Genomic DNA, 115,343 nt, shown 5'->3' with positions numbered 1-115,343 from the left:
GGCGGAGTCGTCACCGCCGCGACCGGGGCTGCTACGACGGCGCTCGCCGACACCCGCAGCCAGCTGCCGGTGCTCGCCGAGCGGGGGGTGGTCGACGCCGGAGCGGCCGGGTACGTCATCCTCCTCGAGGCGCTCGCCGCCGTCGTCGCCGGCGGAGCCCCCGCCACCGGCCGGGCCAGGGACGCCCTCGCGAGCCTCTGGTCGACGCCCCGTCCCGTCGCCGCGGGGCCGTCGTGCGCGCTCGGGCAGAGCGTCGTCGGGGAGCACGACGACGCCGCACCCTCGGCCTACGAGGTCATGTACGTCCTGCACGCGACGGACGCGGCCGTCGCGGCGCTGCGCACCCGGCTGGACTCGGTTGGTGACTCCGTCGCGGTCGTCGGAGGCAGCGACGGGTTCGAGGGGCGCGGCCTGTGGCAGGTCCACGTCCACACCGAGGACCCGTCCGCCGTCCTCGCCGCGCGGGCCGACATGGAGCAGGTGTGCGTGCGCTCGCTCGCCGCGCCCGCCGCCGGTGTGCTCGCCTGCACGCGCCTGCCCGGGCTCCTCGCCCCGCTCGCGGCCACGGGCGCCGAGGTGGTCCTCCACCCGGACGCCGCGGGTCTGGAGCGCGGCGTCGTCGACGCCGGCAGTCGTCACGTGCTCGTCCTGCCCTGCGACGCGGAGTCCGCCGCGCTGGCGGAGCAGCTCCTCGCCGGTGAGGCCGGTGCGCTGCTGCCCGGTTCCCAGCGCGTCGACGTCCTCGGTACCCGCTCGGAGCTCGCCGTCCTGGCCGTCGCCGGGGAGCAGCACCCGGGCTCCGCCGAGGACGAGCGCCTCGCTGCCGCCCGGGAGACCGCGGGCCGTGTCCGCACGGCGTCCTGCGCCGCCGCGGACCTCGACGGAACCGTCGCGGACCTCCTGCAGCCCGGTGACGAGCTGCTCACCGCCGTCGTCGGCCGCGAGCTGGCACCCGGCTCACCCGCCCGGGAGGATGTCCTCGCCCGCCTCCGCACCGCCGTCGTGACCGCCGCCCCGCAGGCCGAGCTCGTCGTCCTCGACGGCGCCCAACCCGCGCCCGACCTCCTCCTGGGGGCACAGTGACCGCACTGAGCACACCGCTGTCCCGCCTCGTGGGTGACCGGACCGCCAAGGCCCTGGCCAAGCTCGGCGTCGAGACCGGGTGGGACCTGCTGCGCCACTACCCGCGGCGCTATGGCGACCCGGGCCGGCTCACCGACTTCGACGACCTCCCGGTCGGCGACCACGTCACCGTCACCGCCCGCACCGTGCGCACGTCGCTGCGGCCCACCCGCAACCCGCGCACCGCCATGCTCGACGTGACGGTCACCGACGGCCACCGGGAGCTGCTGCTGCGCTTCTTCGGGGCGCGGGGGTTCCTCGCCAGCCAGGAGCGCCGGCTCCAGGGCGGCCGGGTCGGGCTGTTCACCGGCACCGTCGAACACTTCGGGGGACGGCGGATGCTGAAGAACCCCGACTTCCACTTCTTCGACGACGAGGAGGACAAGGCGGCGGTCATCGAGGACGCGTCCGCGCCGACGCCGATCTACGCGGCCTCCGCGGCGCTGCCGACGTGGCGGATCCGCGGGGCCGTGCAGACGGTTCTCGAGCCCCTCACCGAGGACGACGTCCCCGACCCCCTCCCCGCCAAGATCCTCGAGCGCGACGGGCTCCCCAGCCTCCTCGCGGCCCTCCGGCTCGTCCACGCGCCACGCACGGAGGAGGACTGGCGCCGCGGGCGGGACCGGCTGCGCTACGAGGAGGCCTTCGTGCTGCAGGCGGCGCTCGCCGTGCGGCGCGCCGAGGCCGAGGCGACAGCCGCAACGTCCCGGCCGCTGCGCGACGGCGGGATCCGCGAGGAGTTCACCGCGCGGCTGCCCTTCACGCTCACCCAGGGCCAGCAGGAGGTCGTCGCCGAGGTCTCCGCCGAGCTCGCCCGGCCGTGGCCCATGCAGCGGCTGCTCCAGGGAGAGGTGGGCTCGGGCAAGACGGTGGTCGCGCTCCTGGCGATGCTCCAGGTCGTCGACGCCGGGGGACAGGCCGCCCTGCTCGCGCCCACCGAGGTGCTCGCCGCGCAGCACGCGCGCTCGATCTCCGCGATGCTCGGCCCGCTCGCGGAGGCCGGGATGCTCGGCGGCGCCGAGAACGGCACCCGCGTCACGCTCCTCACCGGCTCGCTGCCCACCGCGGCGCGACGCACGGCGCTGCTCGCCGCGGCCTCGGGGGAGGCCGGGATCGTCATCGGCACCCACGCCCTGCTGTCGGAGAACGTGCAGTTCGCCGAGCTGGGGCTCGTCGTCGTCGACGAGCAGCACCGCTTCGGCGTCGAGCAGCGCGATGCTCTGCGCGCCAAGGCCGCGACGGCGCCGCACCTGCTCGTCATGACGGCCACCCCGATCCCGCGCACCGTGGCGATGACCGTGTTCGGGGACCTCGAGACGTCCACGCTCCGTGAGATCCCCGCCGGACGCTCCGGGATCCGCACCTTCCTCGCCCCGGCGACCCACCCGCGGTGGGTGGAGCGCACGTGGCAGCTCGCCCGCGAGGAGATCGACGACGGCGGCCGCGTCTACGTCGTCTGCCCGCGCATCACCTCCCAGGACGACGACGTCGAGTCCGACCTCGTCGACACGGGCGACGACGCCCCGGGCGACGACCCCGGGCCCGACGGCCTGCCCGTCGGTGGGAGCGGGCGCGCAGGCACGGCCGGGACCGGCGCGGCCGGCGCGAACGGCGCAGGACGTGCCGCAGCGGGCAACGGTGCCGGTGCTCAGCGACCGCTCGCGGCCGTCGACGAGGTCGCCGCGATCCTGCGCGAGCACCCCGTGCTCGACGGCGTGCGCGTCGGTGAGCTCCACGGACGGATGTCGCCGGAGGACAAGGAGGCCGCCATGGCCGCCTTCTCCTCCGGTGATGTTCCCGTGCTGGTGACGACGACGGTCGTCGAGGTCGGCGTCGACGTCCCGGAGGCGTCGGTGATGGTGATCATGGACGCCGACCGCTTCGGCATCTCGCAGCTCCACCAGCTGCGCGGCCGCATCGGGCGTGGCGCTCGCCCGGGCACCTGCCTGGCGTGGACCACCGCGCCGGAGGGCACCCCGGCGATGACCCGGCTGCGCGCCTTCGAGTCCACCACCGACGGCTTCGAGCTGGCGCAGGTGGACCTCGAGCAGCGGCGCGAGGGCGACATCCTCGGCGCCGCCCAATCCGGCCGGGGCAGCTCCCTGCGGCTGCTGCGGGTGCTCACCGACACCAAGGTCATCGAGAAGGCACGCTGGGACGCGCGCGCGATCGTCGACCGCGACCCGACCCTGCGCGACCACCCCGCCCTGGCCCGCACCCTCGCCGAGCAGCTCGACCACGAACGCGCCGAGTTCCTCGACCGCACCTAACCCCCCTCCTCGCCGAGCGCGGAGTTGTTGCGCGCCCGCACGCGAGCGGCCCCCTGTCCCGGCGAGCGTGCCGTCCCCTTGGCGTCGAGCGCGGAGTTGTTGCGCGCCCCCACGTGAGCGGGCCCCGGCCCCGCCGAGTGCCTGCCATCCCCTTCCCGCCGAGCGCGGGGTTGTTGCGCGCCCCCACGTGAGCGGGCCCCGGTCCCGCCGAGTGCGTGCCGTCCCTTCCCGCCGAGCGCGGGGTTGTTGCGCGCCCCCACGCGCGCAGCTCGCGCGACCCCTGGTCGTGCAGAGGAATCTGCTTCCTCCCGGTGGACACAACTCCGCTGTCGGCGCGAGGAGGGGGAGGGGGACACAATCCCGCTGTCGGCGCGAGGAGGGGGGGAGGGGGCGTGGGGCCTGGGCCGGTACGCTTCCGCGCATGCCCGATGAGCCGCTCCTTCGCGTCCGCGGCCTGTCCGTCGGCTACGGCGAGGACCCGGTCTGTGCCCCGATCGACCTCGAGCTGCGCGCGGGCGAGGCGGTCGCGGTCATCGGCGCGAACGGCACCGGCAAGTCGACGTTCCTGCGCACCGTCCTGGGGCTGCAGGAGCCGCTCGGCGGGCAGGCGGAGCTCTTCGGCGCACGACCGGACCCGCGCTCGGGGGACCTGCGGGCGAGTGTCGCCAGCGTGCTCGGCGACGACGCCTTCTTCTCTGCCCTCACGGTCACCGAGCACCTGCTCCTCACCGCGCTGGGCCACCGCGTCCCGGACGCGCGAGACCTCGTCGCGGGGCTGGTCGAGGACTTCGGCCTGGAGGACCGGGCCGACGCGCTCCCCACCGCCCTCTCCTCGGGCCAGCGCCGTCGGGTCCTGCTCGCCGCCGCCTTCGTCCGCCCACGCTCCCTCCTCGTCCTCGATGAGCCAGAGCAGCGCCTGGACGCCGGCATGCGCAACCGGCTGGCCGACATGCTCGTCGAGGAGCGGGAGGACGGCGGCGCCGTGCTCGTCGCCTCGCACGACCCGATCCTCGTCGAGCGCGCCACCACACGCGTCCTCCTGCTCCACGACGACGGTGTCACCACCCTCGACCCGTCGGCCGGCGCCGCCGCCATCGCCGCGCTCTGAGCCGTGACGACCACCGAGGTGACCACCGGCGCCGCCGGCTACCCCAGCGGCGGGGCGATGCGCCGCTGGACGCGCCTGGTCGTGCGGACCCGGAGCACGACGAGCATGGGCGAGCTCCTCTCCGACGTCTACACCATCGTCCTCACCCTCGCCGTGACGATCGCGATGGTGGCGGCCCTCGCACGCAGCCAGGGCCTCACGCGCGCGTCGGAGCCGGCGCCGACGGTCCTCGACACCGGCTGGGTCAGCGTCCTGCTGGCCGTCGCGGTGCTGGGGCTGACCACCGGCCTGCTCGCCCGCACCGGCCCGGTCTCGCTCGGCTCGGCGCGGGCGGCCTGGTGGCTGCCGCTGCCCGGGGAGCGTGGCTCGCTGCTGCGCCCCTCGCTCCTCGCCCCGACCGCCACCTCGGCGTCGGTGGGTGCCGTCACCGGGCTGCTGCTCGTCCTGGCGCTCGACCCCGACGTCACCGCCGCCCACGGGCTGGCGGCGGCCCTCGCGGGACTGCTCCTCGGTGCCGCGCTGGCTCTCGGGCTCGTCCCGGTCGAGGCGGGTGGACGACGGCGCGTGGCCAGCGCCGTCGGCGACGTCCTGCTGGCCCTCGTCCCCCTCACTGCCCTCGCCCTGACGCTCGCGCCGCCGCCACCGCTGCGGGTCGGGGGAGCGTGGTGGCCGGTCGTGGTCGCGGCCGTCGTGCTCGGGCTCGCCTGGTGGGCCGCTGCGCGTCGCCTCCCGTGGGTGCACGACACCGAGCTGCGGGAACGGGGCGCCGCCACCATGGAGCTGGCCGGCGCCTCCCTGTCCATGGACACCCGCGCCCTGGGCCGCGCGCTCGACGTCGCGCCCCGCCGCAGCCGCCTCCGGGGGTCGGCCCGGCTGCGCGCCGTCCCGGTGCTGGTGCGGGTGCTCGGGCCCGGTGCCGCCCTCGCCGGCGCCGACGCGCTCCTCCTGCTGCGTTCGCCGCGCAGGATCGTCCAGCTGGTGTGCGGCGGGGCGCTCGCGCTGACCGCCCCGCTCCTGCCCCAGGTGCCCGCCCTGCTCACCGCCGTCCTCATCGCGGCCGGGGCCTGGATCGCCGCCCTCACCACGGCGCAGGGGGCGCGCAACGCCGAGGCAGTCCCCGCCGTGGACGCGCTGCTGCCCATCGGCGAGCGGGCGGTGCGTGCCTGGCGGCTCGCCGTCCCGGTCCTCGCGATGGTGCTGTGGTCGGCCGTCGTGTTCTCCGTCCTCGGCCGGCTCCACGACGACGTCGGAGCGTGGGTCGCCCTCGGTCTGCTCGCCGCACCCGTGTGGGCGGGCGGCGCCGTCCGCTCGGCCTACCGGCCACCCCCGGACTTCTCCGGGCCGCTCATCGTCACGCCGATGGGCGCCTACCCGCTCGGCCTCGCGCGGATCGCGAGCACCGGGCCGGACGTCGTCATGCTCGGGGCGATCCCGCTCCTCGTCGCGGTGCTCACCGGCGCCGTGACCGCCGTGACGCTGGGGCTGCAGGTGGCCTTCGCTGCGCTCGCCGTCGTCCTGGCCGTGCGGCCGGTGCGTCCCCCGGGAGCGAGATGAGGCGCCCGTCGCGCTGGTGGACGTGGGCCGCGATCGTCGTCGTCGTGCTCATGGTGCTGGTCGTCGTGCTGCTCGTCGTGGCAGTCGTCAACCTCGGTGTGCCGACCGGCCTGCTCGGTGACGTGGCCGTAGGGTCGTCGGCGTGACGAGGATCGTGGCGGGGACGGCGGGCGGCCGGACGCTCACCGTGCCGCGGGGCGAGACGCGCCCCACGAGCGAACGCGTCCGTGAGGCGCTCTTCTCCCGGCTCGAGCACCAGGGCGTCGTCGACGGCGCGCGCGTCCTGGACCTGTACGCGGGCTCCGGGGCCCTCGGCCTGGAGGCCGCCAGCCGGGGAGCGACGGAGGTGACGCTCGTCGACTCCGCCCGCCCCGCCGTCGCCGCCTGCCGCCGCAACGTCACCAGCCTGGGACTCGGGCAGGTCGGGGTCGTCGGCTCGACCGTCCGCTCCTACCTCGCGGGCGAGCCGTCGACGGCCTACGACCTCGTGCTCGTCGACCCGCCCTACGACGTCACCGAGACCGACCTGGCCGAGCTGCTCGCCCGGCTGCCGGCCTGGCTCGCCCCGGACGCCGTCGTCGTCGTCGAGCGCTCCCGCCGCAGCCCGGAGCCGACCTGGCCGGCCGAGCTCGAGGCGACCGACGAGCGCCGGTACGGCGACACGACACTGTGGTTCGCCTCCACCACCTCCGGCGGCGGCGAGCTACCGTGACACGCATGGTGGACCACGAGGAGCGGCGATGAGCCTGGCCGTCTGTCCCGGCTCGTTCGACCCGATCACCCTGGGGCACCTCGACGTCGTGCGCCGCGCCCGCGGGGTCTTCGACGAGGTCGTGCTCGCCGTCGCGCACAACCCGGCGAAGGCCTACCTCTTCGACCTCGAGCAGCGGGTCGAGCTGGCCCGCGGCGCGCTCGACGGCCTGGACGTGCGGGTCGACGTCGTCGACGGCCTGCTCGCCGACTACTGCCGCGAGGTGGGTGCCGTCGCGATCGTCAAGGGGCTGCGCGGGGGAGCGGACTACGACTCGGAGCAGCCGATGGCCCTGATGAACCGGCACCTGTCCGACGTCGAGACCATGTTCCTCGTCGGCGACGGCGCGCTGGCCCACATCGCCTCCTCCCTCGTCAAGGACATCGCCAGCCACGGCGGCGACGTCTCCGACCTCGTCCCGCCCGCCGTGGCGCGGGCCCTGCACGACGCCTTTCCTCACCCTGGAGCACAGCGATGACCACCGACGGCACCGACCCCCGCCCGGAGAGCGCGAACCACGACGGCGCCTCGCTCGTCGCCATCCTCGACGAGCTCAGCGCGCTCGTCACCGAGGCCCGCGCGATGCCCATGTCCGCCTCCGTGCTCGTCAACCGCGCGGAGGCGATGGACCTCATCGCCGCCGCCAAGTCGGTCGTGCCGAGCGAGATCCAGGCGGCCGACGACGTGCTCACCGGTGCCGAGGACGTCCTCGCCGACGCCCGCGACCGCGCCGCGCGGATCCTGCAGGAGGCCGAGGAGCAGGCCGAGCGGCTGGTGAGCAGCGAGAGCGTCGTCGACCTCGCCAACCAGCGGGCCGAGCAGATCATCGTCGCCGCCGAGGAGCGGGCGGCGCAGCTGGCACGGGACGCGAACGACTACTGCGACCGGCAGCTCGCGCAGTTCGAGATCGACCTCGGCGCGATCACCAAGCAGGTGCGCGCCGGCCGGGACCGCCTCGCGAACACCGGCGAACCCCGCGACTGAGGCTCGGCCCGCCACCCCGCGGGGCCGTGAGGTAGCGTGGAGCGGCTGTGGCGCGCCCCCGGCGCGTCCCCGACTCACACCCAGGAGCGCACACCATGGATGCCCGATCGCCGTTCGTGATCAACACCCACGAGCTCGCGCGTCAGCCCGGGGCGATGCGCACGGTGGAACGCGAGGTCAGTGCCCCGGAGGGCTTCGGCACCGCCGTCATGGGGGTCGTGCCCGACTCCGCGATGCGCCTGGACCTGCGCCTGGAGTCGGTGATGGAGGGGGTGCTCGTCTCCGGCGAGGCCACCGTCGACGTCAAGGGTGAGTGCGCGCGCTGCCTGCGTGACGTCGCCGGGACCGAGACGGTGCCCGTGAGCGAGCTCTACTTCTACCCGGGTGCCCGTGCGGCCGCGCTGGCCGAGGGCGACGAGGAGGCCGAGGACATGCAGGAGCTCGAGGGCGAGCTGCTAGACCTCGAGCCGACGCTGCGCGACGCGATCGTCACCGCGATGCCCTTCCAGCCGCTGTGCGACGCCGCCTGCCGCGGGCTGTGCCCCGGCTGCGGCGAGCGCCTCGACGACCTGCCCGCCGACCACGCCCACGAGGACCTCGACCCCCGCTGGGCCGCTCTGGCGGAGCTCGCGGCCGCGCTCGAGCCCGACGACGCGGGTGAGCCGTCCGATGCCGAGGACCCGTCGCGGACGGAGGACCGCTGACCGTGGGGAAGAAGGTGGCGGCCGGAGCGGCACGCGACGACGTGGGGGTCCTCCTCGAGCGGCTCGGCGTCCACATCGACCCCGAGCTGCTCGTCCTCGCGCTCACCCACCGGTCCTTCGCGCACGAGGCGGGGGGCATCCCGACCAACGAACGGCTGGAGTTCCTCGGGGACTCGGTGCTCGGGCTGGTCGTCACCGAGCGGCTCTACCGGGCGAACGGGGAGACGTCCGAGGGTGACCTCGCGCGCATGCGGGCGGCCACGGTGAGCCAGCGGGCGCTGGCCAGCGTGGCGCGGGACCTCGGCCTGGGGGACTTCGTGCTGCTCGGCCGCGGGGAGCTCGTCACCGGCGGCCGGGAGAAGGACTCGATCCTCTCCGACACCGTCGAGGCGCTCATCGGCGCGGCCTACCTGTGCAACGGCCTGGAGTCGACCCGCGCCATGATCGAGCGGCTCGTCGCGGACCTCCTGGGCAAGGCCGCCTCCCTCGGCGCCGGCCTCGACTGGAAGACCAGCCTGCAGGAGCTCGTCGCCACCCGCGGGCTGCCCGCGCCGACCTACCAGGTGGTCGGCACCGGGCCGGACCACGCGCGCAGCTTCACCGCGACGGTCGTCATCGCCGAGCAGGACTACGGCACCGGTACCGGCCCGGCGAAGAAGATCGCCGAGCAGGAGGCCGCCGAGGACGCCTACACCCGGCTCCTGGCCGAGGAGCCGGCCGACAGCCCCCGTGCCTGAGCTTCCGGAGGTCGAGACCGTCCGCGACGGCCTCGTCCGTCACGTCCTGGGCCGGCGGGTCGACGCCGTCACGGTCCACCACCCGCGCGCCGTGCGCCGCCACGTGGGCGGCGGGCTCGACCTGCCCGGGCGGCTCACCGGCCGCACGCTGAGCGCGGCGGTCAGGCGCGGCAAGTACCTGTGGCTGCTCCTCGACGACGACGCGAGCGACGCCCTGCTCGTCCACCTCGGCATGAGCGGCCAGCTCCTCGTCCGCCGCGACACCAGCTCCCTCACCCTCCCCGCGCCCGAGTCCCTCGTCCACCCCCCGTCGCCCCCCACCCCCACCCCCACCACTCCTCCCGCCGAGAGCGGACTTGTTGCAGCCGCCGCCGCCCCCGCCCCCGCCACTCCTCCCGCCGAGAGCGGACTTGTTGCGGGCGCCCCCGCGCCCACCGCCGCTCCCGGGGTCCCACCCGACCCCGCACGCCACCTCCGCGTCGAGCTGGAGCTCGACGACGGCACCGGCCTGTGGTTCGTCGACCAGCGCACCTTCGGGCACCTGCTCGTCGCCGACCTCGTCCCGACGGCGGACGACGGCCCGGGCGGGCACGGCTCGCCGCTCCCAGCGCTCCCGGGTCCGGCCGCACACATCGCCCGTGACCCGCTCGACCCGGCCCTCGACGTGGCCGCGCTCGCGCGCCGGCTCCGGGGCAGGCGCACCGAGGCCAAGCGGGCCCTGCTCGACCAGTCGCTGGTTTCGGGGATCGGCAACATCTACGCCGACGAGGCGCTGTGGCGTGCCCGCCTGCACCCGCGCCGGGCCACCGACAGGCTCACCCAGGCCACCGCCGTCGAGCTCCTCGCCGCTGCCGAGGCCGTCATGCGCGAGGCACTTGCCGCAGGTGGCACGTCCTTCGACGCGCTGTACGTCGACGTCGACGGCGCGAGCGGCTACTTCGCGCGGTCCCTGGACGCCTACGGGCGTGCCGGTCAGCCCTGCCGCCGCTGCGGCGCGCTCATGCGCCGTGAGGCGTTCATGGGGCGCGCCTCGACGTTCTGCCCGCGCTGCCAACGCGCCCCGCGCTGACACCCGCGGCGCCCGCCCCCGGTCCCACGGCACCGGCCCCGGGCCGTGTGCACCGCCCGGGGCCGGTCAGAACAGTCGGCGCACCAGCGCCCTACGCAGCCCGGTGAACGGCGGCCGGATCGCCGCGAACGTGTCCGGCAGCAGCGGCTTGCGGACCACCGGCTTGGCGTTGCTGAAGGCCCGCACCGAGGCCTCCCCGTGGTAGGAGCCCATGCCCGAGCCGCCCACACCGCCGAACGGCAACGTGGGCATCGAGGCCTGGACGAGGGGCATGTCGAAGCCCACCCCGCCGGAAGACGTCTCCCGCAGCAGGCGCTCCCGGGCGCCGGAGTCGGTCGTGAACGCGTAGAGAGCCAGCGGCTTCTCGCCCGCGCGGACCAGCCGGATCGCGGCGTCGAGGTCGGCCACGGGCACGATCGGCAGCACCGGCCCGAAGATCTCCTCGGCCATGACGGGGGAGTCGGGCGCGACGTCCGCCAGCACCGTGGGGGCGACGTAGCGCTCGGCGACGTCCGCCTCGCCGCCGACGACGACGCGCGCCCCTGCCGCGACCGAGTCCGCAACCAGCCGCTCCAGCCGGGCGGCGTGCTCGGTGGACACCATCCGTCCGTAGTCGGCGCTGCGAGCGGGGTCGCTGCCGTACATGCGGGTGACGGCCCGGGACAGCAGCGGCTCCAGGGCGCGCGCGACGTCGGGCGGCGCGAGGAGGTAGTCGGGGGCGACGCACGTCTGGCCCGCGTTGACGAGCTTGGACCAGGCGATCCGTCGCGCGGCGGCCTGCAGGTCGGTGGTCCCGTCGACCCAGGCCGGGGACTTCCCGCCGAGCTCGAGCGTGACGGGGGTGAGGTGCTGCGCCGCGGCAGTCATGACGATGCGTGCCACCCGGCCGCCACCGGTGTAGACGATGTGGTCATAGCGCTCGCGCAGCAGCTCGGTGCTCCGCTCGACACCACCGGTGAGCACCTCCACGCCGTCGACGTACCGGGGCACGAGCCGCGCGAGCACCTCGGCGGTCCGCGGGGCCAGCTCCGACGGCTTGAGCACGGCGGTGTTCCCCGCGGCGAGCGCACCGACGAGCGGCCCGAGGAGCAGGAAGACCGGGTAGTTCCAGGGGGCCATGACGAGCATGACCCCGAGCGGCTCGAGGACGACGGAGGCCCGCGCCGGCTGGTACTGCCACGGCACGCTCACCCGCCGGGGCGCGAGCCACGACCGTAGGTGCGTGCGCGTGTGCCTGATCTCCTCGAGCAGCACGCCCGTCTCCGTGAGACGGCTCTCCGTCGGTGACTTGCCGAGGTCCGCCGCCAGCGCCTCCTCGAGGTCACGCGCGTGGCCCCTGAGCATCGCGCTCAGCCCGTCCAGCTGCGCCAGTCGCCAGGACAGCGGCTTGGTCACGCCGGAGTCGAATTGGTCCCGAAGTCGGCGGACGACGACGGCGGCGGGCTCGGTCTCCGAGATGGTCACCCGGCGAGGGTACGTGCGGTGGTGGGCACGGCGCCGCCACCGTGATCGACGGAAAGGCTAAGGTCGGGGGCGTGAACACGCAGAACTCGACCGGGCCGCGCGACATCCGCGTGATGATCATCGACGACCACGAGGTGGTGCGCCGCGGCATCGCCGAGATCGTCGACCGCGCCGAAGGACTGACCGTGGTCGCCGAGGGCGGGTCGGTCGCCGAGACGGTGCGGCGCGCCCAGCTCGTGCGTCCCGAGATCCTCCTCGTCGACCTCCAACTGCCCGACGGCACCGGGATCGACATCATCACCCAGCTGAGGGAGACGGTGCCCGAGGCCCGCGCCATCGTCCTCACGTCCTTCGACGACGACGACGCCCTCGCCGAGGCCCTCGAGGCCGGCGCCCGCGCCTATCTCCTCAAGACGGTCCGCGGCGCGGAGATCGCCGAGGTCATCAAGGCCGTGGCCGCGGGCCGGACGCTGCTCGACGAGCGCACCGTCACCCGCCGCCGGGCCGACCAGGACGACCCGACGTCCGACCTCACGCCCTCCGAGCGGCGCGTCCTCGAGCTCATCGGTGACGGTCTGTCGAACCGGGAGATCGGCGAGCGGCTCGGCGTCGCCGAGAAGACGGTGAAGAACCACATCACCGCCCTGCTGGCGAAGATGGGCCTGCAGCGGCGCACCCAGGTCGCGGCCTGGGTCGCGGGCCAGCGCGCCAAGGGCTGGCGCAGCAGCTGAGGTCCCGGCCTCAGTCCCTGCCGGCGACGGCGAACACCCGGCGGAAGGGCAGCACGGTCCCGTACGGCTGCGGCGGGTAGGCCTCACGCAACCGTGCCCGGTAGGCCGCGGCGAACTCCTCGCGCAGGTCCGCGGGCAGGGCCTGGAGCACTGGCCGGGCGCCGGTACCGCTCATCCACTCCCACACCGGGTCGGGGCCCGTCAGCACGTGCAGGTAGGTCGTCTCCCACACGTCGACGGTGTACCCCAGGGCGCTCAGCGCCGTGAGGTAGTCCTGCGGCCCGGGTAAGTCGGGCCGCCGTACGACGTCGGCCACGTGCGGCGCCCAGGGTGCGGCGGCCGCCAGGTCGCGGAGGATCGTGTGGCTCGGGCTCCCGTGATTGCCGGGGACCTGCACGGCCAACCACCCGCCGGGTGCGAGCAGGCGCACCAGTGCCGGCAGCAGCTCGAGATGGTCCGGGACCCACTGGAGCGCAGCGTTGCTCACGACGACGTCGCAACTCGCCTCGTCACGTCGGCTCACCCAGTCGCGCAGGTCCGCCTCCTCGACCAGCAGCGTCCCGGCCGGCGCGCCCCGGGCCACGGCGCGAGCCGCGGCCACCATCTCCGGGGAGGAGTCGACACCGACGACCTGTGCGTCCGGCCACCGGTCGAGCAGGCTCGCGGTGAGCTCACCGGTGCCGCAGCCGAGGTCGACCACCGCGCGCGGCTCGCGGGCGCCGACGCGGCCCAGGAGGTCGTGGAACGGGCGGCCCCGGTCGTCGGCGAACCGGGCGTACTGCGCGGGGTCCCAGCTCGGCATCGCGGCTCCTCCGATCGGGTATCTCGATGTCAAGATACCTCGACCGCGGGGCGGCGGCACCCGGCTCAGCCCAGCGGCACCTGCCAGGACAGCAGCGTCCCCTCGCCGGAGTCGCTCCGGCCGAGGGAGAAGGTCCCCCCGTGCCGGCGGGCCCGGACGGCCAGGTTGTCCAGGCCGGAGCGGCGGGTGGAGCTGCGGTCCACGCCCACGCCGTCGTCCTCGACCTCGACGGAGACGCGCCCGGTGAAGCCTGCCCCGCGGACGCCGACCCGCACCTGCACCGAGGCCGCGCGCGCGTGACGGGCGGCGTTGGCCAGGCCCTCGCGGACGACGGCGACGACGTCGTCGGCGATGTCGTCGTCGACCCGGGCGTCGAGCAGCTCGGCGGGTGAGGCGGCGAGCCCGGCGCCGGTGAGGTCGTCTGCGTCGTCGCGCACGAGCTGCCCGTCGACGGAGATGAGGAGCGAGGGCGCGAAGCTCAGGCCGGTGCGGGCGAGGGACGCCTCCCGCCGCAGCCGCTCGACCAGCCCGACGGCCTCGTCGGGCTCCCGCAGGGAGTGGACGATCGAGCGGATCTGGCGCACGCTCTCGTCGACGCTGCCGAGCGCCGACTCCAGGGTGCCGGCGATCCAGGCGGTGCCCTCGTCGGACGCGGCGGCCTGCCGCGCGGACTCCAGCTGCATGCCGGTGGCGAACAGCTGCTGGATCGCGAGGTCGTGGAGGTCGCGGGAGATGCGCTGGCGCTCCTCGAGGAGCGAGGAGACGTCCTGGGCGTGGCGTGCGGCGGCGAGCTCGAGCGCGACGGCGGCCTGGGCGGCGACCGCCTCGGCCACCTCGAGGTCCGCTGGGGTGAACTCCGTGCCGCCCTGCAGGCGGAGGAGGATGAGCACGCCGAGGCCGGTGCCCTGCGCCATCATCGGGGCGTAGAGCGCCGGGCCGTAGCGGCTGAGCTGGGGGACACGCATCGACCGTGCGCGGGACATGGAGTCGACGATCATCCCGACCCCGTTGGCCAGCACGGTGCGCGCGCGGCCGTGCGGAGGGAAGACGGCGCCGATGACGTCCTCGGCGCCCACACCGTCGGCGATCTCGCACATCCACGTGTCGCCCACGGACGGGAGCACGATGATGGCGGCGTCGGCGCGGGCGACCTCCCGCACCTTGGCGGCGATCATCTCCAGTGCCTCCTCCTCCTCGGTGCCGCTGAGGAGGCGCGTGGTGATGTCCTGGCTGACGGCCACCCAGCGCTCGCGGTCCCGCGCGTCCATGTAGCGCTGGGCGTTGACGACGGCGACGGCGGCGGCGGACGCCAGCTGCTCCATCGCGCGGGCGTCGTCCTCGGTGAACCCGCCGGGCTTGTCGGCCAGGTAGAGGCGGCCGAAGACCTGCTCGCGGATGCGTACGGGAACCCCGAGGAACCCGTCCATGTGCGGGTGCGGCCCGGGCCAGCCGCCGAAGGCGGGGTGGTCGGTGATGGACTCGAGGAGGAGGTGGCCCTCGTTGGGGATGTGGGCGAAGATGCCGTGGCCGTGCGGGGCGTGCCCGAGTCTGCGCGCGGTCTCCTCGTCGACGCCGTGCTGGACGAAGGTGGCGGTGTCACCCCGGTTGTCGAGCACGGCGAGGGCCCCGTACCGGGCTCCGGTGAGGCCGGTGGCGCTGTCGACGAAGCCCTTGAGCACGGTGTCGAGGTCGAGGCTCGCGGTGAGCCCGATCGCGGCGCCCAGCAGCCTGGCGCGCGCCTCACGGTCCGGCATGGCACTCCTTCCTCGCTCGTCCGCCCTCACGCCTCCTCCTGCTCCACCGCCCACCGGTAGGCGGGCAGCGTCTCCAGGAGGTACTCGTGAGGGCCTCGTGCGAGCACGGTAGCCGGTCCCGGGCCCGGCCCGAGCACGACGACCTCGTCCGCGGCGGCGAGCGGGGCGAGCCGGTGCGTCACGAGCAGCACGCCGCGGCCGGAGTCCCGCGTACGGAGGAGGTCAGCGATGAGGCGGTCCGCGGTGGCGGTGTCGAGGTGCTCCCCGGGCTCGTCGAGCAGCAGGAGTGGCGCGTGGCTGGCGAGGGCCCGGGCGAGGAGCAGGCGACGTCGCTCCCCGCCCGAGATCGACGTCGCGTCGGGGTCGAGGAGCGTGTGGACGCCGTCGGGCAGGCCCGCCAGCCAGGTCCCGAGGCCGGCCCGGCCGAGCAGGTCGACGACCTCGGCCTCGTCGACGTCGCCGCGGGCGACGCGCAGGTTCTCCAGCACGGTGGTGGCGAAGACGTGGGCGTCCTCTGCCGTGAGGACGACGGCGTCGCTCACGCTGCGTCGGTCGAGCTCGCTCACCGGTGTGCCCCCGAGGAGCACCTCCCCGCCGCGTGCGGGGATGAGGCCGGCGAGGGTGAGGAGCAACGTGGTCTTGCCGATACCGCTGGGGCCGACGACGGCGACGCTGCGTCCCGGACGCAGCTCGAGGTCGAGCCCGTTCGCCACGACCCCGCTCCGCGGCCACCCCACCGCCAACCCCCGCGCCCGCAGCAGCGACGACGCGGGCGGGCCGCCCACCCCCTCGCGCCGAGAGCGGAGTTGTGTCCGGGGTGCGCCCACCCCCTCGCGCCGAGAGCGGAGTTGTGTCCGGGGTGCGCCCACCCCCTCGCGCCGAGAGCGGGGTTGTTTGCCGGCTCCCGCCACCTCCTCACGCCGAGTGCCAGCTCGCTGACCTTCCTCCGTGCCGGCCGTGCCGGCCGTGCCGGCCGTGCCGGCCGTGTCGGCCGTGCCGGCCGTGTCGGCCGTGTCGGCCGTGCCGGCCGTGCCGGCCGTGCGCGCGGTGGCGCCTCCGGCAGCGCGTGCCCGGTCGAGGAGCTCGGTCACCCGCACGGCCGCCCCCGCGGACCGGACGAGCTGGGTCGCGGCGGGCCCCAGCAGGGCGGTCCCCTCGAAGGCCGCGAGCGGGGTGAGGACGACGACGGCGAGCTCGACCGCCTCCATCGTCCCGGCTGCCGTCGCCCGCACACCGAGGACGAGGGCTGCGAGGACGGCCAGCCCCATCGCGAGGTTGTCGATGCCGGCCGCCAGGGCGGCGGGTCGGGCCGCGGTGTCCTTGGCCTGGGCGAGGCGACGCTCGGTGACAGCCAGGGCGGTCCGTGCCTGCGGGAGCCGGCCGGAGACGGTGAGCTCGGCGGCTCCCTCGACCATCGTCATCGCCCCGGCCGACAGCTCGGTGCGCGCCTCGAGCTGCGCGAGCTCGTCCAGCCGTGCGGCCCGCATGCTCAGCAGCGGCCCCACGACACCCGCGAGCAGCAGGCACCCGGCGAGGACCGCGCCGATGCCCAGGTGCAGCCACCCGACGAGCGTCACGGTCCCGACGCCGACGGCGGCCGCCACGGCAGCCGGCAGCAGCCCGCGGACGACGACGTCACCCACGGCGTCGACGTCGGCGCCCGTGCGGGCGAGCACGTCCCCGCGGCGCAGCCCCGAGACGACGTCGGTGGGGGCGTCGGCCAGCGTCGTGTAGACCCGCTCGCGCAGCGTGGCCATGCCGCGCAGGGCGACCTCGTGGGACACCAGTCGCTCGACGTAGCGCATGAGCCCGCGCGAGATCCCGAAGGTCCGGACCGCGACCGACGCGACACCGAGCTCGAGCACCGGCGGCATCTGCGACGCGCGCGCGATGAGCCAGGCGGCGGTGGCCGACAGCGCGACCGCGCTGCCGAGACCGGCGGTGCCGGCCAGCACGGCGAGCAGGAACCGCCACCGGTCGAGGTCGAGCAGGTCCACGGCACGACGAAGTGCCCGCCGCTCGGCGGGGGTGAGGGGCAGGAGGGAGCGGCTCACCCGTGCCCACCTCCGGCAGCGCGATCGCTCAGCGCGGTGGTCTCCGGGTCCTCGTTCCGGCTCGCGTCGGGACGGGACCGGGTGGTGCCCGACGAGTCACCCGCAGCCGTCGCGGCGGTCCGAACCTCGACGACGTCGTCGGCGAGTGCGATGAGCCGTGGGCGGTGCGCAATGACCAGCACCGCTCGCCCCGCGTCCCGCAGTGCCGTCACGACGTCGAGCACGCGTTGCTCCGCGGCGGCGTCCAGGTGTGCTGACGGCTCGTCGAGGACGACGAGCGGGGCGGGGTCCAGCAGAGCGCGGGTGAGGGCGACACGTTGGCGCTGGCCGAGGGACAGGCCGGTGCCGCCGTGCCCGATGGGTGTGCGCCAGCCGAGCGGGAGCGTCGAGAGGACCTCGTCGAGGCCGCTGGCCCGGGCGGCAGCGCGTTCGCGCTCGCCGACCTCGCCGTCGGCGCCGAGCACCGCCTCGGCCACGGTCCCCGGCGTGAGGACCGGACGCTGGGGGACCCAGGTCACCTGCGCGTGCCACGACGCCGGGTCGATCGTCGCGAGGTCGACGGCGGCGGCTGCACACGATCCGGCCGGTGGCGTGAAGGAAGGTGGCGCGGTGGGAGATTGCGGCCCGGCGGGGGCCGGGAGGACGAGCACCCGGCCGGAGTCGGGGCGGAGGAGGCCGACGGCGAGCATCGCCGTCGTCGTCTTCCCTGCACCCGAGGGGCCGACGAGCGCGGTGACCCGCCCGGGCAGCACGCTGGCGGAGAGGTCGGCGGGGGCGAGCAGGTCGCGGCCCGGCGCGGCGACGGTGACGCCGTCGAGGACGAGACCGCCGACGGCGGGGCAGGGACGGTCCCCGGCCGCCGGCAGCGGGCGCTCGAGCACCGCGAAGGCCTGCTCAGCGGCGGCAAGACCGTCCGCGGAGGCGTGGAACTGGGCTCCGACCTCCCGGATCGGGCGGTAGGCCTCGGGCGCGAGCATGAGGACCGCGAGGCCGGTGGCGAGGTCGATGTGGCCGTAGACGAGCCGCATCCCGATCGTCACGGCGACCAGGGCCACCGCGATGGAGGCGAGGAACTCCAGGACGGCACCGGACAGGAAGGCGACCTTGAGCGTGCTCATCGTCGCGCGCGTGTAGGCGCGGCCCAGTGCCCTCACCCGGGCGCCCGGCCCCCGCTCGCGGCCGAGTGCCTTGAGCGTCGCGAGGCCGGCGAGCAGGTCGAGCAGCTGGGCGCCCAGCCGCTGCATCGCGGTGAGCTTGTCCGCGGCGAACCGCTGGGTGAGCACCCCGATGAGCCACATGAACACCGGGATGAGGGGAATGGTGAGGGCGACGATCGCCGCCGAGCCGAGGTCGAGGCCGGCGATGACGACGAGCGTCGCCGGGGTGAGGGTGGCGGCGAGCAGGAGCTGTGGCAGGTAGCGCACGAAGTACGGCTCGAGGTCGTCCAGGCCCCGGGTGACGAGGGTGACGAGCTCGCTCGGGTCGCTCAGGCCCCGGGGACCGAGCGCCACGGCGCGGTCCAGAACCCCGGCGCGGAGCTCGGCGACGACGTCGACGGCGGCCCGGTGCGCGAGCGACTCCTGGAGGACCGTCACGAGCACGCGGACCGCCGCGAGGACGGCGAACCACACGACGAGCGGGGCGGCCTGCGCCCACCCCGCGTCGCCGTCGACGACCGGCGCGACGGCACCGGCGATGAGCAGCGCCTGCGCGACGACCAGACCGGCGGAGGTGATCCCGAAGCCGGTCGTCAGCGCGATGTAGCGGCGGGCCGAGCGCGCGTGCCGGAGGAGCCGGGGGTCGAGCGGTTTCACCTAGTCCCGGCCCGTGGCCGGCCCGCCGGCCGTCTCGAGGCTGCGTTCGTCCGTGGGGTGCAGCCCCTCGTCCCCGACGATGTCGCTCACCCACACGCGCTTGCGGAAGACCCAGTAGGTCCAGCCCTGGTAGCCCAGCACCACCGGGACGAAGGCGAGGGCCACGATGCTCATCACCGTGAGCGTCGCGTCCGTGGCCGCGGCGTCGGCGATGCTCAGCGACGCTGCCGGGTCGAGGGAGGAGGGCATGACGTAGGGGAACATCGCGCTGAAGATGAAGGCGACCGCCCCGACGATCCCGACGGTGTGGAGCGCGAAGGCCCAGCCCTCCCGCGCCTTGCGCGTGGCGAGGATGACGCCGATGAGGCTGGCGCCGGCGACGACGGCCGGGATGAGGGAGAAGGCGTTGACCGAGTGCAGCGCCTGCGCCCACAGCACCCACACGAGGGCCACGACGCCCGAGGCGATGGACAGCCGGTGCGCCAGCCGGACGGCGCGGATGTGGATCGGCCCGGCGGTCTTGAGCGCGACGAAGATCGTGCCGTGGGTGAGGAACAGGCCCAGCGTGACGAGGCCACCCACCAGGGTGAAGGGCGTGAGGAGGGACAGCAGCCCGCCCGTGAGCTGGTGGGTGCCGTCGACGAGCTCGATCTCGGTGCCCTGGACGAGGTTGGCGAAGGCCACGCCCCACAGGACGGCCGGCACCCAGGACCCGAAGGTCAGTGCGAAGTCCCAGCGGTCCCGCCATCGGGGGTCGTTGATCTTGGCGCGCCACTCGATGGCGCAGACCCGCACGATCAGCGCGACGAGGATGATGAGCAGCGGCAGGTACATCCCGGAGAACATCGTGGCGTACCACTCGGGGAAGGCGGCGAAGGTCGCGCCGCCGGCGGTGAGTAGCCACACCTCGTTGCCGTCCCACACCGGGCCGATGGTGCGCAGCAGGACGCGTCGCTCCTTCTCGTCATGGGCGAAGGTGCGCAGGAGCATCCCGACGCCGAAGTCGAAGCCCTCGAGCGCGAGGTACCCCGTCCACAGGACGGCGATGAGGATGAACCACAGCAGGGGCAGATCCACGGTCAGGCTCCTCGGTCAGTACGCGAAGGACAGGGTCGGCTCGGGCTGCTCGTCGTCCGCCGTCGACTCCTCGACGGGGAGGACGCCCTCCCGGACGTAACGGCGGATCAGGCGGAACCACACGACTCCCAGGGCCGCGTACAGCAGGGTGAACACGACCAGCGAGGTGAGCACCGTGCCGGGCGAGACGACGGTGGAGACGCCGTCGGTCGTGAGGAGCATGACCTGGTCGACCGGGTTGGCGGGGTTGGGGTGGACGACCCACGGCTGGCGGCCCATCTCGGTGAAGATCCAGCCGAAGCTGGAGGCGAGGAAGGGCATGGGCAGCGCGACGAGGCACAGCCGGGAGAACCACGTCGAGTCGGTGATCCGGCCCTTGCGCAGCAGCCAGAGCCCGGCGAGGGCCAGCGCGGCGGAGAAGACGGCGAGCCCGATCATCAGCCGGAAGCTCCAGAAGGAGATGAAGAGGTTGGGGTAGAGCTCGGTGTCCTCGTCGACGCTGTCGAGGCTCCCGTAGAGCTCCATCTGCTCGCGCTGGACGTCGGCGACTCCGGGCAGGTAGCTGTCCTCACCGGTGAAGCTGCCGGTGCCGAGGAAGGAGGTGAGGTACGGGATCTCCAGGATGTGGTTGATGTCCTCGCAGTCGTTGCTGCCGGGGATGCCCACGGACAGCAGCGAGAAGCCGACGCCCTCTCCGCCGTTGCACACCGCCTCGGCCGCGGCCATCTTCCCGGGCTGCTGCTCGTACATGAGCTTGCCCTGGACGTCGCCGCTCGCGATGACTCCGAGGCCCGCGACGACCATGGCGATGAGGCCGACGTAGGCGCCGGGCCGCCAGATGTCGCGGGCCTCCTCGGCGCGGCCGGCTTGGGCCGAGCGGACGAGCCACCACCCGCAGATCCCGGCGACGAAGGTGCCGGCGACGAGGAAGGAGGCGGTGATCGTGTGCGCGAACGCGGCGAGGAGGGTGTTGTTGGTCATCACCTCGACGAAGCCGGCGACGCCGTCGAGCTCGGCGCGGCCGGTCTCCTCGTTGAAGACGGCACCGACCGGGTGCTGCATCCAGGAGTTGGCCGCCAGGATCCAGTAGGCCGACAGGGAGGAGCCGACGGCAACGGCCCAGATGCACGCGTTGTGCAGCCACCTGGGCAGCCTGCCCTCGCCGAAGATCCACAGGCCCAGGAACGTCGACTCGAGGAAGAACGCGGCCAGCGCCTCGACGGCGAGTGGCGCGCCGAAGATGTCACCGACGAACCGGGAGTACTCCGACCAGTTCATCCCGAACTGGAACTCCTGGACGATGCCGGTGGCCACGCCGAGCGCGAAGTTGATGAGCAGGATCTTGCCGAAGAACTTCGTCAGCCGGTGCCAGTGGGCCTTTCCGGTGCGCAGCCAGGCGGTGTGCATGATGGCGACGAGCGGGGCCAGCCCGATCGTCAGCGGCACGAGGACGAAGTGGTAGACGGTCGTGATTCCGAACTGCCACCGGGCCAGGTCGAGCGCTTCCACCGTCGGTCTCCTCCGTCATGTACCGCGCCCGGCGCAGGGCACGGCAACACCGTAGGAATCAGGGGAAATAGCGGTGTGGGACCAAGGTCCCGACGACGCACCAGGGTGTCGTCCGCGCTCGCCGGGGTGCGCTGTGCGATACTCGTCGTGGTTGGGGGACAGGTCCACACCCCGTTCACCGGCCCGACGACGAAACAGGTACTTGCCTCGACTTCGCGCCGCCTCACCATCCGGGTGAGTGCGTTGCTGCTGAAGCGGCAAGGTGCTTCGCCGTACGTCCTCCGGGTCGTGCAGGCGGTGCCTGGGACGCCGCCGCCGTCCGAGTGACGCGAACGCTGCGGAGCCCGGCCGTGACAAATGACTTCCGTCGTGGGCGACCGCCGACGACGACGAACCGACCGAGGCGTCGACGGTGTGGACGACGACCACGGCGAGGAACACGTCCATGACTACGACACCAGACGCAGTGCAGCCCGCGGACCAGCCGAAGCGCAGGCGCGTCACCAAGGCCACGTCGGCGCCCGCGACGGCCGACCAGGCCGCCGCCCCGGACGCGAGCGCCGAGCCGACGACGGCGCCGCCTCGCAAGCGGGCACCGCGCAAGACCGCCGCCGCGAAGGCTGCGGCCCAGGAGGGCTCGCCCGCCGAGCAGTCCGCGGCCGCCCCGCAGGAGGAGTCCGCACCGGCGCCCCGCAAGCGTGCGAGCCGCAGCCGCAAGCCGGCGGCCGCCGACGCCGCGACCGAGACGGCCGCCGAGGCGGTGGCCGACAGCGCTGCCGACCCCACGACACCCGGCGGCTCCACCGACACGACGGCAGATGGCGCGCCCGCTGCCGAGCCGGCCGCCCGCCCGGCCAAGCGTGCGCCGCGCGCCCGTAAGCCGGCCGCTGCCAAGGCCGGCACCGCCACCGAGACCGCTCAGCAGCTCGCCGCCGAGGGGGCCGCCGGCACCGGGGCCACGACCGGCGACGCCACGGCCTCCGCCGCCGACGCCGACCAGGCACCCGCCACGGCCTCCGCCGGCGCGACCGACGGCGCCGACACCGACCAGGCACCCGCCAAGGCGGCGCCGAAGCGGCGCCGGTCCACGCGGAGCACGAGTGCCCCGGCCGACACGACGCAGGGCGAGGCGCCCGACACGACTCCCGCGGCGGACTCCGGCACCGCGACCGCGGCCGCCGAGGCCGAGCAGCCGGCGAAGGCCCGGTCCACGCGCAGCCGGGCGAAGTCACCGGCCGCCACCGAGCAGGACGCGCCGGCCGCGGGCCGGCCGGTGAAGAGCCGCTCGAGCCGGAGCAAGGCCACGCCGGCGCCCGAGCAGCAGCCGGCGGAGGCCACCGAGCAGGCGGAGACCACCGAGCCGGTGGACGCCGCGGACGAGCAGGCCGCCCCCCAGCCGAGCGGCCGCAAGCGCCCGGCACGCAACCCCGAGCAGAAGATCGACGTCCTCGCGGCGTTCAGCGCGGCCGACCAGGCCGCCGAGCCCGTCACGGACGAGGACGAGGAGGAGGACGTCGAGGACGTTCGCCTGCCCGCCACCGCACTGCTCTTCCAGGCGCCGGACCCGAGCCGCGCCCGCCGCCGCGTGCGGGCCGAGGCGGGACCGCCGCGTGCACGGGTGGAGGAGACACCGGCCGCCGCACCGGAGGAGACCGCTCCGGCCCCGCAGGCCGACGACACCCGCACCGCCGAGCCGGCCGAGGACACCTCGGGCTCCGGTGAGGACGAGGGCACGGACGACACCGGCGAGAGCACGGACGGCACCGGCGAGAGCACCGGCGAGGGCGGCCAGCGTCGCCGTCGTCGTCGCGGCGGCCGCGGCCGTCGCAACCGCGGAGGCAACCGCGAGGACTCCGACAGCGGCGAGGACGACTCGAGCGAGGACGAGAGCGCCGAGCCGGCCGCAGAGGCGACTCCGGCCTCCACCGACAGGCGCGACGACGACTCCAGCGACTCGACCGACTCCGAGGACGACGAGACGAGCAGCCGCCGCCGTCGGCGCCGGCGCCGGGGCAGCAGCGGCGGCGGCAACGGCCGCGGTGACGACGGCTCGGCGACCTCTCGCGAGGGCCGCGCCGCGCGCGAGGAGATCACCGCGCTCAAGGGCTCGACCCGTCTCGAGGCGAAGCGGCAGCGCCGGCGCGACGGACGCGACGCCGGTCGCCGCCGCAACACCATCACCGAGGCCGAGTTCCTCGCCCGCCGGGAGGCCGTCGACCGCGCGATGGTCGTGCGTGAGCGCGACGGTCGCACCCAGATCGCGGTCCTGGAGGACGGCGTGCTCGTCGAGCACTACGTCGCCCAGGAGACGCAGAGCTCGATGGTCGGCAACGTCTACCTCGGCCGGGTGCAGAACGTGCTGCCGAGCATGGAGGCCGCCTTCGTCGACCTCGGCAAGGGGCGCAACGCCGTCCTGTACGCCGGTGAGGTCAACTGGGACGCCGTCGGGATGGGGGGCCAGCCCCGCCGCATCGAGCAGGCGCTGTCCTCCGGCGACCCCGTGCTCGTCCAGGTCACCAAGGACCCGATCGGCCACAAGGGCGCCCGGCTCACGGCGCAGGTCACCCTCGCCGGCCGGTACCTCGTCTACGTGCCCTCCGGTGCGATGACGGGGATCTCGCGCAAGCTCCCCGAGAACGAGCGCGCCCGCCTGAAGAAGCTCCTCAAGGAGATCGTCCCGGAGGGCGCGGGCGTCATCGTCCGCACCGCCGCCGAGGGCGCCACCGAGGAGCAGCTGCGCGCCGACGTCGAGCGCCTCACCGCCCAGTGGGCGGACATCGAGGCCAAGGCGAAGTCCGCGAAGTCCGCGCCCGTGCTCCTCAAGGGTGAGCCCGAGCTCGCGGTCCGCGTGGTCCGCGACGTCTTCAACGAGGACTTCGGCTCGCTCGTCGTCTCCGGTGACGGCGCGTGGAACACCATCTCGACGTACGTGCGCGAGCTGTCCCCGGACCTCGCCCACCGCATGCACCACTGGACGCACTCCGCGGACGTGTTCGCCGAGCACCGCATCGACGAGCAGCTCGCCAAGGCCATGGACCGCAAGGTCTACCTGCCCTCGGGCGGTTCGCTGGTCATCGACCGCACCGAGGCGATGACGGTCGTCGACGTCAACACCGGCAAGTTCGTCGGCTCCGGGGGAACCCTCGAGGAGACGGTGACGAAGAACAACCTCGAGGCCGCCGAGGAGATCGTGCGTCAGCTCCGGCTGCGCGACATCGGCGGCATCATCGTCATCGACTTCATCGACATGGTGCTCGAGTCCAACCGGGACCTCGTCCTGCGCCGCCTGGTCGAGTGCCTGGGCCGCGACCGCACCCGCCACCAGGTGGCTGAGGTGACGTCGCTCGGCCTGGTCCAGATGACCCGCAAGCGCGTCGGCCAGGGCCTCGTCGAGGCCTTCAGCGAGCCGTGCGAGCACTGCGGCGGCCGCGGGTACGTCGTCCACGACCACCCCGTCGAGAAGGGCTCCTCCGGTGACGGAGAGGGGCGCCGCCGCAAGCAGCGCAACGGCGGCTCCCGCCCGGCCGAGACCCCCGTCGTCGCGCCGTCGGACGACCCGGACGCTGTGGCGGCTCGCGAGGCCGTCAAGGCCACCCTGGCCACCATTGCGGCAGCAGCAGCGCAGGCTCACCAGGAGGGTGGCGACGAACCGGCAGCCCTCGAGGGCGCGGAGGCCGCGGCACCCGGCGAGGGCACGGCCCCCGCCGAGGACTCCGCACCCGAGCGCGGGGCGTCCGCCAGGGGGCGGGCGCCCAGGGGGAGCCGCGCCCGCACCGAGGACGCGGCCGCCAACGAACCGGTCGCCGACGACGCCTCGGTCGAGTCGACCCAGGCCGCCGACGACGTCCGCGCCTCCCTCGAGGCGCTCGCCGCCGCGCTGCCCGCGGGACGGGAGGAGAGCGCCCCCACCGACACCGACGGTGCGGCCGAGACGGCCGCACCGGCCAAGCGCGGTCGGTCCAGGCGGAGCGCGTCGCGTCGGGAGTCCGCACCGGAGCAGTCCGCCGCCGAGGCGGCCGCCGCACCGGAGCAGTCCGCGTCCGACCAGGCCGCCGCACCGGAGCAGTCCGCGTCCGCGTCCGCACCGGAGCAGCCCTCCGCCGAGCAGGCTGCCGCACCGGAGTCGGGCGCCGGGCAGACCGCCGCACCCGAGCAGCCGCCCGCCACAGAGGCCGCACCCGAGCAGCCGCCCGCCGCAGAGGCCGCGCCCGAGCCGGTGACGACCGCGGACGCGTCCGGGACCGACGAGGCGCCGCCGCGCCGCAAGCGCGGACACCGCCGCGTCACCTCCGGCGGTCCCGTCACCGCCTGAGCACGGCACGACCCTCTCGCCCGCCCCGTGACCCACGGGGCGGGCGAGCCCGTCTGCCCTCCTACGCCGTCGGTGAGCCGTTGAGCGTCGCCTGGGCACGGCGCACTGCCTCGTCGACCCGCTCGAGGAGGTAGCGGGCTCCCGGCCCGGTGAGGTAGCCGTGGTCGGTGACCCACTGACGCAGCGCCGCCACGACCTGCAGCTGGGTCCGGGCGTCACGGGAGGCGGGGAGCAGCCACGCCGGGTGGCAGAAGCCGGGGAGCGCGGCCACAACGACCTCCGCACCCGTCACCCGGACGACGGCGTCGACCGGCTCGAGCTGGCGCTCGGCACCGACGAGGACGAGCTCGTCGGGGGTCAGCCACTGCTCGCCCTCGGTGTCGAGGTAGGTGAGCAGGTGCGCCCGGACCCTGGGCAGGCGTGCCCGGGTGGCGGGGTGGGTCGCGACCGGCGCGGAGGCGAAGAAGGACGCGAGCAGGTGCGCCCCCGACAGCGGGACCCGAGCGTCGTCGTCCATGGCCCCAGCGTGCCAGCAGGGACCGACATCGCCCCGCATCTGGCGTCGAGGCGGGGGGAGGTGATTAACTTAGGTAATGCTTACCTCACCACGGAGCACCGCCGAGGCCCGGCAGGACGTCCCCCTCGACGGACGCCCCGCCTACCGGCCGTTCGCGGTCGAGGTCGACAGGGTCACCACCCTCGGCCCGAGCTTCCGCCGCGTCACCCTCACCGGCCCGGACCTGCGCTGGTTCGGGACCCACGGCCACGACCAGCGCGTCAAGCTGCTCCTGCCGCTCGAGGACGGCCACCTCACCGACGTCGGGCAGGACGACCCCGAGACCATCCTCGCGGGTACGTGGTACGAGCGCTGGCGCCAGGCCCCCGAGGACCGCCGCAGCCCCTTCCGCACCTACACCGTGCGCGCGGTCCGGCCCGAGGCCGCCGAGGTCGACATCGACATGGTCCTCCACGGCGACGCCGGCCCCGCCTCGCGCTGGCTGCTGCGCGCCGCCGCGGGTGACCGCCTCGTCCTCGTCGGGCCCGACGCCCGCTCCCGCGACCACGCCGTCGGCGCCGACTGGGCACCGGGAAACGCCACCGAGCTGCTCCTCGCCGGGGACGAGACCGCCGTCCCCGCGATCTGCTCCATCCTCGAGAGCCTGCCCCCCGGCCGGCGCGCCCAGGCCTTCGTCGAGGTCCCCGGACCGGGGGACGTCCTGGACGTCACCCTGCCCCCGGACGCGCACCTCACCTGGCTCATCCGCAACGGGCACCCCCACGGGCACGAGCTCGTCCCCGCGGTCCGCAGATGGGTCGGCTCCCACGCCGCCGTCGTCGACGACGCGCGCGCCGTCGTCCGGCAGGCCCTCGAGGACGTCGACGTCGACACCCAGCTGCTGTGGGACTCGCCCGTCCTGCAGATCCAGCCCATCGACTCCTGCGGCCGCGGCGAGCGCTGCGGCTCGGAGTTCTACGCCTGGTTCGCCGGCGAGGCCGGGGTCATCAAGACGCTGCGCCGCACGCTCGTGAGCGAGGCCGGCGTGTGCCGTCGTCGGGTGGCCTTCATGGGCTACTGGCGGCAGGGCCGGAGTGAGGCGCAGTGAGCGCCTGCAGCACCCGTCGATGACCGCGACCCTCACCGAGGCCCCCCGACGCACCCAGCCGACGAGCCGCCGGCTCCTCGCGCTCGGCGGCGCCGTCGCGCTCCTGCTGGTCGCCGTCGCCGCCAGCCTGGCGCTGGGTGCCCGGGACATCCCGCTCGCCACGGTCCTCGAGGCGCTCACCGCCCGCGTGGCGGGCGACAACGACCACAGCGTCGTCCTCGACCAGCGTCTGCCGCGCACCGCCGTCGGCCTCCTCGTCGGCGCCGCCCTCGGCCTCGCCGGCACCCTCATGCAGGGCGTCACGCGCAACCCGCTCGCCGACCCGGGGATCCTCGGCATCAACGCGGGAGCCTCGCTCCTCGTCGTGCTGGCGATCACGGTCCTCGGCATCACCAGCCCGTCCGCGTACGTCTGGTTCGCCTTCGCCGGGGCGGCCGCCGCCACGGTCGTGGTCTACGGGATCGGGGCGAGCGGTCGGCAGGGCAGCACCCCCGTCCGGCTCGCGCTCGTCGGGACCGCGCTCACCGCCGGCATCACCTCCGTCCTCACCCTCCTGCTCCTCGGCAGCACGACGGCGACCAACGCCTACCGCTTCTGGTCCGTCGGCTCCCTCGCGGGCCGGGGGAGCGGGGCCGGTGGGGACGTCCTCCTCGCCCTGGTGCCCTTCCTCGTCGTCGGGGCCCTTCTCGCACTCCTGTCCGGGAGGGCCCTCAACCTGCTGGCGATGGGTGACGACGTCGCCCGCGGCCTCGGCCTCGCCGTCGGCCGGGCCCGTCTCCTCGCCATCGTCGCCGCCGTGCTCCTCGCGGGCGGGGCCACCGCACTGGCCGGGCCGATCGTCTTCGTCGGGCTCGTCGTGCCGCACGTCATCCGCGCCTTCACCGGTCCTGACTACCGCTGGATCCTCGCCGCCGCCGTCGTCGTCGGCCCGACGCTGCTGCTCGCCGCCGACGTCCTCGGGCGGCTCGTCGCGCGGCCCGGTGAGCTCGAGGCCGGGCTGGTCGTCGCCTTCGTCGGCGCGCCGGCGATGATCGCGATCGTGCGCCGTTCCCGGCTGGCGGGCCTGTGACGACGACGGCGCCCGCACCGGGCGCGGCACCGACCCGGGACGCCCACGAGGTGCTCCAGGCGGTCCGGCGTGCCCGACGACGGCGCACGGCCACGGTCACCCTCGTCCTCCTGGCCGTCGTGCTCGCCCTGGCATGGGTGAGCCTCACGTGGGGCGGGCACACCGGTGCGCTCCTCGACTACGCCGCCGGGGTGTTCGGCGGGGGCAGCGGGGAGGGCGCCTTCACCATCGGGCGTCTCCGCCTGCCGCGGGTCGTCCTCGCGGCCCTCGTCGGGGTCGCCCTCGGTGTCTCCGGGGGCATCTTCCAGACCGTCCTCGGCAACCCGCTGGCCAGCCCGGACATCCTCGGCGTCAGCGGGGGCGCGAGCGCCGCCGCGGTCTTCGCGATCACCGTGCTCGGGCTCTCCGGTGCTGCCGTCGGCGTCGCCGCCGTGCTGGGCGCCGCTGCCGTCGCCGCCCTCATCTACGTCCTCGCCTGGCGCGACGGAGTGACCGGCTACCGCTTCGTCCTCATCGGGGTCGGCATGGCCTTCGCGGTCAACGGAGTCATCGGCTACCTCCTCACCCGCAGCCAGGTGACCGACGTGCGGTCGGCGCTCGTGTGGATGGTCGGCAGCCTGGGAACCCCGCGCTGGCGGGAGGTCGGGGTGCTCGCGCTCGCCGTCGTCGTCCTGCTGCCGCTCGTCGCCGTCGTCGCCCGCAGCATCCGTGCGCTCGAGCTCGGGGACGAGGCCGCCGGTGGGCTCGGCGTCCGGGTGGAGCCGGCGCGACTGTCCGCGCTGGCGATCGCCGTCGCCCTGGCCGCCGCTGCCACCGCCTTCGCCGGTCCCGTCGCCTTCGTCGCCTTCGTCTCCGCCCCGATCGCCCGGCGGCTGCTGCCCACGGGCGGGCTCGCCCTCGTCCCGGCCGCCCTCGTGGGCGCCGTCGTCGTGCTGGCCGCCGAGCTCGTCGCGCAGCACGTCGTCCCGTCCCTGGAGGTCCCCGTGGGAATCGTCACCGGCGCCGTCGGTGCCACCTACCTGCTGTGGCTGCTCGCCACCGCCGACCGCCAGGGGCGCTCCGCATGACCGGTCACCAGCTGCGCGCCGCCGGCCTCTCCCTCGCGTACGACGGCCGTGAGGTCGTCAGCGGGCTGGACCTCACCGTGCCACCCGGCTCGATCACCGTCATCGTCGGAGCCAACGGCTGCGGCAAGTCCACCCTGCTGCGTGGGCTGGCCCGCCTCCTGCGCCCGGTGGGCGGCAGCGTCCTGCTCGACGGCGAGCCGATCCACGGCCTGCCCGCCCGCGACGTCGCCCGCACGATCGGGATCCTCCCGCAGAGCCCCACCGCGCCGGAGGGGATCACGGTCGCCGACCTCGTCGCGCGGGGACGCCACCCTCACCAGGGCTGGTTCCGGCAGTGGAACGCCCAGGACGACGACGTCGTCGCCTCCGCCCTCGAGGCCACCGGCACCCTGGCACTCGCGGCACGGCGGGTCGACGAGCTCTCCGGCGGGCAGCGGCAGCGGGTGTGGATCGCGATGGCGCTCGCCCAGGACCCCGACGTCCTCCTCCTCGACGAGCCGACGACGTTCCTCGACGTCACCCACCAGCTCGAGGTCCTCGACCTCCTGCTCCAGCTCAACCGGGAGCGGGACCGCACCGTCGTCATGGTCCTCCACGACCTCAACCTCGCGGCGCGCTACGCGGACCACCTCGTCGTCATGCAGGACGGCGCGGTCCGCGCCCTCGGCAACCCCCGCGACGTCCTCACCGAGGACCTCGTCGCCGAGGCCTTCGGCCTGCGTGCCCGGATCGTCCCCGACCCCGTCTACGGCTCGCCCATGGTCATCCCCATCGGGCGGGTGGACGGCCACCACGACTCCACCGACGCCTGACCACCCCACCCTCACCAAGGAGCCCCAGTGTCCCGACACCTCACCCGGCGCGCGGTCCTCGCCGCCGCCGCCGTCCTCGCCCTCGCGGCCTGCTCCACGGAGCCCGCCGACGACGACGGCGCCACCAGCGGCGCCGCTGCCACCAGCGACGGCGGCGACCAGCCCGTCGCCGTCGAGCACGCCTTCGGCACCACCGAGGTCCCCGGCGACGCCACCGACGTCGTCACCCTCGGCTGGGGCTCGACCGAGGCGGCACTCGCCCTCGGCGTCGTCCCCGTCGGGATCGAGGCGCAGACCTACGCCGTCGACGAGAACGGCCTGCTGCCGTGGGTCAACGAGGCGCTCGCCGACGTCGACGAACAGCCGACCATCGTGCCCGCCGGCGTCGAGGAGCCCGCGTACGAGGACATCGCCGGCCTCGAGCCCGACGTCATCCTCGCGCCGTACTCGGGCGTGACGCAGGAGCAGTACGACCTCCTCAGCGAGATCGCGCCCACCGTCGTCTACCCGGAGGAGCCGTGGACGACGCCGTGGCGGGAGGTCATCACCATCGTCGGCACGTCCCTCGGGCTGGACGCCGAGGCCGAGTCGCTCGTGGCCGACCTGGACGCGACCCTCGAGGAGACCGCCGGTGCGCACCCCGAGCTCCAGGGCGTGACCGTCGCGGCGATCTGGGACGTCGGTGGCACCTTCTACGTCTACAAGCCGGCCGACTCACGCGTCGACTTCCTCCTCGACCTCGGCCTGGAGAGCGCGCCGTCCGTCGAGGCGCTGGACACCGGTGAGGAGACCTTCGTCTACTCCCTGTCCTACGAGCAGACCGACCAGCTCGACGCCGAGCTCATCGTCAACTACGCGAGCACCCAGGACGAGGTGGACACCTTCCTCAGCCAGTCCTACGCACAGGCGATCCCCGCCGTCGCCGACGGCGCCGTGGCCCACATCGTCGGTGACCAGCTCGTCGCGGCGATGTCCCCACCCACCGCCCTGTCCCTCGACTGGGGCCTCACCGAGTACGTCGAGGCGATCAGCGCGGCGGTCGCCGAGATCGGCTGAGCCCGGTGGCCCCTCCCGCCGCCCGCGGCGAGGATGGGGACCCGACCGGAAGGAGTGCCATGAGAGTCGTCATCGCCGGAGGGCACGGACAGATCGCCCAGCACCTCGAACGCCGGCTGGCCGAACGGGGGGACACGCCCGTGGGCATCGTCCGCAACCCCGACCACCGTGCCGACCTCGAGGCGAACGGGGCGGAGGTCGCGGTGCTCGACCTCGAGCAGGCGAGCGTCGCCGACCTCGCTGCCGTGCTCGAGGGGGCCGACGCCGTCGTCTTCGCCGCCGGTGCCGGGCCGGGCAGCGGCGCCGCCCGGAAGGAGACGGTCGACCGGGACGCCGCCGTGCTGCTGGCCGACGCCGCCGAGCAGGCGGGCGTGCGCCGGTACGTCATGGTCTCGGCCATGGGCGCCGACAGCGGCGGCGGCGGGGGTGAGGACGTGTTCAGCGTCTACCTGGACGCGAAGAAGGCCGCCGACGACGACGTCATCGCCCGCGACCTCGACTGGACGGTCGTGCGCCCGGGTGGGCTCACCGAGGACCCCGGCACCGGCCGGGTACGGGTCGCTGCGAGCACCGGCAGGGGACAGGTCCCACGGGAGGACGTCGCCGCCGTCATCGTCGCGGTCCTGGACCGGCCGGCCAGCGCCCGCCAGGTCCTCGAGGTCATCGGCGGCGACACCCCCGTCGAGGAGGCCGTCGCCGCCCCCGGCCCCTGACGCCCCCCACCCACGCGCCGACCCCCCCCCACGCGCCGAGAGCGGAGTTGTTGCGCACGCGCCGACGGCGGGCGCCCCAGCCACGCACCGGCGGCGGTCGCCGCCCACCCCTAACGCGCCGAGAGCGGAGTTGTTGCGCTCGTGCCGGCGGCGCCCCACCCGCGCACCGAGAGCGGCGCTCCTCGGCGCAACAACTCCGCTCTCGGCGCGGAGGCTCGGCGCAACAACTCCGCTCTCGGCGCAGGGGCTCGGCGCAACAACTCCGCTCTCGGCGGGAGAGAGAGGGGGCGGTGGGTCGTGTGCGCGAAAGCACACCGGATCCGCCGGATCGGCGGGCTGGCGACATTTGCCCGGTGGGGACGTGGCGCGTACCCTAGAACGTCGGTGCGTCTCAGACGCGCCGTCCCTTACACGCCCCGCGCGGTGCAGCCTCACGGCCGCTGTGCGAGGTCCCGTAACGACAGAGATGAGCAGCAACGTGGTGTACGCGATCGTCAAGGCCGGCGGCCGACAGGAGAAGGTGTCCGTCGGCGACGTCGTCGTCATGAACAAGGTTGACGGCGAGGTTGGGCAGACCGTCAACCTCACCCCGCTCATGCTCGTGGACGGCGACAAGGTGACCACCGGTGCGGAGGACCTCGCCAAGGTCACCGTCACCGCCGAGATCGTGCGCGCGGAGCGCGGCAAGAAGATCACGATCCAGAAGTTCAAGAACAAGACCGGCTACCGCAAGCGCCAGGGCCACCGCCAGGAGCTGACCCGCGTCAAGGTCACCGGCATCAAGTAGCCCTCTGGGCCTCGTCACCCCCGTCCTTTACACACGAAAGCAGGCTTGAGATGGCAACGAAGAAGGGCGCCAGCTCCACCCGGAACGGTCGCGACTCCAACGCCCAGCGCCTCGGCGTCAAGCGCTTCGGCGGTCAGGTCGTCAACGCCGGCGAGATCATCGTCCGCCAGCGCGGCACCAAGTTCCACCCCGGCGAGAACGTCGGCCGCGGCAAGGACGACACCCTGTTCGCGCTCGCTGCCGGTGCCGTCGAGTTCGGCAGCCGCCGCGGCCGCAAGACGGTCAACGTCGTCGCGGCCGAGGTCTGAGCGACACACCGGCATCACGCTTCAGGCGGGGGCGGACGGCACGGGCCGTCCGCCCCCGCTGCTGTATTCACCGCTAGTACCCCCTCGCCGAGAGCGGAGCTGTTCACCGAACAACTCCGCTGTCGGCGAGAGGGGGGATGAGAAGGAGGAGAGATGGCCAGCTTCGTCGACCGTGTCGTGCTGCACGTGGCCGGCGGGAACGGTGGCAACGGCGTCGCCTCCATCCGCCGGGAGAAGTTCAAGCCGCTCGGCGGCCCCGACGGCGGCAACGGCGGCAGCGGCGGTGACGTCATCCTCGAGGTGGACCCGCAGACGACGACGCTGCTGTCCTACCACCACTCCCCGCACCGCCGCGCCACCAACGGCACGCAGGGCGGCGGGGACCTGAAGTACGGCAAGAACGGCGCCGACCTCGTCCTGCCCGTCCCCGACGGCACCGTCGTCAAGAGCGTCGACGGCGACGTGCTGGCCGACCTCGTCGGCGCCGGCACCCGCTATGTCGCCGCGGCAGGCGGCCGCGGTGGACTGGGCAACGCCGCCCTGGCCTCCCCGCGCCGTAAGGCGCCCGGCTTCGCGCTGCTCGGCGAGGAGGGGGAGACCGCGGACCTCGTCCTCGAGCTCAAGAGCGTCGCCGACGTCGCGCTCGTGGGCTTCCCCAGCGCCGGCAAGTCCAGCCTCATCGCCGCCATGTCGGCCGCCCGCCCGAAGATCGCCGACTACCCCTTCACCACGCTGGTCCCCAACCTCGGCGTCGTCCAGGCGGGCGACGAGCGCTTCACGGTCGCCGACGTCCCCGGCCTCATCCCCGGGGCGAGCCAGGGCAAGGGGCTGGGACTGGACTTCCTGCGGCACATCGAGCGCTGCGCCGTCATCGTCCACGTGCTGGACTGCGCGACCCTCGAACCGGGCCGCGACCCGATCAGCGACCTCGACACCATCGAGGCCGAGCTGTCCGCCTACGCCGAGGACCTCGCGGTGAGCGGTCGGCTCCCGCTCGCGGAGCGGCCGCGCGTCGTCGTCCTCAACAAGGTCGACGTGCCCGAGGCCCGTGAGCTCGCCGACATGGTCCGCCCCGAGCTCGAGGCGCGGGGCCTGAGCGTCCACGTGATCTCCGCCGTCAGCCACGAGGGCCTGCGCCCGCTGTCCTTCGCGCTGGCGGGGCTCGTGGCCGAGGCCCGCGCCGCGGCGCCGCCGACGGAGGCGACCCGCGTCGTCCTGCGCCCCCGCGCCGTGGACGACGCCGGCTTCACCGTGACCCGGCGCAACCGGCACGAGGGTGTCTTCTACCAGGTCCGGGGCAGCAAGCCCGAGCGCTGGGTGCGTCAGACGGACTTCGCCAACGACGAGGCCGTCGGCTACCTCGCCGACCGGCTCGCCCGGCTCGGCGTGGAGGACGAGCTCTTCAAGGCCGGTGCCAAGCCGGGCGACGAGGTCGTCATCGGCCCGGACGAGGGCGGCGTCATCTTCGACTGGGAGCCCACCATGCTCACCGGCGCCGAGCTGCTCGGCCCGCGCGGCAGTGACCTGCGGCTCGAGGACGCGGCGTACGCGCCGCGCACCACGCGCGCGGACAAGCGCCGCGAGTACCAGGAGCGGATGGACGCCAAGACCCAGGCGCGGGACGAGCTGTGGACGGAGCGGGAGTCCGGTCACTGGGCCACCCCCGAGGCGGAGGAACCGCCCACGGCACAATAGGACCGTGACCCCACTGCATGACCGTGCCGGCGTCGCCGCTGCCGGGCGGGTCGTCGTCAAGATCGGCTCGTCCTCGCTGACGGCGCCCGGTGGACGCCTCGACGTCGACCGGCTGCGCCGGCTCGTCACCGTCATCGCCGACCGGCGGGCGGCCGGGCAGGAGGTCGTGCTCGTGTCCTCCGGTGCGATCGCAGCCGGGATCGCACCGCTCGGCCTGCCGATGCGCCCCACCGACCTCGCCACCGCCCAGGCCACCGCCTCGGTGGGGCAGGGCATCCTCGTGGCCCGGTACACCGAGGCCTTCGCCGAGCACGGGCGCCGGGTGGGCCAGGTGCTGCTCACCGCCGAGGACCTCATCCGCCGGCAGCACTACCGCAACGCCCAGCGCGCGCTGGGCCGCCTCCTCGCGCTCGGCGTCGTGCCGATCGTCAACGAGAACGACACCGTGGCGACCGACGAGATCCGCTTCGGTGACAACGACCGCCTCGCCGCGCTCGTCGCCCACCTCGTCCGTGCCGACGCGCTCGTCCTGCTCACCGACGTCGACGGACTCTACGACGGGCCGCCGTCCCGGCCGGGCACCCGGCGGATCGATGAGGTGCGCGGACCGGAGGAGCTGGAGGGCGTCGAGGTCACCGGCCGCGGCACCACCATCGGCACCGGCGGGATGGTCACCAAGCTCGAGGCCGCGTCCATCGCGACGAGCGCGGGGGTGCCCGTGGTGCTCACGGCCGCGGACAACGCCGCCCAGGCGCTGGCGGGGGAGCGGGTGGGCACCTGGTTCGCGGCCACCGGGCGGCGCAAGAGCACCCGCCGGCTCTGGCTGGCCCACGCCGCGCGCACCAGCGGGCGCCTGGTGCTGGACGACGGCGCGGTCCACGCGATCACCCACGGCAAGCGCTCCCTGCTCGCCGCGGGGATCGTCGGCGTCGAGGGCGACTTCGAGCCGGGGGACCCCGTGGAGCTGGCGACGACGGCGGGACGGGTCATGGCCCGCGGCATCGTCGGCCACAGCGCCGTCGAGGTGCGCCAGATCCAGGGCAAGACCACTACCCAGCTGCGCGACGAGGAGGGCACCCCGCACCCGCGCGCGGTCGTCCACCGCGACGACCTCGTCATCGTCAGCCGGTACTGACCGACGCCCGGAAGTGGCGGCGGCGCGGCGGGCTGCCGCGCGGCACTTCCCGACGTGCGCCCGGGTCAGGCCGCGAGCGTCCCCGCGAAGATCTGCCAGGCCAGCGCCGACTTCGCGGTGAGACTGAGCGTGATGTAGAGCCGCTCTCCCACGAGGTAGTCGCGGAACCTGCCCACCCGCCGGTACTGGAGCCACTGCACCAGCGCGAAGACGTTGAAGAACAGGAACAGCGACACGATGATCCCGTAGACGAACCCCGGCGGCTCCGCACCGGTCGTCGACCCGGGGGCCACGGTGTAGACGACGATCCCGACCCAGGGGACGGCCCCGGCGATGCAGCCGAAGGCGAACGGCAGCCAGCCGCCGTCGCCGGGTTGGTGGTAGCGCTCCTGGAGCCAGCCGAAGAGGATCATCGCGGCGTTCACGCCGAACAGGCCGAGCAGTGCCACGACATCGGAGATGCCGACGAGCTGGGCGATGACGACGATCATCAGGGAGCTGGACAGGGAGTACTCGACCCAGCGGAAGTAGTTGTGCCCCTGCCGCAGGCCCGAGCGGTAGCGGCCGAAGTACGTCGGGGACGCGACGATGACGTGGAAGAGGGCCGACAGCGCCAGGAACGCCGCGATGGCCAGCGGGATCGGCACGTCCCACAGCGTCACCGCCTCACCGGGCGGGCTCCCGGGTGGGCCGGCCAGGTAGCTGCCGGTGACCGGCAGGGTGAAGTCGGTGGCCAGCAGCACCACGAGTACGGCCTGGACCGCGTGGACCACGGCGGCGAGCACGTTGTAGCGGCGCAGCCCGGTGAATCGCCCGCGGTCGTCCTCGGTGGTGCTCATGGTGCTCCGTCCGACAGCCGACGCGGTCCCGCCAGCGTAGACCGGACGGGGAGCGCCCGGGCCGGTGTCAGCGCGGGAGCTCGGCCGCGGTCTCGTCCAGGCCCTGCTCGACGGCGTCCGGCACGGCGCACACCCCGTCGACACACATCGCGGCGTCGTCGGAGCCGAGCGTCGTCAGCCCGGCCGGTGGCGGTGTCAGCGGCAGCTCGTTCACCGGGCCGTCACCGACTCCGAGCGGACCTGCTCGAGCGCCTGGGTGAAGACCTCCGGAGCCTGCGCGCCCGAGACGCCGTACCTGCCGCCGATGACGAAGAACGGCACGCCCTGGATCCCGTAGGCGCGGGCCTGGGCGATGTCGGCGGCGACGGCGTCGGCGTGGGTCTCGTTCTCGAGCGCGTGGCGCAGCGCGTCGGCGTCCAGACCGACCTCCGCCCCGAGCGCGACGAGCTCGTCGACCCGGCCCACGTGCCGCCCCTCCTCGAAGTACGCGGCGAAGAGCCGTTCGACGAGCTCGAGCTGCCTGCCCTGCTCCTTGGCGGCGTGGAGGGCCTGGTGGGCGAGGAGGGTCTTGGTGTGCCGCACGGAGTCGAAGTCGTAGTGCAGACCGACGGAGGAGGCGATCATCGTGACCTGCCGGAGCATCTGCTCGACCTGCTCCTCGGGGAGGCCCTTGTACGCGGAGAGGAAGTCGACCTCGCTGCCCTCGAAGTCGACCGGGGTGTCGGGGGACAGCTCGAAGGAGTGGTAGGTGACGGTGACGTCGTCGGCGCCGGCGAAGGCCGCGAGCCCGGCCTCGAACTTGCGCTTGCCGATGTAGCACCAGGGGCAGGCGATGTCGGACCAGACGTCGACATGGATCGATGAAGTCATGTCAGCGACAACCCGCCACGACGGGTGGCCATTCCCCGGGCGGTCCGTCCCGGGGCGGTCGCCGCCCGCGGGCCTGGCGTCACGCCGTCTTCTTCGTGCTCGCCTTCTTGCGACTCGTCGACTTCTTCGACGACGACGACGCGGGCTTCTCACCGCTCGAGCTCGAGGTGGACTTCGCGGCCGACGACGCCTTGGTGCTCGAGGACGTGCTCCGCGCGCTCGAGGACCGGCCGCTGCCCGCCTTGGTGCCCGAGGCCTTGGCCGAGCCCGTCGACGAGCCGTCGCCACTCGCCTTCTTCTCCTTGGCGGCGGACACCGAGCGGCGCAGCGCCTCCATGAGGTCGAGGACCTCGGCCTCCTCGCCCTCCTCCCGGTCGGTGCCGAAGGTCTCCTCGGTGTCGACCGCTGCGCCCTGCTCGAGCTTGGCCTCGACGAGGGCGCGCAGCTGCTCCTGGTACTCGTCGGTGAACTCGCCCGGGTCGAAGTCGCCGGAGAAGTTCTCCACGAGCGCGGAGGCCATCTCCAGCTCCTTCGCGCTGATCCGCACGTCCTTGTCGAGACCGGCGAAGTCGGGCTGGCGGACCTCGTCCTCCCACAGGAGCGTCTGCAGGAGCATGACGTCGTCGCGCACGCGCAGGGCACCGAGCTGGGTGCGCTGCCGCAGCGTGAACGAGACGACCGCCGTCCGGTCGGTCTCCTCCAGGGTCCGCCGGAGGAGCGCGTAGGACTTCGCGGACGTCGACGCCGGGGCGAGGTAGTAGGTCTTGGACATCATGATCGGGTCGACCTGCTCGCTGGGGACGAACTGGAGGATCTCGATCTCGCGGGAACGCTCGGTGGGCAGCTCGGCGAGCTCCTCGTCGGTGAGCACGACCGTCCGCTCACCGTCGTCGTAGGCCTTGGCGATGTCGTCCCACTCGACGACCTCCCCGCACACCTCGCAGCGGCGCTGGTAGCGGATCCGTCCGCCGTCGGTGTGGTGCACCTGGTGCATGCGCAGGTCGTGGCTCTGGGTGGCGCTGTAGACCGAGATCGGCACGTTGACGAGCCCGAAGGTGATCGAACCCTTCCAGATGGCGCGCATGTCACTCCTTCCCGGGCAGGCTCGACCGACGTGTCGCCCCGACCGCTGGGGACCAGTGAAGTGCCCGTACCGTACTCCCGCCAGTCGGGACGGCGCAGCATCCTTTTGGCGAATCCGCCGCGCGACCCGCGCCGGAGCCCTACGGTGGTGCCGGCGCAACGGTGCGGAGGGAGCGGGCGTGGAGATCTGGTTGTGGGTGGTCACGGCCCTGCTGGCGGTCGTCTTCCTGGGCTCGGGGGTCTCCAAGCTGGTCAAGTCCCGGCGGGCGCTGTTCGAGAGCGGGATGACCTACGTCCAGGACCTCCACCCGGCGGTGCTCAAGGGCGTCGGGGTGCTCGAGGCGGCCGGGGCGCTGGGCCTCGTGCTGCCTCCCGTGCTGGACCGGTCCGTCCACCTCGTTCCGGTCGCCGCCGGTGCGCTCAGCGTGATGATGCTCGTCGCGACGGCGCTCCACCTGCGTCGCCGGGAGCCCTTCGCCGTCCCCCTGACCCTTGCCGTCGTCGCCGGCGCGCTCACCGTGCTGCGGCTCACGGAGTTCCCGGTCTAACCGGCGCCGACGCTCGCGGCGTCCTCGTCGACGACCCCGCCCCGTCCGGGAGCGGGCAGGTGCGCGCGCTCGCCGTCCTGGTCGAAGATCGTGAGGATCTCCGCGGGTCCGCCCACCGCCCCGAGCGAGTGCGGGACCATCGTGGAGAACTCGGCGGCGTCGCCGGCCTCCACGAGGATCGTCCGGTCACCGAGGTAGAGCCGGATGGTGCCCGACAGCACGGTGAACCACTCGCGTCCGGGGTGGACGCCCTGACGGTCCGGTCCGAAGGGGTGGTCGGGGGAGAAGCGCATCTTGGCGACGGTGACGCCGCGGACCGTGCTCTCCCGTGACATCAGCCAGGTCGTGACGCCCGCCGCGTGCCGGGGCTCGGGGCGGATGACGACGTCGTCGTCGGCGACTGCCTCGACGAGGTGGTCGAGGGTGGTGTCCAGGGCGCGGGCGATCGGCACCAGCTGGTCGAGCGCGATGCGGCGGTGTCCGGTCTCGATCCGGCTCAGCGTCGAGGGGCTGAGGTAGCACCGGGCGGCGAGGGCGTCGAGCGACCACCCGCGCGCGAGGCGCATCCCGCGGATGCGCTGCCGGATGACGGCGTCCAGGTCGAGTTCTTGCGTCATACGCAAGATCCTATGTCTTGGGAGCAAAGCGCGTCTAGCCTTGGTGCATGCCCCGTCCCGACGCCCACGGCCCACACGACGCACCCGCCGCCCACGACCACGCCGGCCATGACCACGCGCACGCCGCCGCGCTGCCCGAGCTGCTCGACCTCGACGCCGACGTCCTCGGCGCGTACCTGCCCGCGGTCACCGCCTGGGCCGCCGAGCACCTCGGCGAGGTCCGGGCCGTCCTGGACCTCGGCGCGGGCACCGGTGCCGGCTCGGTGGCACTGGCCGACCGCTTCCCCGACGCGAGCGTCGTCGCGCTCGAGCGGTCGCCCACGATGCTCGAGCGCCTCGCCGCCACGAGTCGCGCGCACGGCCTGACGGACCGGCTCACCGTGCTTTCCGCAGACCTCGACGAGGACTGGCCCGACCTCGGCCCGGCCGACCTCGTGTGGGCCGCGAGCTCCCTGCACGAGGTCACCGACCCGACCCGCGTGCTCCGCGCCGTCCACGACGTGCTGCGTCCCGGGGGTGTCGCGGTGGTCGTCGAGCTGGCCGCCCTGCCCAGCGTGCTTCCCGACGACGTCGGCCGCGACGGTCTGGAGGCGCGCTGCCACGCGGCCCTCGCCTCGGCGGGCTGGAACAGCTACCCCGACTGGACGCCCGCGCTCGTCGCGGCCGGGCTCGAGGTCGTCGAGCAGCGTCGGTTCCCCGTCGAGGTCGGTCCCGGGCACCCGCGGGCGGAGGAGTACGCCCGGGCGCAGCTGCGCCACCAGCGGCGCGCGCTCGCGGGAACGCTGCCGGCCGAGGACCTGGCCACCCTCGACCGCCTCCTGGCCGACGACGGCCCGGACGCGGTGCTGTCCAGCGGCCGCCTCAGGGTCCGCGGCAGCCGCATCGGCTGGCTCGCCCGCCGCCCCCGGTCCGGTGTCGAGCCACCGGGCCGGCTCCGGACCACCTCCGACCCGATCCCGCACCCGCACGCCACACCGAAGGAGCACTGAGATGACCTCCCGGACCACCACACCACCGGACCCGTCCGACCAGCGCCGTCACGACGTCGTCGTGGTCGGCGGAGGGGCGGCCGGGCTGAGCGCCGCCGTGACCCTCGCCCGCTCACTGCGCGACGTCGTCGTCATCGACGCGGGCGAGCCGCGCAACGCTCCCGCCGAGGGTGCGCACAACCTGCTGGGCCGTGAGGGCGTCGCGCCCCTCGAGCTGCTCGCGGCGGGCCGCGAGGAGGCCCTCGGCTACGGCGCGCAGATCCGTCCCGGCCGAGCCACCGCGGCCCGCCGCAGCTCCGACGGCTTCGAGGTCACGCTGGCCGACGGCGCGACGGTGACCGGCCGGCGGCTGCTGCTCGCGACCGGCCTGGTCGACGAGCTGCCCGACGTCCCCGGCGTCCGCGAGCTGTGGGGCAGCCACGTGCTCCACTGCCCGTACTGCCACGGCTACGAGGTGCGCGGCCGGCGCATCGGGGTGCTCGGCACCAGCCCGAACGTGCTGCACCAGACGCTCCTGCTGCGTCAGCTCAGCAGCGACGTCACCCTCTTCCTCCACGAGGCCCCCGAGCCCGACGACGAGGGCTGGGAGCAGCTTGCCGCCCTCGGCGTCCGCGTGGTCGTCGGGCGGGTGCGCGAGCTGGTCCACGACGGGGACGGCCTGCACGCCGTCGTGCTCGACGACGGACACACCTTCCCGGTCGACGCCGTCGCCGTGCAGCCCCGGTTCGTGGCCCGGAGCGAGCTCTACGAGCAGCTCGGCGGCACGCCGACCGAGAACCCGATGGGCCGCCACCTCACGACCGACCCGACGGGAGCGACCGACCTCGAGGGGGTGTGGGCCGCGGGCAACGCCGGTGACCTCAGCGCGATGGTGGGCGCGTCGGCCGCCCAGGGCGTCATGGCCGGGGCGGTGATCAACGCCGACCTCGTCATGGCCGACGCGCGGGCGGCCGTCCGGGAACGCGCGGAGCGGGCGCGGGCCGTCGGCGTGTGACCGGCCCGGCGCGTGCGACGCCTGCCGCCGCCGGGCAGCATGGCGTCATGGCGAAGGACGGCGACCCCGTGGTGGTGCAGGTGGACGGCCACCGGCTCCGGCTGACCAACCTGGACAAGGTGCTCTACCCGGCCACCGGGACCACCAAGGCCGACGTGCTCGACTACTACGCCCGCATCGCCCCGGTCATGCTGCCGCACTGCGCGGGCCGGCCGGCAACCCGCAAGCGCTGGCCCAACGGCGTGGGGACCGCCGACGCACCCGGTGAGGTCTTCTTCCAGAAGAACCTCGGCAGCGGCGCGCCCGACTGGGTGGAGCGCGTCGACATCGAGCACAGCGACCACGTCAACACCTACCCGATCGTCAACGAGGCCGCGACGCTCGCCTGGTTCGCGCAGGTCGCGGCCCTGGAGGTGCACGTCCCCCAGTGGCGGGTGGGCAGCGACGGCCGGCGCCGCCCGCCCGACAGGCTCGTCCTCGACCTGGACCCGGGGGAGGGGGCGGGCATGGCCGAGTGCGTCGAGGTCGCACGGCTCGCCCGGGACATCCTCCAGGGCATGGGTCTGGAGCCGGTCCCGGTGACGAGCGGGTCCAAGGGAGTCCACCTCTACGCCCCGCTGCGGGGCACCGCGTCGTCGGAGGAGGTCAGCGAGGTCGCCCGCGAGCTCGCCCGCAGCCTCGAGGCCGACCACCCGGACCTCGTCGTCTCCAACATGAAGAAGGAGCTGCGACGCGGCAAGGTGCTCGTCGACTGGTCGCAGAACAACAAGAACAAGACGACGATCGCGCCCTACTCGCTGCGCGGCCGCGAGCACCCCATGGTCGCCGCACCGCGGACGTGGCGCGAGCTCCTCCACCCGAACGTCCGGCACCTCGACCACCGCGAGGTGCTCGAGCGCGTCGAGCGTCGCGGGGACCCGATGGCCGACCTCGCCGAGGCCGCCGACCAGGCCGGCGGGCAGCCCAGGCGCGACCGGCTCGAGGTCTACCGTGCCAAGCGCGACGCCAGCAGGACCCCCGAACCCGTGCCCTCCGCCGTCGCCCCCGACGACGGCAGCCTCGCCTTCGTCATCCAGGAGCACCACGCGAGCCGGCTGCACTGGGACCTGCGACTCGCCCACGACGGCGTCCTGGTCAGCTGGGCGCTGCCCAAGTGCGTGCCGACGTCGCCAAGGAAGAACCACCTCGCCGTGCAGACCGAGGACCACCCGATGGAGTACCTCACCTTCCACGGCACGATCCCCAAGGGCGAGTACGGCGCCGGGGAGATGACCATCTGGGACCACGGCACCTACACCTTCGAGAAGTGGCGCGAGGGCAAGGAGGTCATCGTCACCCTCACCGGGCAGGAGGACGGCGGGCTCGCCGGCCCCGACGGTCCCGGCCGCACGAGCCGCTTCGCGCTCATCCACACCGGCGGCCGGTCCGCCGACGAGGACAACCACTGGCTCATCCACCTCATGGGCGCGAGCAGGGACGACGACGACGGCGGCGGCCGCGGCGCCCGAGCGCGCAGGGGCGGAGGCGAGCGGAGCCCGGGTGGTGGTGAGACCGGCTCGGCCCCGGCCTCCTCGATCGAGCCGATGATGGCCACCCTGAGCGACGTGCACGTGCTCGACCCGTCCGCGGACTGGGCCATCGAGATGAAGTGGGACGGGGTGCGCGCCGTCGTCGTCGTCGAGGACGGGCAGGTGCGCCTCATGAGCCGTAGCGGCCGGGACGTCACCGCCAGCTACCCCGAACTCGGTGACCTCGCCGAGTGCGTCCACGCGACGACGGCGGTCCTCGACGGCGAGATCGTGGCCCTCACCCCGACGGGACGGCCCGACTTCGGTCTGCTCCAGCAGCGCATCCAGCTCACCGACCAGCGGGTCATCGCGCGCGCCGCCGCGGAGGACCCGGTGCGGCTCATGCTCTTCGACGCCCTGGAGGTCGAGGGACGCAGCCTGCTCCGCCGCACCTACGACGAACGGCGCGAGGTCCTCGAGGAGGTGGTCGACACCGGGGCCTCCGCGCTGGTCGACGTCCCGCCCGCCTTCGACGGCGACCTCGAGGCCGCGATCGCGGCGAGCCGGGGCTGGCAGCTCGAGGGCGTCGTCGCGAAGCGGCGCGACTCCGTGTACACACCGGGCCGGCGCAGCCGCTCGTGGCTGAAGATCAAGCACGCCGCGACGCAGGAGGCGGTGGTCGTCGGGTGGCGGCCGGGGCAGGGCAACCGTGAGGGCAAGGTCGGGTCGCTGCTGCTCGCCCTCCCGGAGGACGGTGAGCTGCGGTACATCGGCCGCGTCGGGACGGGCTTCTCCGAGCGGGAGGCGTCGCAGTGGGCCCGGGAGCTGGGTCGCGACGAACGCAAGACGCCGCCGGTCGACGTCCCGCGGGCGGAGGCGCGCGACGCGCGGTGGGTGACCCCGCGCAGGGTGGCGGAGGTCGAGTTCGGCGAGTGGACGTCGACCGGTCGACTGCGCCACCCCCGGTGGCGCGGCTGGCGGCCGGACAAGGAGCCCGCCGACGTCGTGCTCGAGTCCTGAGCCCCAGCGCGAGCACGTAGCATGCGTGCGGACGAAGGGAGCTGGAGATGGCGACACGCGCGGTCCTCCGGGCTGACGACCTGTGGGCTGGTTACCCCGGGGTGCACGTGCTGCGCGGGGTGGACCTGGAGATCCGGACGGGCGACGCCCCCGTGGGGATCGTCGGGCCGTCCGGGGCCGGGAAGACCACCCTCGTCCGTGCGCTCCAGGGGCAGATCCGCCCGTCCCAGGGAGCCGTCACCTTCAACGACCGCCCGGTGCACCGTCTCCCGCGCCGCGACACCAAGCAGTTCAAGGCGGCCGTCCGGTTCACCTCACAGGACTCGCTCACGATCACCGACCCCCGGGTCACCGTGGCGCGGAGGCTGGGGCTCGCGCTGGGCGAGGCCCGCAAGGCCGGCCGCACCCACGGCACCTCGATCACCGACCTGCTCGACGCCGTCGCGCTCCCCGCGCAGTTCGCGACCCGGCGGCTCGTCACGCTGTCCGGCGGGGAGAAGCAGCGCATCGCGCTCGCCGCGGCCCTGGCCACCCGGCCCGAGATCCTGGTCCTCGACGAGCCGCTCACCGCGGTGGACCCGCAGGCGAGGATGAACCTGACCCGGCGGCTGGCGCCGGTGATGGCGGACCTCGACACCGCCGTCGTCCTCGTGTCCCACGACCTCGAGCTCGTCGAGCGCACGTGCGGTCACGTCCACATCCTCGACGACGGCGGGTTCGTCGCGGCCGGAGCGCTCGGCGAGCTGCTCAGCGGGACCGACCAGCACCCGACCGTCCGCGACCTCGCGGAGGCCGCCCCCCTAGCCGTCCAACGCTTCCGCTAGACCCCCGGGGGGTAGAGATACGCCGAGAGCGGAGTTGTGTCACGACACAACTCCGCTCTCGGCGTATCCGGGGGGCGAGGGGAGGGGTCAGACCTGGTCGCCTGCGGCGCGGAACATCCACGCCTGCTTCTCCAGACCGGTGGCGATGCCGACCAGCATGTCGTGGCTGAGCGGGTCCTCCCTCTCGATCGCCTCGAGGTTGGCCTTGATCCGGTCCGCGACGGCCTGCAGACGCTCGTCGAACTGCCGGATCACCTTGTCGTCGGCCAGGCGCCCGGCCGACAGCGGCTCCACCCGCGAGGAGTCGGCCACCGCCGAGGCGCGGCCGTCGGGCTCCCCGCCGATCGCCACGAGGCGCTCGGCGACGTCGTCGGAGGCGAGCCGGACCTCGTCGGTGACCTCGTCCAGCTGGAGGTGGACGGAACGGAAGTGGGAGCCGTAGACGTTCCAGTGGGCCTGCTTGGCCTGCAGTGACAGGTCGATGAGGTCGACCAGAGCCTCCTGGAGGCTGGAGGTCACCTTCTCCGAGGGGGTGGCGGCCATGTGTCTTCTCCCTTCGGCGGCGCACGAGGGCGCCGCGACGACGATGACGGAACGCTCTCGAGCATATGACCGGCGCCAGGTGCCCGCCTCCGCGCCGTCGCGCCCCGGCTTCGCAGCCCGGCTTCGCAGCCCGGCGTCGCGGCGACAGGCTGCGGTAGGGTGGCGGGCATGTCGCGACGGGACCTCCTTACGCAGCCGCGCTGACCTCAGCGGGCGCCCTTCGGCGCCGCATCAGCGCGGCGGACCTCCCTGCGGGGAGGTTTTCTCTTGCCAGGAGTGACCCGCACCCACCGTGAGGATTTCGATGAGCACCGACACGACCCCCGCCGTCCCGGCGGAGCCCGCCTTCCGCTACACGGCCGCCCTCGCCGGCGAGATCGAGCAGAGGTGGCAGGACCGGTGGGAGGAGCGCGGCACGTTCCACGCGCCCAACCCCACCGGTGACCTCGCCGGACCGGTCTCGGACGACACCTTCTACGTCCTGGACATGTTCCCCTACCCCTCGGGCAAGGGACTGCACGTCGGGCACCCGCTGGGGTACATCGCCACCGACGTCGTGGGCCGCTACCACCGGATGAAGGGCAAGAACGTCCTCCACGCCCTGGCCTACGACGCGTTCGGCCTGCCCGCGGAGCAGTACGCCGTGCAGACGGGACGTCACCCGCGTCTGACGACCGAGGAGAACATCGTCACCATGCGCCGCCAGCTGCGGCGCCTGGGACTGGGCCACGACGAGCGCCGCTCCTTCGCGACGACGGACACCGACTACGTCCGCTGGACGCAGTGGATCTTCCTGCAGCTCTTCAACGCCTGGTACGACGAGGACGCCGAGCGTCCCGGCGGCGGGCGGGGCGCCGCGCGCCCGATCACCGAGCTGGAGGCCGCCTTCGCCGACGGCACCCGGCGCACGCCGTCGGGCCTGCCCTGGGGGGAGATGGGCGACGACGCGCGCGCGGCCGCGCTGGACGCCCACCGGCTGGCCTACGTCTCCGACGCCCCGGTCAACTGGTGCCCCGGCCTGGGCACGGTGCTGGCGAACGAGGAGGTCACCGCCGACGGGCGCTCCGAGCGGGGCAACTACCCGGTGTTCAAGCGCAACCTGCGCCAGTGGATGATGCGCATCACCGCCTACGCCGACCGTCTCGTGGACGACCTCGAGGACATCGACTGGCCGGACAAGGTCAAGGCGATGCAGCGCAACTGGATCGGCCGCTCCGAGGGCGCGACCGTGCGCTTCGCGCTGCCCTCCCGGGTGAGCGCGGGGGAGGCCGAGGGCGGGTCGGCCGAGCTGGCGCTGGAGGTCTTCACCACGCGTCCGGACACGCTGTTCGGGGCCACGTTCATGGTCGTGGCCCCGGAGCACCCGCTCATCGACGACGCCGTCCCCGCCGCGTGGCCGGACGGCACGACGGAGGAGTGGACGGGTGGGCACGCCACGCCCACCGAGGCCGTCGTCGCCTACCGCACGCAGGCCGCCGCCAAGACGGAGATCGAGCGGCAGGACGAGGGGCGGTCCAAGACCGGCGTGTTCACCGGCGCCTTCGCCACCAACCCGGTCAACGGTGCGCAGCTGCCCGTCTTCGTCGCCGACTACGTCCTCATGGGCTACGGCACCGGCGCGATCATGGCCGTGCCGGGCGGCGACCAGCGCGACTTCGAGTTCGCCCAGACCTACGGCCTGGACGTCATCCACACCGTGCGGCCCCCCGCCGACTTCGCCGGTGGCGCCTGGACCGGTGACGGGGAGATCATCAACTCGGCGAACGAGGACGTCTCGCTCAACGGCCTGGGCGTCGAGGACGCGAAGGCGGCCATCACCCGGTGGCTCTCGGACAGGGGGCTGGGCGAGGCCCGCACCACCTACCGGCTGCGCGACTGGCTGTTCTCCCGCCAGCGCTACTGGGGCGAGCCCTTCCCGGTCGTCTACGACGACGAGGGCCGGGTCCACGCGTTGCCCGAGTCGATGCTGCCCGTCGACCTGCCGGAGGTCCCGGACTACTCGCCGCGGACCTTCGACCCCGACGACGCCACCTCCTTCCCCGAGCCGCCGCTGGGCCGGGCCGAGGAGTGGGTGACGGTCGAGCTGGACCTGGGGGACGGCGTCAAGACCTACCGCCGGGACACCAACACGATGCCCAACTGGGCCGGCTCGTGCTGGTACGAGCTGCGCTACCTCGACCCGCACAACGAGGAGCGGCTGGTCGACCCCGTCAATGAGCAGTACTGGATGGGCCCGACGGGCGGGAAGTCCCTCGGCGGCGCGGACCTGTACGTCGGCGGCGTCGAGCACGCCGTGCTCCACCTGCTCTACGCCCGCTTCTGGCACAAGGCCCTGTTCGACCTGGGCCACGTCTCCAGCGCCGAGCCCTTCCACCGGCTGTTCAACCAGGGCTACATCCAGGCCTACGCCTTCGCCGACTCCCGCGGGCAGTACGTGCCCGCGGACGAGGTTGAGGAGGTCGCGGCACCCGACGGCTCGGGGGAGGTGACCTACCGCTGGCAGGGGCAGGAGGTCTCCCGGGAGTACGGGAAGATGGGCAAGTCGCTGAAGAACATGGTGACCCCGGACGACATGTACGAGGCCTACGGCGCCGACACCTTCCGGGTGTACGAGATGTCGATGGGCCCGCTGGACCTGTCGCGTCCATGGGACACGCGCGCCGTCGTCGGCTCCCAGCGGTTCCTGCAGCGGCTGTGGCGCAACGTCGTCGACGAGGACTCCGGTGAGCTGCTGGTCACCGACGAGCCCGCCGACGAGGAGACCCGCCGGGTCGTCGCCAGAACCATCGACGAGGTCGAGACCGAGATGTCGGCGATGCGGGTCAACACCGCCATCGCCCGCCTCATCGTGCTCAACAACCACCTCACCGGTCTGGCCCGGACGCCACGGGAGGCCGTCGAGCCGCTGCTGCTCATGCTCGCGCCGATCGCCCCGCACATCTGCGAGGAGCTGTGGGGACGGCTCGGCCACGGGGAGTCACTGGCCCACGAGGCCTTCCCCGCCGCCGACCCGGCGCTGCTGGTCGAGGACACCGTCACGTGCGTCGTCCAGGTCGCCGGCAAGCTCCGCGACAAGCTGGAGGTCCCCGTGTCGATCGACGCGGAGGAGCTGGAGCGGCTCGCGCTGGACACCCCGGGCGTCAAGCGCGCCCTGGGGGAGCGAGCGGTCCGGAAGGTCATCGTGCGCGCACCGCGGCTCGTCAACGTGGTGCCGGCCTGATGGAGCGGGGCGACCTGGGAGGGGAGCCGACCGTCATCGTCCGGCACGGCGGCACGCGGCTGGAGGTCGCGCTCGCCGGGGCGACCGTGCTGCGGTGGTCGACGTCCACGCCCGACGGCGGCACGGTGGAGCTCGCCGCGGGTTACGCCTCGGCCGCCGAGCTCGAGCGCAACCTCTCGGGTGCGTTCGCGATCATGGCCCCGTTCGCCAACCGGCTGCGAGGCGGGCGCTACACGTTCGACGGCAGCGAGTACGACCTGCGCCCCGAGATGCACCCGCAGGACACCGAGGTCATCCACGGGCTGGTGCGGCGGGCGCGGTGGCGGCTCGACGGCGTGGACACCAGCGGCGAGCTCGCCGCGCTCACCCTGTCCACGACCATCCGCCCGGAGCAGCACGCGGGCTACCCCTTCGCGCTCGACCTCGAGGTGGTCTTCCGGTTCGGTGGGCAGCGGCTGGGTGCTGAGCTGCGCGCCCGCAACGTCGGGCCGACGGACGCGCCGGTCGTCCTCGGCTGGCACCCCTACCTCACCCTGCCCGGCCACGAGACCGTCAACGGCCTGCGCCTGACCGTCCCCGCCCGCACCCGGGTGGCCGTCGACGAGCAGCTCATCCCGCTCGCCGGCGAGGAGGCCTACCGGGAGGTGGACGACGACGGTGCCAGCTGGGACCCGCTCGACGACACCCGGCTCGACACGGCCTTCCTCCTCGCGCAGACCGACGGTGTGGCGTCCACGTGGCTGCGGTCCCCGATGACCGGCCGCTCGATCGAGGTGCGGCAGCGCGCCGACCAGGCGCCCGTCATGCACGTGTTCACCGCGGACACCCTCCCGGGCAAGGAGCGGCAGTCGATCGCGCTGGAGCCGGTGAGCGCCGTCGCCGACGCCTTCAACCGCGAGGAGTGGGACGACCGCGTGCGCCTCGCCCCCGCCGCGGTCCGCGAGCTGTCCACCGAGATCATCCACCACCCCAACTCCTAACCGGACCCCCCCTTCTCACGCCGAGAGCGGAGTTGTTGCGCAGGGGGCCCCCCTTCACGCCGAGAGCGGGGTTGTTGCACACGGAGCGCCGAGCCACCTCCTTCCGCCGAGAGCGGAGTTGTTGCGCACGAGGCGCCGAGCCGGTCCCACCCCCCTCGTCATGTCGAGAGCGGGATTGTCGCGCACGGGGCGGCGTAGCCGACGCCACCCTCCTCACGCCGAGAGCCGGGTTGTTGTGCACGAGCCGGCCGAGGCCACCTGCCGGGCCGACGCACGCCCGCGGGACGATTCTGCGTCGTCGGCGTGTTCGACGAGAATGGACGACAGACGACCCCTGGACCGAGGAGAGAGTCGCACGTATGACTGCTGAGAACCCCCTGCCCGTCGACCGGCAGGACTCGCTGGGCAGTGAGGAGTTCAAGGCCGTCTTCCGCCGGCATCCGGCAGGTGTCGCTGTCGTCACGTGCGCTACACCGACGGGGCCGGCCGGCTTCACCGCCACGTCGGTCATCTCCGTCGCGGCCAACCCGGCGATCCTGGCGTTCTCGGTGAGCGCGGGGTCCACGTCGCGCCGTGTCTTGGACACGGCGCCGAGCGTCGTCGTCAACTTTCTCGCCGTCGGTCAGGAGGACCTGGCGCGACGCTTTGCCGTCCGCGGCGCCGATCGGTTCGCGGGGCTGGACTACTGCTCGCTCACCAGTGGTGAGCCGGTGCTCCCGGGCACGACGGCGTGGATCAGGGGCATCGTCGAGCAGCGGGTTCCCGTGGGCGACAGTCTCCTCATCACCGTGCGCGCCGTCCTCGCACACACCTCCGACGCCTCCGAGCCCCTTGTCTACCTCGATCGCGCCTTTCCGCGCCTCCTGCCCTGACGGCGCAGGACGACCGCTCGGCCGAGACCTGTGCTCGCGGGCGTGCTGCGAGCCTGGGTCGTGCAACAACTCCGCTGTCGGCGCATGGGGCGGTGGGCGCCGGGGGTGGGGCGTCGTGCAACTCCGCTGTCGGCGCGACAACGGGGTGTCGGCGTGACGACGGATGGGGTGTCGTGCAACAACTCCGCTGTCGGCGGGGAGGGCGCGGTCGGGGGCCAGGGGGTGGGTGACAGTTGACACGTGAAGTCGGGCCCGGCTAGCGTCAGCGCCAGGTTCAGAGCATCAGTGCGCACGACAGTGCGCTAAGCCCCGGCTTGCTGGTCGGCAACCCGCCACGTGCGGTGGGTGCCCCGGGTGACGACCTGGTCCCGCGGAGTGCGGGGCAACGCAGTGCACCACGAGGTGCAGAGCACGAAGGAAGAGCGATGACCACGCACCAGAGCAGCACCCACCGGCAGATCACCAGCCGAAGCGGTCGCTCCATGTGCATGTGGGCTCGCCCCTGTATGTCGAACTGAGGACATACCAGCGATGCCTCGGCGCACTCCCCGCTGACGCATCACCCCTGGCCCAGCCCCCGGAGACCGGCGCGTGACACGCCGGGACCGGACTCGGCGAGCCAGGCCCCATCTTCCTTCCGGGCCCACGCCCAGCTGACCCGATTGGTGTCCTGCCATGTCCACTGCCTTCCTGCCGACCCGAACCACCGAGACCACCTCGACGGGTGCGACCATCGCCCTCGACCTCTCCGGCCTCGGCGCCCCCGCCCACGACCGTGACCTCGCCGCCGGGCTGCCCGCGGAGCAGGCCAACCTCGTCCGCCTCGCCGCCTACGCCAGGGCGGCACACAAGGGCGGCGTCTCCTTCGTCACGCTGGGGGAGGACTTCCGCCTCCGCGCCGACGCCGCACCTCGCGCCAACTCGTGGCTCGACCCCGTCATCGCCGCACGCCGGATCAGCCCCAGCGCCGGCGGGACGGGCCTGGTTCCCAGCGTCCACCTCGGCCGTGCGGACGGCGCCGTGGCCGCGGAGCTCGCGCAGTTCAACCGCAAGAGCGGCTCGTGGGCCGGGCTCCAGCTCGCCCGCGGGACCGGTGCGCAGCCGGTCACCGCGCTGCCGCAGCTCGGGGACCTGCTCGAGGAGCTCGTGCGCAGCGCCACCGCGCGCACCAGCCAGCGGCCGACCGTTGTCGTGCCGCTCGCGGAGGAGGCCGAGCTGACCACCGCGGCCGAGCTCGCCGACGTCGTCCGTCTCCGCGAGGCCGACCTCGCCTGGGCCCGCGAGCTGCGGTACGCCGTCCGGTCGGCGGCACGGGCCGCCGGCCGCAAGCCCGTCCGGGTGCTCGTCGACCTGCGCACCGTCATCGCGGCGGACTACGAGTCCGCCCGTACGCGGGCCGGTCTCCTCACCGACATCGCGGGCGGGGACGAGGGCTGGGCCGGCGCGCTGGAGGCGGTCGGCACGGTCGGCGACGTCGTCGCGACCATCGAGAAGTGGCTCGAGGCCGGGGCCGCCGACGGGTTCGTCGTGCTGCCCGGGTCCGTCCCGGCGGACGTCGCCCGCCTGGTGAGCGGGGTCATCCCGGCGCTGCAGGCACGTGGCCTCGTCGATGGGGCGGGGAGCCAGGCACGCGCGGCCTCCGCCTGAAGGCCGACGACGACGGCGGTCGCCGCGCTACATCCGCTCGCCGGGCAGCGCGGCGGCCTGCTCGATCCAGGCCGTCAGCTGGTCCTCGTCCAGCTCGTCGTCCTCGCGGACGTCGAGGTAGCGGACCTCGTCGTGCTTCGACTCCTTCGGGGGCATCGGTTTCAGCGAGGTGCCCCTGAGGAACTGGACCTGCACGTAGTCCGTGTAGCAGCGGTAGGAGAGGAACCAGCCCTCGTCGTCCCGCGTGCCGTAGAACGGCTGGTTCCACTTCACGGCCTTCCGCGCGCCCGGCACGGTCGTCGTGACGAGAGCGTCGAGGCGCTGCCCGACCTCCCTTTTCCACCCGGGCATGGCGGCGATGTAGTCCTGGACCGGGCCGTCGCCCTCACCCTTGGGGATCTGCGGGTTGCCACCCGAGAGCAGCCTCGGCCCGGTGTCGTCCTTCTTGCGAGCGGTCATGGGATCACGTCCTGCGTGCGTACCGACTGGTGGGACACGGCACGGTACTCCGTAGCGCCCGGGCCGGTGAAGAGGCGCGTCAGGCGGACGCACGCTCCCACTCGAACCCGTCCGGGTCGGTGAGTGGCCCGAGGTCCCCACCGATGGCGAGCCGGTGCGCCCCGCTGCCGTCGGAGGGGACGGCGGACACCTTCGCGAGGGCGGCGCGCTTGTTGAGCGTGAGCTTGACCGGCCCGGTGTCGAACTCCGCGTACCGGCGCCCGAAGCTCTTCGTCGGCGTCAGCCCGTGGTCGGCGTAGAACCGCTTGCTCGCCTCGACGTCGGCGACGCCGAGCTGGAGCACGACGTCGTCGATCTCCCGGCGGGCGGGGCCGGTGTCCTTCTTCGACGACGACGCCACCGTCCAGACCGTCCCGTCCGGTGCCTGGACCACGCCGCCGTAGCCCCACAGCGACGACGCCGCCGGCTTGAGGGCCGTGGCGCCGGCGTCGACTGCGCTGCGGACGAGCGTGTCGACGCCGGCCGGCTGGGTGACGAGGAGCGAGATCGTGAACCCGCGGAACCCCGCTGTCGGCGCGGCCGACTCCCGCAGCCGGAGCCGCGGACCGACGTCGAAGGCGGTGGCGTAGAACCGTTCGGCGGCCGTCAGGTCGGCCACCTCGAGCGTGACGAAGTCGATGGTTGCCATGACCTCGACGGTAGTGACGCCCACGGCGGAGCACTTCTCGATTCCTGACCACCTTGGGCACCGACCCGTTCAGCCGGCCGCGCGGTCTGCGCCGGCCACCGCGGTCCCGCCGGGTGCGGATCGGCGGTTCGGTCCCCGGGGCAGCCTGCCGACGCGTGGGATGATGGCCGCGCGGGCCGGGTTCCTGCCGACCTGCACCACCGCGTGCGAGGAGTTCGATGGACACCGAGGAGTACCCCACCGGCAGCGTCGTCGTGGGAACCGACGGGTCCCCTCCCGCGGAGCGGGCCGTCGACTTCGCGGCCGCCGAGGCAGCCCGCCGCGGCGTCGGGCTGCACGTCCTCTACGCGTTCCCGTGGCTCTCGCGCGCGCGTGCCTGGGAGTTCGCGCCGTCGCCGGACATCACCGAGACGGGGGAGCGGGTCGTCTCCGCCGCCGTCGACCGCGTCCGGGCCGCCCAGCCCGGCCTCGAGCTCACGACGGAGGTGCGGGTCTACGACCCGGCGACCGCCCTGGTGGAGGCGTCCACCCGGGCGAGCGTCGTCGTCGTCGGGGCACGCGGCCAGGGTGAGGCCGACGAGGGCGTCATGGGCTCGGTGTCCCAGAAGGTCGCCGCCCACGCGCGGTGCGCCGTCGTCGTCGTCCACGGACCGTCGCCCGCGGGCCCCGGGGCCCCGGTGGTCGTCGGGATGGACCCGGAGGACGGGGCCCCCGAGGCGATGGAGTACGCCTTCGAGGAGGCCACCCGGCGGGGTGCCAAGCTCGTCGTCGTCCAGGGTGCCCAGCACGATGCGGCGTTCCCCGACTTCCCCGACGCTGTGCTCAGCGGCCAGTACGACCAGACCGCCGGTGAGTTCGCCAGGATCACCGCCGAACGCCTCAACGAGTGGCACCACCGCTTCCCCGACGTGCCGTTCGAGCTGCGGCTCGAGCGCGAACGCCCGGTCCGGGCGCTGGTGGCGGCGTCCGCGGAGGCGAGCATCGTCGTGGTCGGGACCCGTGCTCGTGGCGGGCTCGCGGGGCTGCTCCTCGGCTCGGTGAGCCGGGGCGTGGCCAACCGTGCGCCCGTCGTCGCGCTCGTCCGGGCACGTCACCACGGCGCCGCGGACTGAGGGGGATGCCAGGCGTCGCCGTCCTCACCGACTCCACGGCCTCCCTCTCGCCGGAGAGTGCGGCTCGGCTCGGTGTCCGGGTCGTGCCGTTGCGCGTGCTCGTCGACGGCGCCGACCACCCCGACGACGCGTCGGCCCGGCACCTGCTGGCACGCCACCTGCACGACGGCGGGACGGCCACGACCTCCCAGCCCACCCCCGCGGCGCTCGTCGAGGCGATGGAGGAAGCGGTCGACGACGGTGCGAGCGCGCTCGTCTCGCTCCACCTGTCCGCGGAGCTCTCCGGCACCGTCGGAGCCGCCCGCCTCGCGGCCGCGGAGGTGGGCGAGCGGCGCGGGGTGCCCGTGCACGTCGTCGACACGCGGACCGTCGGGGGCGGCATGGCGTTCGCGGTGACCGCTGCCGCGGAGCGAGCCGCGCGGGGAGCGGACGCCGACGGCGTCCTCGCCGCGGCCCGCGAGACCGCGGCCCGCAGCAGCGTGTTCTTCGCGGTACCGGACCTCCACTACCTCGCCCGGGGAGGACGGATCGGGCCGGCGCGGGCCTTCCTCGGCTCGGCTCTCGGCGTCCGGCCGATCCTCGCGCTGCGCGGCGGGCGACTCGCCGTCGTCGAGACGGCGCGCGGCGCGGCCAGGACGCAGCGGCGCATCGTCGAGCTCGCGGTCCGCGCGGCGGGCGGCCCCGGGGCGGCGACACCGCGGGGTGACGGTGGGCTCGTCCGGGTGGCCGTGCACCACTTCGCCGACGAGGCGACCGCCGACACCCTGGCCGCCGCGCTCGAGGACCGGCTGACGGAGACGGGGGCGCAGGTCGAGAGCATCGTGCGCAGCGAGGTGACGGCCGTCGTCGGCGCGCACACCGGGCCCGGCGTCGTCGGCGTCGCGCTCGCACCCGCCAGCAGGTGAGGCGGCGCCCGACCGCACACCAGCCGTGAGTCCACGGCGTGTCAGCCGACCGGGACCTGCTCGCCGGCCCGGACGCAGTTGGACACGTGGCCCTCGCCGAGGACCACCGTGGGAACGTGCCGCGCGCACTCCTCGACCGCGAGCGGGCAGCGGGTGCGGAAGACGCAGCCCGACGGCGGGTCGATCGGGGAGGGGATGTCGCCCTCGAGGATGATCCGGCGACGCTGCCGCTCGGCCACGGGGTCGTCCTTGGGGATCGCGGACATCAGCGCTTGCGTGTACGGGTGCCCCGCCTCGGTGTAGATCTGCTCCCGGCCGGCGAGCTCCATGAGCCGGCCCAGGTACATGACCTGCACCCGGTGGCTCATGTGCTCGACGGCGGCGAGGTCGTGGGAGATGAACAGGTAGGCGAGCCCGAGCTCACCCTGGAGCTCCCGCAGCAGGTTCATGATCTGCGCCTGCACCGAGACGTCCAGGGAGGCGGTCGCCTCGTCCAGCACGATGAGCGAGGGGTCACCGGCCAGCGCCCGCGCGATGCACACCCGCTGGCGCTGCCCGCCGGACAGCTCGTGCGGGTAGTGGTCGAGGAAGCGTTGCGCGAGCCCGACGAGGTCCATGAGCTCGGCGACCCGGCGCTCGCGGCCGCGGCCGCGGTGCAGGTTGTGGATCTCCAGCGGCTCGCGGACCGACTCGGCGACGGTGCTGCGCGGGTCGAGCGACGCGAGCGGGTCCTGGAAGACCATCGCCGCCCTGCGCCGCAGCGCACGCAGCCGGGCGCCGCGGGCGGCGAGCACGTCCTCCCCGTCGAGCAGCACCCGCCCGGCGGTCGGCGTGACGAGCCGCAGCAGGGCGTTGCCGATCGTCGACTTCCCGCTGCCGGACTCACCCACGAGGCCCAGCGTCTCGCCGCGGTCGAGGGTGAAGGAGACGTCCTCCACCGCGTGCACCCACTGCCGCCCCAGCCCGCGGACCGAGGGGACGGGGAAGCGGACCTGAAGGTCGCGCACGTCGAGCAGCGGCGCGGTCATGACTGCTCCTGTCGGGACGAGGCGTAGAAGGACCGGACGAGATGGCCCGGCGTGAGCGGCCGGAGCTCGGGTCGCTCGCTCGCGCAGCGCTCGTCGTGGCGCACCGTGCACCGGTCGTAGAACACGCAGCCGGGCGGCAGGTGGCGTGGGTCCGGGGGGCTGCCCGGGATCGTGGCGAGGACGTCGTCACGTGAGCCGAGACGCGGCCGGGCCGCGAACAGCCCCTCGGTGTAGGGGTGGGCCCGTTCCCGGTAGAGGGTCAGGACGTCGGCCTGCTCGAGGATCTGGCCGCCGTACATGACGGCGACCTCGTCGGCCAGGCCGCCGACGACGGCGAGGTCGTGGCTGATCCACACCGTCGCCGTGCCGAGGCGCTCCTGCAGGCCACGGACCGCGTCGAGGATCTGCGCCTGGATGGTGACGTCCAGCGCCGTCGTCGCCTCGTCGGCGATGAGCACCTGTGGGTCGCAGGCGAGGGCGATGGCGATCATCACCCGCTGCCGCATCCCCCCGGACAGCTCGTGCGGGTAGGACCGCAGCCGCCGTGTCGGGTCGGGGATGCCGACGAGCTCGAGCAGCTCCACGGCCCGTGACGAGGCGGCGCGGCGGGTCATGCCCAGGTGCTCCTCGAGCCCCTCGGTGAGCTGGCGCTCGACGGTGAGGACGGGGTTGAGCGAGGTCGCCGGGTCCTGGAAGACGAAGCCGATGCCGCGCCCCCGCACCCGCCGCAGCGCTTCGGGGGACAGGGTGAGGAGGTCGCGCGGCCCGCCCCCGCCGTCGTCGTCCGCGAGGAGCACCTGCCCGCTGACGCGTGCGGTCGGCGGCCCGATGAGGCCGGCCGCGGCGAGGACGCTCATCGACTTGCCGGACCCGGACTCCCCGACGATCCCCAGCGTCTGCCCGGGCTCCACCGCCCAGCTCACCCCGCCGACGATCTCGGCGGAGCCGATCTGCACGCGGAGGTCACGGACCTCGAGGGCGGGGGTCACGGCTTGCCTCCGGAGTCGGCGCGGACGTCGAGGACGTCGCGCAGGGCGTCGCCCACGAGGTTGAACGCGAGCACGGTGACGAACACGGCGGCGCCGGGGAAGATGCTCATCCACCACGCCTGGTCGAGGAAGCCGCGGGCGTCGAAGAGCATCCGCCCCCACGAGGGCTCGGGCGGCTGCACCCCCAGGCCGAGGAAGGACAGGGACGCCTCGGAGAGGATCGCGAAAGCCAGCGAGAGCGAGGTCTGGACGATGATCGGGGCGGAGATGTTGGGCAGCACGTGGCGGGCGATGACCCGGCCCGGTCGTGCCCCGAGGGAGACCGAGGCGCGCACGTAGGGCTCGGTGCGCACGCTGAGCACGCTGGCCCGCGTGACCCGCGCGAAGATCGGGACGTAGACGACGCCGATCGCGACCATCGCCGTCGTCAGCCCGGGGCCGAGGATCGCGACGATCGCCATCGCCAGGAGCATGACGGGGAAGGCGAACAGGACGTCCGCGCTGCGCATGATGACGGCGTCGAGCCACCCGCCGAAGTAGCCGGCCACGAGCCCGAGGAGCACCCCGGCCACCAGGGCGATGCTCACCGAGACGATCGCGACCTGGGCGGACACCCGCGCCGCGAGGACGACGCGGGAGAACACGTCGCGGCCGAGCTCGTCGGTGCCGAACAGGTGCTCCCCGCTCGGTGGTTGCAGGGCCCGGGTGATGTCGACGGCGTTGGCCGGGAACGGCGCGAGCTGCTCCCCGAGGACCGCGGCGAGGACGACGACGGCGAGCACGAGGAGCCCGACGACCGCGATCGGTCTCCGCACCAGCGAGCGCAGCGCGCGGAACCGGTTCGGTGGGCGCCGCGGCGCGGCGGGCGCGGCGGGCGGGGTGGCGGTGGCGGCGGTCATGACGTCACCCGGATCCGCGGGTCGACCTTGCCGTAGAGGAGGTCGACGAGCAGGTTGATGAGCAGGAAGATGGCGGCGACGAGCAGGATCGACCCCTGGAGCAGTGGGTAGTCCCGGGCCAGGACGGCGTCGTAGATGAGCCGACCGAGCCCCGGCCAGGCGAAGACGACCTCGACGACGACGACGCCCCCGAGCATCGTCGCGAGCTGGTTGCCGGTGATGGTGAGGACCGGGATGAGGGCGTTGCGCACGATGTGCCGGCCGATGACGACGCGGTTGCGCAGGCCCTTGGAGCGGGCGGTGCGCACGTGGTCGGCGGCGAGCACCTCGAGCACCGAGGAACGGATGTAGCGGGTGAGGATCGAGCCCGCGACGAGCCCGATCGTCAGCGCCGGCATCACCACCCGCCTCGCCCACCCGGAGGGGTCCTCGGTGAGGGCGACGTAGCCCGACGGCGGCAGCCAGCCGAGCGTCGAGGAGAACAGCAGGATGAACAGCATCGCCATCCAGAAGTCCGGGATCGACACCCCGAACTGCGACAGGCCGCGGACGACCGTGTCGCTCACCCGGCCGTGCCGCAGCGCGGCGAACAGCCCGAGCGGGAAGGAGACGACCAGTGCGATGAGGATGCCCGTGCCGGCCATCGAGACGGTCGCGGGCAGCCGGCCGAGGAGGATCTCGGTGACCGGCTCCCCGGAGCGGAAGGACACCCCGAGGTCACCGGTCACCGCGCTGGTGAGGTAGCCGACGTACTGCTCGACCAGGGGCCGGTCCAGCCCCGACGCCTCCCGCAGGCGGGCGTACACGTCGGGGTCGAACCGGGTGCCCATCGCGATCCGCACCGGGTCGCCCGGGACGAGCTGGACGATCGCGAAGACGAGCACGGACACGCCGAGCAGCACGACCGCCGAGTGCAGGACCCGCCGGATGACGAATGCCATCGTCGCTCCTCGTCAGTCGTTCAGCGAGACGTCCTTGAACCGGATCGCCCGGTTGCTCATCACCGTGTACCCCTCGAGCTGCGGGCTCCACGCCTGCACGACGTCGGGGTTGTAGAGGTAGATGTAGCTCGCGTCGTCGGCGACCAGCGTGGCGACCTCGTCGTAGATCTGCTTGCGCGCGGCCTCGTCGGTCTCCACGCGTCCCTGGTCGAGGAGCGCGTCGACGTCGGGGTTGGCGTACCCCTGGTAGTTGTTGCCGCCCTCGGAGTGGTGCTGGGAGTAGTAGAAGTCGTCCGGGTCGAGGTTGCCGAGCCAGCCCATCATGAGCATGTCGAAGTTGCCCTGGCCCTGCTCGTCCAGCCACGTGCCGAAGTCCAGGGTGCGGATCTCGACGGCGATCCCGACGTCGGAGAGCTGGCTCTCGATGATCTGTGCCGCCTGCACCGTCTCGGGGTAGTCGCTCGCCACCATGAGGTCCATGGTGAGCTCGCCCTCGGCCACGCCGGCGTCGGCGAGCAGCGAGCGGGCCTGCTCGACGTCGTGGGAGTAGCGGTCGTAGGGGGTGTAGAAGCTCGAGGACTCGGGGATCGCCGTCTGGTTGACCGTGGCGTTGCCGTACATCGTCGCCTGGGTGATCGCCTCGCGGTCGATCGCGTAGGAGATCGCCTGACGGACGTTGACGTCGTCGTAGGGCTCCCTGGCCTGGTTGAGCGCGAGGTACCAGTAGTCGTTGGAGCCGACCTGGCCGATCTCGATCGCGTCGTCGCTGCTCAGCGAGGCGACCTGCTGCGGGGGAAGGTTGTCGGTCCAGTGGATCTCCCCGGCCTGCAGCGCCGCGACCGCCGTGGTCGGCTCGGGGATGAACTCGAAGGTCACCCCGGCGACGGACGGCGCGCCGTCCCAGTAGTCCTCGTAGGCGACGAGCTCGATGGAGTCACCGGTCGCATAGCTCTCCACCCGGAAGGGGCCGGTGCCGACGGGCGCGGTGCCGATGTCGCCGGACTCCACGTTCTCCTGCTGGACGATGGCCACGCCCTTGAAGCCGCCGATGTTGGCGAGCAGGTTGGGGGAGGGGCTGGAGACGGTGATCGTCACCGTCGACTCGTCGGTGGCCTCGACGCTCTCGACGGCGGAGAAGCGCCAGGAGTTGGCGAGCTCCTCGTCGATGATCCGGTTGAAGGAGTAGGCGACGTCGTCGGCGGTGAAGGGCGAGCCGTCGTGCCAGGTGACGCCCTCCCGCAGGGTGAAGGTCCACGTCAGCTGGTCGTCGCTGACCTCCCACGACTCCGCGAGGGCGGGGACCATCTCGAGGTTCTCGTCGGGCTGGACCAGGGTGTCGAAGACGTTCTCCAGCACCTGGAAGGAGAAGTAGGCGGTCGTGTTGTGCGGGTCGAGCTGGTCCGGCTCGCCCGCGATGCCCGCGACGACGACGCCACCGGCCGGGGCGTCCCCGGTCGCTGCGTCGTCCGTGCCGGTGTCGGTGCCGTCGACGTCCACACCGTCACCGGTGCTGCAGGCGGCGAGCAGGGCCGCCGCAGCGGCCGCCGCGACGAGCCGACGACGTCGTCCTGGGGAGGCGGTCATGGTGAGCTCCTATGGTTGCCGTGCCGCTGTCATCCAAATGAAGATATCGTCAGTCTGTTGCTTCCGTCGCGTGAACGCAAGTACCGTCCACAGACAGACACCTGACCGAGACATTGGGACCCGATGACCTTTTCGATCGTCGCCCGCAGCGGGGACGCCCTGGGCGTCGCCACGGCCACCCGCTCCCTCGCCGTCGGGGCCGTCGTCCCCGCGGCGGCCCCCGCGACCGGGGCGCTGGCCACCCAGGCGCGCACGAACCGCGGGTTCCGGTCCAGCGGGCTGCGCCTCATGCGCGACGGCGTGGCGCCCCGGGACGTGCTGGCCGCGCTGGAGCGGGAGGACGTGGGCTTCGACCAGCGTCAGGTCGCCCTGGTGGACGCGAGCGGACGCGGCGCGGTGTGGACCGGGCCGGAGTGCCTGCCGTGGGCCGGCGGGTGGAGCCGGGACGGCGTCGCCGTCGCCGGCAACCTCCTCGTCGGCCGGGAGGTCCTCGAGGCGATGGACGCGGCGTTCGCCGCCGAGCCCGACGCCCCGCTCTCCCGTCGGCTGCTCGCCGCCCTCACGGCCGGGGACGGCGCGGGAGGGGACCGACGCGGCCGGCAGAGCGCCGCGCTCGTCGTCGTCGCAGGGGCGGACGACGGCGCCTGGCCGCCGACCACCCGCGTCGACCTGCGCGTGGACGACCACCCCGACCCGGTCGGCGAGCTCGCGCGGCTCGTGGCGCTCGCCGAGGTCGAGGTGGCCACTGCCGAGCCTGCCGAGGCCGTGCCCGAAGGGGAGCGCGGCGCCGCAGCGGGCGCCGGGCCCGACACCGTGACCTCACCGCCCGCGCCTTAGCATGGGCGCCGTGAGTCACTCCGCGGGGGGCCGCGACGCCCACGACGTCGGCGCGCTGGGTGCCGTCGTGCGCCGCACCCGCCAGCGGATGGGCCTGTCGGTGGAGGCGCTCGCGGAGAGCTCGGCGCTCAGCGCCGGCCTCATCAGCCAGCTCGAGCGCGGCCGCGGCAACCCCTCGCTCCAGACGCTCTCCCGGCTGGCCGGCGCGCTCGGGACGCCGCTCATCGCCCTCCTCCAGAGCGCTCAGCGGCACGGTGAGCCGGTCGTGCGGGCCGACGCCCGGCTCGTCCTGCCCGACATCGACCCCGGCGAGGACGGCACTCCGCGGCCGGTGCGTGAGCTGCTCACCCCGGACCAGAGCCTGCCGCTGCAGGTGATCCGGACCGTCATGCCGCCGGGCTTCTCCAACCAGGACCGCCCCTTCCGGCACCTCGGCCTCGAGTCGGTCCACGTGCTGCGCGGCCGCCTCGACGTCGTCCTCGGCGAGACACGGCACGAGCTCGGCGAGGGCGACACGATCACCTACGAGTGCTCCCAGGCGCACTGGTGGGCCAACCCGTCGACGACCGAGGAGGCCGTCGTCATCGGCTCGGTCGCGCCCTTCGCGGTCTGAGCACACTGCTCCCCAGCGCGGGAGCGGGGTGTCCTGGTCCCCGGGCGCGTCGACCGCGCCGTCCGCGTGCGGCCCGGCGTCCCTACGGTCCCGGGTATGGCAGCGCGTACGGCGAGGCGCGGAACGCCCGACTCCGCGGCCCGGCTCCGGGCACTGACCCGCCGGGCCTACACGGCCACGGCCGGGCACCTCGACCTCGACGAGGACGCCGGGCGAGAGTTCGACCGCATCGTCAACGGCGAGCGGGCCGATGGCGGGGTGGGCACGGGTGGTGCCGCCGGCACGGCGGGCCGCACCGGGACGCACGAGGGCTCCGGGACCAGAGCTCGGTCGCGGGCGGGCGGGCGGTCGACGGCGAGCACCACGCCGGGTCGGACGCGGCGGTGGGCCGTCTCCGGCCGGGCGGCTGTGGTGCTGCTCGCCGTCGTCGCGGCACTGGCGGGAGCGGTGGTCGCCCGGGCCATCGCCCTGGGCCCGTCGGACCCGGTTCCGGTGCCGCCGCTGGTCACCCACGCGCCCGGGGCGGGGGCGAGCACGGGGGAGGTGGCGGTCGGTGAGGCGGACGGCAGCGAGGTGCCGGGAGCCGGGATGCCGAGCGGGGTCACGGCCGCTCCGGAGGGTCCGGTCGGGGACGACCGTCCGGGAACCGCGGCGGGTGGTGACCCGGCCGTCGTGGTGGTCCACGTGGCGGGGGCGGTGGTGGAGCCCGGTGTGGTGCGGCTGCCCGCCGGGGCGAGAGTGGCGGAGTCCATCGACGCGGCGGGTGGCGCGCAGCCGGAGGCCGAGCTCGCCGCCGTCAACCTCGCCCGCCCCCTTCAGGACGGCGAGCAGGTCTACGTGCCGCGCGTCGGGGAGGCGCGACCCGGTGCCGCAGCAGGTCCCGCCGGACCCGCTGCCGCGGCTGGTGCGACCGGACCCGGCGGGGAGCCGGGCGAGGCCGGCGTCGTCGACCTCAACACCGCCGACCTCAGCGCGCTGGACACCCTCCCCGGTGTCGGTCCGGCCATCGCCCAGCGCATCCTGGAGTGGCGGGAGACCAACGGCCCCTTCCACTCGGTCGACGAGCTCCTCGAGGTCTCCGGGATCGGGCCGACGACCCTCGAGCGCGTCCGTGAGCGGGTGCGCGTGTGACCCTCGACCTGCGGCTCGTGCCCGCCGCCCTGGCTGCGTGGGTCGTGGCCTTCGGTGGTGTCCTGCTCCCGCCGCCAGCGGGCGGCGGCATCGCGGGCCTCCTGCTGCTGCTCGCCGCCCGCGGTGCCTGGACGCTGCGGCACGGTGCCCGGCACCGGGACCGGGCCGGGCCGACTCCTCAGGCCACCGCCGCGCTCGCGCTCGTCGTGGCTGCGCTCGTCCTGCTCTCGACGGCGGCCCAGGTGCACCAGCGGGCGGGTGGTCTGCTCCGCGAGCTCACCGCCATCTCCGCCGTCGTCGAGATCAGGGGCACCGTCACCGGCGACCCGGCCACGGTGGCGGCACCTCCCGAGCGGGGCGGCGGTGAGCGCGTCATGGTGCCGGTCCGTGCCGACGTCGTCGAGGGGCGGGGGCTCGCGGCGCGTGCCCGGGCGCCCGTGCTCCTCCTCGCGCCGCCCGGCTGGAGCGGCGTCGCGCTCGGGAGCGCGGTCAGCCTCACCGGACGGCTGGTCGCCGTGGACCCGGGGGAGGACGTCACCGCACTCGTCGTCGTGCACGGTGAGCCCGAGGTCCGGGCACCGCCACCCGCGCACCAGCGGCTGGCCAACCGGATGCGCGAGGGTCTGGTCGCGGCAGTCGCCGACGCCCCCGCGCAGGCCCGCGGTCTGGTGCCGGGGATCGCGGTCGGGGACGACTCCCGGCTGCCGCCCGAGCTGGAGGACGCGACGCGGGCCGTCTCGCTCACCCACATCACGGCGGTCTCCGGCGCACACGTCGCGATCGTGCTGGGCGCCGTGCTCGCCGCGCTGGCCTGGGCACCTGGCTGGCTGAGGGTCGGTGTCGGCGCCACCGTCCTCGTGTGCTTCGTCGTCCTCGTGCGCCCGGAGGCCAGCGTGCTGCGCTCGGCCACGATGGGCGCCATCGGCCTTGGTGCACTGCTCCTTGGGCGGCCCTCGCGGGCGCTTCCCGCGCTCTGCACCGCCGTCGTCACGCTGCTCCTGCTCGACCCGTGGCTCGCGCGCTCCTACGGCTTCGCCCTGTCGGTCCTCGCGACGACCGGGCTCGTCGTGCTCTCCGGCCCGTGGGCCGCCCGGCTGACCCGGTGGCTGCCGCGCACGCTGGCCCACGTCGTCGCGGTGCCCGCCGCGGCGCAGGTGTGCTGCGCCCCGGTGGTGATCCTCCTCGAGCCGGCCGTGGCCACGTACGCCGTCCCGGCGAACGTCCTCGCCGCGCCGGCGGTCCCGCCGGCCACCGTGCTCGGCGTGGTGGGCGCCGTGCTCTCGCCCTGGCTGCCCGCGGTCACCGAGCCGCTGGCGACGGCGGCCGGCTGGTTCACCGGGTGGGTCGCGTGGGTCGCGCTCGACTGGGCGGAGCTGCCCGGCTCCCAGGTCCCCTGGCCCGCGGGTCTCGGTGGGGCGGCGCTGCTGGCCGCCCTCACTGCCCTCGTGCTCGTCCTCGTCCGGCGCGGCCGGCGGGCCGGGCTGCTCGGGGCGTCGGTGGTGGGTCTCGTCGTCCTGCTCACCCTCGTCCCGGGTCCCCGACGTGCCATCGGGGGGCTGCTGGGTGGTGTGCCCGACGACTGGCTCGCGGTGCAGTGCGACGTCGGCCAGGGCGGCGGGTTCGCCCTGCGCAGCGGGCCGCGCGCCGCCGTCGTCGTCGACGTCGGGCCGGCGGGCGACGCCGCCGCGCGGTGCCTCACGGACGCGGACGTGCGTGAGGTCGACCTGCTCGTCCTCACCCACCTGCACGCCGACCACGTCGGCGGGCTGGCCGAGGTCCTCGACGCCGTCACCGTGCACCGGGCCCTGCTCACCCCGCACGGCGCACCCACGGACGCGGAGCACGACGTGCTGTCCGCGCTCGCCGAGGAGGGGACGGCGGTCGAACGTCCCGGCCTCGGCGCGCACGGGGAGGTCGGTGAGGTGGGGTGGCGGGTGCTCTGGCCCACGCCACGGGCGCTACAGCTCGCGGCCCCCGGGGACGACTCGGTCGCCAACGACCTCTCCCTCGTCGTGCTGCTCGAGACACCGGAGGTGTCGGTGCTGGCCCTGGGCGACCTGGAGCCCGACGGCCAGCGCGGACTCCTGCCGCAGCTCGGCACCCTCGGGGAGGTCGACGTCGTGCTCGTCCCGCACCACGGCTCACCGGCACAGCTGCCGGCCCTCGCCGAGAGGGTCGGCGGCCGACTCGCCCTGGTGAGCGTCGGCAGGGACAACGACTTCGGGCACCCGGCGGCGGCCACCGTCGAGCTCTACGGGCGCCGGGGTGCGCTCGTCCTGCGGACCGACGAGTGCGGCGCCGTCGTCGTCGTGACGCACGACGGCGCGCTCGCCGCCCGCTGCTGAACCGGTCCGGCCCGTCTCAGCCCTGCGGGAAGCCGAACGTCGTGACCGCCGGGACCGCACCCACGGACAGCGCCGTGAGGACGTGGCGCTCGTGCGGGACCACGGGCTCGGCGAGGGAGTCGAGGTCGTCGAGCCGGACCCACCGCAGGTCGGCCGCCTTCGCCTCCTGCAGCAACGGCTCACCCGCCCACCGGCGGCAGGCAAAGAAGAAGTCGACGCGCTCGTCGACGGCCAGCCCGGTGCGCTGGGTCCGGTGCATCGCGGTCAGCGGGAGGAGGTCGCCCTCGCCGACCCGTACCCCCAGCTCCTCGCGTGCCTCCCGCACCGCGGCGGCGAGGACGCTCTCGCCGGCCTCGACGTGACCCGCGGCCCCGCACGCCCAGTGGCCGTCCATGAACCCGGTGCCGGCGCGCAGCTGGAGGAGCGCGCTGTCGACACCGTCGTCCCCGGTGCGCAGGAGCACGACGTACGCCGCGGGCACCACCCGGTAGCGGTCCACCGTGCCGGGAGCGCTCACCGACGGCCTCGGCTGGCGACGATGCGCAGCACCGCCCGCTCGACGGCGAAGACGGGGTCGCGGCTCAGGCCCTTGACCTCGGCGTCGGCGGCCGCGACGGCGGTGATCGCCCGGGCGAGGCCCTCGGGGCCCCAGCCGGCGAGCTCGCGCCGGGCGTGGTCGACCTGCCAGGGCGCCAGCCCCAGCGCCCCGGCCCCGCCGCGGCCGGCCATCGCCTCGACCTTGGCCATGGTGCGGAGCTTGACGGCCAGCGCCGCGACGAGCACGACCGGGCTGGCGCCCGTCTCGACGGCGTGCCGCAGGAGGGTCACCGCCTGTCCGGCGTTGCCGGAGATCGCGGCGTCGGCGACCTTGAAGCCCGTCGCCTCGACGCGACCACCGTGGTACCGCTCGACGACGTCGGCGGTGACGCGGCCGGTGGTGTCGGCGACGAGCTGGGAGCAGGCGGCAGCGAGCTCGCGCAGGTCCGACCCCACGGCCTGGACGAGCGCCTGCACGGCGTCCTGGTCCACCTGTCGGTGCGCCCGGCGGAACTCGGCGGCGACGAAGCCGGACTTGTCCGCGTCCCGCTTGAGCGGCTCGCAGGCGACGACGGGGTGCCCGGCCTTCGTCACGGCGTCGAGCAGGCGCTTGCCGCGCACCCCACCGCCGTGCTGGAGGACGAGCCACACGTCCTCGGCGGGTGCCCGGAGGTAGGCGATGGTGTCGTCGATGAGAGCGTCGGTGCAGCTCTCCACCCCGGTGACGACGATGCACCGGGCCTCGCCGAACAGTGAGGGGCTGGCGAGCATCTGGAGGCGGCCGTTGTCGTACCCGGCGGCGTCGAGGCGGGTGACCTCGGTGCCGGCGTCGGCCTGCCTGGCCTGCTCGACGATGCGTGCGACGGCGCGGTCGGCGAGCACCCCCTCCGCGCCGCGCACGAGGACGACGGGAGCGAGGGGAGCCTCGTCCCAGCTCAGTCCGGTCGGGGCGCTGCGGCGGGTCTTGGGGGGCACGACCCAAGGGTGCCACGGACCGGGGACACGGTGCGGCTCCGGCCGGGTCGCCCGGCGCGAGGAGCACGGCCCGGCCGTCTCCGGCGCGCCCGCCGCGCCGGGACGACACCTACCGCGGCCGCGGGGAGTGCCTGGCGGGGAAGGAGGCGATGGCGATCGCGACGAGGGCGAGCAGGGTGCCGGCGACGGTCCGGGCACCGACGCCCGAGCCGGAGACCGGCGCGAGGACGTCGAGGGCGAGAGAGGCGACGAGCTGGCCCGCGATGCTCCCCAGGCCGAGGACGAGTACTCCGGTGTGCGGGATGAGCGCGGCCGACCCGGCGATGAAGACGATGCCGTAGAGCCCGCCGGTGTAGAGCCACCAGTCCTCGGGAAACGTCGCGGGCAGCCCCCGGTCACGGACCAGTGCGGTGACGACGAGCGCGAGGGTCCCGGCGACGAAGTTCATCACCGTCGCGGCGAGCGGGGAGCCCGCCACGGCCCCCACCCGGGCGTTGGCCGCGTGCTGGAAGCCGGTGAGCAGTCCCGCGACGAGTGGCAGCGCCGCCGGCCCGAGGAGCTCCAGCCACGGGCGGTCACCGGTGAGCGACGAGGAGGCGGACAGCGCCACCGCGACGAGGACGAGTGCGGCACCGACGAGGCGCGACCGCGTCGGTCGTCGCCGCACGTCCTGGGCGAAGCCGACCGAGTCACTGAGCAGCCCGCTGAGCGTCTGGCCGGCGACGACCGCGACCGTGAAGATCGCCACGCCGATGACCGCGACGACGGCGGACTGGGTGATGACGAGGACCGCTCCGACGGTGCCTGCCAGCAGGTAGCCGGCAGGGAGCTCGCGTCGCCGCACGGCACCGGGCAGGCGGAGCACGCCGCGGCGCACCCGCGGCAGGCACAGCGCCACGACGACCATGACGACGAGCCCGCCCCCGAAGCTGATCGCAGCCGCCAGGACCGCGTCGTCCAGCTGCGCCCCGAGCTCGCCGTTGACGCGGGACTGCAGCGGGACCACCGCGCCGATCACGGCCGCGAGGACGGCTGCCAGCAGGGGTGGCAGTGAGCCCCGTCGTGGCCGGGACGACGGCGCGGTCATCGGGTGCTCCTCGGGAACGCAGGGTGGAACGGACGACGGCGCCGCACCCCGTGAGGGGGAGCGACGCCGTCGGTCCGGGAGGGCCGGGTCCTTAGATGCTGGAGACCTGCTTGGCCAGCTTCGACTTGCGCTGGGCGGCCTGGTTGGCGTGGATGACGCCCTTGCTCGCGGCCTTGTCGAGCTTGCGGCCGGCGGACTGCAGCGCGGCGGCCGCGGTCTCCTTGTCGCCCGCGGCGACGGCCTCACGGACGCGGCGCACGTGCGTCTTGAGCTCGGACTTCACGGCCTTGTTGCGCAGCCGGGCCTTCTCGTTGGTGAGAATGCGCTTCTTCTGGGACTTGATGTTCGCCACGTGTGGACTTCTCCTACGTCTCGCCTGAGGTCAATGGGTCGGTGAGGGCTGTGCGGGTGACCGGGACTGGGGCGTGGGGACACCGGTGGTCGGTCACGAGCCGGCCCCCGCACGACCTGGCGGAGGCTCAGCGGTGCACTTTACCAGGTGTGCCCGGTGGGTGGCCCAGGTGTGGCGCCCCTCATTCCCCACGCCACGTCCGTCTGCTCCCCACCTGCTCCGGGCTGCCGGCGAGGTCCGCCTGCGGGGCGTCGTCGTCGCGCAGCAGCTCGGCGTCGTCGAGGACGATCTCCGGCTCGTCGTCGACGACGACCTCCGTCTCCTCGTCGAGGAGGATCGGGTCGACCTCGAGCGGCTCCTGGCCCGGGACGAGCTCGGGGGTGACCGTGTACTCCTCGTCGTGCCCGTCCTCGTCGGAGCGGCGGGCCGCCTCCTCGGGAGGAAGGACGCGCCGCCAGCGGAGCACCCGGATCGGGGCCCCCTCACCGGCATCCTCCTTGAGGGCCGAGAAGATCATGAACATCATGACGTAGCCGATGACGAAGAACGGCAGGCCGACGACGATGATCACCTGTTGCAGCGCGGCCAGGCCGCCCTCGCCGGTCGCGGCCAGCATCGTGGCCGCCACCGCCCCCATGGCCACCGTCCAGAACACCCGCTGCCGGGCAGGCGCGGGCTCCTCGTAGCCGTTGCTGATCATGTCGATGACGAGGCCGGCGGAGTCGACCGACGTCGTGAAGAAGATGACGACGAGCACGACCGCGACGATCTGGGTGACCGTGGTGAGCGGGAAGTTCTCCAGGAAGACGAACAGCGCCTGGGCGACGTCCCCCTGGGCCACCACGGGCTCGACGAGCTCCCCCGGGTTGTCCCGCTCGATGGCGAAGGACGACCAGCCGAAGACGCCGAACCACAGGACGCTGAAGAGCACCGGCGCCGCCAGCACGCCGATGACGAACTGGCGGATCGTGCGGCCCTTGGAGATCTTGGCGATGAAGATCCCGGTGAACGGCGACCAGGAGATGGTCCAGGCCCAGTAGAAGACCGTCCACGTGTTCTGCCAGCCCGAGTCGCCCATGGTGTCGTTCCAGAAGGCCAGCTGCGGCAGGGCCGAGGCGTACATGCCGACGGACTCGATGGTGCCCTTGATGACGAAGAGGGTGGGGCCGGTCGCGACGACGAAGCACAGCAGGGCGACGGCCACGACGATGTTGAAGTTCGAGAGCCGTTTGATGCCCTTCTCCAGCCCCACGCTGACCGACACGACGGCGATGGCGGCGACCGCGACGATGATGACCACCTGGACGAGCCGGCTCTCCCCGAGGCCCCACAGCGAGTTGAGCCCGCTGTTGATCTGCAGCGTCCCCAGGCCCACCGAGACACCGACCCCGAAGATCGTCCCGACGATGGCGACGACGTCGATCGCCGCGCCGAGCGGACCGTGGATCCGCTCCCCGAGGAGGGGCTGGAAGATCGAGCTCACCCGGGGCGGGAGGTTGCGGCGGTACATGAAGTAGGCGAAGCCCAGGGCGGGCAGCGCGAAGATCGCCCAGGTGTGCAGGCCGAAGTGGTAGAGCGTGAAGCTGATCGCCTCGCGTGCGGCCGCGTCCGTCTGCCCCGGGACGTCCTGCATCGGCGGGTTGGCGAAGTGGTTGATCGGCTCGGCCACGCCCCAGAACATGAGGATCGAGCCGATGCCGGCCGCGAAGAGCATCGCGAACCACGCGGTGCCGGAGTGCTCCGGGCGCGTGTCGCCGAGCCGGACGCGGCCGAAGCGGCTGACCGCGAGGTAGACGAGGAAGAGCAGGAACACCGTGACGCCGAAGATGTAGAACCAGCCCAGGTTCGTCATGATCCAGCCGGAGGCACCCGCGAAGAAGGCGTCGACCTGCTCGGTGAACACGATCGTCCCGACGACGAAGACGATCGCGACGAGGGCGGCGGGGAAGAAGATGCGCGGGCTCGTGCGGAGCCCCAGCACCCCGTGGAGCCGGTCGAGCAGCGTCATTGGTGAAGGTGTCCCTCGTCTCGGTGATCGGTCGCCGACGACCGTAGCCAGGGCGGCAGGCGCCCGCACCCTCCGAGGGCACCCGGGTGAGGCTTCTCACCCCGGGTGCCGGTGCGCCCGGTCGCGCTCGTTCGGCCGCTCCGTGCGCATCACCCTTGCGCGCGGGTGAACGAGTGTTTACTCTGGTGAACATGCGTTCACCGCAGCCGGTGTCGGACACCCGGACCCGCATCCTCGACGCTGCCGTCGGCAGGTTCGGCCGCGACGGTTTCGCCGCGCCGCTGCGGACGGTCGCGGCCGACGCCGGGGTGAGCGCCGCCGCGATCATCAAGCACTTCGGGTCGAAGGAGGCGCTGCACACCGCGTGCGACGAGCACGTGCTCGAGATCATCGGGCACCACAAGCGCGAGGCGATGCAGTCCTCGGACCTGCGGGCGACGTTCCTCGCGCAGATGGCCGTGCTCGACGAGTTCCAGCCGCTCATCCGCTACTTCGTGCGCAGCCTGCTCACCGGCGGCGACGTCGCGCGGCACCTGCTGACGGAGATGCGCTCCCAGGCGATGGACTGGATGCGGGACGGGGTGGCGGCAGGCAACCTCAGGCCCAGCCGCAACGAGGAGTTGCGCGTGAAGTTCACCTTCAGCGCGTCCATCGGCTGGATGGTGCAGTCCGTGCTCGCCGCCGGCGTGGAGCTCGGCGAGCTCGACTCGACGTTCTGGAGACGCACCTTCGAGGAGATGATGCTGCCCGCCCTCGAGGTCTACACCGAGGGCCTTCTCAGCGACCGCGCGATGCTCGACGAGTACCTGCTCTACGTGGGCGACCCGCCGGGGAGCGACGCCCCGGACGACGACGCCGTCAGCGAGCCCGCGTAGCGCGCTCCCGGCCGTCGGTCCGTGGCTCTCACAGCCACCCCTACCCATCCACGTCGAAAGGCAGACCATGGCCACCACCGCACGGGGCGCCGCCCCGGCACTCCACCTGGCCGAGGTCACCAAGAAGTACGGCAGGGTCCAGGCCCTCGCCGGCCTCGACCTCGAGGTCACCCCGGGGGAGGTGCACGGCTTCCTCGGGCCCAACGGGGCCGGGAAGTCCACCACGATCCGCATCCTGCTCGGCATCCTGCGCCACGACTCCGGAACCGTGCGCCTCCTCGGCGGGGACCCGTGGCACGACGCCGTCGACCTGCACGGCCGGCTCGCCTACGTCCCGGGGGACGTCGAGCTGTGGCCCAACCTCACCGGAGGGGAGGCGATCGACCTGTTCGCCCGCCTGCGGGGAGGAGTCGACACGAGGAAGCGGGACGAGCTCCTCGAGCGCTTCGACCTCGACCCCCGCAAGAAGGGCCGCACCTACTCCAAGGGCAACCGGCAGAAGGTCGCCCTCATCTCCGCCCTGGCCAGCGACGTCGAGCTGCTGCTGCTCGACGAGCCGACCGCGGGCCTCGACCCGCTCATGGAGGCCGTCTTCCAGGAGTGCATCCGCGAGGCGAAGGAGGCCGGCCGCACCGTGCTGCTGTCCAGCCACATCCTGGCCCAGGTCGAGGTGCTGGCCGACCGGATCTCCATCATCCGCAAGGGCCGGATCGTGGAGTCCGGGACGCTGGCCGACCTGCGGCACCTCAGCCGCACCACGGTGACCGTGACGACACGGGACCCGCTCGACCGGCTCTCGGGGCGGCCCGGGGTGCACGACCTGCACCTTGAGGGCGAGCAGCTGCGCTTCTCCGTCGACGCCACCCACCTGCCCGACGTCATGGTCGATCTCGCGGGTCACGGTGTGCGGACCCTGGCCGCGGCCCCGCCGACCCTCGAGCAGCTCCTCCTTCGCCACTACGGCGACGAGCAGAACGGCACGGAGTCATGAGCACGACGACGACACCCACCCCACCCCGCGTGCGCGCCGAGGCCGGTGCTGCGCAGCGCGGCCCACTGACGGGCACGGGGACGGTGCTGCGCTTCATGCTGCGCCGGGACCGGATCCGCTTCCCGGCCTGGACGCTGGGGCTCACGGCGATGATGGCCTACTTCGCCAACGCGCTCCCGCTCATCTTCGGGGACGAGGACTCGCTCGAGACGCTGACCGTCTTCGTCACCAACCCGGCGATGGCGCTCATCGGTGGCCGCGGCTACGGCTTCGACGACATCACCCTGCCCCGCTTCCTCGTCGGCATGTACGGCGTCTTCGTCATGCTCGGGGCCGCCCTCATGAGCATCATGACGGTCTCCCGGCACACCCGGGCCGAGGAGCAGACGGGGCGCGCCGAGCTGGTCCGCGCGAACGTCACCGGCCGGCACGCCCAGCTGACGGCCGCCCTCGTCGTCGCCGTGGCGATGAACGTCGTCGTCGCCGTTCTCATGGGCGCGGCGCTCATGGGGTCGGCGATGGAGCCGGAGCCGGCGTCGTCGGCCTTCCTGTTCGCCCTGAGCATCGGCGCGGTCGGGCTCGCGTTCGCCGGCGTCACGGCCGTGACGGTCCAGCTCTCGCCGTACTCGCGTGCCGCGTCCGGGATGGCCGGCGCCGTGCTCGGTGCCGCCTTCGCGGTCCGCGGTCTGGGGGACATGTCCGCGGCGCAGGACGGCGGCCTGGGGTGGCTGTCGTGGCTCTCGCCGCTCGGCTGGGCCCAGCAGACGGCGCCGTTCACGTACGACCGCTGGTGGCCACTCCTGCTGCCCGTCCTCCTGCTCGTGGTGCTCTCCGCGGTCGCCTACGGCCTGCAGGGCACCCGCGACCTGGGGGCGGGACTCCTCCCGGACCGTCTCGGCTCGGCCCACGCGGCCGAGTGGCTGCGCGGCCCGTTGAGCCTCGCCTACCGCCTCCAGCGGGCGGGCCTCATCGGCTGGTCGGTCGCGATGCTCGTCGCGGGCATCGCCTTCGGGGCCTTCGCGCAGCCGATGGAGGAGGGCGTGGCCGGCATGCCCGACGAGATCGTCGAGCTCATGGGTGGTGCCGGTGAGATCGTCGACGGCTACCTCGGCTTCATGGGGCTGTACTTCGCGATCATGGTGGCCGCCTACGCGATCATCTCCGTCCAGGGGCTGCGCGGCGAGGAGCAGGGGGTGCGCGCCGAGCCGGTGCTGGCCACGCCGGTCAGCCGTTCCCGGTGGTTGCTGTCCTGGTCCGCGGTGACCGCGGCCGGTGCGCTGTGGCTGCTGCTGCTCGCCGGCGTCGGTGAGGGGCTGGGCGCCGCGGCGACGATCGGCGACTGGGACCTGCTCGCTCCGACGGTGCTCGGTCACGTCGCCCACACGCCGGTCGTGTGGTTCTTCCTCGGGCTGGCGGCAGTCCTCTACGGGCTGGCGCCGCGCGCCGTCGGCCTCGTCTGGGCGGTGTACGCCTTCGGCGTCCTCATGAGCCTCTTCGGGCCGATGCTCGAGCCGCCGCAGGCCGCCCTGGACGCCTCCCCGTTCCTCCACATCGGCCAGCACCCGGCGGAGGAGATCTCCTGGGTCGCGGCCACCCTGCTCACGGCGGTCGCCGTCGCACTCGTCGCGGGTGGTGCGGCAGCGTTCCGGCGGCGTGACCTCGTCACCGCCTGACCTCACGGGTGCGGACCCGCCGCCGCGGCGTGGCAGGCTTGGACCATGAGTGCGACGAGCGACGCGATGAACCGGGTCGTCGCCAACCTCGTGCGGCTGGCGCGGCGGCCGGGACGGCTGCTGCTCACCGCGGCCGCCGTCCCGGTCGGCGTCTTCGCCCTGCTCGCGCTGCTCCTCGGGCTCGACGCCGCGGCCTGGACCGGGTGGGTGCCGCTCGTCCTCGCGGGGGTGCTCGCCGTCCCCGTCGTCGTCCTCACCGTGCGCCGCGAGCGGCTGCAACGCACGACGGCGGACCTCGGTGACCACCCCGTGACCACGGCCGGCGGCGTCCTCGTCGTCCCCGGCGACCGCACCGCCCGCGCGCCGACGGAGGAGGAGCTCGCCACGTTGAGCGAGGCGATGGACGAGGGCCGGGTCCGCACCGCGCGGTGGTTCCCCCGGGTGGAGGCCACCCAGCGCGCGCTCGTCCGGGCGGCGGGCGGCACCGTCCACGCGCCCTACCTCAGGGACGACCTTCGGGTGACGCTCCTCGCCTTCCTCGGCACGGTGGCGGCGATCCCGCTCGGCGTCCTCGGCGCGTTCGTCAGCGCCTTCGCCCTGCTCCTGGGCTGAGCGAACGGTGCGCGGCCGGCGAGCCTAGCTGCGCCCCGGGGGCCTCGGTGTGGAGTATCGGACCGCAGCGGTCCGACACCCCACACGGAGCGGTCCGGCGGGACGGGGCGGGGCTCGGTGAGCGCGTCAGGAGGGCTCCGCGCGCAGCTGGTCGGCGATCTCCTCCTCGGGACGGGGCGGGACGGTCTCGTCCTCCTCGAGCAGCACGGGGTCGTCGTGGTGGGCGGGGAGCGGCTCGTGCGGCGTCTCGTCGGGCTGGGTCGACATCGGCGGGACTTCCTCTCCTGAGCGGGACGCGGGTGCGACCCGGGTCACCAGCGTAGGACGAGGGCGCGGCAGGAGACGTGGTCGTGGGACGATAGGACGCAGTGTGTTCTCGCGCGGCCGGTGGCCGCGCCTCGTCCCGTCCAAGGAACGTGAGTGTCCCCGATCCCCAGCCCGAAGCTGACCGAAGCGATCGCGCCGGCCGCGACCGCCCCCGAGCTGCTGCGCAACTTCTGCATCATCGCCCACATCGACCACGGCAAGTCGACGCTGGCCGACCGGATGCTGCAGCTCACCGGCGTCGTCGAGGACCGCGCCATGCGTGCCCAGTACCTCGACCGGATGGACATCGAGCGCGAGCGGGGCATCACCATCAAGTCCCAGGCCGTGCGCATGCCGTGGCAGGTGGGCGACACCGCCTACGCCCTCAACATGATCGACACGCCCGGGCACGTCGACTTCACCTACGAGGTCTCCCGCTCGCTGGCGGCCTGCGAGGGAGCGCTGCTGCTCGTCGACGCCGCTCAGGGCATCGAGGCGCAGACCCTCGCCAACCTGTACCTGGCGATGGAGAACGACCTCACGATCATCCCGGTGCTCAACAAGATCGACCTGCCCGGCGCCCAGCCTGAGCGCTACGCGGACGAGCTCGCGAACCTCATCGGCGGCGAGCCGGAGGACTGCCTGCAGGTCTCGGGCAAGACGGGCGTCGGCGTGCCGGAGCTGCTCGACCGCCTCGTGCGCGACATCCCGGCCCCTGTCGGCGACCCGGACGCGCCGTCGCGCGCGATGATCTTCGACTCCGTCTACGACACCTACCGGGGCGTGGTCACCTACGTGCGCGTCGTCGACGGCACGATCCGGCCACGCGAGAAGCTCAGCATGATGTCGACCGGCACCAGCGTCGACCTCCTCGAGATCGGTGTCAGCTCTCCCGAGCCGAAGCCCACCAAGGGCCTGAGCGTCGGTGAGGTCGGCTACCTCATCACCGGCGTCAAGGACGTGCGCCAGGCCCGCGTGGGGGACACGGTCACCAACGCCGCCCGCCCCGCCGCCGAGCCCGTCGGGGAGTACCGCGACCCGCAGCCGATGGTTTACTCCGGGCTCTTCCCGGTGGACGGCTCGGACTACCCGGTGCTGCGCGACGCGCTGGACAAGCTCAAGCTCAACGACGCCGCGCTCACCTACGAGCCGGAGACCTCCGTCGCCCTGGGCTTCGGGTTCCGCTGCGGCTACCTCGGCCTGCTGCACCTGGAGATCGTCCGGGAGCGGCTGGAGCGCGAGTTCGACCTCGACCTCATCTCCACCGCCCCGAACGTCGTCTACGGCGTGGTGACCGAGGACGGCACCCGCACCGAGGTCACCAACCCGAGCGAGTACCCCGACGGGAAGATCGCCGAGGTCTACGAGCCCGTCGTGCGCGCGACGATCATCACGCCGTCGGAGTTCATCGGCCAGGTCATGGAGCTGTGCCAGCAGCGCCGCGGCGTCCAGGACGGGATGGACTACCTCTCTCCGGAGCGCGTGGAGATGCGCTACCACCTGCCGCTCGCGGAGATCGTCTTCGACTTCTTCGACCAGCTCAAGTCCCGCACCCGCGGCTACGCGTCTTTCGACTACGAGGCCGACGGCGAGCAGGTGGCCGACCTCGTCAAGGTCGACATCCTGCTGCACCACGAGCAGGTCGACGCCTTCAGCGCGATCGTCCACCGGGACAAGGCCTACTCCTACGGCGTGGAGATGGCCGGCAAGCTGCGTGAGATCATCCCGAGGCAGCAGTTCGAGGTGCCGATCCAGGCCGCCATCGGTGCCCGGATCATCGCCCGCGAGACCATTCGGGCGCTGCGCAAGGACATGCTCGCCAAGTGCTACGGCGGTGACATCTCCCGCAAGCGCAAGCTCCTGGAGAAGCAGAAGGAGGGCAAGAAGCGGATGAAGAACATCGGGCGGGTCGAGGTCCCGCCGGAGGCATTCATCGCGGCCCTGTCCTCCGACACCCCGACGGGCAAGGACGCCAAGGCCAAGAGGTGAGTCCTGCCCTGCCCGCGGGCGACCCGGTCCCCGCCGACGGCGCACTGCCCGCGACCGCAGCGGTCGGCTCGGCCGAGCGGGACCTCGGCATCTACCTCCACGTGCCCTTCTGCCGGGTGCGCTGCGGCTACTGCGACTTCAACACCTACACCGCCACCGAGCTCGGCGGCGGTGCGAGCCAGGCCGCCTACGCCGACACCGCGCGGCGGGAGATCGACCTCGCCGCCGGCGTGCTCGCGCGCGCCGGTGTCGCCGAACGGCCCGTCTCCACGGTGTTCGTCGGAGGGGGCACCCCGACCCTGCTGCCGGCCGCCGACCTCGCGACGATGCTCGACCACGTCCGCGCGACGTGGGGCCTGGCTCCGGGCGCCGAGGTGACGACCGAGGCCAACCCGGACTCCGTCACGCCGGCCTCACTGGAGGAGCTGGCGTGTGCCGGCTTCACCCGCGTCTCCTTCGGCATGCAGTCCGCCGTCCCGCACGTGCTCGCCACCCTCGACCGCACGCACGACCCGGAGCGACTGCCCGACGTCGTCCGCTGGGCTCGCGAGGCCGGCCTCGCCGTCTCCGTCGACCTCATCTACGGCACGCCGGGGGAGTCGGCCGCTGACTGGCGGACCAGCCTGGAGGCCGCCGTCGACCTCGAGCCGGACCACGTGTCGGCCTACGCGCTGGGGATCGAGCCGGGCACCAAGATGGGCGCCCAGGTCCGCCGCGGCGAGCTCCCGATGCCGGACGACGACGACGCAGCAGCCAAGTACGAGGTGGCCGACGACGTCCTCACCGCCGCCGGGCTGTCCTGGTACGAGGTGTCGAACTTCGCCCGGACGCCGCAGGACGCGTGCCGGCACAACCTCGCCTACTGGCGCGGCGCCGACTGGTGGGGGATCGGGCCCGGCGCGCACAGCCACGTCGGCGGGGTGCGCTGGTGGAACGTCAAGCACCCGCGCGCCTACGCCCACCGGCTCGAGCAGGGCCAGAGCCCGGGTGCCGGGCAGGAGCTCCTCGACGACGACGCGCGCGAGCTCGAGCGGATCATGCTCGGCGTGCGCCTGGCCGAGGGTCTGGAGCTTGCTCCCGGCACGGGACGGGTCCCGGAGCGGCACCGCAGGGCGGTGGCCGAGCTCATCGCCGAGGGGCTGGTGGAGATGCCGCCGGCGCGCCAGGGCCGCATCGCGCTGACCCGCCGCGGCCGCCTCCTCGCCGACGCGGTCGTCCGCGCCCTCACCCCCTGACGGCGCGGTGGTGCCGGTGCGCCGTCCCCACCCGCCCTGCCGCCGGGAGCGGGATTGTTGTGTTGGCGCGGTGGTGCCGGCGCACCGTCCCCACCCCTCCTGCCGCCGAGAGCGGAGTTGTTGCGTCGGCGCCGGGGTGCCGGTGTAGCGTCCCCGCCCCTTCTTGCCGCCGAGAGCTGAGTTGTTGCGTACCCGGGCTGCACACACCCCAGCTGCCGGCGAAGGGGGCAGCTGAGCTACGAGGTGCCGAGCTCCTCCCACACCGGGCCGTAGCCGAGGCGGGCCTGCTCCGCGGCGACCACCTGGCGGGCGAGCTCGGCCTCGGTGACGTCGACGGCGGCCAGCGCGTGCTGGGCCAGGCTCGACTCACCGGCGAACGCGTCGAAGACCTGCCGCTTGCCGGCGAGGAGCTCCTCGATGCGCTCGTCGACGCTGTCCTCGGTGAGGAGCCGGTGGACCTGCACCGGCCGGGTCTGACCCATGCGGTGCACCCGCCCCACGGCCTGGTCCTCGACCGCGGGGACGAGCTGCGGCTCGGCGAGGATGACGACGCTCGCCGCCTGGACGTTGAGCCCCACCCCGCCCGCGGTGACCTGGCTGACGAGCACGGCTCCGGCAGGCGCCACGGTGAAGGAGTCGACGACGTCCTGTCGCTGCGCCGCGGGAACGGAACCCGTGATCGGACCGAAGGCTGCGACGTCGGGAAGGAGTGCCACCTGCTCGGCAACGCGGGCGACGACATCACGGAAGAAGGAGAAGACGACGACGCGCTGGCCACCGTCGCGTGCCTGCTCGACGATCTCGAGCAGCCGTTCGAGCTTGGCGGAGTCGCGCGGGTCCGCAACCGTGAGGTCGGCCCGGCGCATCGCCATGAGGTTGCCGGACGCGACCGCCTCCCGGTAGCGACGCTCGGCGGCCGGGGTGAGCGTCTCCCACTCGTCGACGACGAGCCGCGGAGGCAGCTCCAGGAGCACGTCCTCGAGGTTGCGGCGCAGGTAGACCGGCGCGATGTGACGGCGGAACGCCTCCGCCCCGGCGATCCCGAGGCTCGGCGGCAGCGATGCGACGAGCTCCGGCTGCAGCATCGCGGCCAGGGAGCGCAGATCCTCCACCCGGTTGAGCAGTGCCGTGCCGGTGAGGAACAGCGCACGGGGGACGTGGGCCGCCCACTCCGCCACCCGCTGGGAGCGCCGGGCATCGGGGTTCTTCACGTAGTGCGCCTCGTCGACGACGAGCAGCGCCGACATCAGCGGCGGAAACAACTCCGCTGTCGGCGAGAAGGGGGTGGGGGCTGGCAGCGCGAAGGGGGTGGGTTCCGGTGGGGCGGGGACGTGACTCAGGCCCTGGAAGGTGGTCACCGCGACGCCGCCGTCGCGCTGCCACGCCGCCAGGGCCTCCTCGCGGCCGGGGCCGTGCACGCGGTGGACGCGCAGCTCGCTGTGGGCCGCCACCTCGCGGCACCAGTTGACGACGACGCTCGCCGGGCACACGACGAGGAAGGACCGCTCCCCACCGGCGGCGAGGTGCGCCATGACCGCGATCGCCTGGACCGTCTTCCCCAGGCCCATCTCGTCGCCGATGAGCACCCGCCCCTGGTTGAGGGCGAACCGCGCGCCGAAGGCCTGGTAGCCCCGCAGCCGGGCGCGGAGCAGCGAGGTGTCCAGCGGGAAGGACTCGATGCGCTCGACGAGCTCGGTCGGCAGCGCGCCGTGGCCGAGCACGTTGATCCCCGGGACCACCTCGCCCAGCAGCGCGTAGTACGTCGCGGCGTCGCGCTCGATGTCCTCCCACACGGTGAGCGGGCCGGGTGGCTGCTCGGCCAGGTGGGCGGTGAGCCGTCCGACGACGTCGGGCAGCCCGGTCGAGGCGAGCCACGGTGCCCACCGCGCCAGCCCGTCCAGCGCCTCCTGCGCCCGGGAGCGCGTCCGGCGGCCGCGCAGGAGCAGCCCGAGGCGGCTCCGGGCGGGCCGTGCCTGCTGCGCGAGCACGTCCACCGAGGAGACGACGTCACCCAGCTGCTCACGGTGGGGCGCGAGCAGCCCGTCGAGCCGGTGGAGGCGGTGCAGGAGCGCGGCCAGCCCGAGGCCGAGCGGTCCGTCGCCGCCCATGTCGAGCCGGACGGGCAGGCCGGCGCGCAGCGTGTCGGCCAGCCGCCCGGCCGCCGCGACCGCGGCCCGGGCCGTGTGCGGACCGACGCCCGGGAGCGCGTCGAGCCGCTCCACCCCCACAACGAGGACGTCGTGGACGGTGCGCACGCCGGCGTCCTCCAGCGCCTGGAGACGCAGGTTCCGCTCGGTGGTCCCGCGCAGCCGGCCGACCTCGATTCCCACGAGCTCGTCCCGGAGCCGGGAGTCCCGGTAGCCCTCGACGATCCGCACGATCTGCCGTCGGAGGTCGTCCTCGGCGGCGAGGACGGACGCCGCGGCGCCGGCGAGGGCGAGGCGCTCGTCGAGCAGCGCCCGGGCCTCGGCGCCCGGCCGCACGGGAGCGCTCACGCTACTCCGGGACCTCGGTGACGAAGTCGATGAGCTCCTCCATCCGGCCCAGCAGCGCGGGGGAGAGGTCCTTGTAGCTGCGCACGGTCCCGAGGATCCGCTTCCAGCCGCGCGCGACGTCGCCCTGGTCCGCGTGCGGCCAGCCGAGCGCGGCGAGCGTGCCGACCTTGATGTCCGTGCCGCGCGGCACGTCCGGCCACGCCTGCAGCCCCACCCGTTCGGGGCGCACCGCCTGCCACACGTCGACGTACGGGTGCCCCAGCACCTTGACGTTCCGGGCGGCGCGCGGCCCGAGGGAGCGCAGCACCTCCTGGACGAGGCGGGTCTCCTTGGACCCCGTGACGAAGTGGTCGACGAGCACCCCCGCACGCCGGGTCGGCCCGGGGCCGAAGTCCGCCAGCGCCGCAGCCAGGTTGTCCACGCCCTCGAGGAGCTCGACGACGACGCCCTCGACGCGCAGGTCGTCGCCCCACACCCGCTCGACGAGCTCGGCGTCGTGCCGGCCCTCGACCCAGATCCGCGACGCCCGCGCCACCCGCGCCCGGCTCGTGTCGACCGCGATGGAGCCCGACGCCGTCAACTTGCGCCCCCCGGAGGTCACCGGACCCGTGGGCGTGACCGTGCGGGCGGGCGGCACCAGCCGCACCGGCTTGCCGTCGACCCAGAAGCCCGCGCCGAGCGGGAAGGTGCGGGTGCGGCCGCGCCGGTCCTCGAGGACGACGACGTGCATCCCGCCGGACTTCTCCACGGCGGTCACCGCACCGACCCAGCCGGTCTCGACGTCCTCGACGACGAGACCGGGCTCGGCGGGCTGGTCCCGGGAGGTGGGGCGGTGGGCGTAGGCACCCGTACGGTGGGGGTCGGACGCGAGCACGTCCGAGCCGTAGCGATCGGTCACCCCGGCAGCCTAGGCGCGCGGTGGCTGAGGTCACGAGACACCCGGTGGCGTGGCGCGTAGAATTAGCACTCCGAGCCGGTGAGTGCTGACCACCGGCCGCTGTCGTGACCGGGCCGAGTCGTGAGGAGGACGTCATGGGTCAGGACCGTCGACTCGACGTGCTGCGCGCGATCGTCGAGGACTACGTGCACACCCGGGAGCCGGTGGGGTCCAAGGCGCTGGTCGAGCGCCACTCGCTGGGCGTCTCGCCGGCCACGATCCGCAACGACATGGCGGTGCTCGAGGAGAGCGGCCTCATCCACCAGCCGCACACCTCGGCGGGCCGCGTGCCGACCGACAAGGGCTACCGCCTGTTCGTCGACCAGATCTCCACGCTCAAGCCGCTCTCGACGGCGGAGCGGCGGGCCATCCAGCACCTCCTCGAGGGTGCGGTCGACCTCGACGACGTCGTCGAGCGCACCGTGCGGCTGCTCTCCCACCTCACCCACCAGGTCGCCGTCGTCCAGTACCCCTCGCTGCGCAACTCGGCGCTGCGGCACATCGAGCTCGTCCCGCTGTCCGAGCGCCGGCTGCTCATCGTCATCATCACCGACTCCGGCCGGGTCGAGCAGCGGGCGATCGAGGTCGAGACGCCGCTGGACCCGGTCGTCGTCGCCGAGCTGCGGGCGCGCATCAACGCGGGCAGCATCGGGCGGCGGGTCGCCGACATCGGCACCGGGCTGGAGGACACCACCCGGAAGTTCGCGCCGGAGCACCGCCCGCTCGTCGCCAGCGTCATCGAGGTGCTCTCCGAGACGCTGCGGATGGACGCCGAGGACCGCATCGTCATGGCGGGCACGGCCAACCTGGCGCGCTCGGACCTCGACTTCCCGCGCACCATCGGCCCGGTCCTCGAGGCGCTCGAGGAGCAGGTCGTGCTGCTCAAGCTGCTCCACGAGATGGGTGAGGACGACTCGGTCGGCGTGAGCATCGGTGAGGAGAACCGCCACGAGGCCCTGTCGGAGGCATCGATCGTGGCGACCGCCTACGGTGGGGGCAGTGGCGAGGGGGTGGCGCGTCTCGGCGTGCTCGGCCCCACCCGGATGGACTATGCCTCCACGATGTCCTCCGTGCGGGCCGTGGCCCGCTACCTGTCGCGGATCCTCACCGGCTGACCCGCACGACGCACCACCCGAAGAACCCCCACAGGAAGTGACCTGGTGAACGACTACTACGAGATCCTCGGCGTGCCGCGTACCGCGACGCAGGAGGAGATCAAGCGCGCCTACCGCAAGCAGGCGCGCAAGCTGCACCCCGACGTCGCCGGCCCGGAGGCCGAGGACCAGTTCAAGGAGGTCGGGCGCGCCTACGAGGTGCTGTCCAACCCCGAGAAGCGCCAGATGTACGACCTCGGTGGCGAGTCGGCGCTGGGCGGCAACGGGGGAGCGGGTGCCGGCTTCGGGTTCTCCGACATCTTCGAGACGTTCTTCGGTGCCGCGACGGGGGCCGGCCGCGGCCCGGCTCCCCGCGGCCGCCGCGGCCAGGACGCCCTCATCCGCCTGGAGATCGACCTGCGCGACGCCGTCTTCGGCGTCGAGGAGGAGGTCCAGGTGGAGACCGCCGTGCTGTGCGGCACGTGCAACGGCACGTGCACCCGCCCCGGCACCCACGTGCAGACCTGCGCGGTCTGCGGTGGGCGCGGCTCCGTCCAGCGGGTCGCGCGCTCCTTCCTCGGCAACGTCATGACGACGTCGCCCTGCTCGGCCTGCGGCGGCCACGGCACCACCATCCCGGACCCCTGCCCGGAGTGCTCCGGCCAGGGCCGCGTCCGCACCCGCCGCTCCATCCCGGTCTCCGTGCCCGCGGGCGTCGACACCGGCAACCGGATCAAGCTCACCGGCAGCGGCGAGGTCGGCCCCGGCGGTGGCCCCGCCGGCGACCTCTACGTCGAGCTGAAGGTGCGCAACCACCCCGTCTTCGCCCGCCGCGGCGACGACCTGTACGCCCGCGTCGAGGTCCCGATGACCGCCGCCGCGCTGGGCACGGTCCTCCACCTGGAGACCTTCGACGGCGACGAGGAGATCGACATCGAGCCGGGCACCCAGCCCGAGGAGGTCATCACCCTGCCCGGGCTGGGCGTCGGCCACCTCAACGGCATGGGCCGCGGGGACCTCAAGGTCCAGGTCGACGTCGAGGTGCCCACCGCCCTGGACGACCGGCAGCGCGAGATCCTCCTCGAGCTGGCCACCCTGCGCGGCGAGGAGCGCGCCGAGCCGCGCCTCACGCCCGCCACCAACGGCGTGTTCTCCCGGCTGCGGGACAGGTTCTCCGGCCGCTGATGACCGCGCCCGTCTTCATCGGCGCCCCGGAGGACCTCGCCGTCGCGCGGCCGGGTGCCACCCTCACCGTCCGCGGGCCCGAGGGCCGGCACGCCGTCTCCGTCCGGCGGGTCCGGCCGGGGGAGGTCGTCGACGTCGTCGACGGCGAGGGCACCCGGGCGCGCGGGGAGGTCACCGCGGCGGCGGGCGAGGAGCTCGTCGTCCGGGTCGACGACGTCACCCGCGAGCCCGAGCCCGCGGTGCGGCTCACGCTCGTGCAGGCCCTGGCGAAGGGTGGCCGTGACGAGCAGGCCGTCGAGACGGCGACCGAGATCGGCATCGACGCCATCCTCCCGTGGCAGAGCGAGCGGTGCGTCTCGGTGTGGGCCGGCAAGAAGGCCGGCCGCGGACGCGAGCGGTGGCAGGCCGTCGCGCTCGCCGCCACCAAGCAGTCCCGCCGCGCGCGGGTGCCGCACGTGGAGGAGCTCGCCGTCGGCCGGGCGCTCCTCGACCGGGTCGCGGACGTCACCGCCGCCGGGGGAAGCGTCCTCGTCCTCCACGAGGAGGCGACGCACGCCCTGGCCGCCGCGCCGCTGCCGGACGCGGGCGACGTGCTCCTCGTCGTCGGGCCCGAGGGGGGCCTGAGCCCGCGTGAGGTCACCGACCTCACCGAGCGCGGCGCCGTCGTCGTCCGCCTCGGTCCGCACGTGCTGCGCACCTCGACCGCCGGCCCGGTCGCCGCGGCCCTGCTCGCGCAGCGGCTCGGCCGCTGGGGCTGACCGTTTCGGGAAGGATCCGGCGCCGCTCCCCGTTAGACTCGCCGTACGCCTGCCACCCACTCCAGGAGGAACCGGGCCACCGCGCCCACGCCCATGCCACACAGCGACGACGCGCCCCAGCGGGGCGCGATGCTCCAGCACCAGATCACCGTGCCCGACGACGTGCCCATGGTGTCCCTGCTCGGCCAGCGTGACGAGGTCCTCCGCGCGATCGAGGCGGGCTTCTCCCGCGTCGACGTCCACGTCCGCGGCAACGTCGTGTCCTTCTCCGGGCCCGCCGGGGACGTCGCGCTCGCCGAACGGCTCGTCGACGAGCTCGCCGAGGTCGCCCGCAGCGGCCAGACGCTGACCGCCGACGCCGTCGGGCGCGCGATCCGCATGCTCACCGCGCCGACGGGCGAGCGCCCCGCCGACGTCCTCACCTTCGACATCCTCTCCGCGCGCGGGCGCACGATCCGCCCCAAGACGCTGGGGCAGAAGACGTACGTCGACGCGATCGACTCCCACACCATCACCTTCGGGGTGGGGCCGGCCGGCACCGGCAAGACCTACCTCGCGATGGCCAAGGCCGTCCACGCGCTGCAGTCCAAGCAGGTCAACCGGATCGTGCTGACCCGGCCTGCCGTCGAGGCCGGTGAGCGGCTCGGCTACCTCCCGGGGACGCTCAACGACAAGATCGACCCCTACCTGCGGCCGCTGTACGACGCGCTGCACGACATGCTCGACCCCGAGTCGATCCCCAAGCTCATGGCCGCCGGCACCATCGAGGTCGCCCCCCTCGCCTACATGCGCGGACGCACCCTCAACGACGCCTTCATCATCCTCGACGAGGCCCAGAACACCTCGCCCGAGCAGATGAAGATGTTCCTCACCCGGCTCGGCTTCAACTCCCGCGTCGTCGTCACCGGCGACGTCACCCAGGTCGACCTGCCCAGCGGGACGAGCTCCGGGCTGCGCGTCGTGGAGGAGATCCTCGTCGGGATCGAGGACGTCGCCTTCTGCCGGCTCACCTCCGCCGACGTCGTCCGCCACCGCCTGGTCTCCGACATCATCGACGCCTACGAGCGCTGGGACGCCGGACCGGCCGGCAACCGCGCCGAGCGGCGCGCCGCCGAGCGCCGCGGGGCACGCCGATGAGCACCGAGGTCGCCAACGAGTCCGGCTACGAGGTCGCCGAGGAGGAGTTCGCCGCCCTCGCGCGCTACGTGCTGGAGCAGATGCACGTCCACCCGCAGGCCGAGCTGTCCATCCTCTTCGTCACGAGCGACGTCATGACCGAGCTCCACGTCAAGTGGATGGACGAGCCCGGCCCCACCGACGTGCTGTCCTTCCCGATGGACGAGCTGCGACCCGGCCAGCCGGGGGAGCAGCCCGTGGAGGGCATGCTCGGGGACATCGTGCTGTGCCCGGAGGTCGCCGCCGCCCAGGCCAAGGCCGCCGGCCACAGCACCGCCGAGGAGCTCCTGCTCCTCACCACGCACGGCATCCTCCACCTGCTCGGCTACGACCACGCCGAGCCCGAGGAGGAGAAGGAGATGTTCGCGCTCCAGCGCCGGCTGCTCCTCACCTTCCTCGCCGAGCGCTGACATGGACGGTCTCCTCTCCCAGATCCCCGAGTGGTGGCTGCTCGTCGTCGCTCTCGTCGCGCTGGCCCTCACCGCCCTGCTCGTCGCCGCCGAGTCCGCGCTGCGGCGGATCGGCCGCACCGCGCTGAGCGAGCTGCAGGTCGCCGAGCGGCCGCGTGCCGCCGGGGTCGAGCGGCTCGTCGACCACCGTGACGACGCGGTTCCCGGCCTCACCCTCATGCGGGTGCTCGCCGAGATGACGACGGCGGTCTCGCTCACCCTCGTGGTCGCGGACCTCCTGCCGGAGTGGTGGCAGGTGCTCATCGTCGCCGTCGTCGTCGCCGCGGTCCTCATCGCCGTCGTCGCCGGGACCACGCCACGCATGCTCGGGACCCGGATGCCCGGGAAGGTGCTGCACGCGCTGCTGCCCTTCGTCGACGTCGTCCTCCTGCTCACCCGCCCCGCCGTCGCGATCGCCCGGGCGCTGACACCGCGCCCGAGGCTCACCGAGGCCGAGGCGCGTGAGGAGGCCGCCGAGGACCTGCGCGACATGGTCGACCGGGTGAGCCAGTCCGAGCAGCTCGCCGACGAGGAGCGCGACATGCTCCAGTCGATGTTCGAGCTCGGCAGCACGCTCGTGCGCGAGGTCATGGTGCCCCGCCCGGACATGGTGACGATGGACGCCGGCAAACCGCTGACCAAGGCGCTCGCGCTGTTCGTGCGGTCCGGGTTCTCCCGCATCCCCGTCGTCGGGGAGTCCGTCGACGACGTCAAGGGCGTGCTCTACCTCAAGGACGTCCTGCGGCGCACCCACATGAGGCCCGAGGCCGGCGGGGACCGGGTCGAGTCCGCGGTGCGCGAGGCGGTCTTCGTCCCCGAGACGATCCTCGTGGACGACCTCCTGCGCGAGATGCAGGCGAGGAACTTCCACATCGCGATGGTCGTCGACGAGTACGGCGGCATCGCGGGGCTCGTCACCATCGAGGACCTCCTCGAGGAGCTCGTCGGTGAGCTGACCGACGAGCACGACCGTGCCGAGCCCGTCGTCGAGCACCTCGGTGACGGGCTCGTACGGGTGCCCGCGCGGCTGCCCGTCGACGAGCTCGGCGAGCTCTTCGGCCTCGAGCTGGACGACGACGACGTCGACTCCGCCGGCGGCCTGCTCGCCAAGGCACTGGGCAAGGTCCCCATCCCGGGGGCGCAGATCGAGGTGGCCGGACTGCACCTGCAGGCGGAGCGTGCCGGCGGACGACGCCGGCAGATCGCCACCATCCTGGCCCGGGCGAGCGACTCGCCCGAGCCCGACGAGGAGGACGACGACAGATGACGTACTCGTGGCCCGAGGGGTTCCGGGCGGGTTTCGCCTCGATCGTCGGCCGACCCAACGCCGGCAAGTCCACCCTGACCAACGCCCTGGTCGGGCAGAAGGTCGCGATCACCTCCGGCCGCCCGCAGACCACCCGGCACACGGTCCGCGGCATCGTGCACCGGCCCGACGGGCAGCTCGTGCTCGTCGACACGCCGGGCCTGCACCGGCCGCGCACCCTGCTCGGGGAGCGGCTCAACGACCTCGTGCGCGACACGATCAGCGAGGTCGACGTCGTCGTCTTCTGCCTGCCCGCGGACGAGAAGATCGGGCCGGGGGACAAGTACATCGCGCGGGAGCTCGCGGACGTGCGGACCCCGGTCGTCGCCGTCGCCACCAAGAGCGACGCCGTCTCCCGCGAGCGGCTCGCCGAGCACCTCCTGCAGATCGAGCAGCTCGGCGAGTGGGCGCAGATCGTGCCCGTGTCCGCCGTGAGGAACGAGCAGGTCGGGCTGCTCGCCGACCTGCTGCTCGAGCAGATGCCGGAGTCGCCCCCGCTCTACCCGGCGGGGGAGCTCACCGACGAGCCCGAGGCCGTGATGATCGCCGAGCTGGTCCGCGAGGCCGCGCTCGAGGGCGTGCGCGACGAGCTGCCCCACTCGCTGGCCGTGGTCGTCGACGAGATCGTCGAGCGGGAGGGTCGTGAGGGCATGGCCCCGCTGCTCGACGTCCGCGTCAACCTCTACGTCGAGCGCGACTCGCAGAAGGCCATCGTCATCGGCAGGGGCGGCTCTCGGCTGCGTGACGTCGGCACCACCGCGCGACGCGGCATCGAGGCGCTCCTCGGCACCCGGATCTTCCTCGACCTCCACGTCAAGGTGGCCAAGGACTGGCAGCGCGACCCCAAGCTCCTCCAGCGCCTCGGCTTCTGACGCGCCCCCACCGGATGCGCATCGCCCCACCCCGTCGGTCGCCGCGTGCCCGTCCGGCCGACCGGAGGTGCGTCCCCGGGGAAGAGGCGGGGACCGACTAACCTGTCCCGGTGAGGTCGTGGAGAGTGGCGGTGACGCTCGTCGCGGTCCTGCTCTTCGGTTTCATCGGGACGGTGGCAGGGCCCGGCTGGAATCCCCACCCGCTGGAGCGGACCCTCGTCGTCCAGACCTCGGACGTCGAGATCGGCGGGGACGTCGCGACGACACCGGTCGGCACCTACGAGACGCGCACCGAGACGTTCACGGTCGAGCTCGACGGCGCCACGGTCGAGGCGACCGTCCACGAGCCGGTCGGCGCGCCGGACCGACGGCCCGGCCTCGTGTTCATGCACGGCGCCGGCACCGCCACGCACGACAACTTCTGGCAGCTGACCGAGGCCCTGGCCAGCGCCGGCATCGTCTCCCTCGTCCCCGACAAGCGGCTGGACACCTACAGCGCCAGGTTCCGGGACTACCCGGCGATGGCCCGCGACTACATGCACAGCTGGGAGGCCCTCAGCTCCTGGCCCGGCGTGGACCCGGAGCGGGTCGGCTTCTACGCCGAGAGCGAGGGCGCGTTCATCGCACCCGTGGCGGCGGCCGAGAACCCGGAGGTGGCCTCGGTCGTCCTCGTCTCGGCGCCCGTCGTCCCCGCTCGTGAGCAGTTCGCCCTCGCGACCGACACCTACCTGCGGGCGCTCGGTGCCCCGGAGCAGCTGCTCCGCGCGGTGCCGCGGCTGCTCGGCAGCGAGGTCCCGGGCGGCGGCTTCTACTACGCGGACTTCGACGTCAGCCCCTACCAGCAGCGGATGGACCAGCCGGTGCTCATGGTCTACGGCACCGAGGACGTCTCGATGCCCGTCGTCCAGGCGCCCGCGAAGGTCATCGACGACCTCGCCGTGGCCGGCAACGACGACTACACGCTGCGCTACTTCGAGGGCGCCAACCACGGCATCCGCATCGAGGACGAGCTCGCCCCCGGGTTCCCCGAGGCCGTCGCGCGCTGGGTGCAGGGCCTGCCCGAGACCGCCGACGCCCAGCCCCGCATCGCCGGCGGACAGCCCGACCAGCGCTTCCGCGCCGAGCCGCTCGACAGCCCCCGCTGGTACGCGTCGGGGGACATGATCGTCTTCACCCTGGTCGGGGCCGTCGGCCTGCTGCTCCTCGGGCCCACCCTGTGGCTCCTCACCCGGCTCGTGCGTCGCCCCAGCGAGCCGCTGCCCTCGCCGCTCGCCCGGACCACGGCTGCCCTGACGATGAGCGTGCTCGCCGTGTGGGTCCTGTTCGCCTCCTACCTCCTCGTCGTCGCCGGCCTCGCGCTGAACTACGAGCGGAGCCCCTTCGTCGTCCAGGGCGGGTGGCTGGGCATCCAGGCCGTCGCGGTGGGGTCGACGGCCATCGGTGTGTGGTCCGCCACGACGTGGCTGCGGGTCCGGCGGCACGGGGTCCGGACCGGCACGGTCGGCACCATCACCCTCGTCGGGACACACGTCGGGGCGCTCGTCCTGCTCCTCGCGGCCGGCTACTGGGGCATCTTCCCGACCATCGGTTGAACGGCCACCCGCGCAGTGGGCACGAGCAGGCCGCGGATCCACGTAGGATCCCTGACGGAACGGCGAGAGGATGCGGATGCAGATCCACTGGGGCGTGGCCACCGACGCGGGCGGCCGACGGCAGGCGAACGAGGACTCCGTGCTCGCGCAGCCCCCCGTCTTCGCCGTGGCGGACGGCATGGGCGGCCACGCCCGGGGCGACATGGCCAGCCGTGCCGTCGTCACCGAGCTCGCCCACCTCGCCACCCTCGACCGCGCCGTGCAGCCCGAGGACGTCAGCGCGACGCTGCGTCGCGCCGGTGAGCAGATCCGCGAGGCGATGGCCGGGGACGAGTCCGTCGCGGGGACGACCGTCGCCGGTGCCGTCCTCACCGAGCAGGACGGCGAGCCCTTCTGGCTCGTCTTCAACGTCGGCGACTCACGGGTCTACCGCTGCACCCCGCAGGACATCGAGCAGGTGAGCGTCGACCACTCCCTCGTCCAGGAGATGGTCGACTCCGGCACCATCAGCGCCGACGAGGCGCGGCGGCACCCGCAGCGCAACGTCATCACCCGGGCGGTCGGCACCGGGTCCGTCCCGGAGGTCGACTTCTGGATGCTCCGCGCCGGGGGACCGGAGATGCTTCTCCTGTGCAGCGACGGGCTGTTCGGTGAGCTGACGGACGAGGAGATCGCCGAGACCGTCGCCGCGGCGGGCCACCCGCAGGAGGCCGCGGCCACCCTGCTGGACCGCGCCGTGCAGGGTGGCGGGGCCAACGACAACGTCTCGGTCGTCGTCGTCGCCACGGGGCACGACGACGGCGACGTCGAGAGCACCGCCGCGCGCGGTGCCGAGGAGCAGGGCTCGACCCTGCCGCGCACGGGAGCGGGGCGATGAGCGTGCCGGAGTACCAGAGCGGGCAGTGGACGGCGCTGGTGACACAGGACGCGCTCGCGCTCCTGCACCCGGCCGTCTCCGACGACGTCGCCCGCGAGCTGTGGCAGCTGACGAGCACCGGGAAGCGGCTGGGGGCGTGGGTGGAGTACCTCGCGGCCGCCGGCATCGCGGCCCTGCCGTCCTTCGCCATGGTCGAGGCTCATCCGGAGGGCCTGCGGGTCCTGGTGCGCGGAGAGGTGGACGTCGAGCTCGGTGACCGCGTCGTCTCCGGACGCGGGTACGCGACGTGGCGCGAGGAGGTGCTCCCGGCGAGCGACGTGACGATCCGTGCCGAGAGTGCCGACGGCGGGTGGCTCCCCGTCGCGGGGGGAATCGTCCGGGCCGCGTCGGCGCGGCTCGTCGTGCAGGCACCCCCGGCACCGGCCGCCGAGGAGGAGGACGACGACGTCGAGCTCACCATCGCCCGGATGCCCGCCCTGGCAGCGGCGGTCGGGGGACGCACGTCGACGGGGACGGGCGGTGCCGCGGCCGCGGTCGCGGGAGCGGCCGGTGGCGTCCCCGCGTCCGACGGTCCCCCCGGGCAGCAGGCGGAGCCGGCGTCGGCAGCGAGCACGCCCGCCGCGAGCGGGGCACCCGCGGAGCCCGCGCCCGCCATCGTGCACGACACGCCCGTGCCGGCCGCGGCCGAGCCGGAACCGACGGCGCCCGCCGAGGCTGCCGCGATGCAGGCGGCGGACGACGACGCGACGGCGATGGCCGACCCCTCGGGGGCGGTGCTGCCCGGTGAGGACGAGGAGGAGGACGCCGACGACTACGACTTCCTCCTGTGGTCGACCGAGCAGGTGCGGGCCCGTGAGTCCACGCCGGAACCAGCGCCGCCCGCTGCCGCCGGGGCCCCCGAGCCGGCCGCGCCGAGCGACGACCCGGCCGATCCGGTCCCCGTCGAGCCCGGCCAGGTGGACATCGAGGCCACCCGCGACCCCGAGCCGGAGCCCACCGACAGCGGCTGGGCCCCGGGCGGCATCATCGACTCCGTGCCCGGACGCCCTCACCCCGCGCCGCCGGCCGGCCCTCCGGTGGACGGCCCGACGCCCCTCGCCGGTGCCGCCCATGACGACGGGGACCACGACGGCGAGACGATCGCCACGTCCGAGCTCCCCAGCGTGGACGTCCCGACGGCCCTCGAGCCGGCCACGCGTCCCGCCCCGGACGTCGAGCTCGTCCTGTCGACCGGGCCGCGCATCGAGATGGACCGTCCGGTCCTCCTCGGCCGCGCCCCCGAGGCCGCGCGCTTCGCGGGCGCCGAGGCGCCGCGCCTCGTCAGTGTCTCCAACCCCGAGCGGGACATCTCCGCCACGCACGTGGAGGTCCGGCCGGCCGGTGGGCACGTCGTCGTCACGGACATGAACTCGACCAACGGCACCGTCGTCCACCTCCCGGACCAGCCCTCCTTCCGGCTCCAGCCGGGCACCGGTGTGCCCGTCGGGACGGGCGCCGTCATCGAGCTCGGCGTCGGCGTGACGGCGACCGTCCAGCACGTCGAGGGAGCGCAGTGAGCCCACGGCGCCAGCCGGCCCCGCCGCCGGAGCTGCCCGGCTACACCGTGGACCGGCTGCTCGGGTCCGGCGGCTTCGCCGACGTGTACCTCTACGCCCAGCGGATGCCGCAGCGGCAGGTGGCCATCAAGGTCCTCACCCACGAGGCCGCGGAGGGGCAGTCGCGTGAGCAGTTCGGCGCCGAGGCCAACCTCATGGCGCAGCTGTCCACCCACTCCTCGATCGTCACGATCTACCACGCGGACACCGCTGCGGACGGGCGCCCCTACCTCGTCATGCAGTACTGCCCGCTGCCGAACCTCGCCGAGCGCGTCAAGGTCCGCCCGCTCGGCGTCCCCGAGGTCCTCGGCATCGGCGTGCGGCTCGCGGGCGCCGTCGAGACCGCGCACCGCGCCGGCATCGTCCACCGGGACATCAAGCCCGCCAACATCCTCACCACCGAGTACGGGCGCCCGGCGCTCAGCGACTTCGGCATCGCCGGCCTCACCGGCGCCGCCGACGAGTCCGGGGGCGTGTCGGTCCCGTGGGCCCCGCCCGAGGCCGTCGAGGGCCAGTCCGCCGGTGTGGCCGGGGACGTGTACTCCCTCGCCGCGACGCTGTACACGCTGCTCGCCGGGCGCTCACCCTTCGCGCGTCCCGGCGGGCCGAACTCGCGCCTCGACTTCATCATGCGCATCAAGCGTGACCCGGTCCCCCCGATCGGCCGGGCCGACGTCCCTGCGTCCCTCGAGCAGCTCCTCGCCCGCGCGATGGCCAAGTCCCCGGCGGCCCGCCCGGCGACGGCACTGGAGCTGGCCCGTGCCCTCCAGGTGGTCGAGCAGGAGCTGCGGCTCGCGATGACGGACATCGAGGTGCCCGACACGTCGTGGCTCTCACCGTCCACCGTGAGTCCCGACGACGGTGCGGAGGACGGGCACACCGTCGTGCGGGCCGTCACCGAGGTCGACCCCACCGGCGGCACGCCGCCACCTGCCCCGCGGTACACGGACGAGCCGCACACGGTCCTGCGGCCCGTCGTCCACGTCGAGGACACCGAGGCCACCCGGGGCCGCTCCGCCGTCGCGGAGCCCGAGGAGACCGCTCCGCCGAGACGCCGGCCCACGTGGCGCTGGGTCGCCGTCGGGGCGGGGGCCGCCGTCGTCGTCGGCGGCGGGATCGTCGCCGCGGGGGCGCTCCGCGGTGAGACCCCGCCCGACCCGGGGCCGACGTCGACGATCGGCACCGTCGTCATCCCCGAGGTGGTGCCCAGCCCGGAGGGACTGGCCGGCGAACGGGTCTCGGGCGACCGCGTGGAGTTCAGCTGGACGCCGCACGAGGACCTGGGTGACGTCACGTACTCGTGGACCCGCACCGACGGCGGGAAGATCACGGAGAGCCAGCCGATCACCGAGCCACCGCTGACGATCGAGTCCGCCGGCCGGGTGTGCGTCGAGCTGCGGACGATCTCCGAGCAGGGACGGGTGTCGGCCGACCCGGCCGAGGCCTGCGTCGAGTGAGAGAGGGCGGCATGCTGCAGCTGGAGTTCTGCGGGGAGTGGTTCGAGGTCTCCCCGGACGAGGAGTTCTACATCGGGCGCGACGGTGCCCTGGAGATCGACGACAACCCCTACCTGCACCGGCGGTTCCTGCGGCTGGCGTTCGTCGAGGACCTGTGGTGGGTGGAGAACGTCGGCTCCCGGCTCTCCGCGACGCTCGCGGACAGCGACGGCAACACCCAGGCGTGGCTCGCGCCGGGGGCGCGGCTGCCGCTCGTCTACGCGGGCACGACGATCCTGTTCACGGCCGGACCGACGACCTACGAGATCAACCTCGTCAACCCCGAGCCGGCCTTCGCGCCGGCCCGCGCGGAGCCGGTCCACGTCGGTGACACGACGATCGGGCCCGTCGCCCTCACCCAGTCCCAGCACCTCCTCGTCCTCGCGCTCGCCGAACCGGTGCTCTCCGGACGCGGCAGCGCCGCCATCCCGACCTCCGCGCAGGCCGCGGAACGGCTCGGCTGGGCGCTGACCAAGTTCAACCGCAAGCTCGACAACGTCTGCGACAAGCTCCACCGCAACGGCGTGCGCGGCCTGCGCGGCGGGCCGCAGCAGCTCGCGGTCAACCGGCGCGCCCGGCTCGTCGAGCACGCCGTCGCCTCCCGCATCGTCAGTCCCGACCAGCTCCCGCAGCTGGACGAGGAGAAGGCCCGCAGCGTCAGCGCCTGACCGGGAGGCGATTCGCCGGGCGTGCCCAGGGGGGGCGCGTGGGCAGTTCTCCCCATCGGAAGGGGTGGGACCAACGTCCTGGACCTTGTTAGTCTGCGATGCGGTGCCCAGTGCCCTCCAGCACATCGGGCCCGAGCAACTGACACACGAGCTGAGGCGGAGCTGTGCGATTCGGACGCGGGCGGGCGGATGCGTCGTCGTCCCCGGGAGGGGGCTCCGGGCGGCGTGCCCAGCGGGCACCGGAGCCACGGCGCACCCGGCGCGCGGCCGACCCCAGGCGCCGCCAGCGGGTGGTGAGCGCCGCGACCGTCGGGGTCATCGGCGCCGGCCTGGTCGTCGCGGGTGTGCTGTACGACGGCGTCGCGACGGCGGACGTCGACCTCAACGACGGCGGCGTGTGGGTCACCAGCCAGGAGCACATGCGCCTCGGTCGCCTCAACAGCCAGGTCCAGCTCCTCGACGGCGGGCTCGCGGCCCGCAGCGCCAGCTTCGACGTCCTCCAGGAGGCCGCGGACGTCCTCCTCGTCGACGAGGGTGCCGGTGTCCTCCAGCAGGTCGACCCCGCGACCGTCACGACGACGACCACCGTCTCGCTCCCCGGCGCCCGCCAGATCGAGCTGGGCGGCGGCACGGTCGCCGTGCTCGACTCGCGCAGCGGCCAGCTCCACACCGCCCCGGTCAGGGGCGTCGGCCGCCTCGCCGACGAGGAGCTCGAGGCGACCGCCGGTCTCGGCGCGAACGCGCTCGTCGCCGTCGGCACCGACGGCACGGCGTACGGCGTCGCGCCGACCGACGCCACGCTCGTCACCGTCCCCGCCGGCTTCGACCCGGAGGGTGAGGAGGAGCCGGAGGTCGCCGAGCTCGGCGTCACGCCGGAGCGGCTCGCCGACGCCGAGATCCAGGTGTCCGCCGTCGGCGCGGAGCCCGTCGTCCTCGTCCGGGACGAGCAGGACCGCGTGGCCCTCCTGCGGCCCGGCAGCGAGCCGGTCGACCTCACCGGCCTCGCCGACACCGCCCAGGTCGCTCTGCAGGCGCCGTCCGCGGCGGGCCGTGACGTGCTCGTCGCCGCCCGCGACGGCCTCATCCGCGTCCCGCTCGGCCGCGGCGAGCCGACCGTCGACCCCGTCTCCTTGCCCGGCACGCCGAGCGAGCCCGTCGTCGTCGCCGGCTGCAGCCACGGCGCCTGGGCCGGGGCCACCGGGCTCTACCAGTCCCGCTGCGGCGGCGGCGACCCCGTCGAACAGACGATCGACAAGTCCCTCACCGACGCCCGCCTCGTCTTCCGGACCAACCGCGACGTCGTCGTCCTCAACGACCTCGTCTCTGGGACGGTGTGGCTGGTCAAGGACGCGATGGAGATCGTCGAGAACTGGGACGACGTCATCCCGCCGCAGGCCGCCAGCGACGACGAGGAGGAGTCGCAGCAGGAGATCCAGGAGCAGCTGCCGCTCGACCGCGAGCAGGAGAACCGGGACCCGATCGCGCAGGACGACGAGCTCGGGGTGCGCGCCGGCTCGACGACCGTCCTGGAGGTCCTCGCCAACGACACCGACCCCGACGGCGACCTCCTCACCGTCGCGAACTTCGACGCGCCCGCCGAGGGGTTCGGCACCGTGCGCCCGATCATGGGCGGGCGGGCGCTGCAGATCGCCGTCGCCGACGGCGCGAGCGGCGCCGTCGCCATGAGCTACTCGGTGAGCGACGGCCGCGGCGGGCAGGCGGAGGCCGTCGCCCGTGTCGTCGTCGCTCCCGACGGCACCAACCGCCCGCCCGAGCAGGTGCGCCCGACCACCCTCACGCTCGTCTCCGGCGCGACCGGCAGCGTCAACGTCCTCGACAACGTCATGGACCCCGACGGCGACGAGCTCGTCGTCGTCGGCGCCACCGCGACGACCGACGACATCGTGCGGTTCACCCCCGACGGTGCGGTCACCTTCGTCGACTCGGGCGTCACCCCCGGCAGCAAGCCGGTCGTCGTCGAGGTCTACGACGGCACCGACGTCGCCGAGCTCGAGATGACCGTCGACGTGCGGCCCGCGGGCGCGCTGCCCCCGGTGCCGGTGTACGACTTCGTCACCGCCGTCGCCGGCGAGGAGAAGGTCATCGAGCCGCTCCTCAACGACACCGACCCCGGCGGGGAGGCCGAGCCGCTGCGGCTCGCGGACGTCCAGCAGGTCGCGGGTGCGGCGGTCGTCCCGGACTACGACGCCGGGACCTTCCGCTTCTCCGCCGACGCTCCCCAGACGTACTACCTCACCTACATCGTCGTCAACGACGCGGGCGCGAGCGCCACCGGGCTCATCCGCGTCGACGTGCGGGAGCCTGCGGAGGCCGCCCCGGTCGCGGTGCAGGACGTCGCGCTGCTGCCCGCCGGCGGCCAGGTGCTCGTCGACGTGCTGGCCAACGACGAGGACCCCAGCGGTGAGCTGCTCGCCATCCGACAGGTCGACGTCCCGCCGGAGAGCGGCCTGACCGTCGCCGTGCTCGAGCACCGGATCCTCAAGATCACGGCGAGCAAGGACCTCCAGACGACCCAGCGCTTCACCTACGAGGTGTCCAACGGCTCCGCGAGCGCGACCGGTGAGGTCGTCGTCATGCAGATCCCGCCGGACTCCCTGGCCCAGCCCCCGGTGGCCCAGGCCGACGTCGCGAACGTCCGTGCCGGTGACTTCGTCACCATCCCCGTCCTGTCGAACGACTCCCACCCGGGCGGCGACGAGTTCGAGCTCGTCCCGGAGCTGGTCGAGGAGCCGCCGGCCGGCCACCTCTTCGCCTCGGGCGACACCCTGCGCTTCCGCGCCCCCGAGCAGCCCCAGGCCGTCAACGCGGTCTACGAGATCGTCGACACCACCGGGCAGCGCGCCTCCGCGCAGGTGACCATCTACGTCCAGGCCGACGACGGCGAGCGCAACGCCGCCCCCCTGCCGCTGCCGGTCGAGTCCCGCGCCTTCGCCGGTGAGCGGGTGCGCATCGAGGTCCCGCTCTTCGGCATCGACCCCGACGGCGACTCCGTCCAGCTCCTGGGTGCGGACCGGGCACCGGCCAAGGGCCGCGTCGTCGAGGTCGGGCCGACGTACATCGACTACGAGGCCTACTCCCGGTCGAGCGGGACCGACACGTTCACCTACGCGGTGCGCGACCGGCTGGGTGCGTACGCGAGCGCGCAGGTCCGCGTCGCCGTCGTGCCCCCGCCTGAGCTCAACCGGGCGCCGCAGGCCATCGACGACGAGGTGACGGTGCGGCCGGGACGGGTCGTGGACTTCGACCCGCTGGTCAACGACACCGACCCCGACGGCGACCCCCTCTACCTCGGTGACCCCGCCTACGACGCGGTCGAGGACCTCGGCGTCGAGCTGGTCGACAGCGGCACGCTGCGCATCACCACGCCGGAGGCCGAGGGCAGCTACGCCCTGCCGTACCACGTGAGCGACCAGCGCGGCGGGACCTCCACGGGGATCATCACCGCGCACGTCTCCGCGGACGCGCCGCTGCTCGCGCCGGTGGCGGTCGACGACCTCGTCCGGGCCGTCACGATCCTCGACCAGGAGCGGGTGACCGTGCCCGTCCTCGACAACGACGTCGACCCGGACGGCACGCGTGAGGGGCTCACCGTCGACCTCGTCGACGCGCCCGAGGGCGCCGCCGTCGTCGGCACCGAGATCCAGCTCGACGTCCAGCCGCAGCGCCAGGTGCTCACCTACTCGGTGACCGACCAGGACGGGCTGACCGCCTACGCCTTCGTCGACGTGCCCGGCCTGGACGACTCGGGGCCGGTGCTCCGCACCGACGTCGACCCCATCGTCGTCACGACGGGGGAGACGCGCCAGCTCGAGCTCGCGGACTACGTCATCGCGCCGTCCGGCAAGGACGTGCGGCTCACCAGCACCGAGAAGGTCCGCGCGACGAACTCCGACGGCAGCTCACCCGTCGTGGGACCGACGACGCTCACCTTCACCTCCGCGCCCACGTACGCCGGCCCCGCCTCGCTCACCTTCGAGGTGACCGACGGCGAGAGCGCCGAGGACCCCGCGGGCCTGACGTCGGTGCTCACCCTGGAGATCACCGTCGAGTCCTCGGAGAACACCCCGCCGACCTTCGACGGCGCCGCGGTCGAGGTCGTCCCGGCGGAGGGCCCCGAGGTGCTCAACCTGCGCCAGCTCTCCGAGGACCCGGACACGGGCGACTACAACCAGCTGCGCTACGAGCTCGTCGGCGTCCCCGACGGGATCGAGGCGAGCCTCGACGGCCCCAACCTCACGGTCTCGGCACCGGTGGACACGCCGCGCGGGACGAGGGGCAACGTCGAGATCACCGTCTCCGACTCGAAGGCGGAACCCGTCCCCGGCGTCGTAGAGGTCACCGTCACCGCCTCCAACCGCCGGCTCGCGGCCGTCAACGACGTCGACCTCGGGGAGCTCGAGCAGGGCGACTCGCGGACCGTCGACGTCCTCCAGGGCGCCTTCAACCCCTTCCCGGGGGAGCCGCTGACCGTGGGCCAGGTGCGGAGCGAGACCGGCGGGCCCCAGCCGACGACCGACGGCCGGACGGTCACGGTCACGGCGGGCCAGGACTTCGTGGGCCGGGCGAGCGCGACCTTCACGGTCCAGGACGCCACCGGCGACCCGCTCCGCGACGTCGATGGCCGCATCACCTACTCCGTCATCGGGGTCCCCGAGCGACCCGCGCCGCCACGGGTGGAGGACGTGCGTGACCAGACGGTCGTGCTCACCTGGTCCGCGCCCGCCGACAACGGCGCACCGATCACGGGGTACCGGGTCGACGGCAACGGCGTGAGCCGCGACTGCGCGACGACGACGTGCACCATCGACGGGCTGACCAACAACGTGGAGTACACCTTCACGGTGACGGCGATCAACAAGGTCGGGGACTCGGAGCCGTCCGGCCCGTCGGCCGTCGCGCGCCCCGACGTCAAGCCCGAGCGGCCCGCCCCGCCCGTCCTCACCTTCGGGGACGGGGCGCTCGACGTCGCGTGGACCACCCCGGTGAGCCGTGGCTCGGACGTCACGTCCTACGACCTGCAGATCGCCCCGTCCCCGGGCGGCGGGCAGATCTCGGTGAGCGGCAACGCCCACACGTGGTCCGGGCTGCAGAACGGGCAGTCCTACACCGTGCGGGTGCGGGCCCACAACGACGCCCCCGACCCGAGCGAGTGGTCGGAGTGGTCCGCGCCCGAGGTCCCCGCCGGGCCACCCGACCAGCCGGTCGCCCCGGTGGCGCAGCGGGTCGACTCCCCGGTCAACGCGCAGATCAACGCTTCCTGGACGGCGCCGCCGAACAACGGCGACCCCATCTCCGCCTACGACGTCGTCATCTCCCGCGACGGCGCGGCGTTCAGGTCCTTCACCGTCCCCGGCGGCCAGACGTCCTTCACCGAGGACGCCCCGGCAGGCAGCGACTACACCGTCACCGTCGCGGCGACCAACAAGGCCGGCACCTCGCCGGCGAGCCCGGCGTCCGCGCCCGTGCGGTCGTTCCTGCAGCCCGACCGGGTGGGCGACGTCACCGCGACCGAGGGGGACAGGCAGGCGACCCTCGCCTTCAGTGCTCCCGCCGACAACGGCGACCCGATCCGCCGCTACGAGTACCAGGTCAACGGGGGCGGCTGGTCCCAGCTGCCCGCCAACCGGGTGATCGGCGGGCTGAACAACGGTTCGAGCTACACCTTCACGGTCCGGGCGTGCAACACCTACTGCGGCGAGGCGAGCCCCGCCTCGAACGCCGTCGTCCCCTACGGCCCCTTCGGCCAGGCGACGATGTCCGGGCAGCGGCACGGACGCCACGACGGGTACACCGACGGGGTCACCGAGCAGCCCGGCGCCACCTTCAGCTGGACCACGCCCGCCGGCAACGGCCGGGACGTCACCAGCGTCCAGCTGCGGATCGACAACGGCTCGGGCAGCTGGGGCGGGTGGCAGAACGTCCCGGCCAGCGGCAACCGCCGGATCAACGGCGACTGGGACACGACCTACCGCGCCCAGGTCCGCGCGCAGCGGGCCGACGGGGAGGTCCGCACCGCGGCCGCCTCCGTCACGACGATCAACGCGCCGGTGCGCCGTCCCGACCCGCCGCCGCCGGAGCCGAGCATGTCGATCGTCCGCGACCGCAGCGCCGTGGGGCAGCCCGGCTGCACCCACTCCTCGTGCCGCTTCGTCGACATCAACTACTCGAACCTGCCCGCCGGCAACTACACCTACCAGGTGTCCGACGAGGACGGTGCCTTCGGCAGCCCGATGACCCGCCGGCTGTCCGGCAGCGGCCACCTCGAGGGCTGGAGCTACTTCGGCAACCCGGGGGAGCGGGTCACGGTGACGCTCCGGGGCCCGAAGAACCTCTCGGCCTCGATCGTCTGGTAGCCCGCCCACCGTCCTAGCCCGTCCTGACCCACCCGGAGACCACATGAGCACGACGACACAGCAGACCACGATGACGCCCGAGCAGGCGGCGTGGTTCGCCGACACCTTCGAGAAGATCGTCTCCGCCGTGGGGGTCGCCGTCGTCGGCAAGGCGGGCGTCATCCGCCTCGTCGTCACGACGATGCTCAGCGGCGGGCACATGCTCCTCGAGGACGTGCCGGGAACCGGCAAGACCCAGCTCGCGCGGTCGTTGGCCGCTGCCGTGCAGACGTCGAGCTCGCGGATCCAGTTCACCCCGGACCTGCTGCCCTCCGACGTCACGGGCGTGTCGATCCTCGACCCGAAGACCCAGCGCTTCGAGTTCCACCAGGGCCCGATCTTCGCCTCCGTCGTCCTCGCGGACGAGATCAACCGCGCCTCGCCCAAGACGCAGTCCGCGCTCCTGGAGGTCATGGAGGAGGGGCGGGTGACCTTCGACGGGGTCACGCACGACGTCGGGCGGCCCTTCATCGTGCTCGCGACGCAGAACCCGGTGGAGCAGGCGGGCACCTACAAGCTCCCCGAGGCGCAGCTCGACCGCTTCCTCATGAAGGCCTCGATCGGCTACCCCGACCACAACGCGACCGTGAGCATCCTCGCGGCCGCCGCCACCCGTGACCGGGCCGGCGGGGTCACCCCCGTCATCACCGGCTCGGCGGTCGTCGACATGATCGAGCTTGCCGGCACGGTCCACGTCGACTCCGCCGTCCTGGAGTACGTCTCGCGGATCGTCTCGGAGAGCCGCCGGGCGGAGAACGTCACGGTCGGCGTCAGCGTCCGCGGCGCCCTCGCGCTCATCCGCTCCGCCAAGACCTGGGCGGCCGCCCACGGGCGCAACTACGTCCTGCCCGACGACATCAAGGACCTCGCCGAGCCGGTGCTCGCGCACCGCATCATGCTCGACGCCGAGGCGGAGTTCGAGGGTGCCACGGCCGCCGGGGCGATCCGCTCGGTCCTCGCCGAGATCGCGCCGCCCACCCACCGCGGCGGCGACCAGTAAGCCGTGAGCGAGCCCACCACCACGTCCCGGGCCCGCACCGCGCTCACCGACCGGATGGCGGAGACGAGCGCGCTGCGGACCCTCGTCGACCGCACCCGCGGGCCGCGGGACGGCGTCGGGCGCGCGCTGCGTGCCGTGAGCGTCGCCGGGTGGGTGGTGCTGGCCGCCGGGCTGTTCGCCTGGGTCGCCGGACGACGGCTCGGCTGGCTCGAGCTCGTCGTGCTCGGCGCGGCACTGGTGACGACGTTCGTCGCGGCGCTCGTCTTCACCCTGGGCCGCCACCCCTACGAGGTGGCGCTCAACCTCAGCGACCGTCGCGTCGTCGTCGGGGAGCGTGCGATGGCGGGCGTGACCGTGCGCAACGTCGCCCACCACCCCGTGCTGCCCGCCCGCGTCGAGCTCGCGGTGGGCCGCACGGAGGTCGGCTTCCACCTGCCCGGACTCCCGACCGGCGCGGACCACGAGGAGATCTTCGCGATCCCCACCAGCCGGCGCAGCGTCATCGACGTCGGCCCCGTCCGCACCGTGCGCGGCGACCCGCTGGGCCTCATGCGCCGCGGCGTCGCGTGGGGGGAGTCGCAGGAGCTCTACGTCCACCCGCGCACCGTCCCGCTGACCTCCTCGGCCGCCGGCTTCCTCCACGACCTCGAGGGCCGGCCCACCCGGGACATCACGAGCGCGGACCTGTCCTTCCACGCGCTGCGCGAGTACGTGCCCGGCGACGACCGCCGGTACGTCCACTGGCGCAGCTCCGCCCGGACCGGGACCCTCATGGTCCGCCAGTTCGAGGAGACCCGCCGCTCCCACCTCGTCGTCGGGATGTCGCGCAACGAGAGCGACTACGGCGACGACGACGAGTTCGAGCTCGCCGTGTCCACCCTCGGCTCCCTCGCCCTCCAGGCGATGCGCGAGGACAAGGACCTCACCACCCTCACCAGCCACGAGACGCTGCGCGCCGTGTCCGCCGGGCAGTACCTCGACGTCCTCACCCGCCTGGAGCGCGGCGGCGGGCCGAGCGGGATCGTGAGCATCGCCCACCAGATCAGCCGGGAGGTCGAGCGGGCCTCGATGGTGGTGCTCGTGTGCGGCTCCACCGTCTCCCCGGCGGACCTGCGCACCGCCGGCGCCGTGCTGCCCATCGACGCCCGGGCGTTCGCCGTCCAGGTGGTCGCCGGCGCGGAGACCAGCGTCCACACCGTCGGTGTCGTCACCGTGCTCACCATCGGTGACCTCGACGAGCTGCGCCGCGGCTTCCGGAAGGCGGAGCACCGGTGAGCGGCTTCCTCGCGTTCCTGCGCGCCCGCTGGGTCGACGTCCTCGTCCCCGTCGGGCTCGTCCTGCTCGCCCTCGTCCCGCTCGTCCCGGTCTTCGCCAGCGGGCGGTTCTACGCCGCGGCCGTCGGCGGTGCCGCCCTCGGGGCCCTGGTGGCCGGCCTCGGCGCCTGGCGCCGGTGGACCACCCTCACCGTGCTCGCCGCCACGCTCGTGGCCGCCGTCCTCGGCTCCTCCCTCGGTGCGCCGACGACCGCTCTCGCCGGCGTCGTCCCCACCCCGCAGACCCTCGGCGCCGTCGGGAGCGGAGCGGTGACGTCGTGGAAGCAGGTCGTCACGCTCGCCCCGCCGCTCGGCGCGGGAGGCAACACGCTCACCGCGCCGTTCCTCCTCGCGCTGGTCGCCTCGCTCGTCGCCGTCACGGTCTCCCTGCGCACCCGGCGACCGGCCTGGGCGCTCGTCGCGCCCGCCGTGGTGCTCGCCGTCGCGATCCTCCTCGGCACCGTCCGGGAGGTCCTCGCCCTGCCGCTCGCGCTCGTCGGCGGCCTCGGCGCGCTCGTGTGGGCCGCGTGGCGCACCGGCCGCCTCCAGCGCGGACGCCCCGTCGCCGTGCTCGTCCTCGTCGCGGTCGCCGCGGCCGGGGGCACCGGCGTGGGCCTGCTGGCGCCCGGGGACAACCAGCGCCTCGTCCTGCGAGAGGTCATCGAGCCGCCGCTGGACCCGCACGACTACCCCAGCCCGCTCGCCGGCTTCCGCTCCTACCTCAAGGACCACCGCGAGGACACCGTCCTCACCGTCACCGGCCTGCCCGCCGGCGCCCCGGTCCGGCTCGCCACCATGGACGCCTACGACGGCACGACATGGGCCGTCGCGGGCAGCGAGCACCACAGCGCCGCCGGATCGGGCACGTTCAGCCGGATCGGGGAGCGGGTCGAGGCCTCCGTGCCCGACGACGCCGTCCGTGTCGAGGTCGAGCTCGGGGAGTACTCCGGGGTGTGGCTGCCGAACGTCGGCCGCACCTACGACGTCGAGTTCTCCGGCCCCGACGCCACCGACAAGGAGCGCAACCTCTATTTCAACCGGGCCTCCGCCACCGGCATCGTCACGACGGGCCTGGGGGAGGGGGACTCCTACTCCCTGCTCGCCACGGCTCCCGTCGACCCCCCGGTGAGCGCGCTCGAGGGCGCGCCGCTCGCGCGGATCGGCCAGCCCGAGCTGTCCGGGGTGCCGGACATGGTCGTCGCCGAGGCCTCGGCGATGGTCGCGTCCGCCGACACCCCACTGGCCCGCACCCAGGCGCTGGTGAGCACGTTGCAGGAGGGCTACTTCTCCCACGGTCTCGAGGGGGACGCGCCCTCCCTGGCCGGCCACGGTGCCGCCCGGCTCGCGCAGATGGTCACCGAGGACCTCATGATCGGTGACGCCGAGCAGTACTCGGCGCTCATGGGCCTCCTCGCCCGCGCGGTGGGGCTGCCGACCCGCGTCGTCATGGGCTTCGTGCCGGAGGCGGGCACCGGTCCCGGACCTGTCGAGATCACCGGCGGCGACGTCACCGCCTGGGTCGAGGTCGCGTTCGAGGACCACGGCTGGGTCCCGTTCCACCCGACCCCCGACGAGGACCGCATCCCCCAGGTCGAGGAGCCCGAGCCGCAGGACCGCCCCCAGCCCCAGGTCCTCCAGCCGCCTCCGCCCGCGCAGGAGCCGCCCGACGCACCCCCGATGGACCGCGACGACGTCGACGCCGACGAGGAGGACGTCCCCGAGGAGGAGGGCCCCAGCTACACGCTGCTCATCGCGCTCGCGGTCGGCGTACCGCTGCTGCTCGTCCTCGGGCCGATCCTCCTCATCGTGCTGCTCAAGGTGCTGCGACGCCGGCGCCGCCGGCGCCGCGGCAGCGGCTCCGGTCGCGTCGCCGGCGGCTGGGCCGAGGTCCTGGACCGGGTGCGCGACCTCGGGGTGCCCGTCACCGCGACCGCGACCCGCGACGAGCAGGCCCGCGAGCTGGTGGCGAGCCTGGCCGAGGGACGCAGCACCCGCCGTCGGCGCCCTCGCCCCGTCGACGTCGCCGGCCTGGACGCCACCGCGCTCGCCCGGCACGCCGACGCCGGGGTCTTCGGCCCCGTGCTGCCCGACGAGAGTGCCGTCACCGGCTACTGGGACCACGTCGAGTCCACCGAGGGCCGGCTGCGTCGGGTCGTGGGACGGCGCCGGTGGCTACGCTCCCGGGTCTCGGTCACCTCACTGCGAAAGGGCCGCTGATGCGGATCAAGCTCACGCTGCTGCGTACCGCCGGGGACCCCGCCGACCTCGCGGTCACCGTCGACGGCACCGCGTCCGTCGGCGACCTCGCCCGTGCGCTCGCGGAGTCCGACCCCGTGCCCACGCTCCTGTCCCCGCAGGAGGTCCGCGAGCTCACCCTGCGCGTGCACGGGACGCCCGGCACCGAGGACCGCTCGACCCGGCTGCTGCTGCCCGAGGACGCGGCCGCCGAGCAGGTGCGCTCCGGCGCGGTCGTCTCCCTCGCGCAGGCCGCCGGCCGCTACGCCACCGCCGAGGAGCAGCCGGCCGCCGCCCGGCTCACCGTCACCGAGGGGCCCGACGCGGACCTGGAGGTGACCCTGCCGGAGGGCACCTCGATCATCGGCCGCGGCAAGGGCTGCGACGTGCGGCTCTGGGACCCGACGGTGTCCAAGGAGCACGCCCGCCTGGCCGTCACCGACATCATCGAGATCGTCGACCTGCGCAGCGCCAACGGCCTGCTCATGGGCGACGGGCTCGTCCAGCGCGCCGCCCTGCTCCCGCAGGACACGGTGACCCTCGGGGACACGACGATCCAGGTCTCCCGGATCGCCGCGAGCCGCCACGCCGCGCCCGGTGCCGCGCACGTCGAGTTCAACCGCTCCCCGCGGCTGGCGCCGGTCTACGAGGGGGAGGAGCGGGAGGCCCCCAAGCCGCCGGAGCCGCCCAAGCCGGCGAAGTTCCCCGTCGTCATGCTCATCGTCCCGCTGCTCATGGCACCGGTGTTCCTGCTCGTCGGGCGCGGTCTGCTCGGCATGGTGTTCATGGCGATGATGCCGCTCATGGTGGTCGGCAACTACATCGACAAGAAGGTCACCGGCCGGCGCGAGTACCGCGCCGCCATCGAGCAGTTCGGGGCGTCGGTCGGCCTCATGCGCACCGAGCTGGAGACCGAGCGCGAGCGTGAGCGGATGACCCGGCTCGGCGAGTCGCCCGCCGTGCAGGACATCCGCTCCTCCGCGCTCGCGCTCGAGCCGCTGCTGTGGACCCGCCGCCCAGAGCACGACGCGTTCCTCGACCTGCGCCTGGGGCTGGGTACGCTGCCCTCACGCAACACCGTCAAGCTCCCGGGACGCAACGACGCCATCCCGGAGCACTGGGAGATGGTCGACGCGCTGCGCACGGACTTCCGTGACGTCGACGGCGTCCCCGCCACCGTGCAGCTGCGGGAGTGCGGTGCCCTCGGCCTCGCCGGGCCGCGCGCCGTGCTCGACGACGCGGCCCGGGCCGCCGTCTCCCAGCTCGTCACGCTCCACTCACCGGCCGAGCTCGTCCTCACCGTCGCCACCTCCGCGGCCTCGGCCGCCCGGTGGGACTGGACCAAGTGGCTGCCGCACGTCGGGTCGGTGCACTCGCCGCTGGACGGCGCCCACATCGGCTCCAACCAGGCGGGGGTCATTCAGCTCGTCGGCAGGCTCGAGGGGCTGCTCGACGCCCGCCGCCGCCAGACCCGCGTCGGGGGCCAGCTGTCCCTGCCCACCGTCGTCCTCCTCGTCGAGGACGACGCCCCGATCGAGCGGGGCCGGCTCGTGCGGATCGCCGAGGAGGGGCCGGCCGTGGGGATCCACGTCGTGTGGTGCGCCGCCGCGCAGGAACGGCTGCCCGCCGTGTGCCGCACCTTCCTCACCGTCTCGACGACGACGGACGGTGCGACCGCCGGCTACGTGCGCTCCGGTGCCGCCGTCCGGCCGCTCGTGTGCGACACGGTGAGCGAGGACCAGGCCGTGGCCATGGCCAAGCACCTGGCCGCCGTCGTCGACGCCGGCGCACCCGTCGACGACGCCTCCGACCTGCCCGCCCGGGTGTCCTACCTCGGTCTCGTCGGCCCGGAGACCGCCGAGGGACCGGCGGCGACCCTCGAGCGGTGGCGGGAGAACGGCTCGCTCGTCCCGCGTGACGGCACCCCGCCGCAGCGCCGCCGGCACGACGCCAACCTGCGCGCCCTCATCGGGCAGGCCGCCACCGAGCCCTTCACCCTCGACCTGCGCACCCAGGGACCGCACGCCCTCGTCGGCGGCACGACCGGTGCGGGGAAGTCGGAGTTCCTCCAGTCCTGGGTGCTCGGCATGGCCGCGGCGCACAGCCCGGACCGGGTGACCTTCCTGTTCATCGACTACAAGGGCGGCTCGGCCTTCGCCGACTGCGTCGACCTGCCCCACACCGTCGGGCTCGTCACCGACCTCTCCCCGCACCTCGTGCGCCGCGCGCTCACCTCGCTGCGCGCCGAGCTGCACCACCGTGAGCACCTGCTCAACCGCAAGGGCGCCAAGGACCTCATCTCCCTCGAGCGCACGGGTGACCCGGAGTGCCCGCCGAGCCTCATCATCATCGTCGACGAGTTCGCCGCGCTCGCCACCGAGGTCCCCGAGTTCGTCGACGGCGTCGTCGACGTCGCCCAGCGCGGGCGGTCCCTCGGCCTGCACCTCGTGCTCGCCACGCAGCGGCCCGCCGGTGTCATCAAGGACAACCTGCGCGCGAACACCAACCTGCGGGTGGCGCTGCGGATGAACGACGAGTCCGACTCCACCGACGTCCTCGGCCTGCCGCTCGCCGCCGGGTTCGACCCGTCGCTGCCCGGCCGTGGTGCGGCCCGGACCGGGCCCGGGCGCGTGACGATGTTCCAGACCGGCTACGCCGGTGGGCGCTCCACCACGGCGCGACCCAAGCCGCAGGTCGAGGTCGAGACCCTCGCCATGGGGGCCGGCACCCGCTGGGAGCGTCCGGAGCGGCCGGAGGAGGCCGAGCCGAGCCAGGACGAGGGCCCCACCGACATCCGGCGCGTCGTCGACTCCATCCGTGACGCCGCGCGCACCGCGGGGGTGCCCGAGCCGCGCAAGCCGTGGCTGCCCACCCTGGCCACGGTCCAGGACCTGTCGGCGCTCCACCCGCGCACCGACGCCGCGCTGCCGCTCGGCGTCGTCGACGACCCCGCCCGGCAGCGGCAGACCACCACCTACTACCGGCCCGACGTCGACGGCAACATCGCCTTCTACGGCGCCAGCGGATCGGGCAAGTCCACCGCGCTGCGCACGCTGGCGATCGCCGCCGGGGTCACGCCCAAGGGTGGGCCGGTCCAGGTCTACGGGATGGACTTCTCCTCCGGGGGCCTGGCAGCCCTCGAGGGTCTGCCGCACGTCGGCGCGATCATCGACGGTGACGACGCCGAGCGGATCCAGCGGCTGCTGCGCCAGCTGCGGGACACCGTCGAGGAGCGCTCCGCGCGCTACGCCGCGGCGCGCGCCAGCACCATCGAGGAGTACCGGGAGATCGCCGGCCGGCCCGACGAGCCCCGCATCCTGCTGCTCATCGACGGCTACGCCGGCTTCCGGAGCGAGTGGGAGTCGGTCGGCTCGCGGATGCCCTTCTACCAGCTGTTCCTCCAGCTCCTGGTCGACGGCCGCGGCTCCGGCGTGCACGTGGCCGTCACCGCGGACCGTGCCGGCGCGATCCCGTCCTCCGTCGCGGGAAGCCTCTCGCGCAAGGTCGTCATGCGGCAGGTCGACGTCAACGCCTACGCGATGCTCGGTGCCCCCAAGGACGTGCTCGACGAGTCCTCCCCGCCCGGACGCGCGATCGCCGGTGGCCTGGAGATGCAGGTGGCCGTCCTCGGCGGGTCCCCGAACCTCGCCGAGCAGGTCCGCGCCATCGAGAAGCTCGCCGGGACGCTGCGCCGTGCGGGTGTGCCCGACGCCCCGGCGGTGCGCCGCCTGCCGGAGATCGTCCCCGCGGACACGATGCCGCGGGACCTCGCCGGCTACCCGGTCGTCGGGGTCGCCGACGACACGCTCGAGCCGGTCGGCATCGAGGCGCTGGGGACGTTCCTGCTGGCCGGGCCGCCACAGTCCGGCCGCACGAACGCGCTGCACTGGCTCGTCACCTCGATCCAGCGCGCCCATCCGGAGGCCCGTTTCCTGTACTTCGGGGCCCGGCGCTCGGCGCTGCGCGGCCTGGACCTGTGGGACCACGCGGCGACGGGGACGGCCGAGGTGGCCGAGCTGGCCAAGGCGGTGGTCAAGGACCTCGTCGAGCCGCCACCGGAGGGGCAGGTGGGCGCCGTCGTCGTCATCGAGTCCCTCGCCGACTTCCTCACCTCTCCCGCCGACGCCCCGCTCGTCGAGGTCATCAAGACCGTCAAGCGCAACGAGCACCTCGTCATCGGGGAGGGTGACACGAGCACGTGGGGCGCCTCGTGGCCGCTCGTCTCGGAGATCCGCAACGGGCGCCGCGGGCTGGCGCTGCAGCCGGACCAGATCGAGGGGGACACCCTGTTCCGCACCTCGTTCCCGCGCGTCCAGCGCAAGGAGTTCCCCGTCGGCCGCGGCATGCTGGTCGACAAGGCCAAGGTCCGCCGGGTCCAGCTGCCGATCCTCGGCTGACCGGGGAGTTCTCCCCATGGCGCAGGGGCGACAACGGGGGCCCGGAGCCAGTAGACATGTCCTGTGAGACCTCGCCGGTGGGCGGCGGGGCACCGACGCGAAGGAGAGTTCTCCGTGGCCAACATCAACGTCACCTACGAAGAGATGCGCAACGCCGCCACCTACCTGGTGGCCGGCAAGGACGAGGTCCAGACCAAGCTCGCCGAGCTCAAGTCCTACATCGAGAACCTGGTGGGCTCCGGCTTCGTCACCGACCAGGCCTCGGGTGCGTTCAACGAGACCTACACCGACTTCACCACCAACGCCACCGAGGTCATCGAGAACCTCACCAACCTCGGGAACTACCTCACCGGCGCCGCCGACCAGATGCAGGCGACCGACGAGGCTCTCGCCGCTCAGGCGCGCGGCTGACCCACAACGTCTCCGCCGGGTACGGGCCACGGGTCCGTGCCCGGCGGTGTGCGTTCCGGATGAGAGGACGGACGCGTGCGTGACGCGCGGTTGGTGCCGAGGGCGGCGCTGCCCTACCTGGTGGTCCCCGCCCACACCCAGCACGCGGAGCTCGCCCCGCTCCGCCGCGAGGCGCTCGACGTGCTGGCCGCCGGCTACCGCTCCACGCGCCGGACCCTGCTCGGGGTGCTCGCCTGGGCCGCTGTCGCCGGGGGAGCGACGCTGCTCGCCACGCTCCCGTGGCTCGGCGCGGCCACGGGCCCGACGGTGGCGCTCGCCGTCCTCGGCGCCGTGCTGCTCGCCGCAGGGCTGACCCTGGCGGTGGGCGTCGTGCGCTCGGGACGCCGGATCACGGGTGCGGCGGCCGCGTGGCTCCGGGTGCCGGCCGGCGACACCGACCATGACGCCGCCGGGCTGCTCGGGGTGGTCCGCTGGCGCGTGGTGCTGGCTGTCGCGGTCGCCGCCGCGGCGACCGCGCTGGCCCTCACGCTCACCTACCTCCTGGCCCGGACCGGTGGCCTGGGCAGCACCCACCTCGCCGGCACGACGACGGAGTCGGCCCCGGGCACGGCCCCGGCGTTCCTCGTCGCGGCCCTCGCCGCCGCCGCCCTCACCACCGCGGGTGCGGCGCTCGGCACCCTCGGCGGCGTCCGGACGGTGACCGAGGCCGCGTGGACCCGGCCGACGCTCGACGTCGCCGTCCCGCGCACCGTCGCCGGGTCCGTCCCGCCGGCCCCCGCCCCCGGCGCGCCCGTGGCGCGCCCGACGATATCCTCCGCCGCACCCCTCGCCGACCCCGCCGGACACCTCGCCACACCGGCCTCGGTCGCGGGAGCGCCGCGGGGCACCGGGAACGGCGCCGAGGGGCCACCGACCGTCGAGATCGACCTCTCCGGCCTCCGCGCGGCCGACGCCCACGGGTACGTGCGTCCCGGCCCCGACGACGGCTCCGGCCGGCACGGTGGCGCCGCCGAGAGCGGGCTCGTCGAGGTGGTGCTGCCCGACGGCCGCACACTGGCGCAGGGCACGACGCTGCTGGGCCGCCAGCCGCTGCCCCGGCCGGAGGACGTCGTCGACGAGGTCCTCACCCTCACCGACCAGACGGTCACCAAGACCCACGCCGCGGTCACCGTCGAGGGCGCCGACGTCAGCGTCGTCGACCGCGCGTCGACCAACGGTACGATCCTCGAGGCTCCCGACGGGTCGCTGGTCCGCTGCCGACCGTGGCAGGTGACCACCGTGCGGGTTCCCGCGATCATCCACCTGGGTCGCACCCGGCTCCACGTGCGGGCGGCGGCGGCCCGCCGCCCCCTCGAGGTCGCCTGATGCTGCTGACTCCCACCACCGCCCGCCCGTGGCTCGGCCCCGACTCCCGCAACCGGCCGTGGCCCGGCCACGGCGCGATGATGGTCCGCCGCCGGGAGGCGCTGGACGCCCTCTACCCGGCCTTCGGCTCGTGGGCACGGCTCGGCCTCGGGGCGCTGGCCTGGGCGCTGGGCACCGGGGGAGCGGTGCTCGTCGGCCGCGGGGTCGCCGAGGGTGGTGATGGGCCCGCCTCCGCCGTCGGCATCGGCCTGCTGCTCGTCGGTACCGTGCTCGGCGGCGTCATCGTGGCGACGGGGTCGGCGCTGGCCCGCGCGATCGCCGGGTGGTGGACGCTGACGACGGCGGTGCGCGCCGACGGCGGCCGGGTCGACGCGACCCCGAGCGACCCCGACACGCGTCGGCTCCACGACGACGCCGTCGCGCGTGACCGCTCGACCGGCCGGGCGGAGCTCTGGCGCCCGCCCCTGCTTCCCCGGACGCTGGCCGTGCTCCTCCTCGCCGCGGGCGTCGTCGTGCTCGTCGTCCAGGCCGTCCTGGGCTACGGCGAGGCCGCCACCCCGTACGCCGCGGACGACGTGCGCGGTGCGTGGCTGACGCAGGTCGTCGCCGCCGTCGTCTGCCTCCTCACCGCCCTGCTCACCGCCAGCGGCCTGCGGCGCGTGCACCGCGCCCGGATGCACCGGGTCGCGCACGACGAGCCGGCCACGCCGTCGTCGGACGTCGCGGCGCTGACCCCCGCACTGGGCAGCGGCGCGATCGTCGCCGGCGGCACCCTGCCGCCGCCCGGGGCAGTGACCGCGCCGCCGGCCTGGGCCGGCCCACCCTCGGTGGCGCCCACCGAGGCCGCAGCCGAGGCGGCGCCCGCCGGTGCATCCGCTCCGGAGCCCGCCGCGGGGACGTCCGCGGCGCGTCGCGCCCCGGCCGGCCCGCTGGTCCGGCTCTCCGACGGCCGCGAGCTCGGCCCCGGCGTCACCCTCGTCGGCCGGGCGCCGCGGCCACGGCCCGACGAGCGGGTCGACGCCCTCCTCGCGGTGGCCGACGAGCGCGTGTCCAAGACCCACCTCACGGTCCGGGTCGAGGCGGGGCGCGTCGTCGTCGTCGACCGCGGCTCGACCAACGGCACCGTCGCGTACCTGTCCGACGGCACCACCCGGGAGCTGAGCCCCGGGGAGCCGCACGAGCTGGGCGACGGGGACGCCGTCGTCGTCGGGTCGACCACGGTGACCGTGGGGGAGGCGGGGGACGACGTCGAGCACACGGTGCTGCGCCACCCCGCAGGGTCGTGAGACACGCTCGCGACCTGTCCCGGCCCGTGCGCTACAGTCGGAGCGTGCACACACGGACCCTTCTCCTTCTTCGCTGCCGCGACGAGGCCCACTAGCAGCCGGCCCCTCGTCGCGGTGGTCCTCGCGTCCGGCGCACCCGACGAGCGAAGAAGTTGAGATGAAGACCCGCACCCCCAGCAACGACCAGCAGCCCTCGCGGATGCCGATCGGCAAGTACCGCCCCTTCCACGAGGTCAACGGCATCGACCTGCCGGACCGGCAGTGGCCCTCGCGGCGGATCACCCGAGCGCCCCGCTGGCTCTCCACCGACCTGCGCGACGGGAACCAGGCGCTCATCGAGCCGATGGACCCGGCCCGCAAGCGCCGCATGTTCGACCTCCTCGTCCGGATGGGCTACAAGGAGATCGAGGTCGGGTTCCCAGCAGCCAGCCAGACCGACTTCGACTTCGTCCGCTCGATCGTCGAGGACGGCGCCATCCCCGACGACGTCACCATCTCGGTGCTCACCCAGGCCCGCAGCGAGCTCATCGAGCGGACGGTGAGCTCCCTCGTCGGTGCGCACCGCGCCACCGTGCACCTGTACAACGCGACCGCGCCGGTCTTCCGCGACATCGTCTTCCGCAACGACCGCGAGGCCACCAGGGAGCTGGCCGTCGCCGGGACGCGTGACGTCATGGCCTTCGCGGAGAAAATCCTCGACCCGGAGACGGTCTTCTCCTACGAGTACTCCCCGGAGATCTTCATCGACACGGAGATCGAGTACGCCCTGGAGGTGTGCGAGGCGGTCATGGACGTGTGGCAGCCCGACGGCGGGCGGGAGATCGTGCTCAACCTCCCCGCCACCGTCGAGCGCGCCACCCCCAACGTCTACGCCGACCAGATCGAGTGGATGAGCCGCAACCTCTCGCGGCGGGAGTTCGTCGCGCTGTCGGTCCACCCGCACAACGACCGCGGCACCGCCGTCGCCTCCGCCGAGCTGGCGGTCATGGCCGGTGCGGACCGCGTCGAGGGCTGCCTGTTCGGCCAGGGCGAGCGGACGGGCAACGTCGACCTCGTCACGCTGGGCATGAACCTGTTCAGCCAGGGCATCGACCCGCAGATCGACTTCTCCGACATCGACGGGATCCGGCGCACCGTCGAGCAGTGCACCCAGATGGACGTCCACCCGCGCCACCCCTACGGCGGGGACCTCGTCTACACCGCCTTCTCCGGCTCCCACCAGGACGCCATCAAGAAGGGCTTCACCGCGCGCGACGAGCGCGTCGCACAGGCCGGCGGCGACCCCACCGCAGTGCCGTGGGACGTGCCCTACCTGCCCGTCGACCCCGTGGACGTCGGCCGCTCCTACGAAGCCGTCGTGCGGGTCAACTCCCAGTCCGGCAAGGGCGGGGTGGCCTACCTGCTGGCCAGCACCCGCGCGCTCGACCTGCCCCGCCGGCTGCAGATCGAGTTCTCCGGAGTGGTCCAGAAGGTCACCGACGCCTACGGCGGGGAGATCAGCGCGGAGCGCCTGTGGGACATCTTCTGCGACGAGTACCTGCCGGCTCCGGCGGGCTCCGGTCTCGCGCCGTGGGGGCGGTTCACGCTGCGCGGCACGACGCTCACCTCCGGCGGTGACGGCGAGGGCGCCACGCTG

General features: G+C 73.9%; 94 protein-coding genes and 1 riboswitch (2 of these 95 cut by a window edge). Of the genes, 65 read left to right on the top strand and 29 right to left on the bottom strand.

Annotated features, from left to right (window positions below; all coding sequences use genetic code 11):
• The 11 genes from VR894_RS10275 to mutM all read left to right on the top strand — a co-directional run.
• Positions 1-1,083: the 3' portion of a DAK2 domain-containing protein gene (locus VR894_RS10275; RefSeq protein ID WP_324651288.1), read on the top strand. Its footprint begins 465 nt before the window's first position; the window shows 1,083 of its 1,548 coding nt (coding positions 466-1,548); the start codon falls outside the window, past its left edge; it ends in the stop codon at positions 1,081-1,083.
• Positions 1,080-3,392: an ATP-dependent DNA helicase RecG gene (locus VR894_RS10270; protein WP_324651287.1), complete on the top strand. Its 2,313-nt coding sequence runs from the start codon at positions 1,080-1,082 to the stop codon at positions 3,390-3,392. Before VR894_RS10275 ends, VR894_RS10270 begins: the two co-directional genes overlap by 4 nt.
• Before the next feature lie 421 nt (positions 3,393-3,813).
• Positions 3,814-4,500 carry an ABC transporter ATP-binding protein gene (locus tag VR894_RS10265; RefSeq protein WP_324651286.1) on the top strand — a complete coding sequence of 229 codons (687 nt, stop codon included), beginning with the start codon at positions 3,814-3,816 and terminating at the stop codon, positions 4,498-4,500.
• Between the two features lie 3 nt (positions 4,501-4,503).
• Positions 4,504-6,054 carry a DUF6297 family protein gene (locus VR894_RS10260; RefSeq protein ID WP_324651285.1) on the top strand — a complete coding sequence of 517 codons (1,551 nt, stop codon included), beginning with the start codon at positions 4,504-4,506 and terminating at the stop codon, positions 6,052-6,054.
• Positions 6,051-6,200: a hypothetical protein gene (locus VR894_RS10255; RefSeq protein ID WP_324651284.1), complete on the top strand. Its 150-nt coding sequence runs from the start codon at positions 6,051-6,053 to the stop codon at positions 6,198-6,200. Before VR894_RS10260 ends, VR894_RS10255 begins: the two co-directional genes overlap by 4 nt.
• Positions 6,197-6,766, top strand: coding sequence for a 16S rRNA (guanine(966)-N(2))-methyltransferase RsmD (gene rsmD, locus VR894_RS10250; RefSeq protein ID WP_324651283.1), 570 nt, complete (start codon positions 6,197-6,199; stop codon positions 6,764-6,766). Before VR894_RS10255 ends, rsmD begins: the two co-directional genes overlap by 4 nt.
• Positions 6,767-6,794: 28 nt before the next feature.
• Complete coding sequence (gene coaD, locus VR894_RS10245; RefSeq protein WP_324651282.1) at positions 6,795-7,283, top strand: pantetheine-phosphate adenylyltransferase; 489 nt, start codon at positions 6,795-6,797, stop codon at positions 7,281-7,283.
• Positions 7,280-7,789, top strand: coding sequence for a hypothetical protein (locus tag VR894_RS10240; RefSeq protein ID WP_324651281.1), 510 nt, complete (start codon positions 7,280-7,282; stop codon positions 7,787-7,789). Before coaD ends, VR894_RS10240 begins: the two co-directional genes overlap by 4 nt.
• Before the next feature lie 95 nt (positions 7,790-7,884).
• Positions 7,885-8,493, top strand: coding sequence for a YceD family protein (locus VR894_RS10235; protein WP_324651280.1), 609 nt, complete (start codon positions 7,885-7,887; stop codon positions 8,491-8,493).
• A 2-nt stretch (positions 8,494-8,495) separates the two neighbouring features.
• The gene (rnc, locus tag VR894_RS10230) at positions 8,496-9,230 is read left to right on the top strand and encodes a ribonuclease III (RefSeq protein ID WP_324651279.1); all 735 of its coding nucleotides are present in this window, start codon (positions 8,496-8,498) and stop codon (positions 9,228-9,230) included.
• Positions 9,223-10,299 (top strand): bifunctional DNA-formamidopyrimidine glycosylase/DNA-(apurinic or apyrimidinic site) lyase, encoded by a 1,077-nt coding sequence (gene mutM / locus VR894_RS10225; RefSeq protein WP_324651278.1) that lies wholly within the window; start codon positions 9,223-9,225, stop codon positions 10,297-10,299. Before rnc ends, mutM begins: the two co-directional genes overlap by 8 nt.
• A gap of 66 nt (positions 10,300-10,365) precedes the next feature.
• Here mutM and VR894_RS10220 read toward each other — a convergent pair whose 3' ends face one another.
• A complete protein-coding gene (locus VR894_RS10220) occupies positions 10,366-11,763 on the bottom strand; it encodes an aldehyde dehydrogenase family protein (RefSeq protein ID WP_324651277.1) in 1,398 nt (465 codons plus the stop codon).
• A gap of 113 nt (positions 11,764-11,876) precedes the next feature.
• Here VR894_RS10220 and VR894_RS10215 point away from each other — a divergent pair, with 113 nt between their 5' ends.
• The gene (locus tag VR894_RS10215) at positions 11,877-12,494 is read left to right on the top strand and encodes a response regulator transcription factor (RefSeq protein WP_324651412.1); all 618 of its coding nucleotides are present in this window, start codon (positions 11,877-11,879) and stop codon (positions 12,492-12,494) included.
• 10 nt (positions 12,495-12,504) lie between these two features.
• Here VR894_RS10215 and VR894_RS10210 read toward each other — a convergent pair whose 3' ends face one another.
• The 6 genes from VR894_RS10210 to VR894_RS10185 all read right to left on the bottom strand — a co-directional run bounded on the left by VR894_RS10210 (position 12,505) and on the right by VR894_RS10185 (position 21,504).
• Positions 12,505-13,296 carry a methyltransferase domain-containing protein gene (locus tag VR894_RS10210; RefSeq protein WP_324651276.1) on the bottom strand — a complete coding sequence of 264 codons (792 nt, stop codon included), beginning with the start codon at positions 13,294-13,296 and terminating at the stop codon, positions 12,505-12,507.
• Between the two features lie 65 nt (positions 13,297-13,361).
• Positions 13,362-15,050 carry a GAF domain-containing sensor histidine kinase gene (locus VR894_RS10205; RefSeq protein WP_324651275.1) on the bottom strand — a complete coding sequence of 563 codons (1,689 nt, stop codon included), beginning with the start codon at positions 15,048-15,050 and terminating at the stop codon, positions 13,362-13,364.
• A gap of 26 nt (positions 15,051-15,076) precedes the next feature.
• Positions 15,077-17,104 carry an amino acid ABC transporter ATP-binding/permease protein gene (locus VR894_RS10200; RefSeq protein WP_324651274.1) on the bottom strand — a complete coding sequence of 676 codons (2,028 nt, stop codon included), beginning with the start codon at positions 17,102-17,104 and terminating at the stop codon, positions 15,077-15,079.
• Positions 17,101-18,918, bottom strand: coding sequence for a thiol reductant ABC exporter subunit CydD (cydD, locus tag VR894_RS10195; RefSeq protein WP_324651273.1), 1,818 nt, complete (start codon positions 18,916-18,918; stop codon positions 17,101-17,103). Before cydD ends, VR894_RS10200 begins: the two co-directional genes overlap by 4 nt.
• The gene (gene cydB / locus VR894_RS10190; protein ID WP_324651272.1) at positions 18,919-19,995 is read right to left on the bottom strand and encodes a cytochrome d ubiquinol oxidase subunit II; all 1,077 of its coding nucleotides are present in this window, start codon (positions 19,993-19,995) and stop codon (positions 18,919-18,921) included.
• Positions 19,996-20,010: 15 nt separating this feature from the next.
• The gene (locus tag VR894_RS10185; protein WP_324651271.1) at positions 20,011-21,504 is read right to left on the bottom strand and encodes a cytochrome ubiquinol oxidase subunit I; all 1,494 of its coding nucleotides are present in this window, start codon (positions 21,502-21,504) and stop codon (positions 20,011-20,013) included.
• 445 nt (positions 21,505-21,949) lie between these two features.
• Here VR894_RS10185 and VR894_RS10180 point away from each other — a divergent pair, with 445 nt between their 5' ends.
• Positions 21,950-25,816, top strand: a complete 3,867-nt coding sequence (locus VR894_RS10180; protein ID WP_324651270.1) for an Rne/Rng family ribonuclease — start codon at positions 21,950-21,952, stop codon at positions 25,814-25,816.
• A 61-nt stretch (positions 25,817-25,877) separates the two neighbouring features.
• Here VR894_RS10180 and VR894_RS10175 read toward each other — a convergent pair whose 3' ends face one another.
• A complete protein-coding gene (locus VR894_RS10175) occupies positions 25,878-26,333 on the bottom strand; it encodes a hypothetical protein (RefSeq protein WP_324651269.1) in 456 nt (151 codons plus the stop codon).
• A gap of 76 nt (positions 26,334-26,409) precedes the next feature.
• Here VR894_RS10175 and VR894_RS10170 point away from each other — a divergent pair, with 76 nt between their 5' ends.
• From VR894_RS10170 to proB, 10 genes are all read left to right on the top strand, one after another.
• Positions 26,410-27,420, top strand: coding sequence for a siderophore-interacting protein (locus VR894_RS10170; protein WP_324651268.1), 1,011 nt, complete (start codon positions 26,410-26,412; stop codon positions 27,418-27,420).
• A 19-nt stretch (positions 27,421-27,439) separates the two neighbouring features.
• Positions 27,440-28,489 (top strand): iron ABC transporter permease, encoded by a 1,050-nt coding sequence (locus VR894_RS10165; protein ID WP_324651267.1) that lies wholly within the window; start codon positions 27,440-27,442, stop codon positions 28,487-28,489.
• Complete coding sequence (locus VR894_RS10160) at positions 28,486-29,556, top strand: FecCD family ABC transporter permease (RefSeq protein ID WP_324651266.1); 1,071 nt, start codon at positions 28,486-28,488, stop codon at positions 29,554-29,556. Before VR894_RS10165 ends, VR894_RS10160 begins: the two co-directional genes overlap by 4 nt.
• Entirely contained in the window at positions 29,553-30,368 is an 816-nt protein-coding gene (locus VR894_RS10155) for an ABC transporter ATP-binding protein (protein WP_324651265.1), read from the top strand. The genes VR894_RS10160 and VR894_RS10155 overlap by 4 nt, the downstream gene beginning before the upstream one ends.
• Before the next feature lie 27 nt (positions 30,369-30,395).
• Positions 30,396-31,424, top strand: coding sequence for an iron-siderophore ABC transporter substrate-binding protein (locus VR894_RS10150; protein WP_324651264.1), 1,029 nt, complete (start codon positions 30,396-30,398; stop codon positions 31,422-31,424).
• Between the two features lie 59 nt (positions 31,425-31,483).
• Positions 31,484-32,137 carry an SDR family oxidoreductase gene (locus VR894_RS10145; RefSeq protein WP_324651263.1) on the top strand — a complete coding sequence of 218 codons (654 nt, stop codon included), beginning with the start codon at positions 31,484-31,486 and terminating at the stop codon, positions 32,135-32,137.
• A gap of 478 nt (positions 32,138-32,615) precedes the next feature.
• Positions 32,616-32,924 (top strand): 50S ribosomal protein L21, encoded by a 309-nt coding sequence (rplU, locus tag VR894_RS10140; RefSeq protein WP_324651410.1) that lies wholly within the window; start codon positions 32,616-32,618, stop codon positions 32,922-32,924.
• A 50-nt stretch (positions 32,925-32,974) separates the two neighbouring features.
• On the top strand, positions 32,975-33,232 hold the full coding sequence (rpmA, locus tag VR894_RS10135) for a 50S ribosomal protein L27 (protein ID WP_324651262.1): 258 nt from the start codon (positions 32,975-32,977) through the stop codon (positions 33,230-33,232).
• A gap of 153 nt (positions 33,233-33,385) precedes the next feature.
• Entirely contained in the window at positions 33,386-34,927 is a 1,542-nt protein-coding gene (obgE, locus tag VR894_RS10130) for a GTPase ObgE (RefSeq protein WP_324651261.1), read from the top strand.
• Positions 34,928-34,940: 13 nt separating this feature from the next.
• Positions 34,941-36,062 (top strand): glutamate 5-kinase, encoded by a 1,122-nt coding sequence (proB, locus tag VR894_RS10125; protein ID WP_324651409.1) that lies wholly within the window; start codon positions 34,941-34,943, stop codon positions 36,060-36,062.
• Between the two features lie 65 nt (positions 36,063-36,127).
• Here the strand turns inward: proB and heR are convergent, their stop codons facing one another.
• The 4 genes from heR to VR894_RS10105 form a co-directional block, all read right to left on the bottom strand.
• Positions 36,128-36,901 (bottom strand): heliorhodopsin HeR, encoded by a 774-nt coding sequence (heR, locus tag VR894_RS10120; protein ID WP_324651260.1) that lies wholly within the window; start codon positions 36,899-36,901, stop codon positions 36,128-36,130.
• 67 nt (positions 36,902-36,968) lie between these two features.
• Positions 36,969-37,115 (bottom strand): hypothetical protein, encoded by a 147-nt coding sequence (locus tag VR894_RS10115; protein ID WP_324651259.1) that lies wholly within the window; start codon positions 37,113-37,115, stop codon positions 36,969-36,971.
• Positions 37,112-37,771 (bottom strand): DsbA family oxidoreductase, encoded by a 660-nt coding sequence (locus tag VR894_RS10110; RefSeq protein ID WP_324651258.1) that lies wholly within the window; start codon positions 37,769-37,771, stop codon positions 37,112-37,114. Before VR894_RS10110 ends, VR894_RS10115 begins: the two co-directional genes overlap by 4 nt.
• Before the next feature lie 79 nt (positions 37,772-37,850).
• On the bottom strand, positions 37,851-38,855 hold the full coding sequence (locus VR894_RS10105; RefSeq protein WP_324651257.1) for a Ku protein: 1,005 nt from the start codon (positions 38,853-38,855) through the stop codon (positions 37,851-37,853).
• Between the two features lie 178 nt (positions 38,856-39,033).
• Between VR894_RS10105 and VR894_RS10100 the strand changes: the two genes are divergently transcribed.
• Positions 39,034-39,402, top strand: a complete 369-nt coding sequence (locus VR894_RS10100) for a DoxX family protein (RefSeq protein WP_324651256.1) — start codon at positions 39,034-39,036, stop codon at positions 39,400-39,402.
• Here the strand turns inward: VR894_RS10100 and VR894_RS10095 are convergent.
• The gene (locus tag VR894_RS10095) at positions 39,399-40,019 is read right to left on the bottom strand and encodes an XRE family transcriptional regulator (protein ID WP_324651255.1); all 621 of its coding nucleotides are present in this window, start codon (positions 40,017-40,019) and stop codon (positions 39,399-39,401) included. The two genes, VR894_RS10100 and VR894_RS10095, sit on opposite strands and share 4 nt — an antisense overlap.
• Positions 40,020-40,066: 47 nt before the next feature.
• Here VR894_RS10095 and VR894_RS10090 point away from each other — a divergent pair, with 47 nt between their 5' ends.
• From VR894_RS10090 to VR894_RS10075, 4 genes are read left to right on the top strand one after another with little or no spacing between them, the layout of a single operon-like run.
• Positions 40,067-41,008 carry a class I SAM-dependent methyltransferase gene (locus VR894_RS10090; protein ID WP_324651254.1) on the top strand — a complete coding sequence of 314 codons (942 nt, stop codon included), beginning with the start codon at positions 40,067-40,069 and terminating at the stop codon, positions 41,006-41,008.
• A gap of 1 nt (position 41,009) precedes the next feature.
• Positions 41,010-42,002: an NAD(P)/FAD-dependent oxidoreductase gene (locus VR894_RS10085; RefSeq protein ID WP_324651253.1), complete on the top strand. Its 993-nt coding sequence runs from the start codon at positions 41,010-41,012 to the stop codon at positions 42,000-42,002.
• A gap of 47 nt (positions 42,003-42,049) precedes the next feature.
• Positions 42,050-44,530, top strand: coding sequence for an ATP-dependent DNA ligase (locus VR894_RS10080; protein WP_324651252.1), 2,481 nt, complete (start codon positions 42,050-42,052; stop codon positions 44,528-44,530).
• Positions 44,531-44,577: 47 nt separating this feature from the next.
• Complete coding sequence (locus VR894_RS10075; protein WP_324651251.1) at positions 44,578-45,354, top strand: ABC transporter ATP-binding protein; 777 nt, start codon at positions 44,578-44,580, stop codon at positions 45,352-45,354.
• 87 nt (positions 45,355-45,441) lie between these two features.
• Here VR894_RS10075 and VR894_RS10070 read toward each other — a convergent pair whose 3' ends face one another.
• On the bottom strand, positions 45,442-45,897 hold the full coding sequence (locus VR894_RS10070) for a DNA starvation/stationary phase protection protein (protein ID WP_324651250.1): 456 nt from the start codon (positions 45,895-45,897) through the stop codon (positions 45,442-45,444).
• A 304-nt stretch (positions 45,898-46,201) separates the two neighbouring features.
• On the opposite strand from VR894_RS10070, the gene leuS reads away from it, so the two are divergent.
• The 4 genes from leuS to VR894_RS10050 all read left to right on the top strand — a co-directional run bounded on the left by leuS (position 46,202) and on the right by VR894_RS10050 (position 52,616).
• Positions 46,202-49,117, top strand: coding sequence for a leucine--tRNA ligase (gene leuS / locus VR894_RS10065; protein WP_324651249.1), 2,916 nt, complete (start codon positions 46,202-46,204; stop codon positions 49,115-49,117).
• Positions 49,117-50,097: an aldose 1-epimerase gene (locus VR894_RS10060; RefSeq protein WP_324651248.1), complete on the top strand. Its 981-nt coding sequence runs from the start codon at positions 49,117-49,119 to the stop codon at positions 50,095-50,097. The genes leuS and VR894_RS10060 overlap by 1 nt, the downstream gene beginning before the upstream one ends.
• A gap of 359 nt (positions 50,098-50,456) precedes the next feature.
• Positions 50,457-50,969 carry a flavin reductase family protein gene (locus tag VR894_RS10055; RefSeq protein ID WP_324651247.1) on the top strand — a complete coding sequence of 171 codons (513 nt, stop codon included), beginning with the start codon at positions 50,457-50,459 and terminating at the stop codon, positions 50,967-50,969.
• Between the two features lie 271 nt (positions 50,970-51,240).
• A riboswitch (SAM riboswitch) is annotated at positions 51,241-51,363 on the top strand.
• 281 nt (positions 51,364-51,644) lie between these two features.
• Positions 51,645-52,616, top strand: coding sequence for a hypothetical protein (locus VR894_RS10050; RefSeq protein ID WP_324651246.1), 972 nt, complete (start codon positions 51,645-51,647; stop codon positions 52,614-52,616).
• Between the two features lie 27 nt (positions 52,617-52,643).
• On the opposite strand, the gene VR894_RS10045 is transcribed toward VR894_RS10050, so the two are convergent.
• Both VR894_RS10045 and VR894_RS10040 read right to left on the bottom strand, forming a co-directional pair.
• Positions 52,644-53,075 carry a DUF1801 domain-containing protein gene (locus VR894_RS10045; protein WP_324651245.1) on the bottom strand — a complete coding sequence of 144 codons (432 nt, stop codon included), beginning with the start codon at positions 53,073-53,075 and terminating at the stop codon, positions 52,644-52,646.
• Positions 53,076-53,154: 79 nt separating this feature from the next.
• The gene (locus tag VR894_RS10040; RefSeq protein ID WP_324651244.1) at positions 53,155-53,763 is read right to left on the bottom strand and encodes a glyoxalase; all 609 of its coding nucleotides are present in this window, start codon (positions 53,761-53,763) and stop codon (positions 53,155-53,157) included.
• A gap of 218 nt (positions 53,764-53,981) precedes the next feature.
• Between VR894_RS10040 and VR894_RS10035 the strand changes: the two genes are divergently transcribed.
• Both VR894_RS10035 and VR894_RS10030 read left to right on the top strand, forming a co-directional pair.
• Entirely contained in the window at positions 53,982-54,875 is an 894-nt protein-coding gene (locus VR894_RS10035) for a universal stress protein (RefSeq protein WP_324651243.1), read from the top strand.
• Positions 54,876-54,880: 5 nt separating this feature from the next.
• Positions 54,881-55,780 (top strand): DegV family protein, encoded by a 900-nt coding sequence (locus tag VR894_RS10030; protein WP_324651242.1) that lies wholly within the window; start codon positions 54,881-54,883, stop codon positions 55,778-55,780.
• A 41-nt stretch (positions 55,781-55,821) separates the two neighbouring features.
• Here the strand turns inward: VR894_RS10030 and VR894_RS10025 are convergent, their stop codons facing one another.
• From VR894_RS10025 to VR894_RS10005, 5 genes are read right to left on the bottom strand one after another with little or no spacing between them, the layout of a single operon-like run.
• Complete coding sequence (locus VR894_RS10025; RefSeq protein WP_324651241.1) at positions 55,822-56,808, bottom strand: ABC transporter ATP-binding protein; 987 nt, start codon at positions 56,806-56,808, stop codon at positions 55,822-55,824.
• The gene (locus VR894_RS10020; protein ID WP_324651240.1) at positions 56,805-57,797 is read right to left on the bottom strand and encodes an ABC transporter ATP-binding protein; all 993 of its coding nucleotides are present in this window, start codon (positions 57,795-57,797) and stop codon (positions 56,805-56,807) included. The genes VR894_RS10025 and VR894_RS10020 overlap by 4 nt, the downstream gene beginning before the upstream one ends.
• Positions 57,794-58,696 carry an ABC transporter permease gene (locus VR894_RS10015; RefSeq protein WP_324651239.1) on the bottom strand — a complete coding sequence of 301 codons (903 nt, stop codon included), beginning with the start codon at positions 58,694-58,696 and terminating at the stop codon, positions 57,794-57,796. Before VR894_RS10015 ends, VR894_RS10020 begins: the two co-directional genes overlap by 4 nt.
• Complete coding sequence (locus VR894_RS10010) at positions 58,693-59,637, bottom strand: ABC transporter permease (protein WP_324651238.1); 945 nt, start codon at positions 59,635-59,637, stop codon at positions 58,693-58,695. The genes VR894_RS10015 and VR894_RS10010 overlap by 4 nt, the downstream gene beginning before the upstream one ends.
• A 12-nt stretch (positions 59,638-59,649) precedes the next feature.
• Positions 59,650-61,221 (bottom strand): ABC transporter substrate-binding protein, encoded by a 1,572-nt coding sequence (locus VR894_RS10005; protein ID WP_324651237.1) that lies wholly within the window; start codon positions 61,219-61,221, stop codon positions 59,650-59,652.
• 123 nt (positions 61,222-61,344) lie between these two features.
• On the opposite strand from VR894_RS10005, the gene VR894_RS10000 reads away from it, so the two are divergent.
• The 4 genes from VR894_RS10000 to VR894_RS09985 all read left to right on the top strand — a co-directional run bounded on the left by VR894_RS10000 (position 61,345) and on the right by VR894_RS09985 (position 66,147).
• Positions 61,345-62,058, top strand: a complete 714-nt coding sequence (locus tag VR894_RS10000; RefSeq protein WP_324651236.1) for a DUF1028 domain-containing protein — start codon at positions 61,345-61,347, stop codon at positions 62,056-62,058.
• Positions 62,059-62,068: 10 nt separating this feature from the next.
• Complete coding sequence (locus VR894_RS09995; RefSeq protein ID WP_324651235.1) at positions 62,069-62,671, top strand: XRE family transcriptional regulator; 603 nt, start codon at positions 62,069-62,071, stop codon at positions 62,669-62,671.
• Positions 62,672-62,767: 96 nt separating this feature from the next.
• Positions 62,768-63,802, top strand: coding sequence for a ComEA family DNA-binding protein (locus VR894_RS09990; protein ID WP_324651234.1), 1,035 nt, complete (start codon positions 62,768-62,770; stop codon positions 63,800-63,802).
• On the top strand, positions 63,799-66,147 hold the full coding sequence (locus tag VR894_RS09985; RefSeq protein ID WP_324651233.1) for a ComEC/Rec2 family competence protein: 2,349 nt from the start codon (positions 63,799-63,801) through the stop codon (positions 66,145-66,147). The genes VR894_RS09990 and VR894_RS09985 overlap by 4 nt, the downstream gene beginning before the upstream one ends.
• A gap of 16 nt (positions 66,148-66,163) precedes the next feature.
• Here the strand turns inward: VR894_RS09985 and VR894_RS09980 are convergent, their stop codons facing one another.
• From VR894_RS09980 to VR894_RS09960, 5 genes are all read right to left on the bottom strand, one after another.
• On the bottom strand, positions 66,164-66,664 hold the full coding sequence (locus VR894_RS09980) for an NUDIX domain-containing protein (RefSeq protein WP_324651232.1): 501 nt from the start codon (positions 66,662-66,664) through the stop codon (positions 66,164-66,166).
• Entirely contained in the window at positions 66,661-67,659 is a 999-nt protein-coding gene (gene holA / locus VR894_RS09975; protein ID WP_324651231.1) for a DNA polymerase III subunit delta, read from the bottom strand. The genes VR894_RS09980 and holA overlap by 4 nt, the downstream gene beginning before the upstream one ends.
• Before the next feature lie 109 nt (positions 67,660-67,768).
• Complete coding sequence (locus VR894_RS09970) at positions 67,769-68,746, bottom strand: DMT family transporter (protein ID WP_324651230.1); 978 nt, start codon at positions 68,744-68,746, stop codon at positions 67,769-67,771.
• A gap of 91 nt (positions 68,747-68,837) precedes the next feature.
• Positions 68,838-69,098, bottom strand: a complete 261-nt coding sequence (rpsT, locus tag VR894_RS09965) for a 30S ribosomal protein S20 (RefSeq protein ID WP_324651229.1) — start codon at positions 69,096-69,098, stop codon at positions 68,838-68,840.
• 181 nt (positions 69,099-69,279) lie between these two features.
• A complete protein-coding gene (locus VR894_RS09960; RefSeq protein WP_324651228.1) occupies positions 69,280-71,106 on the bottom strand; it encodes a BCCT family transporter in 1,827 nt (608 codons plus the stop codon).
• Between the two features lie 191 nt (positions 71,107-71,297).
• Between VR894_RS09960 and VR894_RS09955 the strand changes: the two genes are divergently transcribed.
• The 4 genes from VR894_RS09955 (at position 71,298) to VR894_RS09940 (ending at position 75,257) form a co-directional block, all read left to right on the top strand.
• The gene (locus VR894_RS09955; RefSeq protein WP_324651227.1) at positions 71,298-71,981 is read left to right on the top strand and encodes a TetR/AcrR family transcriptional regulator; all 684 of its coding nucleotides are present in this window, start codon (positions 71,298-71,300) and stop codon (positions 71,979-71,981) included.
• Positions 71,982-72,048: 67 nt separating this feature from the next.
• Positions 72,049-72,972, top strand: a complete 924-nt coding sequence (locus VR894_RS09950) for an ABC transporter ATP-binding protein (protein WP_324651226.1) — start codon at positions 72,049-72,051, stop codon at positions 72,970-72,972.
• Positions 72,969-74,645 carry an ABC transporter permease gene (locus VR894_RS09945; RefSeq protein ID WP_324651225.1) on the top strand — a complete coding sequence of 559 codons (1,677 nt, stop codon included), beginning with the start codon at positions 72,969-72,971 and terminating at the stop codon, positions 74,643-74,645. Before VR894_RS09950 ends, VR894_RS09945 begins: the two co-directional genes overlap by 4 nt.
• A gap of 45 nt (positions 74,646-74,690) precedes the next feature.
• Positions 74,691-75,257 (top strand): hypothetical protein, encoded by a 567-nt coding sequence (locus VR894_RS09940; RefSeq protein WP_324651224.1) that lies wholly within the window; start codon positions 74,691-74,693, stop codon positions 75,255-75,257.
• Positions 75,258-75,383: 126 nt separating this feature from the next.
• Here VR894_RS09940 and VR894_RS09935 read toward each other — a convergent pair whose 3' ends face one another.
• Complete coding sequence (locus VR894_RS09935) at positions 75,384-75,524, bottom strand: hypothetical protein (protein ID WP_324651223.1); 141 nt, start codon at positions 75,522-75,524, stop codon at positions 75,384-75,386.
• Between the two features lie 153 nt (positions 75,525-75,677).
• Between VR894_RS09935 and lepA the strand changes: the two genes are divergently transcribed.
• Positions 75,678-77,552: a translation elongation factor 4 gene (lepA, locus tag VR894_RS09930; RefSeq protein WP_324651222.1), complete on the top strand. Its 1,875-nt coding sequence runs from the start codon at positions 75,678-75,680 to the stop codon at positions 77,550-77,552.
• Positions 77,549-78,787, top strand: coding sequence for a radical SAM family heme chaperone HemW (gene hemW, locus VR894_RS09925; RefSeq protein WP_324651221.1), 1,239 nt, complete (start codon positions 77,549-77,551; stop codon positions 78,785-78,787). The genes lepA and hemW overlap by 4 nt, the downstream gene beginning before the upstream one ends.
• A gap of 236 nt (positions 78,788-79,023) precedes the next feature.
• On the opposite strand, the gene VR894_RS09920 is transcribed toward hemW, so the two are convergent.
• Together VR894_RS09920 and VR894_RS09915 are read right to left on the bottom strand one after the other, a co-directional pair.
• Positions 79,024-81,282 (bottom strand): DEAD/DEAH box helicase, encoded by a 2,259-nt coding sequence (locus VR894_RS09920; RefSeq protein WP_324651220.1) that lies wholly within the window; start codon positions 81,280-81,282, stop codon positions 79,024-79,026.
• A gap of 1 nt (position 81,283) precedes the next feature.
• Complete coding sequence (locus VR894_RS09915; RefSeq protein WP_324651219.1) at positions 81,284-82,180, bottom strand: DUF3097 domain-containing protein; 897 nt, start codon at positions 82,178-82,180, stop codon at positions 81,284-81,286.
• 134 nt (positions 82,181-82,314) lie between these two features.
• Here VR894_RS09915 and hrcA point away from each other — a divergent pair, with 134 nt between their 5' ends.
• From hrcA to leuA, 21 genes are all read left to right on the top strand, one after another.
• Positions 82,315-83,334, top strand: a complete 1,020-nt coding sequence (gene hrcA / locus VR894_RS09910; RefSeq protein ID WP_324651218.1) for a heat-inducible transcriptional repressor HrcA — start codon at positions 82,315-82,317, stop codon at positions 83,332-83,334.
• A 45-nt stretch (positions 83,335-83,379) separates the two neighbouring features.
• Complete coding sequence (gene dnaJ, locus VR894_RS09905) at positions 83,380-84,498, top strand: molecular chaperone DnaJ (protein WP_324651217.1); 1,119 nt, start codon at positions 83,380-83,382, stop codon at positions 84,496-84,498.
• Entirely contained in the window at positions 84,498-85,256 is a 759-nt protein-coding gene (locus tag VR894_RS09900) for a 16S rRNA (uracil(1498)-N(3))-methyltransferase (RefSeq protein WP_324651216.1), read from the top strand. The genes dnaJ and VR894_RS09900 overlap by 1 nt, the downstream gene beginning before the upstream one ends.
• Before the next feature lie 93 nt (positions 85,257-85,349).
• Positions 85,350-86,393 (top strand): PhoH family protein, encoded by a 1,044-nt coding sequence (locus tag VR894_RS09895; protein WP_324651215.1) that lies wholly within the window; start codon positions 85,350-85,352, stop codon positions 86,391-86,393.
• Positions 86,390-86,842: an rRNA maturation RNase YbeY gene (ybeY, locus tag VR894_RS09890; protein ID WP_324651214.1), complete on the top strand. Its 453-nt coding sequence runs from the start codon at positions 86,390-86,392 to the stop codon at positions 86,840-86,842. The genes VR894_RS09895 and ybeY overlap by 4 nt, the downstream gene beginning before the upstream one ends.
• Before the next feature lies 1 nt (position 86,843).
• A complete protein-coding gene (locus VR894_RS09885) occupies positions 86,844-88,148 on the top strand; it encodes a hemolysin family protein (RefSeq protein ID WP_324651213.1) in 1,305 nt (434 codons plus the stop codon).
• A complete protein-coding gene (gene era / locus VR894_RS09880) occupies positions 88,145-89,059 on the top strand; it encodes a GTPase Era (RefSeq protein ID WP_324651212.1) in 915 nt (304 codons plus the stop codon). The genes VR894_RS09885 and era overlap by 4 nt, the downstream gene beginning before the upstream one ends.
• Before the next feature lie 110 nt (positions 89,060-89,169).
• Complete coding sequence (locus tag VR894_RS09875) at positions 89,170-90,651, top strand: alpha/beta hydrolase family protein (RefSeq protein ID WP_324651211.1); 1,482 nt, start codon at positions 89,170-89,172, stop codon at positions 90,649-90,651.
• Between the two features lie 76 nt (positions 90,652-90,727).
• Positions 90,728-91,528, top strand: a complete 801-nt coding sequence (locus VR894_RS09870) for a PP2C family protein-serine/threonine phosphatase (protein WP_324651210.1) — start codon at positions 90,728-90,730, stop codon at positions 91,526-91,528.
• On the top strand, positions 91,525-93,084 hold the full coding sequence (locus tag VR894_RS09865) for an FHA domain-containing protein (protein WP_324651209.1): 1,560 nt from the start codon (positions 91,525-91,527) through the stop codon (positions 93,082-93,084). The genes VR894_RS09870 and VR894_RS09865 overlap by 4 nt, the downstream gene beginning before the upstream one ends.
• A complete protein-coding gene (locus VR894_RS09860) occupies positions 93,081-94,580 on the top strand; it encodes a serine/threonine-protein kinase (RefSeq protein WP_324651208.1) in 1,500 nt (499 codons plus the stop codon). Before VR894_RS09865 ends, VR894_RS09860 begins: the two co-directional genes overlap by 4 nt.
• An 11-nt stretch (positions 94,581-94,591) precedes the next feature.
• On the top strand, positions 94,592-95,287 hold the full coding sequence (locus tag VR894_RS09855) for a hypothetical protein (RefSeq protein WP_324651207.1): 696 nt from the start codon (positions 94,592-94,594) through the stop codon (positions 95,285-95,287).
• A gap of 293 nt (positions 95,288-95,580) precedes the next feature.
• The gene (locus VR894_RS09850; protein WP_324651206.1) at positions 95,581-101,661 is read left to right on the top strand and encodes an Ig-like domain-containing protein; all 6,081 of its coding nucleotides are present in this window, start codon (positions 95,581-95,583) and stop codon (positions 101,659-101,661) included.
• Between the two features lie 43 nt (positions 101,662-101,704).
• Complete coding sequence (locus VR894_RS09845) at positions 101,705-102,700, top strand: AAA family ATPase (protein WP_324651205.1); 996 nt, start codon at positions 101,705-101,707, stop codon at positions 102,698-102,700.
• Positions 102,701-102,703: 3 nt separating this feature from the next.
• Positions 102,704-103,975, top strand: a complete 1,272-nt coding sequence (locus VR894_RS09840; protein ID WP_324651204.1) for a DUF58 domain-containing protein — start codon at positions 102,704-102,706, stop codon at positions 103,973-103,975.
• On the top strand, positions 103,972-106,230 hold the full coding sequence (locus VR894_RS09835; RefSeq protein ID WP_324651203.1) for a transglutaminase-like domain-containing protein: 2,259 nt from the start codon (positions 103,972-103,974) through the stop codon (positions 106,228-106,230). The genes VR894_RS09840 and VR894_RS09835 overlap by 4 nt, the downstream gene beginning before the upstream one ends.
• Complete coding sequence (locus VR894_RS09830) at positions 106,230-110,645, top strand: FtsK/SpoIIIE domain-containing protein (RefSeq protein WP_324651202.1); 4,416 nt, start codon at positions 106,230-106,232, stop codon at positions 110,643-110,645. The genes VR894_RS09835 and VR894_RS09830 overlap by 1 nt, the downstream gene beginning before the upstream one ends.
• A 114-nt stretch (positions 110,646-110,759) precedes the next feature.
• Positions 110,760-111,056 carry a WXG100 family type VII secretion target gene (locus VR894_RS09825; protein ID WP_324651201.1) on the top strand — a complete coding sequence of 99 codons (297 nt, stop codon included), beginning with the start codon at positions 110,760-110,762 and terminating at the stop codon, positions 111,054-111,056.
• A gap of 75 nt (positions 111,057-111,131) precedes the next feature.
• Positions 111,132-112,421 carry an FHA domain-containing protein gene (locus tag VR894_RS09820; protein ID WP_324651200.1) on the top strand — a complete coding sequence of 430 codons (1,290 nt, stop codon included), beginning with the start codon at positions 111,132-111,134 and terminating at the stop codon, positions 112,419-112,421.
• Positions 112,421-113,707: an FHA domain-containing protein gene (locus tag VR894_RS09815; RefSeq protein ID WP_324651199.1), complete on the top strand. Its 1,287-nt coding sequence runs from the start codon at positions 112,421-112,423 to the stop codon at positions 113,705-113,707. Before VR894_RS09820 ends, VR894_RS09815 begins: the two co-directional genes overlap by 1 nt.
• Before the next feature lie 157 nt (positions 113,708-113,864).
• A protein-coding gene (gene leuA, locus VR894_RS09810; protein WP_324651198.1) for a 2-isopropylmalate synthase crosses the window boundary here: on the top strand, positions 113,865-115,343 show its 5' portion. The gene runs 279 nt beyond the window's last position; the window shows 1,479 of its 1,758 coding nt (coding positions 1-1,479); the start codon lies at positions 113,865-113,867; its stop codon lies beyond the right edge, outside the window.

It is taken from the genome of Georgenia sp. H159 (genome assembly GCF_035607575.1).
GTDB lineage: Bacteria > Actinomycetota > Actinomycetes > Actinomycetales > Actinomycetaceae > Oceanitalea.
Note: the sequence above shows the minus strand (reverse complement) of the source record. Positions and strands in the feature narration are given on the sequence as shown.

Coding starts and splice junctions, on each gene's coding strand:
- VR894_RS10265 (WP_324651286.1), top strand. CDS start 3,814: ATGCCCGATGAGCCGCTCCTTCGCGTCCGCGGCCTGTCCGTCGGCTAC.
- VR894_RS10255 (WP_324651284.1), top strand. CDS start 6,051: ATGAGGCGCCCGTCGCGCTGGTGGACGTGGGCCGCGATCGTCGTCGTC.
- coaD (WP_324651282.1), top strand. CDS start 6,795: ATGAGCCTGGCCGTCTGTCCCGGCTCGTTCGACCCGATCACCCTGGGG.
- VR894_RS10240 (WP_324651281.1), top strand. CDS start 7,280: ATGACCACCGACGGCACCGACCCCCGCCCGGAGAGCGCGAACCACGAC.
- VR894_RS10235 (WP_324651280.1), top strand. CDS start 7,885: ATGGATGCCCGATCGCCGTTCGTGATCAACACCCACGAGCTCGCGCGT.
- VR894_RS10215 (WP_324651412.1), top strand. CDS start 11,877: ATGATCATCGACGACCACGAGGTGGTGCGCCGCGGCATCGCCGAGATC.
- VR894_RS10210 (WP_324651276.1), bottom strand. CDS start 13,296: ATGCCGAGCTGGGACCCCGCGCAGTACGCCCGGTTCGCCGACGACCGG.
- VR894_RS10205 (WP_324651275.1), bottom strand. CDS start 15,050: ATGCCGGACCGTGAGGCGCGCGCCAGGCTGCTGGGCGCCGCGATCGGG.
- VR894_RS10180 (WP_324651270.1), top strand. CDS start 21,950: ATGACTACGACACCAGACGCAGTGCAGCCCGCGGACCAGCCGAAGCGC.
- VR894_RS10175 (WP_324651269.1), bottom strand. CDS start 26,333: ATGGACGACGACGCTCGGGTCCCGCTGTCGGGGGCGCACCTGCTCGCG.
- VR894_RS10170 (WP_324651268.1), top strand. CDS start 26,410: ATGCTTACCTCACCACGGAGCACCGCCGAGGCCCGGCAGGACGTCCCC.
- VR894_RS10165 (WP_324651267.1), top strand. CDS start 27,440: ATGACCGCGACCCTCACCGAGGCCCCCCGACGCACCCAGCCGACGAGC.
- VR894_RS10155 (WP_324651265.1), top strand. CDS start 29,553: ATGACCGGTCACCAGCTGCGCGCCGCCGGCCTCTCCCTCGCGTACGAC.
- VR894_RS10145 (WP_324651263.1), top strand. CDS start 31,484: ATGAGAGTCGTCATCGCCGGAGGGCACGGACAGATCGCCCAGCACCTC.
- rpmA (WP_324651262.1), top strand. CDS start 32,975: ATGGCAACGAAGAAGGGCGCCAGCTCCACCCGGAACGGTCGCGACTCC.
- obgE (WP_324651261.1), top strand. CDS start 33,386: ATGGCCAGCTTCGTCGACCGTGTCGTGCTGCACGTGGCCGGCGGGAAC.
- heR (WP_324651260.1), bottom strand. CDS start 36,901: ATGAGCACCACCGAGGACGACCGCGGGCGATTCACCGGGCTGCGCCGC.
- VR894_RS10110 (WP_324651258.1), bottom strand. CDS start 37,771: ATGACTTCATCGATCCATGTCGACGTCTGGTCCGACATCGCCTGCCCC.
- VR894_RS10105 (WP_324651257.1), bottom strand. CDS start 38,855: ATGCGCGCCATCTGGAAGGGTTCGATCACCTTCGGGCTCGTCAACGTG.
- VR894_RS10095 (WP_324651255.1), bottom strand. CDS start 40,019: ATGACGCAAGAACTCGACCTGGACGCCGTCATCCGGCAGCGCATCCGC.
- VR894_RS10090 (WP_324651254.1), top strand. CDS start 40,067: ATGCCCCGTCCCGACGCCCACGGCCCACACGACGCACCCGCCGCCCAC.
- VR894_RS10085 (WP_324651253.1), top strand. CDS start 41,010: ATGACCTCCCGGACCACCACACCACCGGACCCGTCCGACCAGCGCCGT.
- VR894_RS10080 (WP_324651252.1), top strand. CDS start 42,050: ATGGCGAAGGACGGCGACCCCGTGGTGGTGCAGGTGGACGGCCACCGG.
- VR894_RS10075 (WP_324651251.1), top strand. CDS start 44,578: ATGGCGACACGCGCGGTCCTCCGGGCTGACGACCTGTGGGCTGGTTAC.
- VR894_RS10070 (WP_324651250.1), bottom strand. CDS start 45,897: ATGGCCGCCACCCCCTCGGAGAAGGTGACCTCCAGCCTCCAGGAGGCT.
- leuS (WP_324651249.1), top strand. CDS start 46,202: ATGAGCACCGACACGACCCCCGCCGTCCCGGCGGAGCCCGCCTTCCGC.
- VR894_RS10060 (WP_324651248.1), top strand. CDS start 49,117: ATGGAGCGGGGCGACCTGGGAGGGGAGCCGACCGTCATCGTCCGGCAC.
- VR894_RS10055 (WP_324651247.1), top strand. CDS start 50,457: ATGACTGCTGAGAACCCCCTGCCCGTCGACCGGCAGGACTCGCTGGGC.
- VR894_RS10050 (WP_324651246.1), top strand. CDS start 51,645: ATGTCCACTGCCTTCCTGCCGACCCGAACCACCGAGACCACCTCGACG.
- VR894_RS10045 (WP_324651245.1), bottom strand. CDS start 53,075: ATGACCGCTCGCAAGAAGGACGACACCGGGCCGAGGCTGCTCTCGGGT.
- VR894_RS10040 (WP_324651244.1), bottom strand. CDS start 53,763: ATGGCAACCATCGACTTCGTCACGCTCGAGGTGGCCGACCTGACGGCC.
- VR894_RS10035 (WP_324651243.1), top strand. CDS start 53,982: ATGGACACCGAGGAGTACCCCACCGGCAGCGTCGTCGTGGGAACCGAC.
- VR894_RS10030 (WP_324651242.1), top strand. CDS start 54,881: ATGCCAGGCGTCGCCGTCCTCACCGACTCCACGGCCTCCCTCTCGCCG.
- VR894_RS10025 (WP_324651241.1), bottom strand. CDS start 56,808: ATGACCGCGCCGCTGCTCGACGTGCGCGACCTTCAGGTCCGCTTCCCC.
- VR894_RS10015 (WP_324651239.1), bottom strand. CDS start 58,696: ATGACCGCCGCCACCGCCACCCCGCCCGCCGCGCCCGCCGCGCCGCGG.
- VR894_RS10010 (WP_324651238.1), bottom strand. CDS start 59,637: ATGGCATTCGTCATCCGGCGGGTCCTGCACTCGGCGGTCGTGCTGCTC.
- VR894_RS10005 (WP_324651237.1), bottom strand. CDS start 61,221: ATGACCGCCTCCCCAGGACGACGTCGTCGGCTCGTCGCGGCGGCCGCT.
- VR894_RS10000 (WP_324651236.1), top strand. CDS start 61,345: ATGACCTTTTCGATCGTCGCCCGCAGCGGGGACGCCCTGGGCGTCGCC.
- VR894_RS09990 (WP_324651234.1), top strand. CDS start 62,768: ATGGCAGCGCGTACGGCGAGGCGCGGAACGCCCGACTCCGCGGCCCGG.
- VR894_RS09970 (WP_324651230.1), bottom strand. CDS start 68,746: ATGACCGCGCCGTCGTCCCGGCCACGACGGGGCTCACTGCCACCCCTG.
- VR894_RS09960 (WP_324651228.1), bottom strand. CDS start 71,106: ATGACGCTGCTCGACCGGCTCCACGGGGTGCTGGGGCTCCGCACGAGC.
- VR894_RS09955 (WP_324651227.1), top strand. CDS start 71,298: ATGCGTTCACCGCAGCCGGTGTCGGACACCCGGACCCGCATCCTCGAC.
- VR894_RS09950 (WP_324651226.1), top strand. CDS start 72,049: ATGGCCACCACCGCACGGGGCGCCGCCCCGGCACTCCACCTGGCCGAG.
- VR894_RS09945 (WP_324651225.1), top strand. CDS start 72,969: ATGAGCACGACGACGACACCCACCCCACCCCGCGTGCGCGCCGAGGCC.
- VR894_RS09940 (WP_324651224.1), top strand. CDS start 74,691: ATGAGTGCGACGAGCGACGCGATGAACCGGGTCGTCGCCAACCTCGTG.
- VR894_RS09935 (WP_324651223.1), bottom strand. CDS start 75,524: ATGTCGACCCAGCCCGACGAGACGCCGCACGAGCCGCTCCCCGCCCAC.
- hrcA (WP_324651218.1), top strand. CDS start 82,315: ATGGGTCAGGACCGTCGACTCGACGTGCTGCGCGCGATCGTCGAGGAC.
- VR894_RS09900 (WP_324651216.1), top strand. CDS start 84,498: ATGACCGCGCCCGTCTTCATCGGCGCCCCGGAGGACCTCGCCGTCGCG.
- VR894_RS09895 (WP_324651215.1), top strand. CDS start 85,350: ATGCCACACAGCGACGACGCGCCCCAGCGGGGCGCGATGCTCCAGCAC.
- ybeY (WP_324651214.1), top strand. CDS start 86,390: ATGAGCACCGAGGTCGCCAACGAGTCCGGCTACGAGGTCGCCGAGGAG.
- VR894_RS09885 (WP_324651213.1), top strand. CDS start 86,844: ATGGACGGTCTCCTCTCCCAGATCCCCGAGTGGTGGCTGCTCGTCGTC.
- era (WP_324651212.1), top strand. CDS start 88,145: ATGACGTACTCGTGGCCCGAGGGGTTCCGGGCGGGTTTCGCCTCGATC.
- VR894_RS09870 (WP_324651210.1), top strand. CDS start 90,728: ATGCAGATCCACTGGGGCGTGGCCACCGACGCGGGCGGCCGACGGCAG.
- VR894_RS09865 (WP_324651209.1), top strand. CDS start 91,525: ATGAGCGTGCCGGAGTACCAGAGCGGGCAGTGGACGGCGCTGGTGACA.
- VR894_RS09855 (WP_324651207.1), top strand. CDS start 94,592: ATGCTGCAGCTGGAGTTCTGCGGGGAGTGGTTCGAGGTCTCCCCGGAC.
- VR894_RS09845 (WP_324651205.1), top strand. CDS start 101,705: ATGAGCACGACGACACAGCAGACCACGATGACGCCCGAGCAGGCGGCG.
- VR894_RS09830 (WP_324651202.1), top strand. CDS start 106,230: ATGCGGATCAAGCTCACGCTGCTGCGTACCGCCGGGGACCCCGCCGAC.
- VR894_RS09815 (WP_324651199.1), top strand. CDS start 112,421: ATGCTGCTGACTCCCACCACCGCCCGCCCGTGGCTCGGCCCCGACTCC.